Origin of the sequence: Agromyces neolithicus, assembly GCF_039529735.1 — a bacterium.
In the GTDB taxonomy this organism is placed as follows: Bacteria; Actinomycetota; Actinomycetes; order Actinomycetales; family Microbacteriaceae; genus Agromyces; species Agromyces neolithicus.
Map to the genome: position 1 here is coordinate 309,605 of NZ_BAAANJ010000002.1, position 100,283 is coordinate 409,887.

A 100,283-nucleotide genomic window follows, 5' to 3' on the forward strand; every position below is an offset into this window, starting at 1 on the left:
TCGACTACGGCGAGGTAATCTCGCACGCCCCGACCGCCGACGACCGGGCATTGCTGCTCGCACGCGCCGGTGTGCCGGGCGAGCCATTCTGGGCGGCCTATTGCACCCACCGCGAGGGTCTCGACCGGGGCACGACGTCGATCGACGCGTACTGGCAGGCCGTCGCGCGCGAGGTCGGAGCCGAGTGGAACGCGATCGACGTGCACGAGCTCTGGGCCATCGACCATCGCAGCTGGCTCTCGGTCGATCCCGGCACGCTGCGGGTACTGCATGCACTCGTCGCGGGCGGCACGCGCATCGCGCTGCTCTCGAACGCCGGGCCCGACTTCTCAGGCTGGCTCCGCCACGGTTCCTTCGCACGGTTGTTCGAGCGCGTGTTCGTCAGCGGCGAGCTGGGCGTCGTCAAGCCCGAGCCCGAGATCTACGAGCACGCGATCGCCGAGCTCGGCATCGAACCCGCCGATCTGCTCTTCGTCGACAACCGGGCCGAGAACGTCGAGGGCGCGCGTGCGGTCGGCGGTGACGGTCATGTCTTCGCCGATTCCGAGGAGCTGGAGTCGTGGCTTCGGGGTCTCGCATGAGCGCGACCGACGCCGTCGAGACGACGGCGGCGCTGTCGGTCGACGCGGCGGCCGGGTCGACGGATGCCGCAGCGGGGCTCTTCACCCCCATCACGATCCGCGGCCTCACGATGCGCAACCGCGTCTGGGTGCCGCCGCTGTGCCAGTACTCGGTCGACACTCGCGACGGCGTGCCGAACGACTGGCATCTGGTGCACTTGGGCGCGATGGCTGCCGGCGGCGCCGGGCTCATCGTGGCCGAGGCGACATCGGTGAACCCCGAGGGGCGCATCTCCGATCACGACACCGGGCTGTGGAACGACCGGCAGGCCGAGGCGTGGGCCCGCATCACGCGGTTCATCCGTTCGCAGGGCGCCGCGGTCGGCGTGCAGCTCGCACACGCGGGGCGCAAGGCGTCGATCTGGCCCGAGCCGACGCGACGCCGGGGCTCGCAGCCTCTCGACGAGGGTGGCTGGCCCACGGTGTCGGCCTCGGCGGTCGCCTTCGACGGCCTGCGCGAGCCGATCGCCCTCGACGAGGCGGGCATCGCTGCGGTGATCGACGACTTCCGCACCGCCGCCCGGCGCGCCGTCGCCGCGGGGTTCGACCTCGTCGAAGTGCACGCCGCACACGGCTATCTCGTGCACCAGTTCCTGTCGCCGTTGTCGAACCTGCGCACCGACGACTGGGGCGGCACCCTCGAGAACCGCGCGCGACTGCTGCTCGAGATCGTGCGGGCCGTGCGCGCCGAGGTCGGCGAGGCGATGCCCGTGTTCGTGCGATTCTCGGCGACCGACTGGACGCCCGGCGGATGGGACGAAGCCCAGACCGCGACCGTCGCCGGCTGGGCATCCGATGCCGGCGCCGACTTCTTCGACATCTCGACGGGTGGCCTGGTGGCGTCCGCCGACATCCCGATCGGTCCCGCATACCAGGCGCACTTCGCCGAGTACGTCGGCGAGCGATCGGATGTCCCGGTCTCGGCCGTGGGGCGCATCACGAACGCGCGGCACGCCGAAGGACTCATCGCCACCGGCCGAGCCGACGCCGTCATGTTCGGCAAGGCGATGATGCGCGACCCGCACTTCGCCCTGCGCGCCGCTCACGAACTGGGCGCCGGCACGACGATGTGGCCCGTGCAGTACCTGCGGGCGAGCCCCGACGTGAACGACGGGGAGTGGTGACCGGGGAGGCGCTCAGCCCATTCCCGCTGCGGCGGCCCGTAGCTTCGTCGCCATCTCCATCAGCTGACGCGACGGCTGCGCGATCGCGATGATGTTGCCCTCGCTGTCGCTGAACCAGGCAGTGCGCTCTTCGCCGAGCTGGGCGACGCCGTCGACGGTCTTCAGGCCCGGCATGTCGTAGTCGTGGAACACGACCCCGTGCGTGCGCAGCGCCGTCATGTCGCGATCGAGGTCGTCGGTGACGAGGTTCAGCGCGGTGTTCTTCGCGGTGCCGGCGAAGTCGCTGCGGTAGACGAGCACCTCGGTGCCGCCGATGTCGTAGAACAACCCCTCACCCTCGAGTTCGGTGTAGACGGGGTCACGGCCCAGCACGTCGTGCCACCATTGCTGCGCGCGGGCGATGTCGGAGGCTGGGAGCACGGCCGTCGCCATGAGCTTCTCAAACATGATCTTCTCTCACTTCTTCTCGGATCGGCGCCAGTCTACGCTCGCCCCGGCGCAGGCGCCTCACCAACTTCGCGACCCGCGTCAGCCCCTACGCGTCGCGTCCTGCACCTCGCCGAGCCGCTCGCACTTGTCCGCTCTTGACACGCCGCCGATGCGGTGTCATAGTTATGACAGGGGCGACATAGATATGACATCGACGACCACGACTCGTCATACCGATGCGACACGCGCGGCCATCCTCGATGGGGCCGTCGATCTGTTCCTCGAACGACGGGGCGGTGACTTCTCCGTCCAAGAGGTCGCCGACCGGGCGGGCCTGACGCATCGCACCGTGTACCGGTACTTCCCGACCCGTGGAGAACTCCTGGGCGCGGCCTCGCAGCGCCTGGCCGTCGGCGTCGACGAGCAGTCCTTCACCGAGGTGTCGACGGTCGAGGAATGGATCGACGCCGTCGCCGGCCACTTCGCGCACACCGAGGCCAACCTCGAGCTGGTTCGCAGAGTGGTCTCCACGGTCCTCGGCTCACCCGAGATACTCCTCTTCCAGGAGCGCGACGCCCACTTCTGGGAGGTGTTCCGCCGCCAGTTCCGGAACCTTCCCGAACGCGATGCCAGTCGAATCTTCGCCACGCTTCGCCACCTGATGTCCTCAACCTCCTATGTGATCTACCGCCTGCGGTTCGGCCTCTCGCCCGCTGACGCCACCGAGGCGATCCAGGTCGCCGCCTCCGTGATCGCAGCACAGGCGGCCCGCAGCGATCAGGCATCGGCGCCACCAAGAAGGGACTGATCATGACCGGCAGCGTGGTACGAACGTCCGCAGCGGCCCTGCTGAGCCTCGACGACCACGTGTGCACGGATCCTGCCGTCGTCGGCAACAAGGCCGCGACACTTGCGCACCTGCGACAGGCCGGATTCGCTGTGCCGGCCGGCGTGGTCGTTCCCGCCGCCGCGCTCGAGGGAGTGACCGAGGGTCTCCCCAGTGCGGTCACCCGAGCGCTCCTGAACCTGTCGTCGCTGATCGGGCGCGGACCGTGGGCCGTGCGGTCGTCGAGCACCGCCGAGGATAGCGAACATGCGTCCTACGCCGGCCAGTTCGAGACCGCGCTTGACGTCGAAGACGAGAGGCTCGCCGAGGCGGTGTTCGAGTGCTGGCGATCCGGGCAAGCCGATCGAGTCAGGGCGTACGGCGGAGAGCGGGGAGCCGGATCGATGGCCGTCCTGCTCCAGCCGATGGTCGCAGCCGACGTCGCAGGAGTGGCGTTCACGATCGATCCGGTCAGCGGCGAACACGTCACCGTCATCGAGGCGGTGCAGGGGCTGGGCGAGCGGCTCGTGTCGGGGTCGGCCACGCCTGAGCGGTGGATATCACGGGACGGCGGCACGATCGCGACATCCTCGGCGGCCATCGTTCTGACCGCCGACCAGGCAGGTTCCATCGGCGATCTCGCCCGTCGGGTCGAAGAGCACCTCGGACGCCCCCAGGACATCGAGTGGGCGATCGCCGACGGCAGCCTCTGGCTGATCCAGGCGCGACCGATCACCACGGAGCCACGTTCCGGTCCCGAACTCATCCCCGTCCCGATCGAGGTGCCTCCCGGGTACTGGCAGAGGGACGACTTCCACGAACCCCTTCCGATCACGCCGTTCGGCCGGACCCTGTTGACCGAGCAGATCCTCAAGGTCTTTCCTGCGGTGTTCGCAGAGTTCGGAATCCTCCTCGAGCGTGCCGAGGTCGCCTTCGTGGGCGGCTGGGTGTACAACCGGACCGTACCGGTCGGGGCGCCCGCTCCTGAACGAGGTGCTTCGGCTCCGCCTCCTCGCTGGTTGCTCTGGCTCCTGATGCGGACCCATCCGGCCGTCCGTCGGCGCTGTCGCGCCGCAGGGCGAGCGCTCGCGCTGGACCTGCCCGCCGCGGTCATCCGCCGTTGGTTCGACGAGTGGAGGCCGGAGCATCAGTCGGACGTCGCCAAGGCCCTCGGCGTCGATCTGCGGTCGCTGTCCGACGCGGACCTGGCAGCCGAGCTGGATCATCGCGTCGAGGTGATCGGCCATCCGGCCCACATCGTGGTCGCGATCGGCTATTGGATTCAGGTCTACGAGCTCACCGAGCTGTGCCGAGACCTGCTGGGGTGGGACATCCCGAAGACGCTCTCTCTCCTGGACGGCCTCTCGACCGCATCCACCAGGCCGGGCAACCAGCTCGCCGACCTCGCCCGGATCGCGCGATCCAGTCCAGCGGTGCTCCGACTACTGGCCGACGTCGACGAGAGCACACCGGGCCGCTTGGCCGACGCTGATCCCGAGTTCGCCCGCGCGTTCTCGGAGTACGTCGAGGCGAACGGCCACCGCTCGCTCAGGTACGACATCATCGACCCCACGCTCGCCGAGATGCCGTACTTGCTTCTCCGGCTCGTCGCCCAGCAGCTCGAGCTCGACGTCTCACCCGCTCGTGCCGCCCGGGAGTCGCTGCACCGACGCGATCGGGCCGCCGACGAGGCGCTCGAGCTACTGAGTTCCCACTCCCGGGACGACAAGGAGCGCTTCGAGCGCGCCTTGACGCGGGCGCGGCGGGCGTTTCCGGCGCTCGAGGATCGGGTGTGGTGGACGACGAGCGTGCAGGCGGCGCTGCTGCGCTACGTGGCCTTGGAGATCGGACGCCGCCTCGCCGACAGGCACCAGATCGACGCCGTCGACGACGTGTTCTTCCTGGAGGCCGACGTGTCCCGGTCGGCGCTGCTCGATGGCGCGCGGTGCACGGAGATTGTTCGCATCGCCAAGGGACAACGCGACTGGGCCATCAGGAACCCCGGCCCTCCGGCCTATGGGGACCCGCCCCGGGGCGCACCGCCGTTCGACCTGCTCCCGCGCGACGCTCGCCTGGTGAACCAAGGAGTTCTGTGGGGGATCACCCAAGTGTTCGGGTCCCCGCGCGGGGTCCGCGACGAGCGAGTCGTTTCCGGAACCCCGGCTTCGGGGGGCCGCTACACCGGCCCGGTCCGCGTGATCACCGGTGACGGCGACTTCGATAAGATCCGCACGGGAGACGTGGTCGTTTGCCCGACGACCTCACCGGCCTGGTCAGTGGTGTTCCCGAGCATGGGCGCCCTGGTCGCCGACGCAGGCGGAATGCTCTCGCACCCGGCGATCATCGCCAGGGAGTACGGCATCCCCGCTGTGGTCGGCGCCGGGAACGCCACGGCCCTCCTCCATGACGGTCAGACGGTGACGGTCGACGGGACGACCGGCGTGGTGGAGCTCGGCTGACGGGCCGAGTCACCGCACAGCGCGCTACCCCCGCCGGGTCGCGTCCTGCACCTCGCCGACGAGTTCTTCGATGATGTCCTCGAGGAAGATCACCCCGGTGGTGCGACCGTCCTCGTCGAAGGCGCGCGCGACGTGCGTTCCGAGTCGGCGCATCGTCGCGAGGGCGTCCTCGAGGTCGGTTCCCGCGAAGATCGAGACGAGCCGCCGCACCCGCTTCGCCGGGATCTGGTCGTCGAATTCGTCGTCGTCGAGGTCGATCACGTCCTTGAGGTGCACGTATCCGTCGGGCTCGCCGTCGGCGCCGAGGATCGGGTACCGCGAGAAGCCGTGGCGCGCGACTGCCCGTTCGACATCGCCGGGCGTCGCACCGGGCGCCAGGCTCACGAGCGATCCGAGCCGCACCGCGACATCCTTCACGCGCTTCGTCGTGAACTCGAACGCCGCGGTCAGCGTGCCGCTCGCGTCGTCGAGCACGCCCTCGCGACGCGACTGGTCGACGATCGTCTGCACCTCTTCGAGGGTGAACGTCGAGTTCGCCTCGCTCTTCGGCTCGACGCCGACGAGCCGCAGCACGCCGTTCGCCGTCGCGTTCAACGCGATGATGATCGGCTTGAAGACGCGAGCCACGAACACGAGCGGCGGCGCGAGCAGCAGCACCGCCCGATCGGGCAACGTGAACGAGAGGTTCTTCGGCACCATCTCGCCGAACACGACGTGCAGGTACGACACGAGCAGGAGCGCGATCACGAACGCGATCGTCGAGATGACCTCGGGCGACCAGCCGGTGAGGTGCAACGGCACCTCGAGCAGGTGGTGGATCGCCGGTTCCGACACGTTCAGAATCAGCAGTGAGCAGATCGTGATGCCCAGCTGGCTCATCGCGAGCATGAGCGTGGCGTGCTCCATTGCCCAGAGCGCGGTCTTCGCACTTCGGCTGCCCTGCTCGGCGAGCGGCTCGATCTGCGAGCGCCGCGCCGAGATGACGGCGAACTCGGCGCCCACGAAGAAGGCGTTGGCCGCGAGCAGCACGAACAGCCAGGCGATGCCGGCCCAGTCGCTCATCGTTCGGCCTCCTCGAGCTCGGGAGCCTGTTGCGCTGGCGTGGGCTCGAATCGCAGTCGATCGATGCGGCGCCCGTCGAGGCGCTGCACGCTCAGCGTGCCCTCGTCGACGGGCACCTCGTCGCCGACGGCGGGCAGGCGTCCGAGCTCGGCCATCACGAATCCGGCGACGGTCTCGTAGTCGCCGTTCTCGGGCACGCGGATGCCGGTGCGCTCGAGCAGTTCGTCGGGCCGCAGTATGCCGGGGAAGCTCACGCTGTCGCCGCGCCACACGATGCCGGCACGGGTGCGGTCGTGCTCGTCGGCGACCTCGCCGACGAGTTCCTCGACCAGGTCTTCGAGGGTCGCGACCCCCGCCGTGCCGCCGTACTCGTCGACGATCACGGCCATCTGGAATCCGCGGCCGCGCAACTCACCGAGCAGTGCGTCGAGCTTGATGGTCTCGGGGACCCGAAGCGCCTCGGACTGCAGTGCCGAGGCCGGGACATCCGATCGCCGATCACGGGGCACGGCGACAGCCTGCTTGACGTGCACGATGCCGACGACGTCGTCGAGGTTCTCGTCGTAGACCGGGAAGCGCGAGTAGCCCGTATGTCTGGCGAGCTCGAGAACGGCCTCGGCGGACTCTTGGCGCTGCACCGCCGCCACGCGGGGACGCGGGGTCATGACGTCGGACGCGTCGTGGTCGGCGAAGCGCAGGGTGCGGCCGAGCAGGGTCGCCGTGTCCTGCTCGAGGAGGCCGGCACTCGCAGAGCGGCGCACGAGCGATGAGAGCTCTTCGGCCGAGCGCGCGCCCGAGAGCTCTTCTTTCGGTTCGATGCCGATGGCGCGCAGCAACGCGTTGGCGCTGCCGTTCAGCAGTGCGATGGCGGGGCGGAACACCCACGTGAACGCCGCCTGGAACGGGATCACGACCCTCGCCGTGGCCAGCGGAAGCGCGAGCGCGAAGTTCTTCGGCACGAGTTCGCCGATGATCATCGAGAGCAGCGTCGCGATGACGATGGCGGTCGTCGCGCCGACGGGCCGAACGAGCGCCTCGGGCAGCCCGATGGCGGTCAGCGGGCCGGCGAGCAGCGACGAGATCGCCGGCTCCATCGTGTACCCGGTGAGCAGGGTCGTGAGCGTGATGCCGAGCTGTGCACTCGACAGGTGCGTCGAGGTGATCTTGAGCGCCGAGATCGTCATGCCGAGCCGGGTCTCGCCCCTGGCGCGGCGCGCTTCGAGGTCGGCGCGATCGAGGTTGACGAGCGCGAACTCGCTCGCAACGAACAAGCCCGTGCCGATCGTGAGGAGGAATCCGATGCCGAGGAGTATCCACTCAGACAATGCGGCCTCCCCGATCAGTCACGGGCGAGGGTCTATGGCCGGGCGTATTCGCAGAAGGAGGATCGTCCATTGTCCTCCCAGTATATCGGCGCCGACGAGCCGCTCCCGGTGATGCTCCTCCGGGCCCCTCCTCGCGCGACATACCTGCCCCGATCTCGACATGGCCGCAAGACACTCCTCATTTCCACATTTCGAATCCGCCTCGATCGGGGCGGATTCGAAACGTGAGAATGGCGGCGCTCGCCGACTGCGCGACCGGTCCCGCGGTGCCGCGTCGGGTCGTGGGTATCCTGCCCGAGGGGTACGGTCACGCGGCCGAGCGCCCCCCGGCATCGCCGTCACCCGTCGTCGCAGATGTCGCGGCCGTCGCGGGTGTCGCAGCCGTCGCGGGTGTCGCAGCCGTCGCGGGTGTCGCAGCCGTCGCGGGTGTCGAGGTCGGCGCGGGTGTCGAGGCCGTCGGCGCTATCATCCGCTCCAGGGGCGAAGGCGGCGATGCGCTGCTCGATGCGTACGCGTCGCCCTTCGCCGAGACGATGCAGGCGAGGCTGTCGCGAGCGCGGCGCAGGGTGGATCGGCGCCCGCGCCTCGCCGGTGCCGTAGCGGTGATCCCACAGTTCGAAGAGTCCGTCAACCGCCCGGTCGAGGTCTTCGAGGAACTCGGCGTTCAATCGATACCTGCGTGCGCGCGGGTCTTCCGGGTCGACGGCCGACCACACCACATTTGCATCGCGCAGCGTGCGCAGGTGATACGACACCGTGCTGCGGCGAACGGCGAACTCGGTCGTGATCACATCGGCGAGGATGCCCGCCGTGTGCTCGCCGACCGCCAGCACCTCGACGATGCGTCGCCTCATCGGGTCGGCGAGGATCTCGAACGGATGGATCATGCGCGGCAGGCTACCCCTGAGCGACTCCGTCGTGCGGAGTTCTCCACAGCGTCACCAGCTGACGTGGAGCGCCTTGCCCTCCTCGTAGCCGGCGGCCGACTGGATGCCGACGAGCGCGCGGTCGCGGAACTCCTCGATCGAGCGCGCCCCCGCATACGTGAACGAGCTGCGCACACCCGAGGTGATCATGTCGAGCAGGTCCTCGATCGACGGGCGCAGCGGGTCGAGGTAGATCGACGACGACGAGATGCCCTCGGCGAACAGCTCCTTGCGGGCGAGCTCGTAGGGCGAGAGCCGGTCGAACCGCTCGCGCACCGCCTTCGTCGATGCCATGCCCCAGCTCTCCTTGAAGAGGCGTCCGGATGCATCGTGTCGCAGCGTTCCCGGAGCCTCGATGGTTCCCGCGAACCACGATCCGATCATCACGGACGCCGCCCCCGCAGCGAGCGCGAGGGCGACGTCGCGCGGGTAGCGCACTCCCCCGTCGGCCCAAACCTTCGCACCGAGCTCGCGTGCTGCGTCTGCCGTCTCGAGCACGGCAGAGAACTGGGGGCGCCCGACCGCGGTCATCATGCGGGTCGTGCACATGGCGCCGGGGCCGACGCCCACCTTCAGCACATCGGCGCCCGCCCCGACGAGGTCGGCCACCGCGTCGGCGGTGACGATGTTGCCCGCGACGATCGGCACGCCGAGGCCGAGGTCGCGCACGATCGAGACGGCCCGGATCATGCCCTCTTGATGGCCGTGCGCCGTGTCGATCACGAGCATGTCGACGCCGGCCGACGCGAGCGCCTGCGCCTTCGCGGCGACGTCGCCGTTGATGCCGATGGCGGCGGCGACCCGCAGGCGCCCCGACGCGTCGACGTTCGGCTCGTAGATCGTGCCACGCAGCGCGCTGCGCCGGCTCAGGGTGCCGACGACCCGCCCGTGCTCGAGCACGGGGGCGAACTCGAGGCCGGCATCGACCATGAGGTCGAAGGCCCGTCGCGGGGAGTCGACGTCGTCGGCATCGAGTGAGGCCATTCCGCCGTGCACCAGGTCGCCCAGCCGCGCGTCGGGCAGTGCCGTCGCGAGACGCGTCGCGGCGAGGCATCCGACATATCGATCGCCGGCATCGAGCAGCACGATGCCGTGTCCGTCGAACGGCGGCAGCACTGCCAGCGCGTCGGCGACGGTGGCGTCTGGGCCGAACGAGTGGGGGATGTCGAACCGCGGCGACTGCGACTTCACCCAGCGGATCGACTCGGCCAGGTCTTGCAGGTGCAGGTCTTGCGGCAGTACGCCGAGGCCGCCGCGCCGGGCGAGGGTCGCCGCGAGGCGGGGTCCGGTGATGGAGTTCATGTTGGCCGAGACGATGGGCACGGTGGCGCCCGAACCATCGTCGGGAGCGAGCGACACATCGAGTCGACTGGTCACGGCCGACCGACTCGGAACGAGGAACACGTCGGAGTACGTGAGATCGTGGCTGGGGGTCGTCCGGTAGAACTCCATGGGCCTCACGCTACCGCCCACCGGTGCCATGAGCACCCGCGCGGGGGTTAGGCTTGTCGGGGCGATCCGGTGCCCGTCGTGCGCACCGATCCGATCGCCGAAGCAGGTGATCCAGCATCAACGGAGAGAGTGGGCGAGAGGCTGTGTCGAGCCAATTGACCGGAGCGGGAGCCGACGAAACGGCGTCGGGCGAATACGGGGCCAACGAATGGCTCGTCGACGAGATGTACGCCAAGTTCCTCGCCGATCCCGACTCGGTCGACAAGTCGTGGTGGCCAGTGCTCGAGCAGTACGGTCGACAGCCCGGGCAGGCGGCCGGGTCCGGTGCTCCCGCCGCCCAGGCTCCTGAAGCGGCCGATGTCCCGGCGCCCGAGCAGCCCGCGGCGCCGGCCGAGCCCGCGGCTGAGACGCCCGCCCCTGCCGAGGCCGCCGCGCCTGCGGCGCCTGCCACCGCGCCGATTCCGGTGATCGGGCAGACCCCGGCGGCACGCACCACTTCGGTGGCGCCCCGCACGACTCCCGTGCCGGCCGACGTGCCGATCACCAGTCCGCAGCCCGTCATCGCCGACGCCCCCCGTGAAGACGAGGTCGTGCCGCTGCGCGGCCTGCCGAAGACTCTCGCCGCGAACATGGACGCGTCGCTGACGGTACCCACGGCGACGAGCGTTCGCACCATCCCGGCCAAGCTCATGATCGACAACCGCATCGTGATCAACAACCACCTGCGTCGCTCGCGCGGTGGCAAGGTGTCGTTCACGCACCTCATCGGGTGGGCGCTCATCCAGGCGCTCAAGGACTTCCCGAGCCAGAACGTCTTCTACGCCGAACCCGACGGCAAGCCGAGCATCGTCAAGCCGGCGCACATCGGCCTCGGCATCGCGATCGACCTGCCCAAGCCCGACGGCACCCGGGCCCTCCTCGTCCCCGCCATCAAGCGCGCCGAGACGATGAACTTCAACGAGTACCTGGTCGCCTACGAAGACCTGGTGCAGCGCGCTCGCAAGAACAAGCTCACCGCCGACGACTTCTCGGGCGCGACGATCTCGCTGACCAACCCCGGCGGCATCGGCACCGTGCACTCGGTGCCGCGGCTCATGAAGGGCCAGGGCTGCATCATCGGCGCCGGCGCCCTCGAGTACCCGGCCGAGTTCCAGGGCTCCTCCGAGAAGACCCTCGCGAACCTCGCGATCGGCAAGACCATCACGCTCACCTCGACCTACGACCATCGGGTCATTCAGGGTGCGGGCTCGGGTGAGTTCCTCAAGAAGGTGCACGAGCTGCTCATCGGCCAGCGGCGCTTCTACGAGGACATCTTCGCCGAGCTGCGCCTGCCCTACGAACCCATCCGATGGGCCCCCGACATCTCGGTCGACATTGCGAGCGCCATCGACAAGACGGCCCGGGTGCAGGAGCTCATCAACTCGTTCCGGGTACGCGGCCACATGATGGCCGACACCGACCCGCTCGAGTACACGCAGCGCTCGCACCCCGACCTCGACATCGCGAGCCACGGCCTCACGTTCTGGGACCTCGACCGCGAGTTCGTCACGGGCGGCTTCGGCGACAAGCGCACCATGCTGCTGCGCGACATCCTCGGCATCCTGCGCGACTCGTACTGCCGCACGATCGGCATCGAGTACATGCACATCCAAGATCCGGTGCAGCGCAAGTGGATCCAGAACGAGGTCGAGCGCAGCTACGAGAAGCCCACGCACGACGAGCAGATGCGCATCCTCGGCAAGCTCAACGAGGCCGAGGCGTTCGAAACCTTCCTGCAGACCAAGTACGTCGGCCAGAAGCGCTTCAGCCTCGAGGGCGGCGAGTCGGTCATTCCGCTGCTCGACGAGATCCTGCAGGGCGCGGCGAAGCAGGGCCTCGACGAGGTCGCCATCGGCATGGCGCACCGCGGCCGGCTCAACGTGCTCACCAACATCGCCGGCAAGACCTATGGCCAGGTGTTCCGCGAGTTCGAGGGCACCCAAGAGCCGAAGGCCTTCTCCGGCTCGGGCGACGTCAAGTACCACCTCGGAACCGAGGGCACCTTCACGGCAGACGACGGGCACCAGATCCCCGTCTCCCTCGCCGCGAACCCGTCGCACCTCGAGGCCGTCGACGGCGTGCTCGAGGGCATCGTGCGCGCCAAGCAAGACCGCAAGCCCATCGGCACGTTCTCGATCCTGCCGATCCTCGTGCACGGCGACGCCGCCATGGCCGGCCAGGGCGTCGTGCTCGAGACGATGCAGATGTCGCAGCTGCGCGGGTACCGCACCGGCGGCACCGTGCACGTCGTCGTGAACAACCAGGTCGGCTTCACCACCGTGCCGGGCGACGCCCGCTCGTCGATCTACTCGACCGATGTCGCGAAGACGATTCAAGCCCCGATCTTCCACGTGAACGGCGACGACCCCGAGGCGGTCGTTCGCGTCGCCGAGCTCGCGTTCCGGTACCGCCAGGAGTTCAAGCGCGACGTCGTCATCGACCTCGTCTGCTTCCGCCGTCGCGGCCACAACGAGGGTGACGACCCCTCGATGACCCAGCCGCTCATGTACAACCTCATCGAGGCCAAGCGCTCGGTGCGAAAGCTGTACACCGAGGCGCTCGTCGGCCGCGGCGACATCACCGAAGAAGAGTACGAAGAGGCGCACCGCGATTTCCAAGACCGGCTCGAGCGCGCCTTCGCCGAGACGCATGCGGTGCAGACCGGTGCAATCACCGTGGTCGGCGCGACCGAGAGCTCGCATGAGCCCGAGACCGCCACCGGCGAGCTCGACACCACCGGTGTCGCGCTCGAGGTCGTGCACACCATCGGCGACGCCTTCGACAACAAGCCCGCCGGGTTCACGGTGCACCCCAAGATCCAGCAATTGCTCACCAAGCGCCGCGACATGAGCCGCAACGGCAAGATCGATTGGGGCTTCGGCGAGCTGCTCGCACTCGGCTCGCTGCTGCTCGAGGGCACCCCGGTGCGGTTCGCCGGCCAAGACGCCCGCCGTGGCACGTTCGTGCAGCGGCACGCCGTGCTGCACGACCGCGTGAACGGCCAGGAGTGGCTGCCGCTGCAGTACCTCGCCGACAACCAGGCCCGCTTCTGGATCTACGACTCCCTGCTCTCCGAGTACGCGGCGATGGGCTTCGAGTACGGCTACTCGGTCGAACGGGCTGACGCGCTCGTGCTGTGGGAGGCGCAGTTCGGCGATTTCGCGAACGGCGCGCAGACCATCGTCGACGAGTTCATCTCATCGGCCGAGCAGAAGTGGGGCCAGCGTTCGAGCGTCGTTCTGCTGCTCCCGCACGGCTACGAGGGACAGGGACCCGACCACTCGAGCGGCCGCATCGAGCGCTACCTGCAGATGTGCGCCGAGAACAACATGACCGTGGCTCGCCCGTCGACGCCCGCGTCGTACTTCCATCTGCTGCGCCGCCAGGCATACGCACGACCGCGCCGGCCCCTCGTGGTGTTCACCCCCAAGGCGATGCTGCGGCTGCGCGGCGCGACGAGCGAGGTGGCCGACTTCACGAACGGCAAGTTCGAGCCGGTGCTCGACGACCCGCGCATCACCGACCGGTCGGCGGTCAAGCGCGTGGTGTTCGTGTCGGGCAAGATCTACTACGACCTGATCAACGAGCTCGACAAGCAGCAGAACACCGAGGTCGCCGTGGTGCGCCTCGAGCAGCTCTACCCGCTGCCGGCGGTCGAGCTCAAGGCGATCGCCGAGGCCTACCCCGACGCAGAGCTCATGTGGGCGCAGGAAGAGCCCGAGAACCAGGGCGCTTGGCCGTACTTCATCATCGAGACGAACAAGCTCGGCCCCCGTCGGGTCGAAGTCGTCGCCCGCGAGTCCGCAGCGGCGACGGCGACCGGGTCGGCCAAGCGACACGCCTCCGAGCAGGCCGAGCTCATTCGGCGCGCGATCACGCTCTGACCTGCAGCGCACGAAGCGAGCGGATGCCCCGGGCATCCGCTCGCTTCGTCGTTGCGGCCGCGCTACCGCCGACCGCGTGCCAACCTGCTCGGCCACCAGATCGTTCGGCCGATGTCGTACGACAGGGCGGGAATGAGCAGCGACCGCACGATGACGGTGTCGAGGATGACGCCGAACGCGACGATGAACGCGATCTGCGCGAGGAACAGGATCGGCAGCACTCCGAGCGCGGCGAACGTCGCAGCCAGCACGATGCCGGCCGACGTGATGACTCCACCCGTGGCGATGAGGCCGCGCACGATTCCCGCCCGCGTGCCGTGCGTGCGCGCCTCCTCGCGCACGCGCGTCATCAGGAAGATGTTGTAGTCGACGCCGAGGGCGACGAGGAACACGAAGCCGTAGAGCGGCACGGTGGGGTCGGCACCGGGAAAGTCGAGCACGCCGTTGAACACGAGCGCCGAGACGCCCAGCGCGGCCCCGAACGACAGCACCACGCTCGCGACGAGCAGCAGGGGCGCCACGAGTGAGCGCAACAGCACGATCAGGATGAGCAGGATCACTGCGAGCACGAGCGGCATCACGAGGTTGCGGTCGTGCACCGCGGCGGCGGCCGTGTCGAGCGCGATCGCCGATGTTCCGCCCACCAGCACGTCGCCATCGATCGAGGCGAGCGATGCCCGCAGCTCGGTGACGGTCGCCTCGGCCTCGAGCGAGTCGCCCGCCGAGTCGAGGGTCGCCTGCAGCAGCACCTGACCGTCGCGCACAGTGGGATCGGCGGCCGGTGCCCCGGGAATCGCCGACGGCGCGACGCCCTCGGCGGTGACCGCGAGCGAACCGCCCGGAGCGTCGGCGGCGACCACGGTGACCCCGATCACTGCGTCGGCGGCGAGCAGCACGTCGGCGGTCTCGTCGAACCGGGCTTCGGGCGCGACCACGAGCACCGGCGTGCCCGAGCCTGCCGGGAAGTGGTCGCCGAGCACCTGCTGGCCGTCGCGGGCTTCAGAGGCGCCGAGCACGAACTCGCTCTGGCTCACCCCGTCGGCGTTCAGCTGGGTGAGCCCGAGCGCCATCACACCGAGCACGAGGGTCGAGGTGATCCACACCATGCGGGGCCGCTTCGCCACGAGCCTGCCGACCGCCGGCCAGAGGCCGCGCGTCGGGGCATCCGGTACCTCGTCGGCGGTTTCGCCGCGCACCGTGACCCGACGCGGCCAGAAGGCGACCCGGCCGGCCCAGAGCATCAACGCCGGCAGCAGCGTGAGCGCGGCGAGCACCGCGCAGACGATGCCGATCGCCGCGACCGGGCCGAGCGCCTTGTTCGAGTTGAGCTCGCTGACGAGCAGCATGAGCAGGCCGGCGACGACCGTGCCGCCCGAGGCGACGATCGGTTCCCAGGCCCCGCGCAGCGCGGCCCAGGTCGCATTCCACTTGCGTTCATGGGTTGCGAGCGCTTCACGGTAGCGGGCGATGTAGAGCAGTGAGTAGTCGGTGGCCGCCCCGATCACGAGGATGAAGAGGATGCCCTGTGTCTGACCGGTGAGCAGCACGACACCGGCCTTCGCGAGCGCGACCGCGACGAGCACCGCCACCGTGAGCGCGGCCATGCTCGTGCCGAGCACGATCAGCGGCAGCAGGGGTGAGCGATACACGACGATGAGGATGATGAAGACGGCGGCGAGCGCGACCAGCAGCAGCAGACCGTCGATGCCCGTGAACGCGCCGGCGATGTCGGCGGCGAGCCCTGCCGGGCCGGTGACGGCCACCGTCAGATCCGAGGCCCATGGCTCGTCGAACGCGGCTGCGAGGTCGGCGCGCAGGTCGGCGACGACCGCGCTCGCCTTGACGCCCGCGTCGATCGACACGAACAGCTCGACGGCCTGGCCGTCGTCTGAGACGATCGCCGGCGACACACCATCGGCGACGACGCCGTCGACGGCCTGCAGCGAGTTCGCCGCCGCAGCGATGCCCTCGAGCTGTGCGTCGGTCAGTGACGAGGCGGCGCCGTCGTGCGCGACCGACTCGACGACCACGATCGCGGGGACGACCTCGTCGCCCCGGAATCCGGCCGCGATCTCCTGCACGCGCGTCGCCTCGGACTCGGCGGGGAGGAACTGCGCCTGGTCGTTGGTCGAGACCGCCGAGACCTGGCCGAACGCGGAACCGCCGGCACCGAACAGCGCGAGCCACACGAGGATGAGCGCTGCGGGTATGACGATGCGAAGCCACGTCGGCACGCGGCGCCCCGCCGGGCCGGGCCGGGTGGGTTCGGTTCGGGAGGGTTCGGTTCGGTCTGGTTCGGTTCGGGCAGGAGATTCGATCACACCGTCGACGCTACGGATGCCATCGAGTCAAGCGCATCGAACGAACGATTGAATACGGTCAAGCGTCGAAGCGCGCCGACCGCGCGATCAGGCGGTGGTGTGTGTCGACTGGTACACGCGCAGCTTGGTGAGCACCTGCACGCGCAACTCTTCGGGGGCGCTCTCGCGGCATGCGCGCTGCACGACCTCGGTGATGGCGACACCGACGCGCAATTCGGCCTGGCAGTCGGCGCAGTTCGCGACGTGCTCACGGATGTCGGCGGCCTCATCGCCGCGCAACTCGTTGTGCAGGTACTCCTCGAGCTCAGCCCGGGCCTTCTCGCAGCCGCAGTCGGTCATTTCGCGCTCCTCGCGGGTTTCGGTGCCTTCTCGGCCGCAGCGAACCCCTGTTCGCGGGCGTAGTCGGCAAGGGATTCGCGAAGCAGTCGCCGGCCACGGTGCAGGCGACTCATCACGGTTCCGATGGGGGTGTTCATCATGTCGGCGATCTCTTGATACGAGAAGCCCTCGACGTCGGCGAAGTACACGGCGAGCCGGAAGTCTTCGGGCAGGGCCTGCAGTGCGTCTTTCACGGCGCTGTCGGGCAGGTGGTCGATGGCCTCGGCCTCGGCTGAGCGACTCGACCGGGCGGTCGTGGACTCGGCGCCGCCGAGCTGCCAGTCCTCGAGCTCGTCGATGGTGCCCTGATAGGGCTCGCGCTGCTTCTTGCGGTAGCTGTTGATGAAGGTGTTCGTGAGGATGCGGTACAGCCACGCCTTGAGGTTGGTGCCCTGGGTGAACTGTCCGAAGGCCGCGAACGCCTTGACGAACGTCTCTTGCACCAGGTCCTGCGCGTCCGAGGGGTTCTTCGTCATGCGAAGGGCTGCGGCGTAGAGTTGGTCGATGAACGGCAGCGCCTGCTCTTCGAAGAGTTCGCCGATGGGCCGAGCCTCGTTGGTCGTCTCGGTGTCGGTCGGCGTGGTGTCGGTCTCGTCGGCAGTCATCACTGGCCATCCTAGATCGTCGACCTTCGCACCCACCGGGCGTTCGAGTACCGCAAGCGACACGCGCACCACTCTCCTTCCGCGTCCCTGACGCTACTGTTGATAACCGATGCTGATTTCGAAGTATTCCGAGCCCGAATTCGATCCGTACGGTGATGCGAGGCAGACCGAGACGGATGACGGGTGGCGCGCCCCGCTCGCGGCGTCGAAGTTGTCCGCGGTACTGTCGCTTCCCGGGTCGAAGTCGCTCACGAATCGAGAGCTCGTGCTGGCCGCCCTCGCCGACTCGCCGTCGACCCTGCACGCCCCGCTCTGGTCGCGCGACAGCGAGCTCATGATCGACGGGCTGCGGTCGCTCGGCACCGGCTTCGAGCGCGTTCCCGGCTCGGGCGGGTTCGGCGACGACCTGCGGGTCACGCCGGCCGGCGAACTGCTCGGCTCGACCACGATCGACTGCGGCCTCGCCGGCACGGTCATGCGCTTCCTGCCGCCGGTCGCGGCACTTGCGCTCGGCCCCACGACGTTCGACGGCGACGAGTATGCCAGGCGCCGCCCCATGGCCGGCGTGATCCACGGGCTGCAGGGGCTCGGCGTCGACCTCGACGACGACCGTCGCGGCACCCTGCCGTTCACCGTGCACGGCACCGGCTCGGTCGGCGGTGGCGAGCTCGAGATCGACGCGTCGGCCTCGAGCCAGTTCGTCTCGGCCCTGCTGCTCTCGGCGCCGCGCTTCGAGCGCGGCCTCGACCTGCGACATGCGGGCGACCGACTGCCGAGCCTCCCCCACATCGAGATGACCATCGCGACGCTCACGGCGCGGGGCGTCGAGGTCGATAACCCCGAGACCGGGCGCTGGATCGTCGCTCCCGGCCCGATCCGCGGCATCGACGTCGACATCGAACCCGACCTCTCGAACGCAGCGCCGTTCCTCGTCGCCGCACTGGTGGCCGGGGGTTCGGTGACCATCACGGGCTGGCCGTCCGAGACCACGCAGGTCGGCGCACAGCTCATCGACCTCCTCCCGAAATTCGGCGCCCGCGTAGAGCATGACGGCGACCGCCTCACCGTGCACGCCCCTTCGTCGGCGACGGCCGAGGGCCGGGGCATCCGCGGCGTTCATCTCGACCTCTCCGAGGCCGGCGAACTCGCACCCAACCTGGTCGCGCTCGCGGCGTTCGCCGACGAGCCCTCGACCATCACGGGCATCGGCCACATCCGCCACCACGAGACCGACCGGCTCGCCGCCCTCGCCGCCGAGCTCAACGGGCTCGGCGGGCGAGTCACCGAGCTCGACGACGGGCTGCGCATCGAGCCGGCGCCGCTGCACGGCGGGCCGTGGCGCGCCTATGCCGACCACCGCATGGCGACGACCGGCGCGATCGTCGGGCTCGCCGTTCCCGGCGTGATCGTCGACGATATCGCCACGACCGGCAAGACCCTTCCGCAGTTCACCGCGCTCTGGGAGCAGCTGCTGGCATGACCTGGTGGAGCGCCGACGACGACGAGGACGACGAGCCCGAGTTCGACGAATCCGATGTCCGCGTGCGCCCCAACCGGCGCGGCAGCAGGCCGCGCACGAAGACCCGCCCTGAGCACGCCGACGCGGTCGAGGGCACGGTGCTCGGCGTCGATCGCGGCCGCTACACCGTGCTCGTCGACGAGGGTGGGCGCGACGAGCACGAGGTAACGGCCGCGCGGGCGAGCGAGCTGCGGCGCAAGTCGGTCGTCACCGGCGATCGCGTCGACCTCGTCGGAGACGTCTCGGGCGAGCCCGGGTCGCTCTCGCGCATCGTGCGAGTGGGCGAGCGGGCGAGCCTGCTGCGTCGCAGTGCCGACGACACCGATGAGGTCGAGCGGGTCATCGTGGCCAACGCCGACCAGATGCTCATCGTCGTGGCCGCCGCGAACCCTGAGCCGCGCATCCGGCTGATCGACCGCTACCTCGTCGCGGCATACGACGCGGGCATCGATCCGCTGCTGTGCATGACGAAGACCGACCTCGCCGATCCGAGCGAGTTCCTCGACAACTTCGCGGGGCTCGACCTCCCCGTGTTCCGATCGCGCACCGATGCGATGCCGCTCGACGAGATCGCCGACGCACTCGTCGGCCACCGCACCGTGCTGGTCGGGCACTCGGGCGTCGGCAAGTCGACCCTCGTGAATGCACTCGTGCCCGGCGCCGACCGCGCCACGGGCCGTGTCAACGTGGTCACCGGCCGAGGGCGCCACACCTCGTCATCGACGGTGTCCCTGCGCATCGAGCACCACGGGCGCACCGGCTGGGCGGTCGATACGCCCGGTGTTCGCTCGTTCGGGCTCGGCCACGTCGACCGCGCCAACATCCTCGCCGCGTTCACCGATCTCGCGCGTATCGCCGACGACTGCCCGCGCGGTTGCACGCACCTTCCCGCTTCGCCAGACTGCGCGATCAACGAGGCCGTCGATGCCGGCGAACTCGGTGCGACGGGCCGCGCGCGACTCGACTCGCTGCAGCGGTTGCTCACCACGTTCGCGGGCTGAGGCGACGGCGGCCCCAAGTCTGCCGCGACGGCACCGTGCGCAATTCAGGTCGGGAGGTGTGTCGCGCCCGATGGGCGCCGGTATGCGCCGGTGCCGACCGACGACACGCCGCTCCGCTCCTGAGTTGCGCACGCGGATCGTGCATTCCGCGCGGCGGCGGCACGGAGCATCCGCACATCGAAGCGTGCCTACGATGGGTGACATGACTGACGCACGACTCGCCCCGGGCGACCTCGCTCCCGACTTCACGCTCGACGACCAGGACGGCGCTCCCGTCACCCTCTCGTTGCTGCGCGGCACGAAGGTCGTGCTCTACTTCTACCCCGAGGCGATGACCCCCGGCTGCACCACCGAGGCGTGCGACTTCCGCGACAACCTCAACTCGTTCAAGAGTGCCGGCATCCGCGTCATCGGCGTGTCGAAAGACGATGTCGCCAAACTCAAGCGCTTCACCGACCGTGACCGCCTCAACTTCAGCGTGCTCTCCGACACCGACCTCGCCGTGCAGCGGGCATACGGGGTCTGGGGCGAGAAGATGCTCTATGGCAAGACCGTCGTGGGAGCCATCCGCTCGACGTTCGTCATCGGCGCCGACGGCCGCATCGAGAAGGCCATGTACAACGTGAAGGCCACAGGGCACGTCGCACGCGTGCGGCGCGAACTCGGACTCGACGCAGCCTGACGTCGGCAACGCCTGCCGCCGGCAACGCCTGCCGCCGCTCAGGCGGCGTCGGGTCGGTCTTCGGGCCGCGAATACGCGACCCGCACAGGAGTCCACAGCAGCAACCCGATCACGGTGACCGCAGGCACGAGGAGCGCCCAGCCGACATCGGCGCGGGCGAACAGGCCCTGGAAGGCGCCGACCGCTACAGACAGCTGCAGGATCTGCCACACGATCGCCGCCGCTCGCGCCCATGGGTCCCGTCGGAGCGACGCGATCGCCACCGCCCAGACCCAGATCGCACCGATCACGACGAGTGCGATGAGCGCGATCGCGGTGACGTACGACGAGGGTTCGAGCGAGACCAGGTCGACGACGAGCCATACGACGAGCGCGCTCACGATGGCGGCCTCGAAGAACAGCAGCACGCTCACGACGGCCAGCGCGGTGCGCACGCCGCCGAGGCGCGCGCCCGCGTTCGTCGATTCGGATGCCTCGGGGTGGGGCGATCGGGGTGCGCCGCCGTCATCGTGGGGGGCGTCGTCGCGTCGATTCACAGGGTTATCCCATACACGGCTATTGATTCGATCTCTCCGCTATGCGACCATTTATGAGGCCGAATTGATGCTCACAGGGTGGTGAGCCGATCAGTCATGATCCTACTTCCCGAGATTCGGCTTTCCCCCTGCAGCAGCCATTCATGGCAAGCGCCCACAGGCGTGTCTGCGATCGAAACCCGCAAGGAGCATCTACATGGATTGGCGCGACAAGGCCGCCTGCCTCACCGCAGACCCGGAACTCTTCTTCCCGGTCGGCAACACTGGTCCTGCCGTCGACCAGATCGAGAAGGCGAAGGCTGTCTGCGCCCGCTGCACGGTCACCGAGATCTGCCTGCAGTATGCCCTCGAGTCCGGTCAGGATTCGGGCGTCTGGGGTGGCCTCAGCGAAGACGAGCGCCGCGCCCTGAAGCGCCGCGCCGCGCGCGCCCGCCGCGCGGGCTGACTCCCGCCGCGCGGGCTGACTCCCGCCGCGCGGGCTGACTCCCGCCGCGCGGGGTGACGCCCGCCGCGCGGGGTGACGCCCGCTGCGCGGGGTGACGCAGCAAGAGCTCTTACGCCGGCGCGATCCATCGCAGGGGCACATCGATGGTCACCTCTGTGCCCCGGCCCACCACGGTGTGCCAGTCGATCGTGCCACTGAGCTCGCCCTGGATGAGCGTGCGCACGATCTGGGTGCCGAGACCTTCGCCGACCTTGCCCTCAGGCAGTCCGGCGCCGGTGTCGCGCACCTGCACGGTGAGCATCGTGTCGGAGCGATCGGCGATCACCTCGACGTCGCCCTCCTGTCCGGCGAGTCCGTGCTCGACTGCGTTCGTCACGAGCTCGGTGAGCGCGAGGGCGAGGGGGGTCGCGTACTCACTCGGAAGCACACCGAACGATCCGGTGCGCTTCGGGTGCGCAGTCGTGTTGTGTGCGGCCGCGACCTCGGCGACGAGCAGCAGCGCACGGTCGAAGACCTGGTCGAAGTCCACGTTCTGCGAGAGCCCCTCTGAGAGCGTGTCGTGCACGACCGCGATCGCACCGACCCGGCGCATGGCCTGGGTGAGCGCCTCGCGGGCCTCGTCGGAGCGAGTGCGGCGCGCCTGGATGCGCAGCAGCGAGGCGACGGTCTGCAGGTTGTTCTTGACGCGGTGGTGGATCTCTCGGATTGTGGCGTCTTTGGTGATGAGCTCCTGCTCTTGGTGGCGCAACTCGGTGACGTCGCGGCTGAGCACGATGGCGCCGGTGCGTTCGCCGCGCCGACGGATGGGGATGGCCCGCAGCGACACGGTCACGCCCCGTGACTCGACGTCGGTGCGCCACGGTGCCCGGCCGGTGACGACGAGGGGCAGCGACTCGTCGACGACGAGTTTGCCGCCGAGGAGGCGGGTCGTGACCTCGGCGAGCGATTCGCCCTCGAGCTCGTCGTCGAAGCCGATGCGGTTGAATGCCGAAAGGGCATTCGGGCTCGCGAACGTCGTGATGCCGTCGACGTCGAGCCGGATGAGCCCGTCGGAGGCACGCGGTGCGCCGCGCCGCGGACCGGTCGGTGCACCGAGGTCGGGGAAGTCGCCCGATTCGATCATCTGGAAGAGCTCTTCGGCGCATTCGTTGAACGTGAGCTCCTGGCGGCTCGGCGTGCGCGTCGCGCCCAGGTTGGTGTGCCTCGTGATCACCGCGACCGGCTCGGTCGCGACGTCGGTGCCCGTCGACGTGAGCCGTCGCATGACGGGTACCGCGCGGACGCGCGTGGGCATCTCTTCGTACCAATCGGGCGCCGACGAGTCGACGATGCGTGCCGTGTCGAAGGCCTCGGTCACGAGATCGCGCCACTGGTCTTTGATCTCTTGACCGACGAAGTCGCGGTAGAAGAGTGTCGCCGCGCTCGACGGACGCGCGTGCGCCACGGCGACGAACTCGGCGTCGCCCGAGGGCACCCACAGCACGATGTCTGCGAACGCGAGATCGGCGAGCAGTTGCAGGTCGCCGACGAGCATGTGCAGCCAGTCGACGTCGGCCTGACTGCTGCGGCCCTGGGCGAGGACGAGATCACTGAGGGTCGACACGGGTTCCAGCGTAGTGCGCGCGGGCTCAGCCGGTGGCCGTGCGTCGCACCGCGGCGAAGGCGAAGCCGCGTCGCCGAACAGGCTCGGGCGCGGGCAGGAGGCGGTCGAGCACGTATTCGCGAATGGCGGTGCGCAGTGGCGACCGGCCGGCCGCATCGCGCAGGGTGCGCGCGGTGAGGATGGCGGCATCGGTCGCCCTGCCGTCGTGGGGCAGCAGGGCGGCGTCGCCCAGCCCGGCGAAACGTCGAAGGGTCTGGCGCACCTGCGCGTGGGCGTCGATGCCGAGCGCGCCGGTGCGAACACGGTTGACGACGACGTCGATGCGCTCGGGTTCGACGAGATCGACCAGGTCGGCGTGCCCGCGCAGCAGGCGCGAGAGTCCGACCGGGTCGGCAAGACCGACCGCCACGACCTGGTCGGCCGCGGCGAGGGCGGCGAACGTCGCCGCGTTGCGGCGCGGCGCGAACTGGTCGCTCGTGAGCTCCTCGTCGTGCTCGAGGCTGAAGCCGACGTCGATCACGACGTACTCGACCCACGTTCGCAGCACTCCGATCGCCGCGGTCACGCGCTCGCGCGAGAGTTCGGGCCAGCGGCTCGGCCCGACGAGCCCGGTGAACACGTCGAACGACGCGCGTGGAGCCGAATAGCGCTGTGCGATGCGTTCGAGCTCGGCCCGGTCGAGGGAGTCTGAGCCGGCGAGCCGGCATGCGGCGGCGAAGCCCGGCGTCTCGTCGAGGAGCCCGAGCGATGGCGCGATCGCACCGCCGTAGGGGTCGGCGTCGACGAGCGCCACCCGATGGCCGGCGGCCGCGATCTCTGCGGCGAGATTGATGGCGAGCGTCGTACGGCCGGGCGCGCCCGCTGGGCCCCAGACCGCGATGACGGATGTCGCGCCTGCAGCCCGCCGTTCGGGCTCGCCGACCCGCGAGGGCACGGGGACTCCCCCGCTCACGAGGGTCTCGATCTCAGTGGACGGCGCGCCCCGGTCGACGACCTCGTGCAGCCCGAGCTGTGCCGCGTGTGCCCGCTCGGCATCGTCGCCGGCGAGCCCGATGAGGCGCACTCCGCGTTCGTCGCACGCGTCGAGCAGTTCTGCGCTCAGGGTTCCGCGCCCGGCACCGACGATGACGACATCGGGCGCGAGCACGTCGAGGCTCTCGAGCAGGTCGCGCCAGCCCACGAGGCGTGCGACGATCGCGTGCCCGTGCTCGACGAGGTCGGGCACCAGCCGATCTTCGGTCGTGGGATCGAGAGCGAGCGCGAGCCTCGCCATTTCAGCCCACCGCCGATCGGGCTGCGACGAGGTCGATCGCATCGCCGGCCGCGAGCGCCTCAAGCAGGGCGGCGACCTTCTCGCGCGGCACGAGGAGCTCGACCGACACGCTGGTGGACTGCACCATTCCCTCGCTCTCGACGATGCCGGCGATCTCGGCGTCGGAGATCAGCACCTTCGGCGGCTCGAAAGCCCCCCGGTCGGCCGCCTTCGCCGACCAGACATCGATGCGGTCGCCCGCCGAGAGCCCCTTCGGCACCGGCCCGCGACTGGGCACGACGACGACCGACAGCCCAGTGCGGTCAGCCTCGTCGACCGCGGACCTCGGCACGAACTCGCCGCCCGCCACGGTGCGCGTCGCGACGAGCCCGTCGCCCAGGTCTGCGTCGGCGAGCAGGTAGTGTTCGGCGCTCGCGCCGATCCGAACGGACTCGACCGCGAGGTCGCCGGCCTCGACGGCACTGCCGGCGGTGATCGTGTCTCGTGCGACGTAGACCTCGATCGAGTCGTCGAATCCCGAGACGAGTGCCCAGACGCCCGCCGTCGAGCCGGCGATCAGCACGATGCCGATGATGAGGCGGGGATCGAGCCGCAGGGCTCCTCGCTCGCGGTCGGTGCGACGTGCCATTCGCCGTGTCTCCTTTCGCCGGCGCCGGGCGCGCCGCACCCAATCGTCGCCCGAATCCGAGTGAATGCTCCGAAGTTATCCACAACCGCCCCGCCGACAGCCCTGCAGGTCGATAATCGTCACATGACCTCACCAGGTTCGGGCGACGAGATCGGCCGCTTCCTCACGATCGCCGACGCGGCAGAGATCCTCGCCGTCGATGTGGCGACCGTCGACGACCTGATCCGCTCGGGTGAGCTCCCGGCGATCCGGGTCGGAACATCGGGTCCGTGGCGCATCGAGCGCGCGCAGCTCGAGGTGTGGATCGAGCTGCAGTACGAAGACGCCCGCGCACGCACCGCCTTCAACGAAGGCGAGTTCGCGAACGTGTTCGAGTTGTCGGGTGCCCGACGCGGCCGTATCCGCCCGGTCGACTGAGCACGCGGTCGGCTCGGGGCGCCGCCGGCGACGACGACATGTGTCGTCAGTCGAACTCGATGAGCAGCACGCGGGCCAGCGGCACGATGCGGTATCCCTGGATCTCACGCTCACGCCGCGGCGAACCGGGCTCGTGCAGCGCGAGGTCGACGTGGTCACGCGCGACCCGGTCGAGCGTGCCGTGCACAACGCCGTCGACCGTGGTCAGCCGCACGGGCGTGCGGCGGCGGCAGAGGTCGCGCAGCACGAATGGCAGGCCGATGCGTTCGGCGAGGCGAGCCGATGACTCGGGCACGGGCTCGAGGCTCGGATCGAGTTGCGAGCGTGTCGGTAGGACTGCGGCGATCGCCGCAAGTGGAACGACGCACTGCCGTGAGCGCCGGCCCGCGCCACGCGACTCGGCGCTCATCCAGTCGCGGCCGAACGCGAGCGGCCGCAACGCCATGACGACGCCGCCGTGCAACTCGACGCGCACGATGGCGTCGCCGTCGTCGGCGGCACTCGAGACGGCCGTGAGTCGGTCGCGCAGTGTCAGTCGACCGAGTCGCAGCCGCTCGCCCTCGAGGGCGAGCGCGCGCTCTTCATCGCGCTGTTCGCGGTCGAGCTGCGACTCGAGGTCGTCGAACAGCAGGTCCCAGCGCATGCAGCGACGCTACCTCCTGACGTCGGGCGTCGGCGAAGTTGTCCACAGGCGCCGAAATTCCTTGACACCCTTCACGGCCGCTCGTTAGTTTCAGACAGGAATCACGATGGTCCCCACTACGGGGGTCATTCACGTCGCGCGATCGATGAGGTCGGCGAGCCCCGGCCCTACCTGGAGCATGAATGTCCGATCGCGCCACCTCCACAGCCACCGCCCGACCGCTCGCGGGCCCGGGCACCCCCGCACGTTTCATCGACGACGACCTCGACGACTACTTCGCGCGCCAGCCGGCCCGGCGGGCCGAACTGCCCGATCCCGAACCCCTGCTACGCAACCTCACCCGGTGCGTCATCGAGGCACTCGCCGGTGCCCGCGACCTCGACCAGCTCGCCCGGTGGGTCAATGACGATGTCTACCGCAATCTCTCGAAGCGCGTGGTGCTCGCCGCGCGGGCGCGCCGGGTCAAGGGCCAGGCGCCGCAGCGCCCGGCATTCACGCTCGGGCGAGTGCATCTGTGCGAGCCCGCCGACGGCGTCATCGAGGGCGTCATCATGGTGCACCAGCGTGCGCGGTCGCGCGCGGTCGCCATCCGCCTCGAGGGCTTCGACCAGCGCTGGCGCGCGAGCGCGATCAGCGTGCTCTGACTCGATCGCGCACGGATCACGCCCCGCATCGACACGCGAGTGCCCGGTCGGCATACGAGTGCGGTTCCGGCGCGCCCGATCGCGCACTCACGCACCGATCGGGCGCTCCCGCACCGGCCGGGCGCGCCTGCGCTGCGCGCTCAGGGGCCGACGGGCGGCGCCGGGCACCGCGACGACGGCCACAGATGACGGATGCCCCTGCTCGGCGTGATCGCCGGGCAGGGGCATCCGTCAGCTCTGGCGACTAACGCCCCTTGCGCTCCTGCGCACGACGCTCGGCGCGGTTCTGCGGCGCGGCGTCGCCTTCGGTCTTCTGTCCGAAAGCGCCACGCGCCGGCTCGACCGCGGGCTGCGGCGCCTGGCTCTCGGCCACCGCGCGCCGCGCGCGCTGCGTGGCCGCCTGCTGAACCTGACCGCGCTGGTTGCGCACCTCGACGCCACCCGAATCGCTCGGGGCCGAGAAGCTGAGCTTCTCTTCGGGCGTGCTCGGCCGCGCGAGGCCCTTGGCCTCGATGGTCGGCCCGACGCCGCCCTGCGGCGCGACCTCGACCTCGAGGTTGAACAGGAAGCCGACCGTCTCTTCGCGGATCGAGCCCATCATCTGCTGGAACATGGCGTAGCCCTCGCGCTGGTACTCGACCAGGGGATCGCGCTGCGCCATGGCGCGCAGGCCGATGCCGTCTTTCAGGTAGTCCATCTCGTAGAGGTGGTCGCGCCAGCGGCGATCGATCACCGAGAGCACGACGCGACGCTCGAGCTCCCGCATCGCCGGGCTGCCGAGCTGCTCTTCGCGGCGCTGGTAGGCGAGCTTCGCGTCGGAGAGGATCTCACGGCGAACGAACTCGCGGTTGACGCGACCCTTCTCGCCCGCCTCGGCGACGACCTCGTCGATCGTGATGCCGATCGGGTAGAGCGTCTTGAGCTCGGTCCACAGGGCGTCGAAGTCCCACTCGTCGGGGTTGCCCTCGGCGGTGTGCGAGTCGAGCACCTCATCGATGACGTCTTCGAGGAACTTCTGCGTGCGCTCGTGCAGGTCGTCGCCCTCGAGGATGTGCCGGCGGTCGCCGTAGATGGCCTCGCGCTGGCGGTTGAGCACGTCGTCGTACTTCAGCACGTTCTTGCGGATCTCGGCGTTGCGCGCCTCGACCTGCGACTGCGCCGAACGGATGGCCCGGGTGACGACCTTCGACTCGATGGCGACGTCGTCGGGTACGCCGCGCGCCATGAGGCTCTCGGCGGCACCCGCGTTGAACAGGCGCATGAGATCGTCGGTGAGCGAGAGGTAGAAGCGGCTCTCGCCGGGGTCGCCCTGGCGACCCGAGCGACCGCGCAGCTGGTTGTCGATGCGGCGCGACTCGTGCCGCTCGGTGCCGAGCACGTAGAGGCCGCCGGCCTCGAGCACCCTCTCGGCCTCTTTCTCGACCGCGGCCTTCGTCGCATCGAACACCGCGTCCCAGGCAGCCTCGTACTCCTCGGGGGTGTCGACGGGCGAGAGGCCCTTCTCGTGCATCTGCTGCACCGCCATGAACTCGGCGTTGCCGCCGAGCATGATGTCGGTGCCGCGGCCGGCCATGTTGGTGGCGACGGTGACGGCGCCGTGGCGACCCGCCTGCGCCACGATCGCGGCCTCACGAGCGTGGTTCTTCGCGTTCAGCACCTCGTGGCGCACGCCCTTCTTGGCGAGCAGGCGCGAGAGGTACTCGCTCTTCTCGACGCTGGTCGTGCCGACGAGCACCGGCTGGCCCTTGGCGTGGCGCTCGACGATGTCTTCGACGACCTGTGCGAACTTCGCCTCTTCGTTCTTGTAGACGAGGTCGGCCTGGTCGATGCGCACCATGGGCTTGTTGGTGGGAATGGCGACGACACCGAGCTTGTAGGTCGCCATGAACTCGGCGGCCTCGGTCTCGGCGGTACCGGTCATGCCCGAGAGCTTGGTGTAGAGGCGGAAGTAGTTCTGCAGCGTGACCGTGGCGAGGGTCTGGTTCTCGGCCTTGACCTGCACGCCCTCTTTCGCCTCGATCGCCTGGTGGATGCCCTCGTTGTAGCGGCGTCCCACGAGGATGCGGCCGGTGTGCTCGTCGACGATGAGCACCTCGCCGTTCATGACGACGTAGTCCTTGTCGCGCTTGAACAGGGCGTTCGCCTTGATGGAGTTGTTGAGGAACGAGATGAGCGGGGTGTTCGCCGACTCATAGAGGTTGTCGATGCCGAGGTAGTCTTCGACCTTCTCGATGCCGGGCTCGAGCACGCCGACGGTGCGCTTCTTCTCGTCGACCTCGAAGTCTTCACCGGGCACGAGCCGGCTCGCGAGCCGTGCGAACTCGGCGAACCAGCGGTTGGCCTCGCCCGAGGCGGGGCCCGAGATGATCAGCGGGGTGCGCGCCTCGTCGATGAGGATCGAGTCGACCTCGTCGACGATCGCGAAGTAGTGGCCGCGCTGCACCATGTCGCTCGCCTGCCACGCCATGTTGTCGCGTAGGTAGTCGAAGCCGAACTCGTTGTTGGTGCCGTAGGTGATGTCGGCCGCGTACTGCTCGCGGCGCACCGCGGGAGTCTGCCCGGCCACGATGCATCCGGTCGTCATTCCGAGTGCACGGAAGACGCGGCCCATGAGCTCGGACTGGTAGCTCGCGAGGAAGTCGTTGACCGTGATGACGTGCACGCCGCGGCTGGTGAGCGCGTTCAGGTAGGCCGCCGTGGTGGCCACGAGGGTCTTGCCCTCACCGGTCTTCATCTCGGCGATGTTGCCGAGGTGCAGTGCCGCTCCGCCCATGAGCTGTACGTCGAAGTGCCGCAGGCCGAGGGTGCGCCGAGATGCCTCGCGCACGGCCGCGAACGCCTCGGGCAGCAGGTCGTCGAGGGACTCGCCGTTGGAGTAGCGTTCGCGCAGTTCGACGGTCTCGTGCTTCAGTTCGTCATCACTGAGCGCCTGGAACCCGTCTTCGAGGGCGTTGATCGCCGCGGCGTAGTTCTCGAGTCGCCTGAGGGTTCGGCCCTCACCGACACGGAGGACCTTTTCCAGAATCGAAGCCACGAATGTTCTCCTGTAATCGTCGGGCACACGCCTCGGGTGGTGGGCATGCCCGTTACCGCCTGTGCAGCGGTCATCTTAGCCATGCTAGTGGGATGCAGGCTGAGCGGAATCCGCCCACCGCGGTCGCGGTGGGCGGATTCGCTGCGTCTGGAGGGTGGCCGGGTCAGGAGGCGACGGCCGCGCGGCCCTTCGTCACCGGGGTGTCGATGTCAGCGTCGGCGTTCTCGTCGAGGCCGATGAGCCCGTAGTCCCAGCCCTTGCGCCGGTACACGACGCTCGGCCTGCCGGTCTCGGAGTCGATGAAGAGGTAGAAGTCGTGCCCGACGAGTTCCATGTAGTAGAGCGCGTCGTCGACGGCCATGGGCGTCGACGGGAACACCTTGCGTCGAATCACCACCGGGCTGTACACCTCGTCTTCTTCGCTCACGTCGGTCTGGGTGACGACGGGGATGCTGCCGGTTCGCACCTGCTCGAGCACCTCGGGCGCGGCGGCCTGCACGCCGACCTCGGTGAAGCCGGCCTCGGTGGCCTCGCGAAGCGAGGTGGGGCGCCGCGATCCACCGCGGTGCACCTTGCGGCGGTCCTTCGCCCGCCGGATGCGCTCGAGCAATCGGCCGAGCGCCACGTCGAACGCCGCGTACTTGTCGGAGCCGTCTGCCTCGGCGCGGACCACCGGTCCCTTGCCGACGAGGGTGAGCTCGACGCGGTCGATACCCGGGTTGCCGTTCTTCTCATTGTGACGGCTGAGCTTCACGTCGAGCGAGATCGCACGTTCGGCGAGGTGCGTGACCTTCTCCGACTTCTCGGTCGCGTACGCGCGAAACCGATCCGTGATCCCCAGGTTGCGTCCGACGATGTTCAGTTCCATGACGACCTCCGTTCACCGGCGTGTCACCCGGTTCTAGAGGGTGGATCGACCACGCCTGTCCTGCCACCGTAGTCGTCTGGCACGGCATTGTCACGGAATGTTTGCCATGAGTCTCCTGTGCTGCGCGGCCGCCGAAGCGGCGTCTCCGCGAGCACCGCGAGAGCGACCGTCGCGGCCCCCGCCGCGGCGAGCGCGCGCATCGCCTCGGCGAGCGTCGAACCGGTCGTGAGCACATCGTCGACGACGAGGAATCGGCGGCCGTTGAGTGGTCGAGGGGCGACGAGCGCGCGCTCGGCGTTCGCGCGCCTGGCCTCGACGCCGAGCCCCGCCTGATCGGCGCGATCGCGTGCCAGGCGCAGTACCGGCGACGATCGGATGCCACTGCGCCCGAGCATCAGCTCGACCGGGCGATACCCGCGCTCGCGAAGGGCCCGGGCCGTCGACGGGATCGTGCACACCTCGATCGGCCGATCGTCGGGCGCTCCGGCGAGCGCGAACGCGATCGACGTGTGCAGGGCCCGCCCCAGCAGCGGGGCCGCGTCGGTGCGGCCGGCATCCTTGAACGCCCCGATCACGGCGGCGACCGGTCCGGCGTACTGGAGGGCCGCCCACACGGGCGGCGCATCGCGCTGTTCGAGGCCGGGACGGGACACCGGGATCGGGTGCGCGGCGAGCGCGTGACGGCAGGCGTCGCACACCGCCCGGTCGGGGCGCCGGCAGCCCGAGCACTCGACGGGTGCCAGCACGGCGAGCGCGTCGAGCGCCGCCTCCCGAACGCGATCGCGCAGGCCGCGGTCGCCGCGGGCGGCGGGGGCGAACGGCGCGGGGCGGGACATCCGCTCAGTCTCGTCAGCCGCCACCGCGAACGGACCGGTGCCGTCGGTCCTTGTGGACGGCTCGCACGCGCCCCCGCCTGTCGAGGACGAGCGGTCAGTCGGGCTGCTGTGTCGCCGCGAATCGGATGCCGCTCGCACGAACCTGCCACCCGACCCCGCTGCGGGCGTCGAGATCGCCCGTGGAGGTGAGCACCCGCAGGTCGCCCTCGCCGTTGCCGCCGACGACTGAGATGCCGTCGGCCGGGCCCTGCACGACCTCGGAGAGCCCGCCCACGACCTGGATGATCACGCGGGTCTCGCCGCCGGTCAGCGCCGTGATCGACGCGACCCGGCGCGCGTCGAGCCACGCCACGTCGAGCGGTGTGCCGGCGACGCTGGCGAGCCGCAGCACCTCGGGCCCGAGTTGGGTCGGGAACCCGTCGCCGTCGCGCTCGATCGAAGCGGCCAGGAACGCGGTGCGCGAACCCTCGCCCAGCAGCGCGATGATGCGGGTGCCGTCGCGCGACACCTCGATGGCCGCCACCGAATCACCCGACCACGGCACCGGGATCTGGAGTTCGGTGCCGTCGGGGAGGAACGCGACGAGCTCGCCCGGCGCATCGGCCGGAACCGACCAGACCACGCCGTGCGGATCGATGTCGGGCACGACGAGCCCCGGCCTCGGGTCGAGTGGCGCCGCCTCTTCGTCGGTGCGCACGATCGCGACGCCGCCGCCCGACCGCACCGCTACGGCTTCGGCGCCCGGCCCGACCGAGGCGCCGTTGGGAGCGAGGCCCGCGACCTGTGCGGACACGCCGGCGATCGGCTCGATGGATTCGCCCGACGCCGAGAGGTGCCCGAAATCGGTGCCGTCGAAGACGACCGGCCGAGCATCGACGCGCGGATTCGCCTCGGGTTCGGGCGAGAGCGGCGGCACCTCTTGCACCGCCCCGTCGAGGGCGAGCGCGACCTCGTCGACGTTGCGCACACTGCCGATGAGGCTGGCATCGAGCTGTTCCTGCATGCGCTGCACCGTGACGAGGTCGTCGAACGATGCCCCCGAGAAGCCGACGCTCGCGGTGCCGCCCGACACGGGAACCGAGTTGGGGTCGAGCTGCATCCCCTCGGGGAACGCCGAGACGACCCCCGGCGCCAGCCACTCGGCTGGCCCGGCCAGCAGGGCGCGCACGATGCTCGTCTGCGCCGAGTCGCGTCCGGCGAACCAGCGCAGGTCGGGCACGAGGTAGCGGTAGTCGGTGTCGTAGAAGTACAGCGCGTGCTGCGAGAACACCTCTTCGAACGTGATCTCGTCGACGAGCAGGCCCGGCGGCGCCTCGGCGATGCGCCACTGCCCGTCGACCTGCTCGAGCCGGTAGGGCAACTGCACTTCGGCGCTCGATTCGGGCAGGTCGTACTGCCCGTTCGAGGTGAGCGAGGCCGCGGGCGTCGCGTCGACGACCATCGTGGTCTCGCTCGTCAGCTCGTACGTGCGATCGCTGAGCACGTCGATGGTCGCGCCGGCCTCGGGCTGCCACTCTGCGGCGAACGCCGGCGTCAGGTAGTCTCGCGCGGCCTGGTAGCGGTTGCGCGAGCTCGCCGCGGCCTCGATGAAGCCCTGCACGATCTGCTGCTGCGTCGCGTCGGTCTGCGGCGGACGCACGAACGTGTCGAGCTCGAGCGACTGCTCGACGGGCTCGGGGTCGCCGGCGGTCACGGGGCCCGAGCTCGGAAGCGAGACGCACGCCGTGAGCAGGGTGAGCAATATCAGGGCAAGGGATGCCGCAACCACGTGTCGTCTACGCATCGCGGGCCTCTTCGGGGGCTCGGGTCGGCGAGGACGCCCCGCGGGGGGCATCCGTCGTTCGCGCCGCAGCCGCGCCCGACTCGTCGACGACCTGCATCGCGTCGGTGTCGACCGCCGAGACCGCGCCGGTCGGGGGCGGTCCTGCGGCGCCCGCGTCGTCGGGCTCGAGCGGCAACGGCGAGACGACCGACGCCGCGTCGGCGCCGGTGCGTGGCAGCGTCAGGCGGAACACGGTGCCGGCGCCGGGCTTCGACCAGACGTCGATCGTGCCGCCGTGCGCCACCGCGTCTTCGAGCGAGATCGCGAGGCCGAGGCCGGTGCCGCCGATCGTGCGCATTCGGCTCGGATCGGCCCGCCAGAACCGGTCGAACACGCGGGCGCTGTCGTCTTCGGTCATGCCGAGGCCGTAGTCGCGCACCGACAGCGCGATGGCCGTGGCATTGCTGTCGACCGCGACCACGATGGGGCGCCCCTCGCCGTGCTCGATCGCGTTGCCGAGCAGGTTGCGCACGATGCGACGGATGCGGCGAGGGTCGACCTCGGCGTCGAGATGGCCGCCCGGGGCGACGAGCCGCAGCTCGCTGCCGCGCCCCCGCGCGAGCTCGTGCATCGATTCGATCGCGTCACCGGCCAGGTTCACGAGGTTCGTGGGTTCGGTCGCGAGTTCGACCGACCCGGCGTCGTACCGGCTGATCTCGAGCAGGTCGGCGAGCAGCATCTCGAATCGGTCGGTCTGGGTGTGCAGCAGTTCGACAGTCCGCGAGGTCGGGCCGGGGAAGTCCTCTCGCTGGCCGTAGAGCACATCGCCCGCGAGCCGGATGGTCGTGAGCGGGGTGCGCAACTCGTGCGAGACGTCGGAGACGAACCGCTGCTGCATGACCGAGAGCTCGGCGAGCTCGCGGATGCGCGCCTGCAGGCTGTCGGCCATGCCGTTGAACGAGGCGGCGAGGGTGGCGAGCTCGTCTTCGCCTCGCGAGGGCATGCGCACGCCGAGATCGCCGGCAGCGAGTCGCCGGCTCGTCGCCGCGGCGTTGCGGATCGGTTCGATCACCCATCGCACGACGAGGAAGATGATGGCGGTGAGCAGCGCGAGCAGTGCCAGGCCCCCGACGATGCCGACGGCCTGCATGAATGCCAGCGAGTCCTGCGCCGCCGCGAAGTTGTAGCCGATGTAGAGCTCGTAGCGCCCGGCGCCGGGAGGTGCCTCGAGGTCGCTGCCGACGACCACCCCCGGATCGGTGTCGCCGTCGCCGTTCTCGAGCGCGACCGACTGCCAGAACTGGCCGCCCGGATTGTCGTGCACGCGGGTACGCAACTCACGCGTGATCACGCTGCTGAGGTCGGGTGCGCCGCGATCGGGCGGAGCGTTGCCGCTCGGCTCCTGACCCGGCGCCCGGAAGTAGGCGATCGCGGTGCTGCCCGAGACGGCCTGCACGGTGCGGATGGTCGAGCTCATGAGGCTCTGCAGCGACGCCCGGTCGGCCGCGTCTGACGAATCGAGAATGCGCTGCGCCGCCACTGTGGCGTTGTTCGAGGCTTCGAGCGTGCGGTCGAGCTGCTGCTGGAAGATGTTCGACGCGACGCTGAACGAGATGTAGGCCCCGATCACGAGGATCGCGAGCGACGACAGCGCGAGGGTGATGATGACGGTGCGGAACTGCAGCGAGCCCCGCCAGGCGGCGACGACGCGCCGCGGCACCTCGCGCCACCACCCGGGCTGGAACCGCGCCGGAGCCTCGGCCGCCGTCATGCGCCGCGCCTAGGTCGTCGCGCCGGCACGGTAGCCGACGCCGCGCACCGTCATGACGATGCGGGGGTTGTCGGGGTCGTGCTCGACCTTCGCGCGGAGGCGCTGCACGTGCACGTTCACCAGCCGGGTGTCGGCCTTGTAGTGGTAGCCCCAGACCTGCTCGAGCAGCATCTCGCGGGTGAACACCTGCTGCGGCTTCGACGCGAGCGTGAGCAGCAGGTCGAACTCGAGCGGCGTGAGGTTGATGCGGTCGTCGCCGCGACGCACCTCGTGGCCGGCGGCGTCGATGACGAGGTCGCCGATGCCGAGCGTGGCCGCGACCGGCTCGGGCGAGGGCCGCAACCGAGTTCGGATGCGCGCGACGAGCTCTTTCGGGTTGAACGGCTTGACGATGTAGTCGTCGGCACCCGACTCGAGGCCCCGAACCACATCGGCGGTATCGGACTTGGCGGTCAGCATGATGATGGGCGTGCCGGATTCGGCGCGGATGCGGCCGCACACCTCGATGCCGTCGACGCCCGGCAGCATGAGGTCGAGCAGCACGAGGTCGGGCTTCGACTCACGGAACGCGGCGAGCGCGCCCGTTCCGTCGGCGCAGAAGACGGGCTCGAAGCCCTCGGTGCGCAGCACGATGCCGATCATCTCGGCGAGGGCCGTGTCGTCATCGACGACGAGTACGCGTGGAGGCATGTGTTCATCTCTGTCAGTCGCCACGGGGAGCCGGGCGGAATCCAGTGGGTCAACACTAGCCGCTCGCGCCGACAGAGGGCCGGATGTCCCGTGGGATGGCACCGAACCACGTCGCGGTCGCCGCGTGCGTGGCCGAAGCTGCGCGGCGGGTGTCGGTCGGATGTGAAAGCATGGGGAAACCCCGCCGGAAGGAGCGCGTTCAGGTGTCAGACCACGACTGGCAGGCGCCCGGCGGCGCGCCCGCGCCCGGCTCGGTACCCGGCCCCGGCTCCTCCTCCGGCGCCCCGGCGCCCGGCGGTTCGCCGCACGCCGGCGCCGGGTCATCCGATGCGCCTTACGGCGCTCCCCTGCCTCCGCCGCTGCCGAACGCACCCGGCGCCTGGGCGCCGCCGCCCAAGCCGGGCCTGCTCCCGCTGCGGCCGCTGGCGTTCGGCACGCTGCTGTGGGCGCCGTTCACCGCGCTGCGCCGCAACCCCGCGGCCACGTTCGGCAGCGGTCTGGTCGTGCAACTCGTCTCGGCGATCGCAACGGTCGCAGTCGTCGTGCCGTTCCTCATCTTCACCTTCTCGCGCATCGAGAACGCGGCCGCCGAAGACCTCGACTCGCTCACCGCGGGCAGCGTGGGCGGCCTGCTGCTCGTCATGCTCGTGCCGATCGCGGTCTCGATCATCGCCGCGGCGTTCCTGCAGGGCGTCATGGTCGTCGAGGTCGCGACCGCAACGCTCGGCGAACGGCTCTCGTTCGGCGCACTGTGGCGCAGGGCGGCGAAACGCATCGGGCCGCTGCTCGGGTGGACGGCCCTCGTCACCCTCGCGGTGCTGCTCGTCGTCGCGGCGTTCGTCGGCGTCATCGTCGTCGGCGCGATCACGTCGCCGGCCGCCCTCGTCGTCGCCATCGTCGTCACGCTGCTCGGCGGCATCGGCGTCGCGGTGCTCGCCGCATGGCTCGGCACGAAGCTCGTCGTCGTGCCGAGCATCATCGTGCTCGAGCACGTCGGCATCGGCACCGCGGTGCGCCGCTCATGGCGCCTCACCGATGGCTACTTCTGGCGCACCCTCGGCACCCTGCTGCTCGTCGCGCTCATCCTGAACGTCGCGGCCCAGGTCGTGGTGCAGCCGATCTCGTTCCTCGGCACGATCCTCGCCGTGCTCATCGACCCGAACGGCACCGGCAGCGGCCTCACCATCACGATCATCACGACGGTGGTGACGTTCATCCTCTCGATCGTCATCGGCGCGATCACAGCCGTCGTGCAGGCGGCCCTCGTCGCCGTCATCTACATCGATCTACGCATGCGCCACGAAGGGCTCGACCTCGAGTTGGCGCGCACCGTCGAGCTGCGCGACGCCGGCCAGCCCGTCGGCGACCCGTTTGCGCCGCCCACCGCAGGGGCCGCCGCCACGTGATGCCGACCCCGCGGGCGGCCACCCCGCTCGTTCCCGACGCCGATGAGGCGCACCAGTGGCTGACCGACGAGCTCTCGAAGCCCGAGTACCAGGCCGCCCAGCCCACCGCGTTCGACCTCGCGATGCAGGCGATCCGCGACTGGTTCGCCGGCCTCCTCGCGGGCGCCACCGGTGTTCCCGGGCCGGTGCTCACGCTCATCGTCGTCCTCGTCGTGGCCGCGCTCCTGGTGGTGGCGTTCCTCGTGTTCGGCTTGCCGCGACTGCGGCGCGGGCGCGCCGCGAGCGTGCCGCTCTTCGACGACGGCGACCTGCGCGACCTCACGGCACTGCGTCGCGCCGCCGCCGCGGCCGCCGCTGTCGCCGACTGGCCGCTCGCGATCGAAGAGCGGTTCCGGGCGATCGTGCGGGGCCTCGTCGACCGCGACCTCGTGCAGGTGCATCCGGGTACGACGGCCCGCGGGTTCGCCGACGCCGCGACGCGGCAGTTCCCCGAACAGGCCGCCGAGCTGCGCGCCGCCGCAGCCGGGTTCGAGGGCGTCCGCTATCTCGGGCGACCGGGCGACGCCGCCGAGTACGAGCGCACGACGGCCCTCGAGACGCGACTCGCGCAGACCCGCTCGGCCGAGGCCATTGCGACGGGCGCCGCCATCGACGGAGGCGTGCGATGAGCGGCACGCCCGGCACGGTCGGAGCCATCGGCGCGACCCGCGCCGCCGCGAGCGAGCTCGACCACGATCGTCCGGCCGCCGCGAGCGAGCTCGACCACGATCGTCCGGCCGCCGCGGTCAGCCTCACCCCGACCCTGCGGGCCTCCGTTCGTCGCCGACGCATCTGGATCGGCTTCGCCGTGCTGCTCGTGCTCGGCGCGGTCGTGCTCTTCGTGGTGCAGGGCGCGGTCAGCGGCGGCGGCCCCCGTCTCGCAGCCGACAACCCGGCGCCCACCGGGGCGAAGGCGCTCGTGCAGGTGCTGCGCGATCACGGCGTCACCGTCACCGACGCCCGGGCGTTCGATGCGGCCCTCGAGGGCGCCAAGGCCGGCGCCACGATCGTCGTGTTCGACGAGTTCGCCCTGCTCGACGGCGACCGGCTCGCACTGCTCGCGATGTACGCACGCCGGCTCGTGGTGATCGAGCCCGGTTTCGCCGCCCTCGAGTCGCTTGCCCCGGGCGTGCGCGCGGGCGGTGTCGCCACGGGATCGCTCGACGACGTCGAGTGCGAACTGCCCCCAGCCCAGCGGGCGGGTTCGCTCTCCGACGGCCAGCGGCTGCTGACGATCGACGACGCGGCCGCCGCCGACGGCTGGCAGGGGTGCTTCCGCGACGGCGAGTTCGGGCACGCCCTCGCGTCCCGAGCCTCCGACGGCGGCGAGCTCACTCTGGTCGCGGCGTCGACGCCGTTCGAGAACGGCCGCATCGCCGAGGCCGGCAATGCGGCCCTCGCGATCGGCCTCGCCGGCACGTCAGGCGAGCTCGTCTGGTACATCCCGGGCCCGGCCGACGCCGACGCCGGGGCTGCGCCGACCCTGGGCGACCTGACACCGGGCTGGGTGAGCCCGGTGCTCGTGCTCGCCATTATCGTGGTCATCGCCGCGGGCGTGTGGCAAGGCCGTCGCTTCGGCCCGCTGGTGGCCGAGAATCTTCCCGTGCACATCCCCGCCGGCGAGACCAGTGAAGGTCGTGCCCGCCTCTACGCCCGCAACGCCGCGCGCACCCACGCCCTCGACCAGCTGCGCATCGGCGCCGTCCAGCGCATCGCGACGGCACTCCGGCTGCCCCGCAGGGCCCACATCGACGACGTCACGGCCGCCGCGGCCGCCGCCACTCGACGCGATCCGGTGGCGGTGCGCCGCCTGCTCGCCGACGATGCCCCCGCGGGCGACGGCGACCTCGTGCGGCTCGCCGCCGACCTCGCCACGTTCGAAGACCACGTGCGCGCCACGCTCGCGCCCGAGACATCCCACCCCGCCCGGGGAGACGACACCGCAGGAAGGCGACCATGACCGACCCGACCGCAACCGAACCGACGACCCCGCAGGCATCAGCCGCGCGCCCCGACGACGAGCTTCGGGCCGCCCTCAACCGCGTGCGCACCGAGGTCGGCAAGGCCGTGGTCGGCCAAGACGGCGCCGTCACCGGGCTCATCATCGCGCTGCTCGTTCGCGGCCACGTGCTGCTCGAGGGCGTGCCCGGCGTCGCCAAGACCCTGCTCGTGCGCACGCTCAGCCGCACCCTGCGCCTCGACACGCGGCGCCTGCAATTCACTCCCGACCTGATGCCCGGAGACGTCACGGGCTCGCTCGCCTACGACCCGCGCTCGGGCGAGTTCGCGTTCCGCGAGGGGCCGGTGTTCACGAACATCCTGCTCGCCGACGAGATCAACCGCACCCCGCCGAAGACCCAGTCGGCCCTGCTCGAGGCCATGGAAGAGCGTCAGGTCTCGGCCGACGGCGTCACCCGGCCGCTGCCCGATACGTTCATGGTCGCCGCCACGCAGAACCCCATCGAGTACGAGGGCACCTACGCGCTGCCCGAGGCGCAGCTCGACCGGTTCCTGCTGAAGCTCGTGCTCGACATCCCCGAGCGCGATTCCGAGCTGTCGCTGCTGCGCCGGCATGCCGACGGGTTCGACCCGCACGACCTCGCCGCGGCGGGTGTCCAACCCGTGCTCGGAGCGACCGAGCTCGCCGCCGCACGGGCGGCCGCGGCCGCGGTGCGCGTCGAGGACGACGTGCTCGGCTACCTCGTCGACCTCGCCCGCGCCACGCGGCGCAGCCCATCGATGCGGCTCGGCGTGAGCCCGCGCGGCACCACCGGCCTGCTCGCTGCATCGAAGGCGTGGGCGTGGCTCACGGGCTACGAGTCGCTCACCCCCGACCACGTGCAGGCGATGCTGTTGCCCGTGTGGCGGCACCGGGTGCAGCTGCGGCCAGAGGCCGAGCTCGAGGGCGTGTCGGTCGACGCGGTGCTGCGCTCGATCGTGCAGCAAGTGCAGGTTCCCCTCTGAGATGGCGCTGATCTGAGATGGCACCGACCGGTCGGTTCGCGCTCGTCCTCGCACTCGGGGTGATCCCCGTCGTCGTGGCGGGTCTCGTCGGCGCGCCTGAGGCGTGGTTCGCCCTCGTGAGCTGGCTGCTGCTCGTCGTCGTGGCGGGGTCGGTCGACCTTTCGCTCGCCGCCTCGCCCCGGCGGGTGGCACTGGCACGCGCGCTCCCCGACCGGGTGCGGCTCGGCGAGCCCGTCACCTCGGTGCTCACGGTGCACAACCTCGGCGCGCGCACGCTGCGGGCGACCGTGCGCGACGCCTGGGAACCCTCGGCCGGAGTGCTCGGGCCCAACCGCGCCCAACGAGTGATCCCGCCCGGCGAACGACGCCGCATCGAGCTCGAGCTCGAGCCGCGGCGCCGCGGCGATCGCCGCACCGCGCAGGTGACGATCAGGTCGGCCGGGCCGCTCGGCCTCTGGTCACGGCAGGCCACCCTCGCATCGCCGGGGCGGGTGCGCGTGCTCCCGCCGTTCCACTCGAGGGCGCACCTGCCGTCGCGACTCACGAGGCTTCGCGAGCTCGACGGCCGAACCCCGCTGCTCATCCGCGGCCAGGGCACCGAGTTCGACTCCATCCGCGAGTACGTGCGCGGCGACGACGTGCGCTCGATCGACTGGCGCGCGACCGCGCGCCACGCCGACCCCGAGGTGCCGGGCAGCATGCGGCTCATGGTGCGCACCTGGCGCCCCGAGCGTGATCGCCGCATCGTCATCGTCGCCGACACCTCGCGCACCGCCGCCGCGCGCATCGCCGACGAGCCTCGGCTCGATACCGCCTACGAGGCATCGCTGTTGCTCGCGGCGCTCGCGACCCACGCGGGCGACCGGGTCGACTTCATCGCCACCGACCGGCGCTTGCGCGGCCGGGTGCACGGTGCCACCGGCCCCGAACTGCTGGCCCGAATGGTCGACACCATGGCCGGCATCGACGCCGAGCTGGTCGAGGCCGACTGGGCCATCGTGCCCGGCCAGGTGCGCCGGGTGACCAGCCGCCACGCACTCGTCGTGCTGCTCACCGCAGCCGACTCCCCCGGCAGTGCACGCGGGCTGCTGTCGGTGCTGCCGCAGCTCACCTCGCGGCACACGGTGGTCGTGGCATCCGTCGCCGACCCGGCGCTCATCGACGCGCGCCGCAGCCGCGACGATCTCGACGACGTCTATCGCGCCGCCGCAGCCGAACGCGGCCTCAACGACGCCGAACGCATCGGCGCTGCGATCCGCCGGCTCGGTGCCCTCACCGTCACTGCCGCACCGCACGAACTGCCGCCCGCGCTGGCCGACCGCTACCTCGAGCTGAAGGCATCGGGCAAGCTCTGAGCCCGCTGGCCCGGCGGGTTGACAGGACATTCGCCGGTCCGCAGGACGCCTGAGGGTCAGTCCGTCCTGCAAATCGGGGAATCTCCTGCGAAGCCGCGTCGTCAGCCGGTGGCAGGGGCCGACAGAAGCGGTGTGAGGTGGCCGCGCCGGCTCAGCCGGCGACGACGCGCGTCGCCCCGGCCTCGAACTCGACGAGGTCGCCCGTTGCGCCCGCGCGCCGCGCACGGCCGCCGAGCACGAGCATGTACGCGAGGAACGCGGCCAGCGCGAGCACCCCGATGCCGATCTTGACCGCCCACGGCCACGGCTGCGGTGTGACGAAGCCCTCGATGAGGCCGGCGACGAAGAGAAAGAACACGAGTCCGATCGCCACCGTGAACAGCGACCGGGCGTCTTCGGCGAGTGCGACGCCGCGCGGGCGCGGGCCCGGCGCCACCCAGGCCCAGAAGATTCGCAGGCCGCCGGCGGCGGCCACGAACACACACGTCAGCTCGAGCAGGCCGTGCGGGGCGATGTAGAGGAAGAACGTGTCGGCCTCGTCGTAGGCGAACATGACAGCGGCGGTGACACCGAGGTTCTGGGCGTTCTGCAGGATGACCCACGGCACCCACACCCCGAGCACGCCGAACGCGATGCACTGCGCGGCGATCCACGCGTTGTTGGTCCACACCATGCCGGCGAACGACGCTGCGGGGTTCTCGGAGTAATACGCGACGAACCCCTCTTCGGCGAGCTGCTCGAGCTCGCCCTCGCTGCCGAGCGCGGCGAGGGCACGCGGGTCGCCGCCGATCCACCAGGCGTAGAGGCCGGCGATGACGAACGTCGCGACCGCGACCCCGAGCGTGATCCACCGCAGCCGGTACAGGGCCGCGGGAAGGCTCACCCAGGCGAATCGCGTGAGCTGGCGCAGCGGGTTCTCGGGAGCACCCGTGAACTTCAGGCGGGCACGCGCGAGCGAGATCGAGAGGCGGTCACCGAGCGCCGTCGACCCGGCGGTCGATTTCACGAGCGATAGGTCGGATGCCCCGGCCTGGTACCGCTCGATGAGCTCGTCGGTCTCGGGCCCCGCCAGACGGCGGCGACGTGCGAGCGCGTCGAGTCGCTGCCAGTCGTCGTGGCGGGCGGCGGCGAGAGCGTCGAGGTCCATCTGCTTGAATACTACCCATGGCCGAATCGACCGCCGCGTTCGTCAGAGTGGCCCGCTTCGACGACGACGGGGTGCTCACCGGCGAGGCCGTCTCACTCGACGTACGGCCCGCGAGTGCCCTCATTCGCGGCGGCGGCACGGCCATCGACGTGATGCAGAGCCTCGTGCTCTTCCTGGGCCTTCTGTGGGCGGTCTCGGGGCTCGGCGTCGACGAGGCCGCGTTCCGGGCGATCCTCATCGCGGGTGTCGTCACCGTCATCGTCATCGTGCCCACCGCGGTCGAGACCGCCACCCGCGGCCGCTCCCTCGGCAAGCTCGCACTCGGGCTCCGCGTCGTGCGTGACGACGGCGGCGCCATCGGCTTTCGGCACGCGATCATCCGCGCCCTCACCGGCGTCCTCGAGATCTACCTGACGCTCGGCGGGCTCGCCGTGCTCGTCGGCTTCCTCAACCCCTCGTCGAAGCGGCTCGGCGACCTGCTCGCCGGCACGCACGCGCAGGTCGAGCGCGTGCCGCGCGTGCCGTCGACGGCGTTCGGCGTCCCCGTCGAGCTGACCGGCTGGGCGACGATCGCCGACGTCGGGCGCCTTCCCGATCCCCTCGCCCGGCGCGTCGCGGCGTTCTTCACCAACGCCGATCACCTCGTCGCCGAGAGCAGGCTGAGGCTCGCGACATCCCTCGCCGCCGAGGTGGCACCCTTCGTCTCACCGGTTCCGGATGTCCCGGCCGAGCGTTTTCTGGCGGGCGTCGCCGCGCTGCGGCGCGAACGCGACCTCGCGGCACTGGGCCTCGAGGCGGCGCGCATGGCGGCGCTCGCGCCCGTGCTCACCTCGACGCCGGCGGGGTTCCCCGAGCGCTGACGCGGGCGCTCCCGCGCGGCCCAGCCCCGCGACATCCGCCAGATCAGCCCCCGTGACACCCGCGACATCCGCGACAGCTGCGCGTCAACCGTCCCGAAAACAGGAACGCGGGGGCTCGGCCTCGGCGTGTCTTCCTGTTTTCGAAGCCGCTCCGGCGTGTCTACCTGTTTCCGGAACGGGGGCTTCGCGACTCAGTAGCGGTAGTGGTCGACCTTGTAGGGGCCCTCGACCGGCACGCCGATGTAGGCGGCCTGTTCGGGACTGAGCTCGGTGAGCGCCACGCCGAGCGAGTCGAGGTGCAGGCGCGCGACCTTCTCATCGAGGTGCTTCGGCAGCACGTAGACGCCCACGGGGTAGGCGTCGGGGCGGGTCCAGAGCTCGATCTGGGCGAGCACCTGGTTGGTGAACGAATTCGACATGACGAACGACGGATGCCCCGTGGCGTTGCCCAGGTTCATGAGCCGGCCTTCGCTCAGCACGAGGATCGAGCGACCCGTGGGCAGGCGCCACTCGTGCACCTGCGGCTTGATCTCGACCTTCTCGGCCCCATCGAGCGCCTCGAGCGCGGCCATGTCGATCTCGTTGTCGAAGTGGCCGACGTTCGCGACGATCGCGAGATGCTTCATGGCGAGCATGTGCTCGAGGCGGATGACGTCCTTGTTGCCGGTGCAGGTGACGAAGATGTCGACGTCGCCGACGACGTCGTCGACGCGGGCGACCTGGTAGCCGTCCATGGCGGCCTGAAGTGCGCAGATCGGGTCGACTTCGCTCACGATGACGCGTGCGCCCTGCCCGCGCAGCGCCTCGGCGGCGCCCTTGCCGACATCGCCGTAGCCGACGACGAACGCGACCTTGCCGCCCATGAGCACGTCGGTGGCGCGGTTGAGGCCGTCGGGCAGCGAGTGCCGAATGCCGTACTTGTTGTCGAATTTCGACTTCGTGACCGAGTCGTTGACGTTGATCGCCGGGAACAGCAGCTCGCCCTCGGCATGCAGCTCGTAGAGGCGGTGCACGCCCGTCGTGGTCTCTTCGGTGACACCCTTGAGCTCTTCAGCGATGCGGGTCCACCGGTCGGGGCTCGCCGCAAGCGAACGGCGCAGGGTGTCGAGCACGACGCGATACTCGGCGCTCGCGTCAGCCGAGGCCTCGGGCACGACGCCCGCGGTCTCGAACTCGCGGCCGCGGTGCACGAGCAGGGTGGCGTCGCCGCCGTCGTCGAGGATCATGTTCGGGCCGATCCAGTCGGCGCCGGCCTCGGCGGCCTCGGCCGTCCAGTCGAAGATGCGGTCGGTGCACCACCAGTACTCGTCGAGCGTTTCGCCCTTCCACGCGAACACGGGTACGCCCTTGGGTTCATCGACCGTGCCCGCGGGGCCGACCACGACGGCCGCCGCGGCCTCGTCTTGCGTTGAGAAGATGTTGCAGCTCGCCCAGCGCACCTGGGCGCCGAGCGCCACGAGCGTCTCGATGAGCACCGCCGTCTGCACGGTCATGTGCAGGCTGCCGGCGATGCGCGCTCCCGCGAGCGGCTGCGCCGCACCGAACTCGGCCCGCAGCGCCATGAGCCCGGGCATCTCGCTCTCGGCGAGCCGGAGCTGGTGCCTGCCCGCTTCGGCGAGCGCAAGGTCAGCAACTTTGAAGGGCAGGGCGGTGGTGGCGGGCTGCGTGGTCATCTCCTCATTCTCGCAGGGCGCGCGGCGTGCTGCCGGATCAGGGGATCTCGCCGACACGCCGCGTGGTACGGCCGGAGGCACGGCGTGTCGCGAGAATCCCCTGATCGGGCTACCCGCGCACGACCCGATTCCGCTCCGATGACGACCGCTCCACCACCGGGTATCCGGGAAGGAGCCCCGTGACCCGCACCCAGATGCGATCTCCGACGAACTCCGACGTGAGGTCGAGCGTCGCAGCGGTGGCACCGTCGATCTGCTCCCCGGCGGCAAACCACTGGTATGCGTGGTCGGTCCCCTCAGTCCAGACGCCCGGATCCGTCGTGAGGGTCGATCCCGCGAGCGGTGTGCCGGAGACGGTCGGCGTGCCTGCGAGTATCACCCGAAGCGTCGGCTCAGAGGTGCGCTTCTCGAGCACGACAGCGCGTCGCAACGTCGTGACCCGCACTTCGATCGATGCACCCTCATGCTCGGCAGTGAGGCGAAGCGACACGTCGGTCGCGCCCGCGATCGGGACTCCATCGGCGTACCACTGGTAGGCGAATGCCGTTCCCGGCGACTTCTCGCCGGCGTTCACCTGCAGCTTGGCACCGACGACCGGCGTTCCAGCGATCTGCGGCAGGGTCGGGTCGGGCTCCGCTGCCACGACGACGTCGGTCAGGTCAGACGTCAGCGTCGTCGCGAGGTAACCGTCGGCCGAACCGGTCACCCGAACCGACATGCGCCTGCCGACCTGCTCGGAGGTGAGCACGAGCGCGGCGCCGGTCGCGCCGGCGACCACCGCGTCGTCGGCGCGCCATTCGTACATGAGCGATGCCCCGTCGGTCGTGGCCGCCGCGGCGGCCGTCAAGGTCTCACCCACCCGTGGCGTTCCGGTGATCTGCGGAACGGTCAGCTCGACGGCCACCGTTCCGATCTTGTTCAGTGCGGCGTCGAGGCGCGATGCCTCCTTGCCTGCGACGAGTGCCACCCCAGAGGCCGAGGCGGCCGAGCCGGCATCCTGCCACCATTCCGGCAGATACCCGGGCGTCCACTGCCGCGACGGCACGAATCGCAACTTGACGTCACCGGCCGACAGCCCGGTGAGCAGATATGCGCCCTGAATGTTCGCCCGTTCCTCGCCGATGTACTCGCCGTCGAGCGAGTACACCTCGACGGTTGCGAAGGACGCGCCGAAGCCCTCGGTGTCGGTGACGCGCCCGCTGACGGCGCCGCCGCGCGTGAGCTCGGCATCAACGCCCGTCGTCGGATCGGCGCCGGGCACGACCGCGGTCGCCGATCCGGGGGTCGGCGCGTCTTGCCACCACTCCGTGCCCAGGTCGTTCCAGACGTATCCGAACTGCACCGTGTGGGGCGCACCGTTCTGCAGGCCCCAGAGACGGTAGGTGCCGTCGGCGCCCGACACGGCCGAAGTGCCGCCTCCGGCGTCATCCCGGGCTGTCACCCAGACCCCCGCGATCGGCTCTGGCCCCGCGCCGAGGTCGGCGGTGACCGTTCCCTCGACGACACCGCCCGGTTCGAGGTCGACGTTCAACGCGAGTGTGCCCGACTGGCCCGCAGCGATCGTGACCCGCTGAGACGAGCTCGCCGCACCGACATCGGCCGTCGTGCGGAGCGAGACGACGTACTCGCCAGGCGCGAGCCAGTACTCGTACGATCCGCTCGAGTCAGTGCAGATGCCGTCGCCGAACGACGCGCCGACGATGCGTGCGGTCAGGCAGGCTTCGACCGGCTGTCCCAGGTACGTGACCGTGCCTGCCAGCCTCACGTCCTGATCAAGTTGGATGTCGCGCGTGACGGCACCGACCTCCGCTCCGACCTCGACGACCACCGGTTCGTGCGGGCTTTGTCCGATCGAGCCTGCGGTCACCGTGTAGGTGCCCGCCTCCAGTCCGGTGATCCGATATGCGCCGGAGTCGTCGGTCACGGCGTAGTACGAGACCGTCGAGCCGCCGTTGGGTCGGATTATGACCCACGCGCCCGCGACCGGCGGCCCGTCGGGTGCGTACACGACGCCACTGAGCACGGTGTCGAGCGACAGGGTCGCGTCTGCCCTCGCCTCGCCGCCGATGGGCACGGTGAGCGTCTGGGCGCTGGCGAAGTCCGCGGCCCCGCCCCACCATGAATCGCGGATGGGTCCGGTGAAGTGCACCTTGACGTCACCGGCGGGCACGTCGAACAGGGTGTACTCGCTGCCGTCGAAAGAGCCGCCTGATGAGACGACCTCGCCGGTGGCGGCGTCGACCGCCTCGATGCCGATGTACCCGGTGTACGTGCCGTCGACCGCGAGCACCGCGCTGATCCAGCCGGAGCCGGGCAGCGTGAAGTCGTGCGTGGCGGTTTCGGTCGCGCCGACATCGAAGAACGGGGCCGCATCGCGTGTCGTGCGGTCCCACCACCACGACGACGACGACCACTCCGACTCCTGGAACCGCACCGCGTACTGCCCCGCCTCGAGGCCCTCGAAGCGGTAACCGCCGTCTGCATCGGCGCTCGTGGTCCGCAGCACGCCGCGCTCGGTGTGCAACTCGACGTAGGCGCCCTCCGCGGGTCCTGCGCCGTCGGTCGTCATAGCCGACACCGTGCCGACGATCGCCCCGGATGCGCCGGGCCGAGCCGCGACATCCGCCACCGTCGCACTCGCCGCAGCGACCGAGAAGACCGTCGCCCCGGCGCGCGTGGCGGACCCGCCCGACCACGTGGTGCCGATGCCGGCGCCCGATGCTTCGATCATGTACCGCCCGGCTTCGACCGGTGCAATGGAGTAGTTGCCGTCGCCATCGGTCGTCGCCGTGCCGGCCGTCGAGCCGCCGAACGCGTACAACGTGACCGTCGCCCCTGACACGCCGGCTTCGGAATCACCGGCAGTGACGCGCCCGCGAACACTCGCGGCACTCTCGGGTGTGAAGTCGAGCACGGCGTTTCCGCCGGCGGTCACCTCCACGACGGCGCTGCCGTTGAAGTAGGGGCTGCCGCCCGGCATGGTGAACCAGACCTCGTACGAGCCGGCGACGAGACCGGCGACCTCGAAGCGCCCGTCGGCGTCGGTCGTCGCCCACCCCGACCCTGGACCGTTGACCGAAACCTCGACACCCGCGATCGGCTCACCACCCGCGGCGACGACCCCGGCGATCGCTCCGCCGAGTGCGAGCTGCGCGTCGATGCCGGTCACGATCTCGCCAGCGCCGATCGTCACGGGGTCGGCCTCGAACTGGTGCTGCTTGTCGTCCCAGTACTCGGAAAGGTATCCGGATGGGGCGCCCGGGTCGAAGGAGTCGTGCTGGAATGAGATCGTGTAGTCGTCGGCCGCGAGACCCGTGAGCTCGTAGCGCCCGTCGGCATCGGTGGCTGCAGACACCCATGTGCCAGTGACCGTACCCGTCGCCGACACGCTCACGCCCGCGAGCGGCAGCCCGTCTGACCCGGTCACTGCACCGGTGATCGCGCCACCAACTGCCAGCTCGGCAAGCAGGCCGGACACCGTCTCGCCACCCACGACGGTGAACGTGTCGGCCGAGCTCTCATCGGGCTTGTCGTTCCACCACTCGCCCGAATAGGCCGAATCCCACGGCGCGCTGAACTGAACCGTGTACGTGCCCTCGGGCAGGCCGGCGATGACGAAGGCGCCGCTCTCGTCCGTCGATGAGCTACCCCGATATTCGGTATAGCCGTTGTCGAGCGCGTACGCTGTGACGCCCGCGGAGGGCACCGACACGCCGCCCGGCCCAGACACGACGCCCTCGACAGCACCGCCCATCGCGAGTTGGGCGTCCATGTTCGAGAGGGTGGAACCGTCGGCGAGCTCGAACGAGTCAGCCGACCATTCGTCGGGTCGGTCGTTCCACCACTCGGCGATGAGCGCCGAGCCAGATGCCGGGCTGAACTGCAGTGTGTACGTGCCCGGCGCGAGCCCATCGATGGCGTATGCGCCCTCACCCGCAGTGATCACACCGGCGGCGTGCTCGAAGTATTCGCCGTTGTGCCGATAGGCGTTGACTGCCACGTCGGCCGCCGCCGCGCCGTCGGCGACGGTGACCGTGCCCTGGATCGATGCCATGCTCTCGACGACGGCTTCTACAGCCTCCTCCGCTTCCTCGGGCGGCGCAGTCGCTTCTGCGGCCGGCGAGGCGGCATCGACGACCGGCGCCGGAGGCAGGTCTTCGGCGAATGCCGGGGCGGCACCAACACTCATGGCGAGACTTGTTGCGATGAGGGTGGTGAGGGCGAGGTTCCCGGTGCTGCGGAGGGCAGACAGGAACGATCGAGGACGGCGAGGCACGTGGTCTCCGGCGGGTAGGGTTCGGTCGGGGGAACCGGGTGCACAGCAACGCTGCTGCAGGGCCGGGCCGTGTTCGGGCTAGATGAGCGTACTCGGAAGTGCGACGACCGCGATTCCCCCCTATTGGGGGGCACCACCGTGGCGCTCAGGCCCTGATGAGGGCGAGCACCTCGTCGCGAATCGCGGCCATCGTGGGCTCGTCGGCGCCTTCGACGTTGAGGCGCAGCAGCGGCTCGGTGTTCGAGGGGCGCACGTTGAACCACCAGAACGGCTCGCTCTCGGCGGTGATGCCGTCGACGGTCAGTCCGTCGAACTCGTCGAAGTCGCCGCGGCCGGTGAACGCCTCGACGATGCGCGTATAGGCCGCCGGCACGTCATCGACGACCGAGTTGATCTCGCCTGAGAGCGAGTAGGGCGTGAAACGCGCCGCGAGCTCTGAGAGCGGCGCCTGGTGCGCACCGAATTCGGCGAGCACGTGCATCGCCGCGAGCATGCCGTTGTCGGCGCCCCAGAAGTCGCGGAAGTAGTAGTGCGCCGAGTGCTCGCCGCCGAAGACGGCCCCGGTGGCTTTCATCTGGTCTTTGATGAGCGAGTGGCCGACGCGGGTGCGCACGGGCGTCGCCCCGGCACGCCTGATGGTCTCGGGCACGAACCGCGACGTGATGAGGTTGTGGATCACGTTGACGTCGGTCTCGCCGGCCGCCCCGACGCGGGCGATCTCGCGCAGCGCGACGATGGCCGCGACCGTCGACGGGTTGACCGCGCCACCCTGCTCGTCGACCACGAAGCAGCGATCGGCGTCGCCGTCGAAAGCGAGGCCGAGGTCGGCGCCGTGCTCGACGACCGCACGCTGCAGGTCGACGAGGTTGGCCGGCTCGAGCGGGTTGGCCTCGTGGTTGGGGAACGTGCCGTCGAGTTCGAAGTAGAGCGGCACGATCTCGAGCGGCAGCGCGGGCAGGCCCGCTGCCTCGCCGAGCACGGCGGGCACGGTGAGCCCGCCCATGCCGTTGCCGGCGTCGACGACGATCTTGAGCGGCCGGATGGCGCTCAGATCGACGAGCGCCCGAAGGTAGGCCGCGTAGTCGGCGAGCACGTCGGCTGAGGTCACGGCGCCCGGCTGCGCTGCGGCAGGGATGCCCTGCTCGAGATAGTCGGCGGCGCGATCGCGGATCGCCGCGAGCCCGGTGTCGAGCGAGATGCCCTGGGCTCCGGCGCGCGAGAACTTGATGCCGTTGTAGGCGGCCGGGTTGTGGCTCGCGGTGAACATCGCCGCGGGGGCGTGCATCGAGCCCGACGCGAAGTAGCTTTCATCGGTCGAGCAGAGCCCGATCGAGACGACGTCGGCACCGCGCGCGCCGGCGCCGCGTGCGAAGGCTGCGGCGAACCCGGGTGAGGAGTCGCGCATGTCGTGCCCGACGACGACCGTCGAACCGGCAGCGCCGACCTCGTCGACGAACCCCGCGGCGAGTGCCTCGACGATCGGCTCGGTGAGCCCCTCGCCCACGAGTCCGCGAACGTCGTAGGCCTTCACGACCGCGTCGAGGCTCGCGCGACCGTCGGATGGTGCAGCCGGATTCATGCCTTGAAACCTACCTCACCGAGCGAGACGTGCCGCACGACCTGCCACCCCACGGGCGCCGATGTGCGCTCGGCATGACGCGAGCACAAGTCGTAGCTGTGTGGCTCGCGCACGATGGCAAGCGGCCCGAGCACCGCCATGGAGTCGGCGTAGTCGAACGTGAGCGTGGCGACCGCCTCGGCGGCGCATGCGGTTCGCGAACAACGTCTCATGGCAGATCAAGAGTAGCGATCGCGAGAGCCGATCGCCGGAAACGACTCAGTACGATGGAGGGTATGCCTCGCTCCCGTCGTGTCGCCGTGCCGCGCTCCCCGAGGCGGCTCGCCCGCGACCGGCACGGGCGCGGAATGCGCTCGGCGGTCACCGGCCCGCACCTGCCGATGCTGCACAATCGGCTCGACGAGTTCGAGCTCACCGTCGGCACGACCGCCGCCTACCTGCGTGGGCTCTGGCCCGAGCTCGAGGGCGTCGTGTTCGAGGTCGCGCAAGGCCCTGTCGAGGCCATCCACGACGACCACATCGACCGGTGGAAGGTCTTCCACGACGAGCGCCGCATCGTCTTCTTCCGACTGCCGATCGTGCGATTCCTGCGCCTGCAAGAGGGCGAGGAGCGCGACGAGAAGCTCCTCATCGAGAGCTGCGTCTTCCGCGCCATCGCCGAGTTCCTCGGCCGCGACCCGTGGGAGCTGGCGCCCGGCCGCTATCGGCACCTCTGACCTGCGCCGCGTCGGTGCAACGCCGCGACGGCACGGCCCCGCCCCGTCGGCGCCCACGCGTCAGCGCGGGTACACCCGGATCGGCGAATCGAGCGGCCCCGGCGGGTGCACCGCGAACGACGCGAGCGCCTGGTCGCCCGAGAACGTGACGGTCGCGTGTACTCCGGCCACCCCGGCGAGTTCGACGACCGACTGGTCGTCGAGGTCGGCCGATGCCGCGTCGCCGCCCGCGATCGTGAGTGAACGCTCCTCGCCGTCGAGGGTGTAGCGCACCTCGACCTGGTCACCGCCGGGATTCGCGAGATGCAGCACGGGCGAGGGTCCGCGCGGCACCGCGACGATCGCCGTGTCGACGAGCGGCATCGTCGCCGTGGTCCACGCGAGGTCGACGGATGCCTCGGGGTCGGCGCCGTCGGGATCGGTCTGCTGCTCGGGGGCGCCCGTGGTGGCGCGGGCGGCTGCGATGAACGGGCCGTCGCCCTCGAGGCTGAGCGTGTACGTGCCGGCGTCGAGTTCGCCGAGCGGCACGTCGGTGACGAGCCCCGGTTCGAGGGTGACGTCGACGGTCGAGCCGCCGCCGCCCGCCTCGGCGACGATGCCGATCGAGACCTGCGCCGGCTCCTCGCCGGTCGCGAGCAGCCGCACCGCCGGGAAGTCGTCGCCTTCGGCGTGGTCGTCGGCCGGGGCGATGCCGCCGGCGGTGGGCACCACGAATCCGGGGATCACCTGCATCGGTGCGGGCATCGCCGTCGGCCCGACGAGTTCGACGCCCGCGGGAGTCAATCCCTCGATGACCGAGTGCTCGAGACTCGCGGCGATCGCGCCGCCCGTGCTCGTGACGTGCACCACGGGCGACACCACGTTGGGCGCGAGGCCGGCGAGCGAGAGCACCCGCTGGCTCGCGGGGGGCACGATGATGCCGAGCGCCGATGGCGCGTCGATGGGGCCCGTCTCGCCGATCACGCGCACATCGACCGTCGCGGCGACGGCAGTGGGGTTGGCCAGCATCACGATGCCGGTGCGTCCGACGTCGGTGGCACCGCCCACCAGCCACGACTCGGCGACGGCCTCGGTGCACGACGCCGCGGCGAATCCCGAGAGCGACTCGCGGGTGACGGTCTGCGACTGCGCACCCGCCAGCATGCCGGCATCGACGGCGCCGGGCTCGGTGGTGAGTGCGAGCGGCGCGCCGTCGGCGTCGGCTCGCGCGTTGTCGGGCGCGGCGAGCGGCGTCTCGGTGATGGTTGCGTCGGCGGGCAACGCTCCCGAGATCACCGACGTCGCACCGACCGAGGTCGCCGTCGTGGCCGCGGCGGGGTCTTCGCCGATCGACAGCAGCGGGCCGGGACAGACCCGCACTTGGCCGGTCTCGGCGGGCTGCACGACGATCGACGGCGCCTCGGCCCGGTGGTCGGGCCAGGGCACGAGCGCGGCCGCGGCGACGGCGGCGGCGGCGATGCCGGCGGCTGCGAGCACCGCGAGCCCGCGCGCTCCGACCCGCACCGCGGTGCGGGCGAGGGTGAACCTATCGGTCATCGTCGCCTTCCTTGCCGAGGTCAGCGGATGCCCCGTCAGCATCGGATTCCGTCGGTTCTGCGATCTCGGGCTCCGGCACGGTTCCGGCCACGGGCTCCGGCTCGGTTTCGGCCACGGGCTCCGTTTCGGTTTCGGCCACGGGCTCCGTTTCGAGGTCGGAACCGGCGGCCAGCGTCGCGCGTCGAACGCTCGAGCCGCGATCGCGCTCACGACCGGCGCCCGTCGGGATCGAGAGCAGCAGTGTCGCACCCAGCACGACGAGTTGGATGACCGTGATCAGCACCGCCTGCCACCCGCCCGCGTTCGCGGGGATCTGCGCCGCCGGGGCATCCGCTTGTGCGTCGACGAAGCGCCACAGCGCGCCGAAATCGGTCTCGCCGACCACGATGAGCGCGGCGTTGCCGTCGAGCGCGGTGCGCGCCCGCTCGGCGGTTGCGACCGCCGCCCGATCGGCGTCGTCGGACGGCGCGTCGAGCAGCACGAACGAGACCCCGAACTCACGGATCGCGGCGTCGGGATCGAACCCGCTGCGCGATGCGAGGTTGCCGGCGATCTCGGCGAGCTGCTCGTCGGCGGCCGACAGCGTCTCGGCGGTGTCGGCGAGGGTCGACTGTTCGTCGAGCGTGGAGCCACGGCCGCGCTCGAGCGTGGCCCGCAGGCTGCCGTCGGCGTCGGGGGTGAGTCGCATGGTCGTCACGCGCGAGTCGTTGTCGGCCTCGGCGCCGACGAACGCGGGCAGGGTGCGCTCGGCGGCAGGGGCGATCGCGACCCGATCGGCGGCGATGCCGATCGCAGTCGGCAGCACGGCAGCGAGCACACCGGCGAAGGCCACGAACCCGAGCAGTGCAGGACCGCGCCGCACGGCATCGAGCGCCACGACCGCAGCGAGCACGAGGCCGAGCCAGGCGAGGCTCAGGCCCGCGCCCGTCCAGAGGGCGATCTCGGCGGCACCGACCGTCGCGACGGCGAGGTGCGACGCGCCGACGCCGGTCGCGAAGCCGAGCAGCGCCACGCCGAGCGCGAGCACCGCTCGCCTGATGCGCGGTGCGATCACCGCGGCGATCGCCAGCAGCACGAGGGGCAGGATGAGGGCGGTCAGCGCGAGCCGGAAGTCGACGTTCGGCACGCCGTCGAAGAAGGCGTCCCAGCCGCCCCACGAGTCGTCGGGAAAGCCGAGCGCGAGTTGCCAGGTGCTCGGCACGGCGCTGGCGACCGGCAGACCGGGGTCGGCGAGCAGCGCGATCGGGTTGCCCCGCACGACCTGGTCGATGATGAGCGGCAACGCCAGGGCGACGACCGGAATCGGCAGCATCGCCAGCCGACCCCATGCCCGACCGCTGACCGCCAGGGCGACCACCCAGGCCACGATCAGCGCCGGCGCGAGGCTGGGCGCTGCAGCGATCACCGCGGCGAACAACAGCGAGGCCGTCGCGGCAGCCGCCCACGAGGTCGCCGCGCCGAATGCCGCGAATGCGAGCCAGCCGAGCAGCGCATGGGCGAGCACGGCACCGGGGCGTCCGTCGCCGAGCGCGATGAGGAACGGCGGCGCAAACGCCCACACGAGTGCGGCAACGGCACGCACCGAGCCGCGTTCGGTGAGCCGGGATGCCGCGAACCACGCGCCCATCGCCGCTGCGGGCAGCGCCAACAGCCACACGAGCACGAGCGCGAACGACGGCGCCCAGAACGTGATCGAGCCGAGCACGGCGAGGGCGCCGGCGAAGGGATCCGCGGCCCCGACGAATCCCGTGCCGATGTCGCGCCACCCGTAGGCTGCGTTGCGCCAGAGTGCGGCGACGCCGTCGGACAGGGGAAGCAGTCCCCCGCCGCCGACACCCGACGCGCCGACCAGCCACGCGAACAGCGCCACGGATGCCGCCACCGACACGAGCAGCACCCACCCGCCGCCCGTGCCGAGGAACTGCAGTTCCTGCTCACGGCCGCGAGCGCGCGCGCGGCGGGCCTCTGCAGCGTGCTGGCGCCGACGTCGCAGTTCATCGGGCTGCATGCGCAGCGGTGCGACGGCCGACCACCCGGCGGTGCGCGCGTGCTTCAACGTGCGACGGGCACGTGGCACTCGCGCGCCTGAGAACATCGTCGTGAACGCCGCAGCCCATTCGCCGGGGATCGATCCGGGCGCCTTGACGAGCAGCAGGCGCAGCGATCGCAGCAACGCGAGTGGCAGGAACGTGAGCCAGTGCAGCGGCAGCGTCGCCACCGGCGCATAGACGAGCCGCCGATGCAGCTGTGCGGCACGGGTGGCGCGCTCGCGACGGCGGACGGTCCGCGCCCGGGATCCGGTTTCGGGTCCGGCGACGCCGCTGCCGCCGAACTCGACGCGCGCCTCGGGAACGAGCGCAACGCGGTGGCCCGCGAGGCGCGCCCGCACCGAGAGATCGAGGGCATCGTCGACGACCGGGAGTGCCGGGTCGAATCCGCCGAGCGCCCGCCAGACGGTGTGGCGCACGAGGATCGCCGCCGGGTCGAGGCCGAGCACGTCGCTCAGTCCGTCGTGCTGCCCCTGGTCGAGCTCGTCGTCGACGAGCGCGACGCTTCGCCCGAGTCGCGTCATCGTGCGGCCGAAGCCGGCGATGCGGTCGGGCTCGTTCCAGGCGCGCAGCTTGGGCCCGGCGATCGCGACCGACTTCGCGGTCTCGAGTGTGGCGACGAGGGCCGCAAGCGCGTCGGGGGTCGGCGCGCTGTCTTCGGCGAGCAGCCACAGCGCGTCCGCGTCTGAGGCCGGTTCGTCGAGGATGCGGTCGGCGGCGCGGATCGCCTCGCCGAACGACAGACGTTGCGACAACTCCACGACGTGTGTGGGCGACGCGGCCGAGACCAGCTCGCGGGCGTCGGCGTCGGCCTCGGTGAGCACGACGACGAGGGCGTCGGCACGGCGCGTCTGGGAGTCGAGCGCGGCGAGCGTGCGTCGAAGGTGGTCGCCGCCCCGGTGCACGACGAGTATGGCGGTGACTCTGGGGAACATCGGGGTCAGCCTAAGCGGCTCACCCCGCGGCATCCGTCACGCGGCCGGGCGCGCCACGAAACGCAGCACGAATCGTGAGCGACGGATCACGCGTGACGCGGGGCCCGCCGATGGGGGCCCCGCGAATCAGACCGCGCGCTTGCGAAGCTTGCGACGCTCGCGCTCGGAGAGACCGCCCCAGATGCCGAAGCGTTCGTCGTTCGAGAGTGCGTACTCCAAGCACTCGGAACGCACCTCGCATCCGGTGCAGATCTTCTTCGCGTCTCGAGTCGATCCGCCCTTTTCGGGGAAGAACGCCTCGGGATCGGTCTGCGCGCACAGTGCGTCGCTCTGCCACGCCAACGGATTGTCATCATCGACGGCCGGCCGCACGCCGGGGACTCCCAGCCTGACCGGATCGATGAACCAATCGTCAGGTACTCCAGAACGATATTCAGGATTTCCCATATCGTCTCCCACCCAGTTGTACCAACACCCCGAGGGGTGTGTCACGACCAATTACACCGTTGTAATTCGTGAGAGTCAAGTCGCAGATGGTAAACCCTCAACCACCTGTCGAGGCTTGAACGACACGCCGCACGTCGTCAGACGTTATCAACCGAGGCGGCCTTGCGTGCCTCCCAGGCGCTCGCGACCATCTCGGCGAGGGTGTGCCGCATGCGCCAGTCGAGGTCGCGTGCCGCGAGTTCGCCCGAGGCGACGATACGCGCCGGGTCGCCCTGACGGCGCGGTGCGATCTCGGGGCTGAAGTCCATGCCGGTGACCTCTGCCACCGCCCGCATGATCTCGCCGACCGAGACGCCGTCGCCAGAGCCCAGGTTGTAGACGGGCTCGATGGGCGCGCCCGAGTCGAGTCGCTGCGCCGCGACGACGTGCGCCTCGGCGAGGTCGGCCACGTGGATGTAGTCGCGCACGCACGTGCCGTCGGGCGTGGGATAGTCGGCGCCGTTGATGCGCGGGGTGCGACCGTCGAGGAGCGCCTCGAACACGAGCGGGAACAGATTGTGGGGGCTCGGGTCGAACACGTCTGGCGTGCCCGATCCGACGACGTTGAAGTAGCGCAGGCTCGTGTGCGCGAGGCCGACGGCGCGCGCCTGGTCGGCGAGCAGCCACTCTCCGATGAGCTTCGACTCGCCGTACGGCGATTCGGGATGCTTCGGGGTGGACTCGGTGACGAGATCGACGTCGGGCGTGCCGTACACGGCGGCGCTCGACGAGAACACCATGCGGTCGACGCCCTTGGCCTCCATGGCGGCGAGCAGCATCGACGTGCCCGCAACGTTCTGCTGGTAGGTGTGCAGCGGTCGCTGCATCGAGACGCCGGCGTACTTGAAGCCCGCGAGGTGCACGACGCCCTGCACGTGGAACCTGTCGAACGTCTGCTCGAGCAGTCGCCCGTCGAGGATCGAGCCGTGCACGAACGGCGTGCCCTCGGCGACGAAGCCGCGGCGCCCTGACGAGAGGTCGTCGACGACCACGGTGTCGATGCCCTTCGCCTGGAATGCGCGCACGACGTGCGACCCGATGTAGCCCGCTCCTCCGGTGACCAGCCAGCTCATCTTCCGCCTCTCCGGCGGCGGAACGTCCGGCGCCCTCCCGATCGTACCGGGAGGGCGCATGGGTGGGCAGGCGGTGCAGGGCGCGCGGATGTCCCGATCCGCCGCCCACCGCCGCGTCAGGCGTGACGCGTGGGGAGGTTCTCGATGTGCCGCGTGCGGTCGCGGATCTCGGGGCGACCGTAGCCGTCATCGTCGAGGCGAAGGACGGTGGCGAGCACACCCCAGATCGCGAGGCCCGCAAGGACGAGGAAGATGATCGTGGTCATGGCAGTAAATCTATGTCTTGCCAGATCCTGCCGAAAGTGGCAGAGTGGACATCGAACGTACTATTCCTGCCATTCGGAGGCACCCGTGCTCCACTCCATCGCCTGTATCGCCCTCCCCCAGATGGCGCCCTTCGAGTTCGGCGTCATCTGCGAGGTGTTCGGCATCGACCGCAGCGAACAGGGCGGCCCGACGTTCGATTTCCACGTCGTCACCGCCGACCCGGGCCCCGTCACGACGAAGCTCGGTTTCGACGTCGTCGTCACCGAGGGGCTCGACGCCGCCTACACCGCCGACCTCGTCGCCGTGCCGGCGTCGCTCATCGACTCACCCGCCGACGAGCGCGTGCTCGACGTCGTCCGTGCCGCCGTCGACCGCGGCGCCTGGGTGCTCTCGGTGTGCTCGGGCGCGTTCACCCTCGGCCACGCCGGCGTGCTCGACGGCCGGCGGTCGACCACCCACTGGATGTACACCGACCAGCTCGCCGAGATGTTCCCGAACACCGATGTCGACCCCGACGTGCTCTTCGTTCAAGACGACAAGGTCGTCACCGGCGCAGGCACCGCCGCGGGCATCGACGCTGCCCTGCACATCGTTCGCACCGAGCTCGGCGCGAGCGCCGCCAACATCATCGCCCGCCGCATGGTCGTGCCGCCGCAGCGCGACGGCGGGCAGTCGCAGTTCATCCAGACTCCCGTGGCCGAGTGCCACAGCGACTCGTTCGCCAAGGTCACCGAGTGGATGCTCGAGCACCTCGACGAAGACCTCACGGTCGACCTGCTCGCCCGCAAGGCCCTCATGTCGCCCCGCACGTTCGCCCGCCGCTTCCGCGCCGAGACGGGCACGACGCCGAACGCCTGGCTCAACCGGCAGCGGCTTCTTCGCGCCCAGCAGATGCTCGAAGAGACCGATTACACCCTCGAAGAGATCGCGCGCGACACGGGGTTCGGCGCGGCCGCCGTCATGCGCCACCACTTCGTGAAGGTGCTGCAGACAACCCCCACCGCCTACCGGCGGCTCTTCGGCGTACGCGCCACGGCCTGACGCGTCAGCGGCCGGCGGCCGTTCCCGTGGTCGCGATCCACGCGATGCCGGGGCCCGAGATTGCGAGCTCGCCCTCGTCGGGGGTGACGTAGAGCGCGTCGCCGCGGCCGAGCGATGCGACACCGCGCTCGCCCTCGAGCCAGACCTCGTCGCCCTCGGCGAGCACGATCGCCGGGCCGTCGAGGGCGACGCGCGGGGCATCCGAATCGCCCGCCTCGACGCGGTAGAGCACGAAATCCGCCACGGCGGGACGGAACACCTCGAGCCCCGGGGCGGGCCGCTCAGGCTCGAGCCTCGGCGGCGGCATCGGCGTGAAGTCGAGCACCTCGAGCAACTCGCTCACGTCGATGTGCTTCGGCGTGAGACCCCCGCGCAGCACGTTGTCGCTCGCGGCCATGAGCTCGATGCCGAGCCCGTCGAGGTACGCGTGGATGTTGCCGGCAGCGAGGTACAGCGCCTCGCCGCGGCGCAGCCGCACGCGGTTGAGCAGCAACGAGATGACGATCCCGGGATCGCCGGGATACTCCTCGGCGAGCGCGAGCACCGTGGCGAACGAGTCGGCGTACGGCGACGCCGCCGCCACCGTGGACCCCGCGAGCGCGACGACGCGCTCGATGACCCACGCGGCCTCGCCGCTGTCGCCGCCCCGCCCGTCGCGCAGCAGCCACTCGACGGTGTCGGCCAGCGGCGCGTCGGCGCCGAGGTGCGCCTCGAGCAGGTCGAGCGCCCCCGGTTGGGGTGTGGGCGACGCCGTGTCGGCCTCGCGCAGCACCTGCACGATGGTGCGCACCTCGTCGAACGGCCGGAACCCGGAGAGCGCATCGAACGTGTCGCTCACCGCGACGATCAGTTCGGGCTTGTGGAAGCGGTCCTTGTAGTTTCGGTCGTACGCGTCGAGCGCGATTCCGTCGGCGTCTTCACGCGCATAGCCGGCCTGGGCCTGTTCGGGAGTCGGGTGCGCCTGCAGCGAGAGCGGGGCGGCGGCGGCGAGCACCTTGAGCAGCAACGGCAGCCTCGGCTCGTGCTCACCCCCGAGCTCTGGGCCGAGCGCCGCTGCGGGATCGGCGGCGATCCACTGCGCCAGGTCTGCGTGACCGACGGATGCCTCGTCGACGAGCCGCGCAGGAGAGCCGGCGTGTGCACCGAGCCAGAGCTCGGCCTCGGGCGCGCCCGACTCGGGCCGTCCGCGGAATGCGGCGATCGCGCTGCGTGAGCCCCACGCATAGTCGCGGGGGGTGTTGTCGATCCGAACAAACATCCGTCGGGGTTCCTTTCGGGGGTTTGCTCAAAACTACCAACGGGTTCAGATGAACACCCCCGTCGTCGGTCGCGCGATCATGGGCCGGGCCCGGTTCGTCTGATGGCTGCGATCGGGCCGCGCGGTAGCCTAGACCCCATGACCTCGGGCCGACGCAACGCACTGATCAGCGCGTACCCGACGTTGGCTCTCTTCACGCTGCTCGCCGGCCAGTTCTGGCGCAACCTGCTCGGCTGGTGGGGCTTCGGCATCGTTGCCGGCGTCGTCATCGTCGGGGCGGTGGTCCTGATCGCGACGACGAAGCCGGCATGGACGTGGCGCAGGGTGCCGAAGTCGACCTTCGTCTTCCTCGTCATCGCGACGCTCTCGATCGCGTGGTCGTTCTACCCCGGGGCATCCGCTCTTGGTGTACTGCTCACGCTCGTCACGACGCTCGTGGCCGTGGCCCTGGCGATCTGCCTGCCCTGGGCCCGCTTCGTGCACGCGCTCAGCGCCGCGATCAAATGGGTGCTGGCGCTCTCGCTGCTCTTCGAGCTGTGGGTCGCGGTCTTCATCCGCGAGCCCCTGCTGCCCAATTTCCCCGACTTCGAACCCGACGGCAAGCTGCCCATGGCGTTCTACTGGTCGCGATCGCTGCTGTTCGACGGCGGGCCCGTCGAGGGCATCGTGGCGAGCCGCAACCTGCTCGGCATGGTCGCCCTGCTGGGGCTCATCGTGTTCGGCACGCTCCTCGCAGCCGGCACCATGCGCCGCGGCTGGGGCATCACCTGGCTCGCGGTGGCCGGCCTCACGTTCGTGCTGACCCGGTCGGCAACGGTGATCCTCGTCGCGGTGATCGTGCTCATCGCCCTCGCGTTCGCACTGTGGACGCGACGGGTAGGGCCGAATCGTCGCCGCGGCGTCTACGTCACGGCAGCCGGCGTGCTCGTGGCATCCGTCACCCTGCTCGCCGTGTTCTGGAACAGCCTGCTCGAACTCTTCGGCAAGGGCGATGACCTCACCGGACGCCTCGACATCTGGAACTCGGTGATGGGCATGGTCGCCGAGCGGCCGTGGGCGGGCTGGGGCTGGGTCGGCTACTGGAACCCGTTCGTCGAGCCCTTCGATGACCTCGCCGTGCGCAAGGGCGTCGTCTACCTGCAGGCGCACAACGCCTGGCTCGACGTGTGGATGCAGGTCGGCATCATCGGCCTGCTGGCGTTCGCGGCGATCGTGATCGGCGCACTGTGGCGGTCGTGGTTCCTTTCGGTCGATCGACCGGTGGATGCCTCGGGCCGCGCGCTCCCGTATTCGGCTGCCTCGCTGCTGCCGTTGCTGGTGCTCATCGCGCTCATCGGGCAGAGTCTCGCCGAGAGCCGCATCCTCGTCGAGAGCGGTTGGGCGCTGCTCATCGCGATCGCCTGGGCTACCAAGCGGCGGCAGTGGATGCACGAGCCGTTCCCGGCCGCCCCGCCACACCGCCGATCGGCGCTCGCGGGGCCGGCCCCGGCGCCGACGGGGGTCGACGCCACGAGCGGCGACGAGGCGCGATGACGCCCAGCGGTGCGCCCGGCCCGATCGAGGCCGTGCGGGCGTTCGCAGGCTCCGCCCGCTTCGCACAGACGCTGGCGCTGCTCGCCGTCGGCCTCGCGTTCAGCACGCACGCCATCCGTGCGCTCATCGGCTGGCCCGGCCTATTGGCCGCGCTGGCAGCCCTGCTCGTGCTCTGCGGCGCCTCGCTCGTCACCCGTTGGCGGGCGATCGAGTGGTACGGCATCCTGCCGATCTCGATCCTCGTGTTCGTGGGCTGGTGCGCGGCCTCGGTGATCTGGAGCGGCACTCCCGGACTCTCGGCGCTTCGCGTCGCGTACCTGATCGCGTTCGGGGTGCTCGGCGTCTACATCGCGCTCATGCGCGACACCATCCAGATCGTGCGGGCGTTCGGCGACGCGATGCGCGTGCTGCTCGGTGTCTCGCTCGTGCTCGAGGTGTTCTCGGGGATCCTGTTCGACGTGCCGATCCGGTTCCTCGGAATCGAGGGCGACATCGCCGGCCTGGGCCCGATCCAGGGCATCTTCGGCTCGCGCAACATGCTCGGCTTCGTCGCGTTGATCGCCCTCATCAGCTTCATCGTCGAGTGGCGCATGCGCATCGTCACGCGCACGATGGCGGCGATCTCGCTCAGTCTCGCACTCATCATCCTCGCCCTCTCGGGCTCGCCGACGACCTGGATCGCGCTCGGTGCCGCCCTGCTCGCCCTCGCCGCGCTCTACGGGCTCCGACGCGTCTCGCCCGACAACCGCTGGCGCTGGCAGCTCGCACTGCTCATCATGGCGGCCGCCGCGCTCGTCACCGGCTGGATCCTCCGCGTGCGCATCATCGAACTGCTCGACGCCCGCGCCGAGTTCGACGTGCGCCTCGACGTGTGGCGGGAGCTCTCGCGCTACCTGAGCCTGAACCCCCTGCAGGGCTGGGGCTGGGTGGGCAGGTGGCCCGATGCCCCGCCGTACACGTGGATCGAGCTCGCCACGGGGCGCGCGCACGAGTCGGCGCTCAACGCCTACCTCGACGCGTACTTCCAGGTCGGTGTCATCGGCGCCGTGCTCTTCGCGACGCTCATCGGGGTGGCGCTCGTGCGCGCCTGGCTGCTCGCCTCGAACCGTCGCAGCGTGGTCTACCTGTGGCCGGCGCTCGTGCTCGTGGCCATCGCCGTGACCTCGGCAGCCGAGAGCTTCGCGCTCACCGAGGGCGGCTGGATGGCCGTCGTGATCTGCGCGGTCAAGGCGGCGCGCGACATGAGCTGGCGAGACGCACTCAAGCGAGGATGACCCTGCCAGGGGATCCTCACGAAGGCGTTCCCGAACGGTCACTCCATACGAGAGAATGTCCTGATGCGCACGACACTCCGCGGGCGCCCACAGCCCGATGCCGATGGAGGTCGCGAGCGCGTGAACACGAGCAAGGTGCTGCGGTTCGCCGGCGGTTACGGGCTGTCCGTCGCGATCAGCGGCATCGTCAGCCTCGCGGTCATTCCCGCGATCATCGTCGCTGCCGGCGCCGATGCGTGGGCGACGATCGCAGTCGCGCAGGCGGTCGCGGGCTTCGCCTTCGTGTTCGCGGTCTACGGGTGGGGGGTGGTCGGCCCGACCGAGGTCGCGAAACTCACGCCCGATCGGCGTGGCCAGTACTTCTACGACTCCCTGCTCAGCCGCACCTGGCTCTGCCTGATCGTGATCCCGGCGGCGACCGTGATCGCGATCCTCGTCATCGGCCACGATGAGCTGCTCGCGGCCCTCACCGTCACGAGCGGCATTCTCGTGGCCCTGGGTTCGGGGTGGTTCTTCGTCGGCGAGTCGAGCCCGATCCGCTTCCTGCTCATCGACACGGTGCCGCGCATTGCGGGAACGGTCGCGGGCGCCGTCGTGCTCATCGCGACCGGCGACATCATCGCGTTCGCTGCGCTGCAGCTGGCAGGCGTCGTCGCCTCGACGGCGCTCGGCGTGTGGAACATCCTCACCCGCCACCACGACTGGCGCTTCACCCTCTCGCCGATCCGCGCCGTGCGCAACCTTCGCGGCCAAGCGAGCCCCGTTGCGATGTCGGCGACCGCGTCGGTCTACGTGAACGTGCCGATCGTGCTCATCGACCTGTTCCTCCCCTCGGCCACCGCGGTTTACGCGCTGGCCGAGCGCATCGTTCGCCTAGCCCTCTACTCGACACGTCCGATCGTGCAGATCGCCCAGGGCTGGGTGCCATCGCCCGACCCGCTCGAGCAGGCCGCGCGCGCACGTCGTATCACGGCGATCGCCCTCGGCCTCGGTGCGCTCGGCGGTCTCGTGTACGCGGTCGCCGGCCCCTGGATCGGCGATGTGCTCTCGGGCGGTGAGCTCACGATCCCATTCGCGCTCGCGGTGCCGATGGGCATCAACCTCGCTGCCATCCTTGCTTCTCAGCTCACTGGCTTCGCCTGCCTCACCGCGTTCGGTCTTACCCGCGCGCTCGCCACCAGCACGATCGTCGGAGCTGTCGTGGGCACCGCGCTGATGTACCCGCTCCTGCTCTGGATCGGCGCCCCAGGCGTTGCCTGGGGGCTCGCCGCTGCCGAGCTCTGCGTGCTCATTGTGCAGCTGGCGGCACTCGTGCCCAGACTTCGCAGGCACGAGCAAGTAGTCTCGTAGGCGCGGCCGGTTCAGCGATCGGCGAAATCCACCACCACACACGGAGCAATTCAGCGTGAGCTTGACCTGGAACGAGATCCAACGCATCGTCTTCCCGCAAGACGCCGATCCCGACGTCATCTCGCTGTACGTCGATGCCGATGTCTGGGCGAAGGTCGGCGACCGCGAGGTCCGCGTCAGCGACCGCGCCCACCTCGACGACATCATCGCCCGCGACCGCTACCGCATCACCGCGGGCGACCGGGTCTCGTTCGCGAGCTACTTCAACGCGTTCCCCGCCTCGTACTGGCAGCAGTGGACGAACGTCGAGCGTATCCGTCTCGTCGTCGAAACGACCGGCGAGGGCACCCTGCTCGTCTACCGATCGACCGCGCAGGGCGTGCCGCAGCGCGTGGCATCCGAACCGTTCGCCGAGACCATGGTGCACGAGATCGAGCTGCCGGTCACGTCGTTCGGCGATGGCGGCTGGTATTGGTTCGATGTCGTTGCGAACGATGGCGAGGTCATCGTCGGCGGCGGAAGCTGGCAGACGGATGCCCCGCCGTTGCGTTCCGGCGCAGCCTCGATCGGCATCACCACGTTCAACAAGCCCGACTACTGCGTGGCTACGCTCAATGCCCTCGCCGGTGATGCCACGATCCGCGACGTCGTCGACCGGGTGTACATCGTCGACCAGGGCACGCGGCGCGTTCGCGAAGAGCGGGGCTTCGACGCCGTGGCCGCAGAGCTCGGCGACGCCCTGCACGTCATCGAGCAGTCGAATCTGGGCGGCTCGGGCGGCTTCGCGCGCTCGATGTCCGAGACGCTCGACGCCGACGAGAGTGACTTCGTCATCCTGCTCGACGACGACGTCACGATCGAGCCGGAGAGCATCGCCCGTGCCGTGCGATTCGCACGGCACACGACTCGCCCGCTCATCGTCGGCGGCCACATGTTCGACCTGCTCAACCGCCCGGTGCTTCACGCGTTCGCCGAGACCGTCGACCTGAAGCCCTTCGTCTGGCATGCGCAACCCCACGATGACGTGCCCCACGACTTCCGGGTCTCGAACCTTCGCCAGACCCCGTGGATGCACGCGCGCATGGACGCCGACTACAACGGCTGGTGGTTCTGCCTCATTCCGACCGAGATCGTGCGTGACATCGGCCTTTCGCTGCCCGCCTTCATCAAGTGGGACGATGCCGAGTACTGCCTGCGGGCACGCGATGCCGGCTACCCCACCGTGACCCTTCCGGGCGCGGCCCTCTGGCATGTCTCCTGGCTCGACAAGGACGACTCGATCGACTGGCAGGCGTACTTCCACGCGCGCAACAGGTTCGTCGCCGCGCTGCTCCATTCGCCGCACCCCGGCGGCGGAGCACTCACCACCGACAGCGAGCGCTGGGACCTCAAGCACCTGCTCTCGATGCAGTACTACCCCGTCACCCTGCGGCACCGCGCACTCCGCGACATCCTCTCGGGCCCTGCCCATATGCAGCGTGGAATGCCGACGATCCTCAGCGAGCTGCACGCCGCGGCGGCCGACTTCCCCGAGAAGACGGTACTGCGCGGCGACGACGAGATCCCGATGACGGTCGAAGGCAAGCGTGTCTACCCAGTGCCGACCGGTACGACCGGTCCGAAAGGGCCGCGAGGCATTCCGCTGGCGCTGTTCACGGTCAAGATGACGGCCCGCCAGTGGTTCACGAACCCGTCACCCACGAACGTCGCCGAGCCGCAGGTCGAGCTGTCCAAGCGCGACGGCACCTGGTTCCGCCTCCCCTACTTCGACAGCGCGCTCGTCTCGACCGCCGACGGCGCCGGCAAGGTGCGCTACACGCGTGATCGAGCGACGTTCCGGCGCCTGCTCGCTGACAGCCGCCGCCTGCACCGTGAGCTCAAGAAACGCTGGCCAGAACTTTCCCGGCAATATCGCGTGGCGCTACCCGAGATCACCTCGCCCGAAGCGTGGCGCGAGCACTTCACCGCCTAGGCGGTGCCGATTCCTGCCGTGCGTTGACGGCACGCGTCAAGTACTTCGCCGAAGCGGTCATTCGAATCGGCGCGTCTGAGGCCAGTAGGCCGAACGGGTCGAGCGTCAGGTAGAGCTCGTGAAGCCGTCGCGGGCGTGAGGCCACCTCGATGGCCCTCTCGATCGGAGACATCGGGTCGCTGAGCGTCGCGAGCAGACGGCGCTCCACAATCGAGAGCGGGCGTGACGCGCCCGGTGCTGAGACCATGATCTCGGCGATGACCTCCGCGAGTTCCCGGCGGTCGTCGAGTGCCCACTGATCGGACGACAGCCGGTTGTGCAGCGTCGAGATCACGTGGTTGCGCATGAGCTTCGTCGCGATCGCGCGCTGCGCACGACGGCCTGCAACGCGGAACGTCTCGGAGTCGAGCAAAAGGCGAACGCACTCCAGATCGTCGCGAACCGCGCGCCGCGTCTCGGTGACCCGATCGCCGGCCCCCGCATGGAGCAGATAGGCAGGGCCACCGACGTCTGCGCTGATTCGGGCCCTCGAGAACCAGACGGCAGTCGAGTACTCGACGTCTTCGCCGGTCGCGAGGCCAGGCGTCAGCCTGAGCCTGCCGAATCGCCCACGCGACAGGAGAGCGAACGTATGGGTGCGGTACGCGAGCCGATCGGCGACGGGGTCGAGACCGCTCGTGCGCCCGCGACGCAGCCGCGGTGACATGAGTGGCCCGTTCGCATCGGTCACGATCATCGGAATCACGACATCGGCGTCGTCGCGCTGCTGGATCACGAGCATCGACTGCAACGCACCCGCTTCGAGTTCATCGTCGGAATCGAGCCGGAACACGAACGCGGCGGTGGATGCCTCGAGCCCCGCATTCATCGGAGCCGCGGGGCCTCGAGTGGAATCGGAGCACTCGATAAGCTCGACACGTGCGTCGGACGACAGCGCCCCGAGCGCCTCGGCGATTGCCGCGCACGGCACCCGGTGGCACACCACAAGTACTCGCACCTCGTCACCAGCGCCGAGGAGCGCTGATCGGACCGCCCGCGCGACCGGCCGTTGCGCGTTGTGCACCGGAACGATGACGTCGACACGCGCCTCTGCGCCCGTCATGCGGCGCGGTGGTTCGCGAGCGCGGCGATCACGCGTTCCGCAGCGCGGCCATCGCCGTATGGAGCCGAGTCGGTCGGCCTCGGCAGTGGGCGCGAGACGGCCGCTGCGATCTCCTCAGCAGTCGTCGCGAGCAGGTTCCATCCGAGGTCGACCGTCTCGACCCATTCCGTCTCGGTGCGCACTGTCGTGCATGGCACGCGAAGCAAGAATGCCTCCTTCTGCAGGCCGCCGGAGTCGGTGACCACGCCGGCGCTCCTCTGGACGGCGGCGACGAGCTGCGGGTAGCGCAGCGGGCTATGCGGAGTGAGCGATCCCCGTTCGAGCCGTATGCCGAATTCCGCGGCCCTGGAAACGAGTCGGGGGTGGGCGACGATGATCACCGGACGATCGAGGGCCGCCAGCGAATCGACGATCGTGGCGAGGCGATCGGGGTCGTCGGTGTTGTCGGCTCGATGTATCGTCGCGAGGTAGTACCCGCCCGCTGGGGCGCCGAGTAGCAGCTCGTCGTCGGGCATCGCCGAGTTCGCCTCTCGCACGCGGAACAGCACGTCGGTCATGACGTCCCCGACGACGAGTGAACGTTCGCCAAGCCCTTCGGCGTTGAGATGACGCAGAGCGACTTCGGTCGGCGCAAGGCAGAGGTCGGCTGCGTGGTCGGTGAGCACGCGGTTGTGCTCCTCGGGCATGCGACGGTTGAATGACCGCAGCCCCGCCTCGAGGTGCGCGAGCGGAACATGGAGCTTCACCGCGCTGAGCGCCGCGGCAATCGTCGAATTCGTGTCGCCGTAGGCGATCACCCAGTCGGGCTGGTGCTCGTCGAGGACCGCATCCATGGCGGCGAGCATCGCTCCGGTCTGGACGCCGTGGCTGCCTGAACCGACGCCCAGATGCACGGTCGGCTGTGGAATCGCGAGGTCTTCGAAGAAGACGTCCGAGAGCAAGGGATCATAGTGCTGGCCCGTGTGCACGATGACGTGCTCGACGCCGGCCTCGGCAGCGGCACTCGCGACCGGCGCGAGCTTGACGAACTGCGGGCGGGCGCCGACGACGCTGACGATTTTCACCAGTTGATCCTAGTCGAGTGGGAGCTCGCCGGCGCGGGCGTCGTCGGGGCCCGAGTCACGGTGCACCCGATCGTTACGATGCCGTCGGAAAGCCTCCGGACAGCCAGCCCTCCAGCACGGCGGCGGACCGGCCGCCGTCGTGGAGGCCGCGAACGAAATCCGGTCCGGACGTGGCGGCCGCCTTCGCCTCCTCGGGCCGGTCGATGATCCGGCGCAGCGTCATCTCGAGATCAGCGGCGCGCGATTCGATGATCGGCAGCGTGCGGCCGGAATACGTCAGGACCGCGTCGCGCACCTGCGTCGAGACATGGGAAACCACGACCCGGCCCGCGGCGAGCGCCTCACATGCGGCCACGCCGTAATTGCCGATGCGGAACTGGTCGAGCACGATGTCGGATTCCCGGTAGATCTCAGGCATGTCGGCTGCCGGGACTCCCTGCACCCTGCGGTACCGGATCACGCCGTCGGCGTCGAGTCGAGTGAGCACGGGGTCGATGAGATCGCTGCCTTTCACGATCGCCTTGCTCGGCGCATGCACGACGATCGGCACCGCCGACCGCATCGGCGGGGTCTTGGTCTGCCAGCGGTCGGGCTGGACCACGACCGGAAGCCACTCCGCTGACGGAATGTCGAGGAGCAGGTCGGGCGTCGAGACGAAGACCCGGCGGCCAGATCTGGCGAGGAGTTCCAGATTCGTCCGGGCTCGCCGCTCGAGATCATCTGTGCGTTCCCACAAGCCCGGACGGAAGGGTGAATCAGGCTCCCACCCGGCATGGCGGCTCGGCAGACGAACGTCGGTGCCATGGCACAGGAATGCGACGTCGATACCGCGGCTCAGAAGCGCGCCGACCTCGCCCGCGACACCGCCTTCGAAGTAGCGGCCGAACAGCGGCCGCTCAGCCTCGATCAGCACATGGGTGAATGCATCGCGTACCGCCCTCCATTGGCGCCGCTGCCAGAACCGCGAGGACCTGTACACGACCTCCGAGACCGACTGATCAGCCGGATACGCGAAATCGGCGGAACTCGAGAACGCCATGTTGACGGCGGTGGCTCCGGCGACGCCTCGTTCGACCGCACGCGCCCACTCGAAGCCTTGGCCGGCGAAGTTGGCCGGTGCGATGTACAAACGAATCGCTGCGGGTTGCACGGCCGGCAGCGGGGGTGCTTCTGTCCCCGCCAGAAGTCGGCGATCGAGCCATCGCAGGATCGCGGCGGGCGCGAATCGCAGCAACTGATCGACCGATTCGTTCAGCCAGCCGGGCCACGAGTGGCGTGCTGCTCCGATTCGGGCGACCAGCGAGCGGGAGCCGGTTCTCACACGCGCTCCTGCCTCGCGCGGGTGGATCGCCCGACGATGAATGCCCCAAGGGCGAGCCGGAACGGCCCGTCGCGGTCGATCGTGCCGGCGACTGTCGGAGCCGTCAACGTCGACCAGCTGTCGGGCCGCCTCCGGACGGTCGCGAGGCGCACGAGCTCGTGCTCCTCGACTCCAGCGGCGATCGCGGCGATCAGGCGGTGGTCGGCGCGCGAAAGGGACCGCTCGAACCCGGGGGCGAAGACCCGGAGCGACGCGAGCGAGTCGTCGAGCACCGTCGGCTCTCGAGCGAGCCATCCGGGTGCACCACGGCGATTGTAGATGGCTCCGAAGACGTGCACGCGGGCGAGCTTTCGCGCAAGTGCCACCCGCGCTTGCGCGGGCAGGGCGGCCAGCTCGGCGCGACCGGTGAGTCGTGGAAGCCACTCGAGCTCGGTTGACACCGGCTTCGGCGCAAACGTGACCCGATCGATCGCATCGTCATTGATCACGTACGCAGGGCCGCCACGGTCGAACGACACTGCGGCGTCTGCGAACCAGAGCTGGGCGACGAACGCGAGGTCACCGCCGTTGCGCATCCCGGATTCGAGTCTCAGTCCGCCGAACTGCTCGCGGGAGAAGATTCCGAGCGGGGCGCTGCGATACGAGAGCCGGTCGCGGACGCCGTCGAGGTGCCGACTGCGAAATGGTCGCACCGGAGGTGAGGAGACGGTGCGCCCCGACGCGAACCGGAGTCGCGGGATCACGACGTGGGCGCGGTCGTCGCGCTGTCGCCGCAACCAGGAGTCGACGGCACCGGGCTCGAGCTCGTCATCGGACCCCATGATCCCTGTGAATTCCGCATCGGCGATCTCCAAGCCACGGTTGAACGGGCCCGACGGACTGCGAATGCCGTCGCGGAGCTCGACCAGGCGAAGGCGTGGATCAGCGGAGTGAATTCCCAGCCGCGCTTCGATGCGAGCCGCATCGAGGTCGTGGCAGACGACGGTGAGGCGAATCGCGGCATCGGTGGCGTCGAGCACAGACGCCGTGGCGCGCTCGATCGGTCGCTCCGCACTGTGGACCGCGATGACGAGGTCGACAACTGGGCGAGACACGGATCGACGGTACCAGTTCGATCGATGCGGGGATGCCGCGTCGAGTCGGCCCGCCCGGATGAGCGGGTGCGCAAGCGGGCACTGATATCGTATGGCTGGTGTCGGAACCGAACGTCGACGTCGTCATCGCAGCCCATAACCCCGAGCGTCGGATCGACCGCTCGGCGAATTCGGTGCTCCGCTCCACTCGCACCGATCTTCGCCTGAGTATCGTCTGCCACAACGCAGATCTCGACGCCGTACGGCGCGCGGCAGGTTCGGCGGCCTCCGACCCGCGGGTTCGATTCCTCGAGCTGCATGACGGCATCCCCAGTCCGTCGGGTCCGTTCAACCACGGGCTCGACCACGCAACAGCCGAATACACGTCGATCGTCGGCTCGGACGACGAACTGCAGCCGGGCGCGATCGACGCATGGGCGACGATCGCCGAACGGGACCGCGCCGACATGGTGATCGCCCGGCTCGAGTACGCGTCCGGGCGCATCTTCCCCACGCCGCCCGTGCGGGGACACCGGGCGGCACGTCTCGATGCGACGCGCGACCGGCTCGCCTACCGGAGCGCCCCCCTCGGGCTGGTGCGGCGGACGAGGTTCCCTGCGCTGCGCCTCACACCCGGTATGCGAAACGGAGGCGACCTTGCGTACGTCACCCGGCTCTGGTTCTCGGAGGCCGCGATCAGCTTCGACCGATGGGGCCCCGCCTACGTCATCCACGATGACGCCGACGATCGCGTGACGCTGCGTCGGAAGTCGATCGCCGAGGAGCTCACGTGGCTCCCGTTCCTGCTCGAGGACGCGTTCACGCTCGGACTCGCGTCGGAGGCGCGTCGATCACTCGCTGCGAAGCTCATTCGCCGCCACCTGTTCGGGGCAATCGATAACCGACCGACGACCGCCGCGTGGATCGGGGACGACCTTCCCGAACTCGCTGTCGCACTGGGCCGCGTGATTGATCTCGCCCCCAACGTCAGACAGGTGTTGTCGATCGCAGACCTGGCGTTGATCGACGCGATTCGGGGTCATGCCGGAGTCGACGAGATCCTGGCGCTCTCTGCGGCGCGCAAGGTGTTTCCGCGGCCGTCGACCGCGACGCCCGGGTCGTATCGGCATTTCCTCCACCCCGAGGCGCCGATGCCGCTGGCTCTCGCATTCCGGCGCCTGACGCGCGACACCGCACGATCAAGCTAGCCCCGCCTCAGGCGAGGCCGGCGAGCGACGCCTGAACCGCGAAGGCGGGCACCGTTCGCACGAGATCATTGAACGAGCCCGTCGCGACGATCCGGCCGCTCTCCATGTAGCACAGCTGGTCGTTGTCGCGGATCGTGGAGAGCCGGTGCGCCACCGAGATGATCGTGGTCTCGCCCCGCAGGCTGCGAATGGCGTCGGAGACGTCGGCCTCGGTCTTCGTGTCGAGGGCGCTGGTCGCCTCATCGAGGACCAGGATCAGCGGTTCACTGTAGAGCGCGCGCGCAATTCCGAGCCGCTGCCGCTGCCCACCGGAGAGCGAAATGCCGCCGTCGCCGATCCATGAGTCCATGGCACCGGGCCGGTCTGCCACGGCCTCCCAGAGCTGCGCACGCTCGAGCGCGACGCGAACACGATCGTAGTCAACCGCATCGTCCCAGGTCAGCGCGACATTCTGTGCGATGGTGCCGTTGAACAGGGCGACATGCTGCGGCACGTAGCCGACTCGGTTGCGCCATGCGCCGAGCACGTCTTCGAGCGGCTGGTCGTCGACCTGGATCGTTCCGGATGTCGGAATCAAAAGCCCGAGGAGAATGTCGATCAGGGTCGACTTGCCGGCTCCCGACGGTCCCACCAGCCCGAGCGTCGTTCCCATCGGGACGCTCAGGTCGACATCGGCCACCGACGGGCGCTCAGCGCCCGGGTACTCGAAATTGACGTCCTGGAGTTTGAGGACCCGGGGCTCACCGTCGAGCGGTTCGTGACCGATCTGCTCGGCGCGAGCGAGATATCCCCTCGCGGCCTCGATATCGCCGATCACGCTTTCGACGTGCGGCGAGTTCGCCTGAGCGTTCGTGATGAGCCCCTGGAACGAGATGAGCGCCGGAATGACCCGGAAGCCGGAGACACCGAACAGTGCCACGGAAGCGATGGCCGCAGGCAGCCCGCCTGCCACATAGGAGACGGCGCCGACGAGGAGGAACCCGCCGATGAGGGCCCCGTCGAGCACGAACTTCGGTACAGATCCCAGGAAGTACAGGTTCGCCCGCGCGCGCGTCGACACGCTGCGATTGTCGTGCACGTTCCTGGCGACATCGCCGGTCTTGTTGCGAAGGGTCACTTCTTTCATCGCGTTCACCATGTCAGTCATCAGCCGTGTCGACCGCATCGAGTAGTCGCGGTTCACGCGACCGGCTTGGATGGCTCGACGCGAGACCCAGCGATACAGGATGAGGGCGATCAGGCCGAGGTAGCCAACGGTGATGAACGCAGTGATGGGTTCGGCGATGAGCACGACGGCGAACACCGCGACGAAGGTGGCGAGCATCGAGGGCAGCGTGACGATCGGAAGCAGGAAGCCCGATGTCGTCGTCGAGATGCCGACATCGGCGAGGCGGACGAGTTCTGCGGTGTTGCGGCTGATCCGATCGACCCACGGAGCCTTGATGTAGGCATCGAAGAGGCGGTCGCCGAGCGTGAGTTCGAAGCTGGCGAACTTCCGGGTCGCATACCACTGCAACACCACGTTGAGCCCCGACTTGATGATGATGAGCAACGAGACGACGAGCAGGATCCAGACGTAGCCGTCGGTGCCGATGGTTCCGATGAGCGGCACATTGACCGGGATGCCCTGCACCATCGAGCTCAGCGAGAGAGCAAGGAGACCGAGCGCCACGACGTCGAGGAGCGTGAGCGCGCTCGAGAGAACTGCGAACCACAATAGGAATGAACGCTCCCTTTCGGGCAGCATGGGGAAGAGACGGCGGAAAGTCCGCCAGATGAGCTTCACAGGGCCGTCGGCCTCCTCGATCGAAACAGACGCCATCTTCGCACATGGCCGCTGTGTGGAAGCCCTCCCCCGGGCATGACGGCGCGACGATGCATCGTGCTCCGACTGCCCCGCGAACCTGTGGAGTCTCTTCGGAACTTGCGATTCGCGCCGTGGCCGCGCATCCTCGAGCGACATCCTTGGTACGATCCTCTGTGTCCTGCGGGCGCTGCACCCGTGTGCGCCGACTGCGTAGCCCGCGTCCGACTGCCGAGGAGAGATGTTGTACAAGGGCTTGAAAGTTGCGGTCGTCGTGCCCGCGTTCCGCGAAGCGAATCACATCGCTCGCGTGATCGAGAGCATGCCCGCCGCCGTCGACCTCGTCTTCGTCGTCGATGACTCCAGCCCCGACGACACCTATGCGGTCGCCGTCGCCGCGAGCGACGCACGCACGCACGTCACGCGCCACGAAGTGAACCTCGGCGTCGGCGGCGCGATCGTCACCGGTCACCGCCTCGCGCTCGAACACGGCGCCGATGTATCGGTCGTCATGGCCGGCGACGGCCAGATGGATCCCGACTATCTTCCGGCGCTCCTCGACCCCATCGCCGACGACGGATACGGATTCGCCAAGGCGAACCGCCTGTACTCATCGCAGAGCTTCGCAGGCATGCCCGCCTACCGCGTGTTCGGCAACATCGTCCTGACGTTCCTGACCAAGGTCTCGTCGGGATACTGGGACATGATGGATCCGCAGAACGGCTATACCGCGATCTCCCGCACCGCATTGGAACGGCTTCCTCTCGACCGGCTAGCCGAGCGATACGACTTCGAGAACGACGTGCTCATCTGGCTGAACATCCTGAACGTCCGCGTCATCGACGTTCCGATTCCAGCCGTTTACGGCGATGAGGTCTCCAGCATTCGGCTGCACAAGGTCGTCCCGAGATTGCTCGCGACGCTTTTCCGAGGATTCTGGCGCCGCTTCTGGTTCAAGTACGTCCTCTGGTCGTTCTCACCGATCGCACTGCTCGCGTTCGTAGGTCTGCCGCTGCTCATTCTCGGGGTCGTGACGGGCGTCTGGGCAGTCGCGTACTCGGCCAGCGGTTCCGGTCCGATCTCGACCGGCACCTGGCTACTCGCCGTGGCACCGAGCCTCGTCGGAATCCAGCTGCTCCTGCAGGCATTCGTCCTCGACATCCAATCGAGTCCCCGATGACGATGCGCCGCAACATCCTCCAAGCTCTCGGGTTCGCCGCCGTCGGCGGACTGAGCGCGTTAGTGGACTTCGGCGCATTCTGGTTGCTCGACCTCGCCGGCGTGTTCGCACCGCTGGCATCGGCGATGAGCTTCATGGCTGCGTTCGGCGTGAACTACCGTGGCAACAGGGATCTCGTGTTCCGCGCGCGCAGTGCTCGCGGAATGCTCATGCGCTACGTCGTGCTCGTCCTCGTGAATCTGGCATTGAGCACCGGATTGGTCGCGGCCGCGACGGCACTGGGCGTTCCCGGCGTTCCGGCGAAGATCGCATCGATGATCGTCATCGCCATCGTCAACTTCGTCGTCATGCGGATGTGGGTGTTCCGGACTCCTGCTGCCGCTCCCGAACCCGCGATTGCGCCCACGACGTGACATCGTTCATCAGCGCGGCGACGGCGAGCGTGAAAAACACCAGGCCGGGAAGCGCGTAGCGGAACGAGGTCGAACTCCCATTCGTGATGTTGTAGAGGGCGATTCCCAGGATGGCTCCGAGCAGCAGGTGGGATTCCGTGCGCCGCCACCTGAGCACGAGGGATACAAGGCTCACGAGTACGAGCACGATGAGCGCATGATCGTACACCGCAGCGGAATTGAAGTCGCCGACGAGGACATGACGCACCGTTGCGGGGATCCCCAGGAGGGCGTCGAGCAGCGTGTCGCCACCGGACTGTTCCACGAACTGGTCGAGCTGTGAGAACGACGGGAACGCTACTGACTGCAGGAGCTGCACCGCCAGCGACGTCGCGACCACGGCGACCGCAGGCGCGAGCCAGTCACGACCTCGGGTGCTGGTGAACACCGCCGCCAGGTACGCTACCGCGAATGCGCCCGCCCCAATCAGAGTCGCCTGTCGCGTGAAGGCGGAGACGACGACGACCGCCACCATCGCGACAAGCACCCATCGGGATGGTGATCGCTGGTATCGCCACGCGAGCACGACCAAGCCGGCGTTGCAGAGCGCCGAGATGCCCTCGGTCGTCATCGCGACCGAGAAATAGAGGATGAATGTGCTCGAGATGGTCAGCATCACCGTGGCGAACGCCACGCCGAGGCCGTACCGGGTCGCGATCAGTCGGGTCAGGAGCAGGAACAGCGCCAGGCCCGCACAGAATGTCACGACCGCGATGCCCGCGACTCCGAAAGCCTTCACGAGCGGCGCGGCGAGCAGGGGCAGAACGACTCGTGGCTGCACCAGGCCCCAGTTGAACATTTGGTCGAGGCTCGGTCCGCGATATTCGCCATCGAAGAGTCTGGCTGCTCGAGTGAGTTCGACGACCGCCGCGTGTGCATCCTCTTGGGACATTCCGCCGTACCACAGGCTCATCCCGAAGTAGTACTGCGAATCGGGTACGTAGAGCGGCCGGCTGCGAATCGTCGCGACGTAGAGGATGACGTAGGCCACCACAACGACGACGTAGACGAGGAGGGCGGCGCGATGGTCTGACAACCAGTTCGTGAGCCTGCCGTGCTCTCGGATGCCGTCCTGTCTCATGCCCGACACGTCCGCCCTTTCACTGTGCGCCGGTGCGACACCCGGCGAATCCCGTCGATCATACCCGTCGGCCGTCCGCAGTCGGTGCCGGGACCCCTTGTTAGGATCTGCGTATGCAAATGCTCCTTGGGCAGACCCTCATCGTGCTGCCCGCTTTCAATGAGGAGCAGTCGATCGGGTCGGTCATCGCCGAGATCGAGCAATCGATGCCCGGCGTCGCTCGCCTCGTGGTCGACGACGGGTCAGCCGACCGCACGAGCGCGGTATCGGCTGCGGCTGGGGCCGATATCCTCCGGATTCCGTTCAACCTCGGCGTCGGGGGCGCGATGCGGGCGGGCTTCCGCTTCGCGCTACAGGAGGGCTATCACACCGTCGTCCAGCTCGACGCCGATGGACAGCACGACCCCGCCGCGGTGCCCGATCTGCTACATGCGCTCGAGAACGCGGATGTGGTCATCGGCGCGCGCTTCGCCGGAGCGGGCGACTACGCGGCGAAGGGGCCGCGCAGGTGGGCCATCGGAGTGCTGTCGGCCATCCTGTCGAAGATCTGTGGGGTGCGCCTGACCGATGCGACGAGCGGTTTCAAGGCGATGGGCCCACGCGCCGTCGCGCTCTTCGCCGAGCACTATCCGGCCGAGTACCTCGGCGACACTGTCGAAGCCCTCGTGATCGCCGCGCGCGCGGGGCTGACGATCACGCAGGTTCCTACGGCGATGCGACCCCGGCAGGGCGGCGCCCCGTCACATCGACCGTTTCGTGCGACGCTCTACCTCGCACGCGCATGCATGGCCCTCGTGTTCGCGCTCATCCGTCCCGCTGTCACAGTGAGGAGCGTCGGAGAATGAGCACCGTCACGTACATTCTCGGCATCATCGCCGCCATCGTCGCCCTGCTGGCGGTCGTCGAACTCCTGCGCCGACACCGACTCAAGGAACGACACGCCGTCTGGTGGCTGCTCGCGGCGGTACTCGCGCTCTTCGTCAGCATCTTCCCGTCGACGCTGAGCGGTGCGGCACGAGTCCTCGGGTTCGGCCTTCCCAGCAACCTTGTCTTCTTCGTCAGCATCGTGATACTCGTCCTCGTGACCCTCCAGCACAGCGCAGAACTCACGACGCTCGAGGCCAAGACACGGACCCTCGCCGAAGAGGTCGCGCTCCAGCGGGTAAGGTTGGAACGGCTCGAAGCAGCTTCCGACCCCGGCAACGAGGGCACGACGGCCGATTAGCCGGACCCCGCGGTCAGTGGCGTGCGTGCGGCAGCCGGCTTCCCAGCCACGAAAGGATCCCCCAACGTGACGACCATCGCAGCGAGCGCCGACGTCTCCAACGCCGCGACCATCGGTGACGGCAGCAAGATCTGGCACCTCGCACAAGTGCGCGAAGGTGCGAGCCTCGGTGAGAACTGCATCATCGGCCGCGGAGCATACATCGGCAGCGGCGTGGTGCTCGGCGACAATTGCAAGGTGCAGAACTATGCACTCGTCTATGAGCCCGCCACGCTCGGCGACGGGGTCTTCATCGGTCCCGCTGTCGTGCTGACGAACGACACCTACCCCCGCGCCGTCGCACCAGATGGATCGCTCAAGAGCGCCCACGACTGGATCCCGGTCGGCGTCACGATCCAACACGGGGCATCGATCGGCGCGCGGGCCGTTTGTGTCGCGCCGGTCACGATCGGCCGCTGGGCGACGGTCGCCGCGGGTGCGGTCGTCACCAAGGACGTCCCCGACTTCGCCCTTGTCGCAGGCGTCCCCGCGCGGCGCATCCGATGGGTGGGCAAGGCCGGTGTACCGCTGGAGATGCGCGGCGGCGCATGGGTGTGCCCCGAGACGGGCGAACGCTACATCGAAGACGGAGAGATCCTCCGAGAGGAGCAGGCATGAGCGAGTTCATCCCGGCTGCGAAGCCGATCATCGGCGACGAGGAGCGTGCGGCAGTCGACGCCGTGCTCGCCTCTGGCATGCTGGCCCAAGGCTCTGAGGTCGCCGCGTTCGAGACTGAGTTCTCCGACGTGCTCCTCGACGGTCGCGCTTCCGTCGCCGTCAACTCGGGAACGTCGGGCCTCCATCTCGGCTTGCTCGCTGCCGGTGTCGGCCCAGGCGACGAAGTGATCGTGCCGTCGTTCACCTTCGCCGCGACTGCGAACTCGGTCGCTCTCACGGGCGCGACGCCTGTGTTCGCCGACATCGAGGCCGACCATTTCGGACTCGACGTCGGGGACGTCGCATCTCGCATCACCGAGCGCACCGTCGGCATCATGCCGGTGCACCTCTATGGGCACCCGGCGGATGTCGCGGGGCTCGGCGAACTCGCCGAGCAGCGCGGGCTCATGTTGTTCGAGGACGCCGCACAGGCGCACGGCGCAAGCGTCGACGGCCGCCGCGTCGGCACCTTCGGCACGTTCGCGATGTTCAGCCTCTATCCCACCAAGAACATGACGAGCGGCGAGGGCGGCATGGTCTCGACAGGCGACATCGAAGTCGAGCGCCGACTGCGACTTCTGCGCAACCAGGGCATGCAGAAGCAGTACGAGAATGAACTCGTCGGGTTCAATGCCCGCATGACGAACCTGCATGCGGCGATCGGGCGCGTGCAGCTCACCAAGGTGCTCCGCTGGACCGAGACTCGGCAGGCGAACGCCGCATTCCTCGACGCAAGCCTCGAGGGCGTCGTGACGCCGCCCGTCGCCGACCGCGCTGTGCACGTCTACCACCAGTACACGATCCGCGTCCCCGAAGACCGGGATGGTCTCGCCGCCGCACTTCGCGACGAGTACAACGTCGGTTCGGGCGTCTACTACCCGATCCCGAACCACCGGCTCCCCTCATTCGGCCTCGAGCTCGACCTCCCCGAGACCGAGCAAGCGGCCCGCGAGGTGCTCTCGCTTCCGGTGCATCCGTCGCTGTCGCAGGGCGACCTCGAGCGCATCGTCACCGCCGTGAACACACTCGCGAAGGCAGGTGCCTGATGGCAGACCTCCGCATCGGCGTCATCGGCCTCGGCATGATGGGCCGCCACCACGTGCGAGTGACGCGCGAGCTCGACGGGGTCGAGCTCGTCGCGGTCGCCGACGCCCAGGGCGACCCGCACGGCGTCGCCGGCGGCCTCCCGGTGCATGCGACCGTCAGCGATCTCATCTCCCTTGGCATCGATGCGGCCGTCGTCGCCGTTCCTACGGGATTCCACGAGCAGGTGGCACTCGAACTCGCCGATGCGGGCGTGCACACGCTCGTCGAGAAGCCGATCGCGAGCGACAGCATTGGTGGTGAGCGCATTGCCAGTGCGTTCGAGGAGGCCGGCCTCGTTGGCGCGGTGGGCCACATCGAACGCTTCAACCCCGCGCTCCAAGATCTGCGGCGCCGTCTCGAAGACGGCGAGCTCGGCGACATCTACCAAATCGCCACCCGACGTCAGGGCCCGTTCCCCGCGCGTATCGCCGATGTCGGAGTCGTGAAAGACCTCGGCACGCACGACATCGACCTCACGGCGTGGCTCGCCCAGTCGCCCTACCGGTCGATCTCCGCTCGCACGACGACGCGAAGCGGACGTCCGCATGAGGACATGGTGTCGGCCACGGGCCTGCTCGCCAACGGCGCGATCACGAACCACCTCGTGAACTGGCTGTCGCCGATGAAGGAACGCATCACCGTCGTCACCGGAGAGCGCGGCGCATTCGTCGCCGATACGATCAGTGCCGACCTGACGTTCTTCGCGAACGGCACCCGAACGACCGAATGGGAGTCGATCGCCGCCTTCCGCGGGGTCACCGAGGGGTCGATGACGCGGTTCGCACTCACGAAGCGCGAGCCGCTCCGTTCCGAGCACGAGGCGTTCCGCGATGCGATCCTCGGTCGCTCCCAGAACACGGTGACCATGCGCGAGGGCCTCACGACGCTGCGCGTGGCTGAAGCTGTCGTCGAGTCGGCCCGCACGGGGCGAACCCACGAGTTCGACGCCGACTGACCGATGCATGAAGCTCGTCGCGTCCTCATCGCGTCGCGGCTCTTCGCCCCTGAGGTGAGCGCCGGCGCGTTCCGCCTTCGCGCGCTCGCCAAGGGGTTCCTCCGGCGGGGATCCCGCGTGCGCGTGCTCACCACGACGCCGCCGCCCACGGCGCCGAGCACCGTCGCCGAGGAAGCTGGCCTGACCATCTCGCGATTCCCCGTGCTGCGTGATCGCGGCGGGAACGTCCGTGGCTACGTGCAGTACCTGAGCTTCGATATCCCGCTGTTCTTCCGCATGCTGTTCGCGGGCTTCGATCTCGCCGTCGCCGAGGCGCCGCCCACGACCGGCCTCGTTGTCTCACTGGTCAGTCGGCTGCATCGCAAGCCCTACGCCTACTACGCCGCCGACATCTGGACCGACGGTGTCATCGCCATGGGTGCACCGAAGATCGTCATCTCCACGATGCGGGCGCTCGAGAGCTATGTCATGCGGCACGCCGCGTGCGTCCTGTCGATCTCCGACGAGGTCAGCGACCGGCTCGAGGTATTCGGGGTCGATCGCGCGAAGATCGCCACCGTGGGCAACGGTGTCGACACGACGATGTTCTCGCCCGATGGTCCTGCCAAGTCGTTCGAGGCGCCCTACATGGTGTACACGGGCACAATGTCGGAGTGGCAGGGCGCTGAGCGTTTCGTCGAGGCCATGCCCGCCGTCCTCGAGCGGCACCCCGACGCCGTGCTCCGGTTCTTCGGCCAGGGGGCATCCGAACCGGCTATCCGAGCCTCAGCCGAGCGGCTGGCGCCCGGGAACGTCGAGCTCGGCGGTGTGGTGGCGCCGACCGAGGTCGCCGAGTGGATACGCGGCGCAGCGGCCGCGCTCGTGAGCATCGTGCCCGGCATCGGGTACGACTTCGCGCGGCCCACCAAGACCTATGCGGCCGCCGCATGCGGCACTCCCGTCATCTTCGCGGGTTCCGGCAGCGGGGCGGCGCTCGTGCGCGAACACGGCCTCGGTGACGCGGTCGACTACCGTGCCGACGCGATCGCGGCCGCGATGATCGACGCCATCGACCGATGGAAGTCGGGCGAGACGGCATCGCTGAGCGCCCAACGGGCCGCATGGGTCGAGGCGAATGCGTCGCTCGATGCCGTCGGCGCCGCCGCATCCGACGCCGTGCTGGAGGCGAGCAGGGCGTGAGGATCCTCGTCGTCACCCCGTGGTACCCGAACGACGCGAATCCCTATGCCGGCGCCTTCGTCGAACGCGACGTGCGGATGCTCCGCGTCGAGCACGAGGTGATGGTCGCGCACCTCGTGGCCCCGGCGCACTCCGATGGCAATCCGTCGATCATCGAACGCGACGGCGTTCGCGTGATTCGCATTCCGATGGCCCCGTCGGACCCTCGCCAGTGGTGGCGTGCTTCTCGTGGACTCCGGCGGCTCATGCGCGACGTCGATGCCGTGAACTCCCACGCAGCGACGTCCCTCTGGCCGCTCGTGATCGCCGGCGCATCCCGCATGAAGTGGGTGCACACCGAGCACTCTTCGGCGATCGGGTCCTCGTTCGGCGGTGGACTCGCGGCACGCCGCGCCCGTGCCATTCGTCGTGCACTGCTCGACCGGCCCTCCGTCGTCGTGACGGTGAGCGACTATCTCGGCGCGCTCGTGCAGCGTCTCGGCCGCCGTGGCCCGCTCGTCACGATCCCGAACGCGGTGGATTCCTCCGATCAGGTTCCCGCTCGGCGCACCGAGGATGGGCGCCTCCGGCTCGTCGCGGTCGGCGGGCTGAACACCGTGAAGCGGCCACTCCTCGCGATCGGCATCGTGGCGGAGCTGCGCTCACGCGGCCACGATACGACGCTGACCTGGGTCGGTGGCGGCCCCCTGATGGATGAGACAGTGATGCTCGCGACCGAGCTCGGCGTGGGCGACCATGTCGACCTCGTCGGTGCGGTGCGACCAGAAGCGGTCGGCGCCCTCCTCGTGGCATCCGATGTGTTCCTCCTACCGACGACGGGTGAGACCTTCGGCGTCGCGATAGCCGAGGCGATCGCGCACGGCCTGCCCGTCGTCGTCGGTGCGATCGGCGGGCAGGGCGAGTTCGTCGATCCTGCCGTAGGCGCGCTCGTCACCGGTGCAGATACCGCGACATACGCCGACGCCGTTGAGCAGGTCGTCGAACGGACCCGCACCATGACTGCCGAGGAGATCGCGGCCACGCTCGGCGCCCGATTCAGCGATGCTGCACGACTCGCCGCGTATGACGAGGCCTTCGCGATTGCGGCGCACCCCGCCTGAGCACCTCACATCATCTACCCATCGAGCCGTCGGGTAATCTGGTATGTCGCCTGAGAGGAACCATTCATGAACACCGACCTGCTGGTCGTCGGATCTGGCTTCTTCGGACTCACCATCGCAGAGCGCGCCGCTCGTGAGCTCGGCCTGAAGGTCACCGTGATCGACCGCAGGCCGCACCTCGGCGGCAATGCCTACAGCGAGGACGAGCCCGAGACCCGCATCGAAGTGCACCGCTATGGCGCCCACCTCTTCCACACATCGAACGAGCGCGTCTGGGAGTACGTCAACCGCTTCACGAGGTTCACCGACTACGTGCACCGCGTCTACACTCGGCACAACGGCGAGGTCTACCCGATGCCGATCAACCTCGGCACGATCAACCAGTTCTTCCGCTCCGCCCACGGGCCCGACGCCGCGCGCGATCTCATCCGCGAACAGGCTGGCGAACTCGCAGGCACCGACCCGCAGAACCTCAACGACAAGGGCATCCAGCTCATCGGGCGCCCGCTGTACGAGGCCTTCATCAAGCATTACACGGCGAAGCAGTGGCAGACCGATCCGAGTGATCTGCCGGCCGAGGTGATCTCGCGTCTTCCGGTTCGTTACACCTACGACAACCGCTACTTCAACGACACCCATGAGGGGCTCCCGGTCGACGGATACACGGCCTGGCTCGAGCGCATGGCCGACCACCCCAACATCGAAGTGCGCCTCGACAGCGATTTCTTCGACGAGTCGCAGCCGTATTCGAAGAGCAACACGGTCGGCCAAGTGCCCGTCGTCTACACCGGGCCGGTCGACCGCTACTTCGACTTCTCCGAGGGCCACCTCTCCTGGCGCACCCTCGACTTCGAGCGCGAAGTGCTTCCCACGGGTGACTTCCAGGGCACGAGCGTGATGAATTACCCCGATGCGGATGTCCCGTTCACGCGTATCCACGAGTTCCGGCACTTCCACCCCGAACGCCAATACCCGGCCGACCGCACCGTCATCATGCGCGAGTACTCGCGCTTTGCCGAGACGGGCGACGAGCCCTACTACCCCGTGAACACGGCGGCCGACCGCGAACGCCTCCTGGCCTACCGCGAGGAATCGAAGCGCGAGAAGAACGTGCTGTTCGGAGGGCGGCTCGGCACCTACAAGTATCTCGACATGCACATGGCGATCGGCTCAGCACTGTCGATGTTCGAGAATCGCCTACAGCCGTTCCTTCGGGGTACGGCCTCGCTCACGTCGGGCGACGGGGAAGCCTGATCCGGGGTAGATCACACACACGATGAATTGGTTCGACGCACTTCCCGCCGTCGCCGTCGCGGGCCTGCTCCTCGTCGGTCTCGGTGCGCCATTCGCCCTCACCGTCGGTGCTCGAGGCGTCCTGTTCCTCGGGCTGTCCGCCGCTACATCCGTCGCGATCGTCGCGGTCTCGAGCCTGGCCGCGCCCCTCGTCGGCGCGTCGTGGAACCTCGTTCCGCCGATGTTGCTGGCAGTCGTCCTCGGCGCGATCGGTCTGTTGCTACGCCGGCTGACCGTAGCTCGCGACCGGCCGCGAGGCGAATGGGGGCGCCCGCTGCTCGCGAGCGTTGCCGGCATCGCGATCGGCGCCGTACTTATCGGCCGAAACCTGCTGGCTGGGATCGGCTCGCCCGATCACCCATCGCAGACCTACGACGCGGTCTTCCACCTCAATGCCGTGCGTTGGATCCTCAACCACGACGACGCGTCGCCGTTGCACCTCGTCATGACGACGCCGGGCTCGTCGACGGGCTTCTATCCCACGGTATGGCATGCCTTCACGAGCATCGTCGTACAACTGACGGGCACCGACATCGTCGTCGCCGCCAACTCGATGGCCATCGTCATGGCGTGCCTCGTCTGGCCGATCGCAGCAGTCTTCCTCGTTCGCGCACTGTTCGGCGCGAACTCCGTCGCGCTGGCAATCGCAGGTGCACTCAGTGCCGGGTTCGCGGCCTTCCCGCTGACGCTCCTTTGGTTCGGCGTGCTGTATCCGAACGTGCTCGCGATCGCGCTGCTCCCGGTCGCCCTCGGCTGCATGGTGCTCGCGCTGCGCCCGAACTCCGACGGCAGTGCCGATCTCACGCGATTCGGCTGGTGGGGGGCTGCACTCACAGCGACGGCCGGAGTCGCCCTCTCCCACCCGAATGCGCTGTTCGGACTGTTCGTGCTCAGCGCGCCGCTGATCATCCAGGCAACAGTTCGATTCATCCGTTCCGACCGCGGCGCACTCGTGCGGCTCGCCGTCGGCGGTGGGGCTGTGGCGGCACTCACCATCGAGGCCATCCTCTGGACCCGGTTCGGCACAAGCGACAACGGGTGGGTGCCGAATCGCACCTTCATCGATGCCGTGATCGAGGCGCTCACCAACGGCCCGCTCGAGATCACGGTCGGCGTCGTCGTCACTGTACTCGTCGTCATCGGCATTGTGGGCGTGTTCCTGCGCCGCACGCCCATCTGGCTCGTGATCTCGTACGGCCTCACGGTACTGCTGTTCGCCGTTGCGAACGGCGGACCCGAGGGCGCTCTGCGCACCGCCCTCACCGGGCTCTGGTACAACGACGCGTTCAGGCTCGCAGCGATGCTGCCCGTCACCGCCCTGCCCCTCGCGACGATGGGGCTCGTCATGCTGGCCCAATGGACGTGGCGCGGCATCCGACGCGACTCTCCCGACAGTACGACCCACCCTCGAACCCGCATCGCGACCGCTGTCGCCGCGATGGTCGTCGTCCTCGCCGTCGCAGGCACGCAGTTCGGTGGAGTACAGACCACCAGCGGCCACCTGGCGGACGCGTACCGGTTCTCGGACCGCAGTCCCGTGCTGAGCCCCGATGAGGTCGCCGTCTTCGACGATGTCGCCGAACTCACACCCGCTCATACGGTCATCGCCGGGAACCCGTGGAACGGGAGTTCGCTCGTCTACGCATATGTCGACCGGATGACGCTGTTCCCCCATCTCGGCGGGCGCTATCCCGACACATTCTGGGGTGTCGCCGAAGGTCTCGGTGAGGGCGATCCCGCAGCGTGCGCTGCCGCCGAGGACATCGGCGTGGAGTACGTCCTCGACTTCGGCGACCACTTCGTCTTCGCGAACGACCGACGATCCGAACTGTACCCGGGCCTCACCGACCTAACCGATCCGTCCGCGCTCACGTTGCTCGCCGAGCACGGGGACGCGAAACTGTACGAGGTGACCGGCTGTTGAGGCCGGGCGCCAGACCACGAGAAGAAGAGAGCAACCTGTGAAGATCGCCGTCATCGCCCTGGGCAAGATCGGGCTCCCCCTCGCGGTGCAGTTCGCGTCGAAGGGTCACGACGTCGTCGGCGTCGACGTCAATCTCCGTACGGTCGAACTCGTGAACGCTGGGGTCGAGCCCTTCCCTGGCGAGGCCCACCTGCAGGAGAAGCTTTCGGAACTCGTCCCAGCAGGTCGACTGCGAGCCACGACCGACTATGCCGACGCCATTCCCGGCGCCGACGCGGTCGTGCTGGTCGTGCCGTTGTTCGTCGACGCCGAGGCCCGCCCCGACTTCGGTTGGATGGACGCCGCGACCCGCTCGCTCGGCGAGCACCTCACTCCCGACACCCTCGTCGCATACGAGACCACGCTGCCCGTCGGCACGACCCGCGATCGCTGGAAGCCGCTGCTCGAGGCGACCTCGGGCCTCACAGAGGGCCAGGACTTCCACCTCGTGTTCTCCCCTGAGCGCGTGCTCACGGGGCGCGTGTTCGAAGACCTCCGCAAGTACCCGAAACTCGTCGGCGGTCTCTCCGACGCCGGTGCGTCGAAGGCGGTCGAGTTCTATGAGGCCGTGCTCGACTTCGACGAGCGCGGTGACCTCCCGCGACCGAACGGCGTATGGGATCTGGGCTCGGCCGAGGCATCCGAGCTCGCGAAGCTCGCCGAGACCACGTATCGCGATGTCAACATCGGGCTGGCGAACCAATTCGCCCGCTTCGCCCAGAAGTCTGGCATCGACGTCTACAAGGTCATCGAGGCGTCGAACTCGCAGCCCTACAGCCACATCCACCAGCCCGGTATCGCCGTCGGTGGGCACTGCATCCCCGTATACCCCCGCCTCTACCTTTGGAACGATCCCGAGGCGACCGTCGTCCGCGCCGCGCGCGAGGCGAATCTCGGCATGCCCGACTACGCGGTGGGCATGCTCGAAGGTGCGTTCGGAGATCTCTCCGGCGCTCGCGTCGTCGTGCTCGGCGCCGCGTATCGCGGCGGCGTGAAGGAGACGGCGTTCTCGGGTGTGTTCGACACCGTGGCGTCGCTGAAGCGTCGCGGTGCCGAGGTGGTCGTGCATGACCCGCTGTACACCGATGACGAACTCATCGGATATGGATTTGCGCCGTACCACCTCGGCGAGCCGATCGACGCTGCCGTCGTGCAGGCCGACCACGCCGAGTACCGCAGCCTCACGCCCGCCGACCTGCCCGGAATTCGCACCTTCATCGATGGCCGTCGCGTGAGCTCGCGCGAAGAGTGGGGTGACATCGTTTATCGGGTCATCGGGCGCGCTTGACCGTGGCCACAGCGCCGGGCGGAGTGCGCGTCCTGCATGTGAACGACGCCGCGTTCACGGCCGAGCGCCTGCTTGCGGCTGCCCGCCGCCATGGCGAGAACTGGACCTTCTACCCGCGCGCCGTCGCCGACCCGGAGTGGACGGGCGCCAGCGGTCGGGCGCGATTCATCGCGCGCGGGGCGGCATGGGCTGCGGGACTCGCACGACGTGCGGCGCGAGTCGACCTGCTGCACGTGCACTCGGGTGCGATGCTCAAGCACACCAGGGTCGTGCCGAAGCGATTCGTGCTCCACCTGCACGGTACCGACATCCGCACACTGCAATACGACCCGGCGTGGCGCGACGCGATCCGCTGGGGTGTGCGCTCGGCGGCCGCGGTGCTCTACTCCACTCCTGACCTCGCCGAGCACGTCCTGCCGCAGCGGCCCGATGCGCAGTATTTCCCCGTCCCCGTCGACCTCGGCGCCCTCCCCGATCGGCAGCAGATGCCGGCGCGGCGAATCTTCTTCGCATCACGCTGGGAGGATGTCAAGGGGCTGCAACAGCAGCTCGCAATCGCGCGCCGGCTCGTCGTCGAAGCTCCTGCGGGAACGCTCGTCGAAGGACTCGACTGGGGTCCGGGGGCAGGTGAAGCGCGGTCGGCCGGTGTCGTGCTGCTGCCCAAGATGTCCCACACGGAGTATCTGCGCGCACTCGCGGGCTCCGCCGTTGTCGTCGGGCAGAGCGCCGGCATCCTCTCGTCGAGCGAGCTCGAGGCGATCGCCATGGGCGTTCCGGTCGCGGTGCCGCTGGCACCCGGCTTCTACCCCGATGCCCCGCCGGTTGGCGGCGGCGAGGCGGCGTGGAACGACGTTGACGCGGTCGCCGATGCGGCGCTCTGGCTGCTCGAGGCACCGACCACCGGCGGCCCCGACTGGATCCGCCGCACGCACGACGCGGAGCTCGGCTACCAGAAGCTCGCCGAAATGTACCCGAAGCTGCTCAGCCGCTGACCCCCGCGAGCAGCCGCTCGAGGATCGATAACTCCACGCGTTCATCTTCGGCAGAGGTGAGCACGGATGCCGCGTCGTCGGCGTTCTGTTTGTAGCGTGCGATGTCGGCTTCGGCGAGCCCGTTGAGGGTGCCGACGAGTTCGTCGACGCCGAACCCGGGCGAGACGGCGCCGAGGTCAAAGCGCTCGATGAGCGCATCGGTCTCGATCGCCGTGCTGAAGACGAGCGCGAGTCGTGCCTGCACGAAGTCGAAGAATTTGTTCGGCAGCATGAGCCGGTGGTTCATGGTGCGCGGCGGCAGAACGAAGACGCCGACGTCGTACCCATTCAGCGTTCGCGGCAAGTCGGCGGGGGCGACCGGTGGGTGCACTCTCACACGCTCAGTCTCGGCAGCACGGTCGACGAGCGACTGCCAGTATGCATCCGCTCCGCGGGCCTTCACAAGGAACAGGTCGAGCGTGAACCGGTCGTCAAGGCGCTTCGTCGCATCGATGAGCGTCTCGATGCTGCGACCCGGCACCGCGCCACCGCTGTGTACGAGTCTGATTCTCCCCGGCAACATCGGCGTCGGCTCCAGGTGCTGCTCGTCGATCGCGTTACGAACGACGTCGCAACGCACGCCGAACTCTCGTTCGTACAGGCGGGCGATCGACTCGTTGATGGTGGACACCGCCTTGGTCCGCGGAAGGTACTCACGGCACACCCAAGTCATGAACGGCGCGACGAGCAGGCGCCACGAAAGCACGTGCGTGCGCTCCTGCGGCGCCCACTCGTGCATGTCGCCCCAAACCGGCGCACCTGCTGCGACACGATGCGCCAGCGGCAGTGCACGCGCCTCGTTTGCCACGACGAGGTCGAATCGACGATCTCCGAGCAGCTCGATGGCCCGCGCAACCGCCGGCGCATCGAACTCGACCGCTCGGTAGGCCCGAGCCGTAAGCTTCGCAACGCCTCCGAGCGTCTGTGGCAGGGATGGCAGTGCCGCGTCGATCTCGAGGTGCTCGGCGACGCGTGGAGGCGCCTCGCCATAGCCGATCGTGGTGACGCTGCCGACGCGCTCGAGCACCTTCAGCTGGCGGAGCACCCGCGAGTCGGCGGTGAAGTGCGAGAAGGAGATGCAGAGAATGCGCGGACGGGACATCCGGATGATCCTATCGGCCGGATGTGGTCAGAAGCGCACGGCGCCGCCGTTCGCAGTCCATCGGATCCTTCCCTTCTGAAACGACTGCTCGAGTGATCCGTCGGCCTTCCACACCGTATCGGCGAGTGGGTACCCGAACGTCGTGGCACCGCCCGCGGCGTAGTAGAACTCGCCGATCTTCGTGGCGACGCTGTGCGCCCTGGTCGGCGACGACCACATGTACCAACCCTTCTGGAACGGCTGGTTCGCACCGCCGGTCTCGGCGACCTCGGGCCCCACTGGGAAGCCCAACACCGATTTCGCACCGCCGGCTGCGACGTAGGCTGAACCGATGCCCCCGGCGACCCGTTGTGCGCCCGTCGCCGCCGACCAGTACACCCACCCCCTCGTGTAGCGCTGGCTCGCGCCTGCTGGTTCGGCGAGTTCGTCGGTCGCGGGGTAGCCCAGCGGCCCGGCGGGCCCTTGCGAGGAGATGTACAGCGCGCCGATCGCTCCGAAGACCCGCTGGGCCGAGGTCGCGATCGACCAGTAGATCGACCCGCCGTCGAACTTCTGGCTCGCCCCGCCGGACTCGGCGACCTCACCGGCGAGCGGATAGCCGAGCCGGCTCGTCGCTCCCCCACTTGCGAGGTACTTCGTCGCGATGCCTCCGATGACGGGGTGCGCGCCGGCCGATTCGGACCAGAACAGCCAACCCTGCTTGAAGCGCTGCCCCATCCCCCCGTCGGCATACCGCACGGTGTCCTCGACCGGGTAGCCCAGTCGCCCGGCACCCGCACCGAGCTGTCGGTACGCGACGTCGATCCCGTCGATCACGATTCGGGCACGCGTGGTCGAGCTCCAGTACATCGACCCGGTCTCGAACCGCTGGTTCGCGCCACCCACGGCAGAGACCTCGGCCTCCAATGGGTACCCCAGTCCGCTTGCCGGTCCGCCGGCGGCGACGTACGCCGAACCGATCCCACCCGCGACGCGTTGGGCCTCGGTGGCGGGCGACCAATAGACCCAGCCCTTCGTGAATCGTTGGCTGGACCCTCCCGGCTGCGTCTGCTCATCGGCCATCGGGTACCCCAGCGCACCAGCCGGGCCGTTCGATGCGCGGTACAGCGCACCGATGGCCCCGTAGGCACGCTGGGCGCCGGTGGACGGCGACCAGTACAGCCACCCCTTCTGAAAGGACTGGCTGGCACCGCCGATCTCGGCAACCTCAGAACCGATGGGATACCATAGCGGTCCCGTGGGGCCGCCGAGCGCCGCATAACGTGCCCCGATCGCACCGCCCGTGCGATGGGCACCGGTCAGTTCGTGCGCATATCCCCAACCGCGGGTGAACCGCTGGCCGACACCACCGCCTGCGTACAACTCGGCGGCGGCGACGGGAACACCGAGCGTTCCGCCGGCACCGCCGGTGCTGTTGTACAGATCGAGCAGGCTCGGATTCACGGCGATCGTATTCGTCGACCCGAACCAATCGGTGAACATACGCCAGAAGTTGCGATTGCCGTAGCTGGAGCACGCGTCGCCTGTGCCGTACAGGCTCGCGAGGGCGGCTGCATTCGGCCGGTATGGCGTGTAGAGGTAGAGCCCTGCCGTCGCCTGATTCCTGATGTACACCTGTGACGTACCGCAACCGGAATTCGGGTGCCACAGGATCGTGTTGTAGCGCCCTGATTGATATGCGCGATCGGCTGGCCGCGCCCGGTACTTCTTGAACTGCCACGACGCGTGATACAGCTGGTTGAAGAACCCGTAGTAATTGGTGTCGCAGTCGGCGGTGTCGGGGCAGCCGTATCCGGTCGCAGACCGATACTGGCGCGATGTCGGCCACGTGTCGGAGACGAGCCCCTGCTCCTTCTCGAGCAGCACGAGGAGCGCGCGCGGATTGATCCCGCAGGCGCGCGCGACTTTGTAGATGATGAGCGCAGCGGACTCATTCGCTTGGCCGGCGTAGGCGGCGCATCCTTCGCTGCGCGCAGGTTGCGAAGTCGTCGTCTGCCGGAAGCTCTTCAGGCAGACATAGCCTGCCCGGCACGACGGCACCCGCGCATTCAAGAATGTCTGGATCTGCGCGACCGTCATCGTGCCGCTGTCGTAGAAGATCGCGTCGCTGATGATCATGCCGGGATCGAAATCACGGCCATCGGCCGCGGTCGCCGCCATCGTCGACCCCACGCTCGCCGTCAGGCCGACGCCGCCGACGACCAGTAGCGCGGCGACCACCGCCCCGAGCACCCTGCCCACACCGTTCATCGTGTTCGCCCCCATCCGCCGGCCCTCGTACCGAGATGCGACGGCACCATGCTAGAAGCCAGGCACGATTCCGTAGCCGGTGCGGCGCCGCGCGCCGCAGAACTGATGAGGGAGACTCAGCGCGCCGCGCCTCCCGCGATCAACCGCCTGTACGCGACCCGGCGCACCCGCTCGGGCACGAACCGGTACACCCCGCGCACGGTCACGTTGCGCAGGTACTCCCACCGCGTCGTGAAGCGAATGCCCCGCAGCGCGCGTTGCAGCGCCAGCTCGCTGCGCCACTGCGCCCGACCGCCCCGGCGGGCGTACGCACCGGCGCCGACGCGGTACATCACGAGCGGATCGGGAATGTTCGCGACGGATGCCCCTGCGTCGATCATCCTCGCGAACAGCCAGTAGTCCTCCATGAGCCCGAGGGGCTGGTACCCACCGGCGCGGGCGACGGCCGACTTGCGATACATCACGGTGGGGTGACTGAACGGATCGTGGAACCGCGCGTAGCGTGCGATCTCGTCGTGCCCGGTGCGCGGCGTGCGCCGGCCGACGATCGCTCCGCCGTCGTCGAGGAACTCGAACATACCGGTGCCGACCAGGTCGAGGCCGCCCTCGATGACCGGCAGCTGACGCGCGAACCGCTCGGGGAGCGAGATGTCGTCAGCGTCCATGCGGGCGACGATCTCGTGGTCGGTCAGGTCGAGCCCGATCGACAGCGCCCGGGCGAGGCCGACGTTCTCGTCGATGACGTGGAGGGTGACGGGAATCGGGCTGGCTTCGACGACGCGGCCGATCGCAGCGGCGAGGTCGTCGTCGACCGGGCCGTCCTGCACGAGCACGACCTGCGACGGCTTCACGGACTGTTCGTCGACGCTCGACGTGAACGCCTTCGTGAAATGCGCAGCGTCGTCACCGTGGTACACGGGCATGAGCAGGGCGAACCCGTCGCTCACGAGGGCTCCACCCGTTGCACGGCATCGGATACGCGGCCGAGCCCGGCGAGCGCCATGGCGTTCGGCCGCGGCCGCGTGCGGGTGCCGTCACGGTACCCGCGCCTCCAGCCGTCGCGCAGCACGTCACGCTCGTGCGAGCGGGCGACCGTGCGCAGCCAGCGGCGCACGCTCGACGCGCCGTACAGCAGCTTCTCGCCGGCCGAGAGGCTCGCCGAGCGCCGGAACATCCAGAGCTTGTTGCGCACTTCGTAGTAGAACCGCGGCCCCGGGTCAGCGTCGGTCGCGCCGAGCACTTTCGTCTTGTGCACGACCACCGAGGCTGGTACGTGAATGCCGCGTCGGCCGCGCAACGCGCGCGTGGAGTACTCGAAGTCGTCGTTCCAGATGAAGTAGTCGGCGATGGGCAAACCGATCTCGCGGACGACATCGGCGCGCACGAGCATCGACACGAACGACGTGCTGCGGATCGCGATTCCCCCGTGGCGGGCCGCGGCGATTCGCTCGTCGCGCGAGACGAACGGCTTCTGGCGGGGTGTGTTCATGGGGTGCTCAGTGCCGTCATGCCAGACGACCCGAGACCCGGCGACGACCGTGTCGGAGCCGCCGACGGCCGTGAGCAGCTCGGCGAGCGCACTCTCGGTGGGCACCGTGTCGTCGTCCATGAGCCACAGCCAGTCGGGCTCGTGGTCGGCGAGCGCCACCGCCATGCCCGCAGCGAAGCCGCCCGCGCCGCCGGTGTTGCGCGGCAGCGATACGAGGTCGACGAGATCGCCCGCAGCGCGCGCCACCTCGGCCGACGCGTCGGTCGATGCGTTGTCGACGACGACCACGCGTGCGAGCGGGGCACCTTGGGCGGCGAGCGCGGCGAGCACCTCGGCCAGCAACTCGGCGCGATTGTATGCGACGACGACCGCGACGACGCGCGCTGGCTCAGGTGACGGACTCATCGACTCTCGCAGAAGGTGGGAAGGCTCCCCACTATCTTGCCCTGTCCTCGCCGACCGACTCTCCACAGCTGCCGCTCCCAGAGGTTTCACCGGCGATCGGACGGCTAGATTGGGAAACCGACACCCACGACACCTGAAGGAGGGGCATGCCCACGACGCTTCGCCTCGTCGTCGACCAGGTCGTCGCCCCGGTGCCTGGCCCTCTCGGCCGCTACACCGAGGCGCTGACCGAGGCCCTCATCGCGACCGCGCCGCCGGGCTGCGACGTCGAGGGCATCGTGTCGTCCTCGCCGCCCGCCGACTACGACGCGCTGCTCACCCGATTCCCGGGCCTCTCGGGGCTGTACAAGACGAGCCTCGCGCGGCGCGAACTCGCTGCGGCGTGGCAGTTCGGCCTCACCACATCTCCGGGTGGCGGCATGATCCACGCCCCCGGGCTCTTCGCGCCGTTGCGCCGGCACGACAGCACCGCGGGCATCGACCAGACCGTCGTCACGGTGCACGACCTGCTCGCGTGGACTCACCCCGAGTCGCTCACTTCCGCCACGGTGGCGTGGCACAAGGGCATGATGCGGCGCGCCCGCAAGCACGCCGATGCCGTGGTGGTGCCCACGCACGCACTGGCCGAACGCCTCGCGATGGTCGCCGATTTCGGCGACCGTGTGCGCGTCATCGGCACGGCACCGCGCCCCGGCCTGAAGCTGCGGGCCGACGCCCCCGCCCGCGTGCAGCAGCTCGGGCTGCCCGGGGACTACCTCGTCACCGTCGGTTCGCTCGAGCCCCGCAGCGGGGTCGTCGACCTGCTCGAGGCGCTCGGTCGCCCGGGCGTTCCCGATATCCCCCTCGTCGTCATCGGTCCCGAGACGTGGGGCGAGTTGCACCTCGCCGCGGTCGCCGAGGAGGCGGGCGTCGCGCCGAGCCGGGTCAGGGCGATAGAGGCGAGCGATCCCAGCGGCCTCGCGGCCGTGCTTGCCGGTGCCACCGCATTCGTCGCGCCGAGTCACGAAGAGGGCGCCGGCACGTCGCTCATCGAGGCCTTCAGCCTCGGCGTGCCGGTCATCCATTCCGACACCCCCGCATACGTCGAGGTGTCGGGCGATGCCGGCATGAGCGTCCCCGTCGGCACCGGCGGGTATGCCGACCGGCTCGCCGCCGCAGTGGCGACAGTGATCGACGGCAGCGACCTCGCCGAGCACATGTCGGTGAAGGGCACCGACCGTGCGCGTGCGTTCAGCTGGCGAGATTCGGCCGAGCGCGTCTGGCAGTTGCACGCAGACCTCTGACGCTCTCGCCTATCGAGTAGGCGCGCCAGCGCCGTATCGAGATCCGCCAGGGGTCTCGATACGCTCCTTCGTCGCTACTCGGCAGGCGCCTCGGTCGCCGGCGGCGCGAGAGCCGCATCGATGAGTGACCGGATGTACTCCCAGTCGGGATCGGTCGGGTCGACGCCGTTGTCGGGCACGAGTTCGACGTGCGTCATCGGCAGGCCCTTGGTCTTCATGGCGAGGCTCGCGAAGTAGCCGAGCATCGACTGCGGCACGTCGGTCTTCACCGTGTCGGCGCCGGCGCTCGCGACCTCCTGGAACTTGCCGAGCACGTTCGTCGGCGTGAACTGGGTGAGGATCGCCTCTTGCAGTACTCGCTGGCGGGCCATCCGCTCGTAATCGCCGCCGGCGACGCCGTAGCGTGCCCGCCCGTACCACAGCGCGTGGTAGCCGTCGAGGTGCTGCTGGCCCGGCTCGATCCACCCGTCGACGTTGTTGTTGTCTTCGTCGCCGCCGATCGGGATGCGCGTCTCGACGTTGATGTCGACGCCGCCGAGCGCGTTGATGAGCTGCTCGAATCCCTGCATGTCGATGAGCGCGTAGTACTGGATCTCGAGCCCGGTGATGCCCTCGGCCGCGTCGCGCATGCCCTCGATGCCGGGCTCCGAGCCCTCGTTCACCGCGTTCGGGTACATCTCGGGGCTCTTCAGCTCGACCTCGGTGTAGATGGAGTTCAGCTGGCACACATCGACCTCGCACCCGTCGATGGCGCCGTAACCCTCGGGGTAGACCGCCGCGAGTGGCGAGTCGCCGGGGAACGGCACGTACTCAAGGTCGCGCGGCAGGCCGATCGTGACAGCTTGGCCGGTGTCGGCGTCGATCGAGATGACCGACATGCTGTCGGGTCGCATGCCCTCGCGGTCGGGCCCCGAGTCGCCGCCGAGCAGCAGGATGTTGTAGCGCCCATCGGCAGGCGGCTCGGAGGGGCCCGCGATGAACACCGAGTCGAGGAACCCGCTCGCGGTCGTGGCGAGGAAGGCGCCGTAGGCCGCGGATCCGGAGAGGACCACGAGCACGAGCGTCGTGAGGCCGGCGATCCAGCCACGCGCCGAGGGTGCGGTCTTCACGATGCGCACGAGGCGCAACGTATCGAGCGTGAGGATGACCCAGAGCACGGCATAGAACGCGAGCAGTGCGGCGACGATCCAGAGGGTCCATGACATCGAGATCACGGTCAGCACCACGGCGGGCCAGAGCAGCCACACGACGAGCGCGACGACAGCGAGCGCCCAGAGCGCGAGCGTGGCGCCGAGCCCGAACCTGCCGAGGCGCCGGTTGCCCGCCAGCACCTGCGGCGAACCGGGGATCAGGAAGTTGAGTACGACGAGCCACCACCCGCGGCGGGTCATCACGGATCGTGAGGCGATGTCGGGGTAGCGGATGGGGCTGGCGGCGAGGCTCATCGGGAGTGCTTCAGCCGTTCGTTCTTCTGCTCGACGAGGGCGGCGAGGTCGCTGGCGTAGGCGGCGAGCGCGTCGGTGAGCGACGCGTCGGCGGTCGCGAGGATCTTGACGGCGATGAGGCCGGCGTTCTTCGCGCCGCCGATCGACACTGTGGCCACCGGCACGCCGGCGGGCATCTGCACGATCGAGAGCAGCGAGTCGAGCCCATCGAGGCGCGAGAGGGGCACGGGCACGCCGACGACCGGGAGGGTCGTGACCGATGCGAGCATGCCTGGCAGGTGCGCGGCACCGCCGGCGCCGGCGATGATGACCTTGAGGCCTCGTGCGGCCGCCTGCTTGCCGTAGGCGAGCATCTTCTCGGGCGTGCGATGCGCCGAGAGCACCTCGACCTCGTGGGCGACGCCGAACTCGTCGAGCAGGGCCGAGGCCTCGCTCATGACGTTCCAGTCGGAGTCGGAACCCATGACGACGCCGACGAGCGGGCTGGTGTTCGTCTCAGTCACTTGATCGAGTGTAGAGCCGGGCGCTGTGAGATCGCCGCAGCCCCGCCGATGGTGGGTCGAGGAGGGAATTCAGTCCTGGAGGAACGCCGCTGCGGCCCGCGCCTCGTACACGACGGTGTCGAGGTCGTCTCCGGTGGCCGTGACGTGGCCGATCTTGCGGCCTGGCCGGGGCGCCTTGCCGTAGTTGTGCACCTTGACGGTGGGATGCCCCGACATCGCCTCGGCGTAGCGGTCGGTCAGGGCCCCCTCGACGGGCCCGCCGAGCACGTTGACCATGACCGACCATTCGCCGTGGCTGCCCGTGCCGCCGAGCGGCAGGTCGAGCACCGCCCGCAGGTGCTGCTCGAACTGGCCGGTCGTCGACCCGTCCATCGACCAGTGCCCGCTGTTGTGGGGTCGCATGGCGAGCTCGTTGACGAGGACGCGGTCGTCGGTCGTCTCGAAGAGCTCGACGGCGAGCACGCCGGTGACGCCGAGCCCTTCGGCGATGGTGAGGGCCACGTCGGCCGCGACGTCGGCGAGCTTGCCGGCCGATCGCGGAGCCGGCGCGATGACCTCGCTGCACACCCCGCCGACCTGCAGCGTCTCGACCACGGGCCAGGCAGCGACCTCGCCGCTTGGCCGACGCGCCACGAGCTGGGCGAGTTCGCGACGGAACTCGACGAGCTCCTCGACGAGCAGCGCCCCGGGGCGGCCGTCTTCGGCGATCGTCGCGAACCACTCGGCGACCTCTGCGGCGCCGCGCACGACGCGCACGCCCTTGCCGTCGTAGCCGCCGCGCGGGGTCTTCACGACCGCGACTCCGTTGTGCGACGCGATGAACTCGTCGAGTTCGCCCAGCGTCTCGACCTTCGCCCAATCGGGCACCGGCAGTCCGAGCTCGGAGAGGCGCTCGCGCATGAGCAGCTTGTCTTGTGCGAAACGCAGCGCGTCGGGGCCGGGATGCACCTGCACGCCGGAGTCGACGAGCGCACGCAGCACGTCTTGCGGCACGTGCTCGTGGTCGAACGTGACCACGTCGACCTCGCGCGCGAAGTCGAGCACCGTGGCCGTGTCGGTGTAGTCGCCGATGCGGTCGGCCGCGAGCTGCGCCGACATGCCGCCCTGCTCGGCGAGCACCCTCAGGTCGACCCCGAGCTCGATCGCGGCAGGAATCATCATTCGCGCCAGCTGTCCGCCGCCGATCACACCGACCCGCACCTCATGCACCCCATTCACCGCCGTACGGCGCCGGCGCGGCGCCTGATTCAGTCTAGGTGTTCTGACCTTGGATGTTGGGGACGGCGTCGTGAGACGGTCGGAGAAGTGGGCACCCGATCGGGTGCTGCCCTGTCAGCGACATCCGGCCTTCGAGACGCGGCACCGTCGACACGCCTTCGAGCGCTGCGCTAACCTTGCAGTTCCGGCGGCTGACCGGCACGATGAGCGGCACGGGTGCCGCTTGGGAGAGATGTGACACACGCAGATTCGGACCTCGGCCAGAGCAGCGCCTCCACGCCCCCGCCGAATCGGCGGCCGAGGTCGCGGGCGTTCGGCGTGCTCGGCGTAGCGCTGCTCGTCGTCGGCATCACGGTCACCGGCGTCGCGACCAGCGCAGCGGGGGACGAACCTCGCCGCCTCATCGGCGAAGGGATCACCTCGTCTGGCGGGTTGCTCGTCGATCCCAGGGGCCGACTCTGGGTCTCCGACGAGATCGAAGGATTCTGCCGGTTGTCAGAGCCCTCCGGCAGTTCTCCCGGCGCGATCGAGACGTCAACGTGCCTGGGCGGCACCACCGGGCAGTCGAAGGGGCCCGAGCGCCCCGGCGGCCCCGCTCTCGTCGACCCGACGCCGACGGACCCGTCGAACGGCGACGCGATCGCCCTGATCCCCGACGGCGCGCCGGGATCTGCGAGGGTGATACGCGCGGAGTGGAACCCGTCGACGAGCGTGTTCACGTACCGCAGCACGCTGACCATGTACGGGGGCGATCTGCGCCCGGTCGATGTGACGGTCGGAACCGACCAGGCTGCCTATGTCGTCTTCGAGCGCGCTCGCAGCATCGTCAGGATCGTGGATCCCGCCGCGGCGCAGCCGATCGTCGAGACTGTGGGATTCGTCGCGGGGAGCGGGGCGCGAGCGGTGGCCGCGGGTGTCTCCGATGCGTCGGGTCGCCCGCTCTTGTATGTGGCGGAGACGTCGTCCCTGACGAAGTACCTCCCGCCGGCCGAGGGCAACGCCACCGCCACCGCCACGCCCTCGTACGCACTCGGGTCGGTCGCGCGGCTGACGTTCGACCCTGTGACGCAGATTCTGTACGCCGGCACGGCGTCGGGCGCGGCCGGCGCGGACACGATCACGCGTGTCGACACGCGAACAGGTCAGGTCACGACGGATTGGACGACGGGATTCACTCGTCTGGGCGGGCTGGCGGTTCGCGGGTCATTCGTCGTTGCCGCCGATGATCCGGGACTGGCGGCTACTCCGGCCGAGACCGCGTCCGGCGGGGTCTACCTGGTCGGCGAACTCCGGCCGACGATCGTGGCCGGGCCGACGATGGCAGACGATTCGCAGGCATCCGACTCAGCTCTGACCAATGACCCCACGCCGAGCTTTCGGGTCGCGGTCGCGGAACCCGTGCAGCTCCAGTGCGCGTTCGACTCGGACTGGGCCGAATGCGCACCGGGAGACGTGACGGCATCGGCCCTGGTCGACGGCCCCCACCGATTCGCCGTGCGCGTCGGTACCGACGGTACGGCCGTCGAGCACGCCTTCACCGTGGACACCGTCGCCCCCGAACCGCCGACCATCACGTCCCCTGCGTCGGGCTCGGTCGTGTCCTCACCCTTCGAGCTGATGGTGAGCGCCGAGGAGGGCACCACCTTGCGCTGCGCTCTCGACACGTCGGAGGGCACGCCATGCACCTCGGGCCAGACATTCCGCGTCGACGCGAAGGGTCCGCACAGCCTCCGGATCACGACCAGCGATCGAGTCGGCAATGAAAGCGACCCCGCAACCTCCACGTTCACGGTCGACAGGGTCACTTTTCCCGAGGAGCGTGACTTCGACGGCGACGGCCACCCCGACGTCCTCGCTCGAGACAGTACCGGCAAGCTGCGGCTGTACCCGGGCGACG

82 protein-coding genes and 1 pseudogene (1 of these 83 cut by a window edge) are annotated in these 100,283 nt (G+C 69.5%); 40 read left to right on the forward strand and 43 right to left on the reverse strand.

What is annotated here, in order from left to right:
* Both ABD164_RS04705 and ABD164_RS04710 read left to right on the forward strand, forming a co-directional pair.
* Positions 1 to 581: the 3' portion of an HAD family hydrolase gene (locus ABD164_RS04705; RefSeq protein ID WP_344293925.1), read on the forward strand. 52 nt of this gene lie to the left of the window's left edge; the window shows 581 of its 633 coding nt (coding positions 53-633); its start codon lies off the left edge, out of view; the stop codon is at positions 579 to 581.
* On the forward strand, positions 578 to 1,744 hold the full coding sequence (locus ABD164_RS04710) for an NADH:flavin oxidoreductase/NADH oxidase (protein WP_344293928.1): 1,167 nt from the start codon (positions 578 to 580) through the stop codon (positions 1,742 to 1,744). Before ABD164_RS04705 ends, ABD164_RS04710 begins: the two co-directional genes overlap by 4 nt.
* Positions 1,745 to 1,756: 12 nt before the next feature.
* Here ABD164_RS04710 and ABD164_RS04715 read toward each other — a convergent pair whose 3' ends face one another.
* Entirely contained in the window at positions 1,757 to 2,191 is a 435-nt protein-coding gene (locus tag ABD164_RS04715) for a VOC family protein (RefSeq protein WP_344293931.1), read from the reverse strand.
* Between the two features lie 187 nt (positions 2,192 to 2,378).
* Here ABD164_RS04715 and ABD164_RS04720 point away from each other — a divergent pair, with 187 nt between their 5' ends.
* From ABD164_RS04720 to ABD164_RS04730, 3 genes and pseudogenes are all read left to right on the forward strand, one after another.
* Positions 2,379 to 2,981 (forward strand): TetR/AcrR family transcriptional regulator, encoded by a 603-nt coding sequence (locus ABD164_RS04720; protein ID WP_344293933.1) that lies wholly within the window; start codon positions 2,379 to 2,381, stop codon positions 2,979 to 2,981.
* A 2-nt stretch (positions 2,982 to 2,983) separates the two neighbouring features.
* Positions 2,984 to 3,688, forward strand: a pseudogene (locus tag ABD164_RS18015) (PEP/pyruvate-binding domain-containing protein); the annotation flags it as partial.
* 165 nt (positions 3,689 to 3,853) lie between these two features.
* Complete coding sequence (locus tag ABD164_RS04730; protein WP_344293938.1) at positions 3,854 to 5,458, forward strand: PEP-utilizing enzyme; 1,605 nt, start codon at positions 3,854 to 3,856, stop codon at positions 5,456 to 5,458.
* 24 nt (positions 5,459 to 5,482) lie between these two features.
* Here the strand turns inward: ABD164_RS04730 and ABD164_RS04735 are convergent, their stop codons facing one another.
* The 4 genes from ABD164_RS04735 to guaB1 form a co-directional block, all read right to left on the reverse strand.
* Positions 5,483 to 6,520, reverse strand: coding sequence for a hemolysin family protein (locus ABD164_RS04735; RefSeq protein ID WP_344293940.1), 1,038 nt, complete (start codon positions 6,518 to 6,520; stop codon positions 5,483 to 5,485).
* Positions 6,517 to 7,845 (reverse strand): hemolysin family protein, encoded by a 1,329-nt coding sequence (locus ABD164_RS04740; RefSeq protein WP_344293942.1) that lies wholly within the window; start codon positions 7,843 to 7,845, stop codon positions 6,517 to 6,519. Before ABD164_RS04740 ends, ABD164_RS04735 begins: the two co-directional genes overlap by 4 nt.
* A gap of 338 nt (positions 7,846 to 8,183) precedes the next feature.
* On the reverse strand, positions 8,184 to 8,732 hold the full coding sequence (locus tag ABD164_RS04745) for an ArsR/SmtB family transcription factor (protein ID WP_344293944.1): 549 nt from the start codon (positions 8,730 to 8,732) through the stop codon (positions 8,184 to 8,186).
* 51 nt (positions 8,733 to 8,783) lie between these two features.
* Positions 8,784 to 10,223 (reverse strand): GMP reductase, encoded by a 1,440-nt coding sequence (guaB1, locus tag ABD164_RS04750; RefSeq protein WP_344293946.1) that lies wholly within the window; start codon positions 10,221 to 10,223, stop codon positions 8,784 to 8,786.
* A gap of 143 nt (positions 10,224 to 10,366) precedes the next feature.
* On the opposite strand from guaB1, the gene ABD164_RS04755 reads away from it, so the two are divergent.
* A complete protein-coding gene (locus ABD164_RS04755) occupies positions 10,367 to 14,146 on the forward strand; it encodes a multifunctional oxoglutarate decarboxylase/oxoglutarate dehydrogenase thiamine pyrophosphate-binding subunit/dihydrolipoyllysine-residue succinyltransferase subunit (RefSeq protein WP_344293948.1) in 3,780 nt (1,259 codons plus the stop codon).
* A 62-nt stretch (positions 14,147 to 14,208) separates the two neighbouring features.
* On the opposite strand, the gene ABD164_RS04760 is transcribed toward ABD164_RS04755, so the two are convergent.
* The 3 genes from ABD164_RS04760 to ABD164_RS04770 all read right to left on the reverse strand — a co-directional run bounded on the left by ABD164_RS04760 (position 14,209) and on the right by ABD164_RS04770 (position 17,450).
* The gene (locus ABD164_RS04760) at positions 14,209 to 16,380 is read right to left on the reverse strand and encodes an MMPL family transporter (protein ID WP_344293950.1); all 2,172 of its coding nucleotides are present in this window, start codon (positions 16,378 to 16,380) and stop codon (positions 14,209 to 14,211) included.
* A gap of 174 nt (positions 16,381 to 16,554) precedes the next feature.
* Positions 16,555 to 16,806, reverse strand: a complete 252-nt coding sequence (locus tag ABD164_RS04765; protein ID WP_344293952.1) for a zf-HC2 domain-containing protein — start codon at positions 16,804 to 16,806, stop codon at positions 16,555 to 16,557.
* Entirely contained in the window at positions 16,803 to 17,450 is a 648-nt protein-coding gene (locus ABD164_RS04770; protein ID WP_344293954.1) for a sigma-70 family RNA polymerase sigma factor, read from the reverse strand. Before ABD164_RS04770 ends, ABD164_RS04765 begins: the two co-directional genes overlap by 4 nt.
* A 109-nt stretch (positions 17,451 to 17,559) precedes the next feature.
* Between ABD164_RS04770 and aroA the strand changes: the two genes are divergently transcribed.
* From aroA to bcp, 3 genes are all read left to right on the forward strand, one after another.
* Positions 17,560 to 18,930, forward strand: coding sequence for a 3-phosphoshikimate 1-carboxyvinyltransferase (aroA, locus tag ABD164_RS04775; protein ID WP_344293956.1), 1,371 nt, complete (start codon positions 17,560 to 17,562; stop codon positions 18,928 to 18,930).
* Positions 18,927 to 19,970: a ribosome small subunit-dependent GTPase A gene (gene rsgA, locus ABD164_RS04780; RefSeq protein ID WP_344293958.1), complete on the forward strand. Its 1,044-nt coding sequence runs from the start codon at positions 18,927 to 18,929 to the stop codon at positions 19,968 to 19,970. Before aroA ends, rsgA begins: the two co-directional genes overlap by 4 nt.
* Before the next feature lie 202 nt (positions 19,971 to 20,172).
* Positions 20,173 to 20,652: a thioredoxin-dependent thiol peroxidase gene (bcp, locus tag ABD164_RS04785; RefSeq protein WP_344293960.1), complete on the forward strand. Its 480-nt coding sequence runs from the start codon at positions 20,173 to 20,175 to the stop codon at positions 20,650 to 20,652.
* A gap of 38 nt (positions 20,653 to 20,690) precedes the next feature.
* Here bcp and ABD164_RS04790 read toward each other — a convergent pair whose 3' ends face one another.
* Complete coding sequence (locus ABD164_RS04790) at positions 20,691 to 21,188, reverse strand: hypothetical protein (RefSeq protein ID WP_344293962.1); 498 nt, start codon at positions 21,186 to 21,188, stop codon at positions 20,691 to 20,693.
* A gap of 196 nt (positions 21,189 to 21,384) precedes the next feature.
* Between ABD164_RS04790 and ABD164_RS04795 the strand changes: the two genes are divergently transcribed.
* Positions 21,385 to 21,633 (forward strand): WhiB family transcriptional regulator, encoded by a 249-nt coding sequence (locus ABD164_RS04795; RefSeq protein ID WP_231048476.1) that lies wholly within the window; start codon positions 21,385 to 21,387, stop codon positions 21,631 to 21,633.
* Between the two features lie 109 nt (positions 21,634 to 21,742).
* Here the strand turns inward: ABD164_RS04795 and ABD164_RS04800 are convergent, their stop codons facing one another.
* The 3 genes from ABD164_RS04800 to ABD164_RS04810 are packed head-to-tail and all read right to left on the reverse strand — an operon-like array spanning position 21,743 to position 25,137.
* Positions 21,743 to 23,236, reverse strand: a complete 1,494-nt coding sequence (locus ABD164_RS04800; RefSeq protein ID WP_344293964.1) for a sensor histidine kinase — start codon at positions 23,234 to 23,236, stop codon at positions 21,743 to 21,745.
* Between the two features lie 25 nt (positions 23,237 to 23,261).
* Positions 23,262 to 24,509, reverse strand: a complete 1,248-nt coding sequence (locus tag ABD164_RS04805; RefSeq protein ID WP_344293966.1) for a CpaE/TadZ family protein — start codon at positions 24,507 to 24,509, stop codon at positions 23,262 to 23,264.
* A gap of 1 nt (position 24,510) precedes the next feature.
* Complete coding sequence (locus ABD164_RS04810) at positions 24,511 to 25,137, reverse strand: SAF domain-containing protein (protein WP_344293968.1); 627 nt, start codon at positions 25,135 to 25,137, stop codon at positions 24,511 to 24,513.
* A 123-nt stretch (positions 25,138 to 25,260) separates the two neighbouring features.
* Between ABD164_RS04810 and ABD164_RS04815 the strand changes: the two genes are divergently transcribed.
* Positions 25,261 to 25,554: a helix-turn-helix domain-containing protein gene (locus ABD164_RS04815; protein ID WP_344293970.1), complete on the forward strand. Its 294-nt coding sequence runs from the start codon at positions 25,261 to 25,263 to the stop codon at positions 25,552 to 25,554.
* 46 nt (positions 25,555 to 25,600) lie between these two features.
* Here the strand turns inward: ABD164_RS04815 and ABD164_RS04820 are convergent, their stop codons facing one another.
* Positions 25,601 to 26,197, reverse strand: a complete 597-nt coding sequence (locus ABD164_RS04820; protein WP_344293972.1) for a hypothetical protein — start codon at positions 26,195 to 26,197, stop codon at positions 25,601 to 25,603.
* Positions 26,198 to 26,379: 182 nt separating this feature from the next.
* Between ABD164_RS04820 and ABD164_RS04825 the strand changes: the two genes are divergently transcribed.
* The gene (locus ABD164_RS04825; RefSeq protein ID WP_344293974.1) at positions 26,380 to 26,841 is read left to right on the forward strand and encodes an Rv3235 family protein; all 462 of its coding nucleotides are present in this window, start codon (positions 26,380 to 26,382) and stop codon (positions 26,839 to 26,841) included.
* 244 nt (positions 26,842 to 27,085) lie between these two features.
* Here the strand turns inward: ABD164_RS04825 and secA are convergent, their stop codons facing one another.
* The 6 genes from secA to mtrA all read right to left on the reverse strand — a co-directional run bounded on the left by secA (position 27,086) and on the right by mtrA (position 35,802).
* Positions 27,086 to 29,875: a preprotein translocase subunit SecA gene (gene secA, locus ABD164_RS04830; protein ID WP_344293976.1), complete on the reverse strand. Its 2,790-nt coding sequence runs from the start codon at positions 29,873 to 29,875 to the stop codon at positions 27,086 to 27,088.
* A 163-nt stretch (positions 29,876 to 30,038) separates the two neighbouring features.
* Positions 30,039 to 30,743, reverse strand: a complete 705-nt coding sequence (gene hpf / locus ABD164_RS04835; RefSeq protein WP_344293978.1) for a ribosome hibernation-promoting factor, HPF/YfiA family — start codon at positions 30,741 to 30,743, stop codon at positions 30,039 to 30,041.
* 23 nt (positions 30,744 to 30,766) lie between these two features.
* On the reverse strand, positions 30,767 to 31,579 hold the full coding sequence (locus tag ABD164_RS04840; protein WP_344293980.1) for a ComF family protein: 813 nt from the start codon (positions 31,577 to 31,579) through the stop codon (positions 30,767 to 30,769).
* A 94-nt stretch (positions 31,580 to 31,673) separates the two neighbouring features.
* Positions 31,674 to 33,362 (reverse strand): LpqB family beta-propeller domain-containing protein, encoded by a 1,689-nt coding sequence (locus ABD164_RS04845; protein WP_344293982.1) that lies wholly within the window; start codon positions 33,360 to 33,362, stop codon positions 31,674 to 31,676.
* Complete coding sequence (mtrB, locus tag ABD164_RS04850; protein WP_344293985.1) at positions 33,355 to 35,112, reverse strand: MtrAB system histidine kinase MtrB; 1,758 nt, start codon at positions 35,110 to 35,112, stop codon at positions 33,355 to 33,357. The genes ABD164_RS04845 and mtrB overlap by 8 nt, the downstream gene beginning before the upstream one ends.
* A 9-nt stretch (positions 35,113 to 35,121) precedes the next feature.
* Entirely contained in the window at positions 35,122 to 35,802 is a 681-nt protein-coding gene (gene mtrA, locus ABD164_RS04855) for an MtrAB system response regulator MtrA (protein WP_344293988.1), read from the reverse strand.
* A 203-nt stretch (positions 35,803 to 36,005) separates the two neighbouring features.
* Here mtrA and ABD164_RS04860 point away from each other — a divergent pair, with 203 nt between their 5' ends.
* Genes ABD164_RS04860 through ABD164_RS04880 form a run of 5 tightly spaced genes read left to right on the forward strand, consistent with a single transcriptional unit; the run spans position 36,006 to position 41,566 of the window.
* Positions 36,006 to 37,208 (forward strand): DUF7847 domain-containing protein, encoded by a 1,203-nt coding sequence (locus ABD164_RS04860; protein ID WP_344293990.1) that lies wholly within the window; start codon positions 36,006 to 36,008, stop codon positions 37,206 to 37,208.
* Positions 37,205 to 37,876: a DUF4129 domain-containing protein gene (locus ABD164_RS04865; protein ID WP_344293992.1), complete on the forward strand. Its 672-nt coding sequence runs from the start codon at positions 37,205 to 37,207 to the stop codon at positions 37,874 to 37,876. Before ABD164_RS04860 ends, ABD164_RS04865 begins: the two co-directional genes overlap by 4 nt.
* Positions 37,873 to 39,207: a DUF4350 domain-containing protein gene (locus ABD164_RS04870; protein ID WP_344293994.1), complete on the forward strand. Its 1,335-nt coding sequence runs from the start codon at positions 37,873 to 37,875 to the stop codon at positions 39,205 to 39,207. The genes ABD164_RS04865 and ABD164_RS04870 overlap by 4 nt, the downstream gene beginning before the upstream one ends.
* Positions 39,204 to 40,211 carry an AAA family ATPase gene (locus tag ABD164_RS04875; protein ID WP_344293996.1) on the forward strand — a complete coding sequence of 336 codons (1,008 nt, stop codon included), beginning with the start codon at positions 39,204 to 39,206 and terminating at the stop codon, positions 40,209 to 40,211. Before ABD164_RS04870 ends, ABD164_RS04875 begins: the two co-directional genes overlap by 4 nt.
* Positions 40,212 to 40,228: 17 nt before the next feature.
* Positions 40,229 to 41,566 (forward strand): DUF58 domain-containing protein, encoded by a 1,338-nt coding sequence (locus tag ABD164_RS04880; RefSeq protein ID WP_344293998.1) that lies wholly within the window; start codon positions 40,229 to 40,231, stop codon positions 41,564 to 41,566.
* 151 nt (positions 41,567 to 41,717) lie between these two features.
* Here ABD164_RS04880 and ABD164_RS04885 read toward each other — a convergent pair whose 3' ends face one another.
* Entirely contained in the window at positions 41,718 to 42,713 is a 996-nt protein-coding gene (locus tag ABD164_RS04885; protein WP_344293999.1) for a stage II sporulation protein M, read from the reverse strand.
* A gap of 17 nt (positions 42,714 to 42,730) precedes the next feature.
* Here ABD164_RS04885 and ABD164_RS04890 point away from each other — a divergent pair, with 17 nt between their 5' ends.
* Entirely contained in the window at positions 42,731 to 43,573 is an 843-nt protein-coding gene (locus ABD164_RS04890; RefSeq protein WP_344294001.1) for an RDD family protein, read from the forward strand.
* Between the two features lie 191 nt (positions 43,574 to 43,764).
* On the opposite strand, the gene ahcY is transcribed toward ABD164_RS04890, so the two are convergent.
* The 4 genes from ahcY to ABD164_RS04910 form a co-directional block, all read right to left on the reverse strand.
* Entirely contained in the window at positions 43,765 to 45,246 is a 1,482-nt protein-coding gene (gene ahcY / locus ABD164_RS04895) for an adenosylhomocysteinase (RefSeq protein WP_344294003.1), read from the reverse strand.
* A 109-nt stretch (positions 45,247 to 45,355) separates the two neighbouring features.
* Positions 45,356 to 49,435, reverse strand: coding sequence for a carboxypeptidase regulatory-like domain-containing protein (locus ABD164_RS04900; RefSeq protein WP_344294005.1), 4,080 nt, complete (start codon positions 49,433 to 49,435; stop codon positions 45,356 to 45,358).
* Between the two features lie 232 nt (positions 49,436 to 49,667).
* Positions 49,668 to 51,101 carry a phosphomannomutase/phosphoglucomutase gene (locus ABD164_RS04905; protein WP_344294007.1) on the reverse strand — a complete coding sequence of 478 codons (1,434 nt, stop codon included), beginning with the start codon at positions 51,099 to 51,101 and terminating at the stop codon, positions 49,668 to 49,670.
* Positions 51,098 to 51,313, reverse strand: coding sequence for a DUF3499 family protein (locus ABD164_RS04910; RefSeq protein WP_344294009.1), 216 nt, complete (start codon positions 51,311 to 51,313; stop codon positions 51,098 to 51,100). The genes ABD164_RS04905 and ABD164_RS04910 overlap by 4 nt, the downstream gene beginning before the upstream one ends.
* A gap of 63 nt (positions 51,314 to 51,376) precedes the next feature.
* Between ABD164_RS04910 and ABD164_RS04915 the strand changes: the two genes are divergently transcribed.
* Positions 51,377 to 51,817, forward strand: coding sequence for a hypothetical protein (locus ABD164_RS04915; protein ID WP_344294011.1), 441 nt, complete (start codon positions 51,377 to 51,379; stop codon positions 51,815 to 51,817).
* 60 nt (positions 51,818 to 51,877) lie between these two features.
* Here the strand turns inward: ABD164_RS04915 and ABD164_RS04920 are convergent, their stop codons facing one another.
* From ABD164_RS04920 to ABD164_RS04940, 5 genes are all read right to left on the reverse strand, one after another.
* Complete coding sequence (locus ABD164_RS04920; protein WP_344294013.1) at positions 51,878 to 53,353, reverse strand: DUF5719 family protein; 1,476 nt, start codon at positions 53,351 to 53,353, stop codon at positions 51,878 to 51,880.
* Positions 53,343 to 56,336 carry a glycosyltransferase gene (locus ABD164_RS04925; RefSeq protein WP_344294015.1) on the reverse strand — a complete coding sequence of 998 codons (2,994 nt, stop codon included), beginning with the start codon at positions 56,334 to 56,336 and terminating at the stop codon, positions 53,343 to 53,345. Before ABD164_RS04925 ends, ABD164_RS04920 begins: the two co-directional genes overlap by 11 nt.
* 126 nt (positions 56,337 to 56,462) lie before the next feature.
* The gene (locus ABD164_RS04930) at positions 56,463 to 56,783 is read right to left on the reverse strand and encodes a WhiB family transcriptional regulator (protein ID WP_231048711.1); all 321 of its coding nucleotides are present in this window, start codon (positions 56,781 to 56,783) and stop codon (positions 56,463 to 56,465) included.
* A gap of 137 nt (positions 56,784 to 56,920) precedes the next feature.
* Positions 56,921 to 57,895: a UDP-glucose 4-epimerase GalE gene (gene galE / locus ABD164_RS04935; RefSeq protein WP_344294017.1), complete on the reverse strand. Its 975-nt coding sequence runs from the start codon at positions 57,893 to 57,895 to the stop codon at positions 56,921 to 56,923.
* A 116-nt stretch (positions 57,896 to 58,011) separates the two neighbouring features.
* Positions 58,012 to 58,161 (reverse strand): hypothetical protein, encoded by a 150-nt coding sequence (locus ABD164_RS04940; protein WP_231048504.1) that lies wholly within the window; start codon positions 58,159 to 58,161, stop codon positions 58,012 to 58,014.
* 85 nt (positions 58,162 to 58,246) lie between these two features.
* Here ABD164_RS04940 and ABD164_RS04945 point away from each other — a divergent pair, with 85 nt between their 5' ends.
* Positions 58,247 to 59,203: a GlxA family transcriptional regulator gene (locus tag ABD164_RS04945; RefSeq protein ID WP_344294019.1), complete on the forward strand. Its 957-nt coding sequence runs from the start codon at positions 58,247 to 58,249 to the stop codon at positions 59,201 to 59,203.
* A 4-nt stretch (positions 59,204 to 59,207) separates the two neighbouring features.
* Here the strand turns inward: ABD164_RS04945 and manA are convergent, their stop codons facing one another.
* Positions 59,208 to 60,461 carry a mannose-6-phosphate isomerase, class I gene (gene manA / locus ABD164_RS04950; RefSeq protein ID WP_344294021.1) on the reverse strand — a complete coding sequence of 418 codons (1,254 nt, stop codon included), beginning with the start codon at positions 60,459 to 60,461 and terminating at the stop codon, positions 59,208 to 59,210.
* A 138-nt stretch (positions 60,462 to 60,599) separates the two neighbouring features.
* On the opposite strand from manA, the gene ABD164_RS04955 reads away from it, so the two are divergent.
* From ABD164_RS04955 to ABD164_RS04970, 4 genes are all read left to right on the forward strand, one after another.
* Complete coding sequence (locus tag ABD164_RS04955) at positions 60,600 to 61,994, forward strand: O-antigen ligase family protein (RefSeq protein WP_344294023.1); 1,395 nt, start codon at positions 60,600 to 60,602, stop codon at positions 61,992 to 61,994.
* Entirely contained in the window at positions 61,991 to 63,268 is a 1,278-nt protein-coding gene (locus tag ABD164_RS04960) for an O-antigen ligase family protein (protein WP_344294025.1), read from the forward strand. Before ABD164_RS04955 ends, ABD164_RS04960 begins: the two co-directional genes overlap by 4 nt.
* Positions 63,269 to 63,331: 63 nt before the next feature.
* On the forward strand, positions 63,332 to 64,618 hold the full coding sequence (locus ABD164_RS04965) for a lipopolysaccharide biosynthesis protein (protein WP_344294027.1): 1,287 nt from the start codon (positions 63,332 to 63,334) through the stop codon (positions 64,616 to 64,618).
* A 55-nt stretch (positions 64,619 to 64,673) separates the two neighbouring features.
* Positions 64,674 to 66,590: a glycosyltransferase gene (locus tag ABD164_RS04970; RefSeq protein WP_344294029.1), complete on the forward strand. Its 1,917-nt coding sequence runs from the start codon at positions 64,674 to 64,676 to the stop codon at positions 66,588 to 66,590.
* Here ABD164_RS04970 and ABD164_RS04975 read toward each other — a convergent pair.
* The 4 genes from ABD164_RS04975 to ABD164_RS04990 form a co-directional block, all read right to left on the reverse strand.
* Positions 66,580 to 67,692, reverse strand: a complete 1,113-nt coding sequence (locus tag ABD164_RS04975) for a glycosyltransferase family 2 protein (RefSeq protein WP_344294031.1) — start codon at positions 67,690 to 67,692, stop codon at positions 66,580 to 66,582. The two genes, ABD164_RS04970 and ABD164_RS04975, sit on opposite strands and share 11 nt — an antisense overlap.
* Positions 67,689 to 68,756 (reverse strand): non-hydrolyzing UDP-N-acetylglucosamine 2-epimerase, encoded by a 1,068-nt coding sequence (wecB, locus tag ABD164_RS04980; protein WP_344294033.1) that lies wholly within the window; start codon positions 68,754 to 68,756, stop codon positions 67,689 to 67,691. The genes ABD164_RS04975 and wecB overlap by 4 nt, the downstream gene beginning before the upstream one ends.
* A gap of 73 nt (positions 68,757 to 68,829) precedes the next feature.
* Positions 68,830 to 70,077, reverse strand: a complete 1,248-nt coding sequence (locus tag ABD164_RS04985) for a glycosyltransferase (protein WP_344294035.1) — start codon at positions 70,075 to 70,077, stop codon at positions 68,830 to 68,832.
* A complete protein-coding gene (locus ABD164_RS04990; protein WP_344294036.1) occupies positions 70,074 to 71,171 on the reverse strand; it encodes a glycosyltransferase in 1,098 nt (365 codons plus the stop codon). The genes ABD164_RS04985 and ABD164_RS04990 overlap by 4 nt, the downstream gene beginning before the upstream one ends.
* Before the next feature lie 98 nt (positions 71,172 to 71,269).
* On the opposite strand from ABD164_RS04990, the gene ABD164_RS04995 reads away from it, so the two are divergent.
* Positions 71,270 to 72,358: a glycosyltransferase family 2 protein gene (locus tag ABD164_RS04995; RefSeq protein ID WP_344294037.1), complete on the forward strand. Its 1,089-nt coding sequence runs from the start codon at positions 71,270 to 71,272 to the stop codon at positions 72,356 to 72,358.
* A gap of 7 nt (positions 72,359 to 72,365) precedes the next feature.
* Here ABD164_RS04995 and ABD164_RS05000 read toward each other — a convergent pair whose 3' ends face one another.
* The gene (locus ABD164_RS05000) at positions 72,366 to 74,105 is read right to left on the reverse strand and encodes an ABC transporter ATP-binding protein (protein WP_344294039.1); all 1,740 of its coding nucleotides are present in this window, start codon (positions 74,103 to 74,105) and stop codon (positions 72,366 to 72,368) included.
* Positions 74,106 to 74,403: 298 nt separating this feature from the next.
* On the opposite strand from ABD164_RS05000, the gene ABD164_RS05005 reads away from it, so the two are divergent.
* Both ABD164_RS05005 and ABD164_RS05010 read left to right on the forward strand, forming a co-directional pair.
* Positions 74,404 to 75,342, forward strand: a complete 939-nt coding sequence (locus ABD164_RS05005) for a glycosyltransferase family 2 protein (RefSeq protein ID WP_344294041.1) — start codon at positions 74,404 to 74,406, stop codon at positions 75,340 to 75,342.
* The gene (locus ABD164_RS05010) at positions 75,339 to 75,755 is read left to right on the forward strand and encodes a GtrA family protein (RefSeq protein WP_344294043.1); all 417 of its coding nucleotides are present in this window, start codon (positions 75,339 to 75,341) and stop codon (positions 75,753 to 75,755) included. The genes ABD164_RS05005 and ABD164_RS05010 overlap by 4 nt, the downstream gene beginning before the upstream one ends.
* Here the strand turns inward: ABD164_RS05010 and ABD164_RS05015 are convergent.
* Positions 75,688 to 76,875, reverse strand: coding sequence for a hypothetical protein (locus ABD164_RS05015; protein WP_344294045.1), 1,188 nt, complete (start codon positions 76,873 to 76,875; stop codon positions 75,688 to 75,690). The genes ABD164_RS05010 and ABD164_RS05015 overlap by 68 nt on opposite strands.
* Positions 76,876 to 76,988: 113 nt before the next feature.
* Here ABD164_RS05015 and ABD164_RS05020 point away from each other — a divergent pair, with 113 nt between their 5' ends.
* The 11 genes from ABD164_RS05020 (at position 76,989) to ABD164_RS05070 (ending at position 88,652) form a co-directional block, all read left to right on the forward strand.
* Complete coding sequence (locus ABD164_RS05020) at positions 76,989 to 77,720, forward strand: glycosyltransferase family 2 protein (RefSeq protein WP_344294047.1); 732 nt, start codon at positions 76,989 to 76,991, stop codon at positions 77,718 to 77,720.
* Positions 77,717 to 78,100, forward strand: coding sequence for a DUF2304 domain-containing protein (locus ABD164_RS05025; protein WP_344294049.1), 384 nt, complete (start codon positions 77,717 to 77,719; stop codon positions 78,098 to 78,100). The genes ABD164_RS05020 and ABD164_RS05025 overlap by 4 nt, the downstream gene beginning before the upstream one ends.
* Before the next feature lie 66 nt (positions 78,101 to 78,166).
* Complete coding sequence (locus ABD164_RS05030; protein WP_344294051.1) at positions 78,167 to 78,757, forward strand: acyltransferase; 591 nt, start codon at positions 78,167 to 78,169, stop codon at positions 78,755 to 78,757.
* Entirely contained in the window at positions 78,754 to 79,842 is a 1,089-nt protein-coding gene (locus tag ABD164_RS05035) for a DegT/DnrJ/EryC1/StrS family aminotransferase (RefSeq protein ID WP_344294053.1), read from the forward strand. Before ABD164_RS05030 ends, ABD164_RS05035 begins: the two co-directional genes overlap by 4 nt.
* Entirely contained in the window at positions 79,842 to 80,837 is a 996-nt protein-coding gene (locus ABD164_RS05040) for a Gfo/Idh/MocA family oxidoreductase (RefSeq protein ID WP_344294055.1), read from the forward strand. The genes ABD164_RS05035 and ABD164_RS05040 overlap by 1 nt, the downstream gene beginning before the upstream one ends.
* A gap of 3 nt (positions 80,838 to 80,840) precedes the next feature.
* Positions 80,841 to 82,016 (forward strand): glycosyltransferase family 4 protein, encoded by a 1,176-nt coding sequence (locus ABD164_RS05045; protein ID WP_344294057.1) that lies wholly within the window; start codon positions 80,841 to 80,843, stop codon positions 82,014 to 82,016.
* Complete coding sequence (locus ABD164_RS05050; protein WP_344294059.1) at positions 82,013 to 83,116, forward strand: glycosyltransferase; 1,104 nt, start codon at positions 82,013 to 82,015, stop codon at positions 83,114 to 83,116. Before ABD164_RS05045 ends, ABD164_RS05050 begins: the two co-directional genes overlap by 4 nt.
* A 66-nt stretch (positions 83,117 to 83,182) precedes the next feature.
* Positions 83,183 to 84,370, forward strand: coding sequence for a UDP-galactopyranose mutase (glf, locus tag ABD164_RS05055; RefSeq protein ID WP_344294061.1), 1,188 nt, complete (start codon positions 83,183 to 83,185; stop codon positions 84,368 to 84,370).
* A 22-nt stretch (positions 84,371 to 84,392) separates the two neighbouring features.
* Positions 84,393 to 86,333: a DUF6541 family protein gene (locus ABD164_RS05060; protein ID WP_344294063.1), complete on the forward strand. Its 1,941-nt coding sequence runs from the start codon at positions 84,393 to 84,395 to the stop codon at positions 86,331 to 86,333.
* Between the two features lie 37 nt (positions 86,334 to 86,370).
* A complete protein-coding gene (locus ABD164_RS05065; RefSeq protein ID WP_344294065.1) occupies positions 86,371 to 87,660 on the forward strand; it encodes a nucleotide sugar dehydrogenase in 1,290 nt (429 codons plus the stop codon).
* On the forward strand, positions 87,657 to 88,652 hold the full coding sequence (locus ABD164_RS05070; protein ID WP_344294067.1) for a glycosyltransferase family protein: 996 nt from the start codon (positions 87,657 to 87,659) through the stop codon (positions 88,650 to 88,652). Before ABD164_RS05065 ends, ABD164_RS05070 begins: the two co-directional genes overlap by 4 nt.
* Here ABD164_RS05070 and ABD164_RS05075 read toward each other — a convergent pair.
* The 4 genes from ABD164_RS05075 to ABD164_RS05090 all read right to left on the reverse strand — a co-directional run bounded on the left by ABD164_RS05075 (position 88,642) and on the right by ABD164_RS05090 (position 93,937).
* On the reverse strand, positions 88,642 to 89,793 hold the full coding sequence (locus tag ABD164_RS05075; RefSeq protein WP_344294069.1) for a glycosyltransferase: 1,152 nt from the start codon (positions 89,791 to 89,793) through the stop codon (positions 88,642 to 88,644). The two genes, ABD164_RS05070 and ABD164_RS05075, sit on opposite strands and share 11 nt — an antisense overlap.
* A 27-nt stretch (positions 89,794 to 89,820) precedes the next feature.
* The gene (locus ABD164_RS05080; protein WP_344294070.1) at positions 89,821 to 92,058 is read right to left on the reverse strand and encodes a hypothetical protein; all 2,238 of its coding nucleotides are present in this window, start codon (positions 92,056 to 92,058) and stop codon (positions 89,821 to 89,823) included.
* 101 nt (positions 92,059 to 92,159) lie between these two features.
* Positions 92,160 to 92,990, reverse strand: a complete 831-nt coding sequence (locus tag ABD164_RS05085) for a glycosyltransferase (RefSeq protein WP_344294072.1) — start codon at positions 92,988 to 92,990, stop codon at positions 92,160 to 92,162.
* Entirely contained in the window at positions 92,987 to 93,937 is a 951-nt protein-coding gene (locus tag ABD164_RS05090; protein ID WP_344294074.1) for a glycosyltransferase, read from the reverse strand. The genes ABD164_RS05085 and ABD164_RS05090 overlap by 4 nt, the downstream gene beginning before the upstream one ends.
* Before the next feature lie 146 nt (positions 93,938 to 94,083).
* Between ABD164_RS05090 and ABD164_RS05095 the strand changes: the two genes are divergently transcribed.
* Positions 94,084 to 95,220 (forward strand): glycosyltransferase family 4 protein, encoded by a 1,137-nt coding sequence (locus ABD164_RS05095; protein ID WP_344294076.1) that lies wholly within the window; start codon positions 94,084 to 94,086, stop codon positions 95,218 to 95,220.
* A gap of 74 nt (positions 95,221 to 95,294) precedes the next feature.
* Here ABD164_RS05095 and ABD164_RS05100 read toward each other — a convergent pair whose 3' ends face one another.
* From ABD164_RS05100 to ABD164_RS05110, 3 genes are all read right to left on the reverse strand, one after another.
* Entirely contained in the window at positions 95,295 to 96,665 is a 1,371-nt protein-coding gene (locus tag ABD164_RS05100) for an LCP family glycopolymer transferase (protein ID WP_344294078.1), read from the reverse strand.
* Positions 96,662 to 97,129 carry a 5-(carboxyamino)imidazole ribonucleotide mutase gene (gene purE / locus ABD164_RS05105; protein ID WP_344294110.1) on the reverse strand — a complete coding sequence of 156 codons (468 nt, stop codon included), beginning with the start codon at positions 97,127 to 97,129 and terminating at the stop codon, positions 96,662 to 96,664. Before purE ends, ABD164_RS05100 begins: the two co-directional genes overlap by 4 nt.
* A gap of 108 nt (positions 97,130 to 97,237) precedes the next feature.
* Complete coding sequence (locus ABD164_RS05110; RefSeq protein ID WP_344294080.1) at positions 97,238 to 98,386, reverse strand: 5-(carboxyamino)imidazole ribonucleotide synthase; 1,149 nt, start codon at positions 98,384 to 98,386, stop codon at positions 97,238 to 97,240.
* Between the two features lie 318 nt (positions 98,387 to 98,704).
* On the opposite strand from ABD164_RS05110, the gene ABD164_RS05115 reads away from it, so the two are divergent.
* On the forward strand, positions 98,705 to 100,283 hold a 1,579-nt coding region (locus tag ABD164_RS05115; RefSeq protein WP_486303291.1), incomplete at its 3' end, for an NHL repeat-containing protein.

What these genes read in the sequence shown, in the direction of transcription:
- ABD164_RS04710 (WP_344293928.1), top strand. Translation starts at nt 578, where the DNA reads ATGAGCGCGACCGACGCCGTCGAGACGACGGCGGCGCTGTCGGTCGAC.
- ABD164_RS04715 (WP_344293931.1), bottom strand. Translation starts at nt 2,191, where the DNA reads ATGTTTGAGAAGCTCATGGCGACGGCCGTGCTCCCAGCCTCCGACATC.
- ABD164_RS04720 (WP_344293933.1), top strand. Translation starts at nt 2,379, where the DNA reads ATGACATCGACGACCACGACTCGTCATACCGATGCGACACGCGCGGCC.
- ABD164_RS04735 (WP_344293940.1), bottom strand. Translation starts at nt 6,520, where the DNA reads ATGAGCGACTGGGCCGGCATCGCCTGGCTGTTCGTGCTGCTCGCGGCC.
- ABD164_RS04745 (WP_344293944.1), bottom strand. Translation starts at nt 8,732, where the DNA reads ATGATCCATCCGTTCGAGATCCTCGCCGACCCGATGAGGCGACGCATC.
- guaB1 (WP_344293946.1), bottom strand. Translation starts at nt 10,223, where the DNA reads ATGGAGTTCTACCGGACGACCCCCAGCCACGATCTCACGTACTCCGAC.
- ABD164_RS04765 (WP_344293952.1), bottom strand. Translation starts at nt 16,806, where the DNA reads ATGACCGACTGCGGCTGCGAGAAGGCCCGGGCTGAGCTCGAGGAGTAC.
- ABD164_RS04770 (WP_344293954.1), bottom strand. Translation starts at nt 17,450, where the DNA reads ATGACTGCCGACGAGACCGACACCACGCCGACCGACACCGAGACGACC.
- aroA (WP_344293956.1), top strand. Translation starts at nt 17,560, where the DNA reads ATGCTGATTTCGAAGTATTCCGAGCCCGAATTCGATCCGTACGGTGAT.
- rsgA (WP_344293958.1), top strand. Translation starts at nt 18,927, where the DNA reads ATGACCTGGTGGAGCGCCGACGACGACGAGGACGACGAGCCCGAGTTC.
- bcp (WP_344293960.1), top strand. Translation starts at nt 20,173, where the DNA reads ATGACTGACGCACGACTCGCCCCGGGCGACCTCGCTCCCGACTTCACG.
- ABD164_RS04795 (WP_231048476.1), top strand. Translation starts at nt 21,385, where the DNA reads ATGGATTGGCGCGACAAGGCCGCCTGCCTCACCGCAGACCCGGAACTC.
- ABD164_RS04805 (WP_344293966.1), bottom strand. Translation starts at nt 24,509, where the DNA reads ATGGCGAGGCTCGCGCTCGCTCTCGATCCCACGACCGAAGATCGGCTG.
- ABD164_RS04810 (WP_344293968.1), bottom strand. Translation starts at nt 25,137, where the DNA reads ATGGCACGTCGCACCGACCGCGAGCGAGGAGCCCTGCGGCTCGATCCC.
- ABD164_RS04815 (WP_344293970.1), top strand. Translation starts at nt 25,261, where the DNA reads ATGACCTCACCAGGTTCGGGCGACGAGATCGGCCGCTTCCTCACGATC.
- ABD164_RS04820 (WP_344293972.1), bottom strand. Translation starts at nt 26,197, where the DNA reads ATGCGCTGGGACCTGCTGTTCGACGACCTCGAGTCGCAGCTCGACCGC.
- ABD164_RS04825 (WP_344293974.1), top strand. Translation starts at nt 26,380, where the DNA reads ATGTCCGATCGCGCCACCTCCACAGCCACCGCCCGACCGCTCGCGGGC.
- hpf (WP_344293978.1), bottom strand. Translation starts at nt 30,743, where the DNA reads ATGGAACTGAACATCGTCGGACGCAACCTGGGGATCACGGATCGGTTT.
- ABD164_RS04840 (WP_344293980.1), bottom strand. Translation starts at nt 31,579, where the DNA reads ATGTCCCGCCCCGCGCCGTTCGCCCCCGCCGCCCGCGGCGACCGCGGC.
- ABD164_RS04845 (WP_344293982.1), bottom strand. Translation starts at nt 33,362, where the DNA reads ATGCGTAGACGACACGTGGTTGCGGCATCCCTTGCCCTGATATTGCTC.
- mtrB (WP_344293985.1), bottom strand. Translation starts at nt 35,112, where the DNA reads ATGACGGCGGCCGAGGCTCCGGCGCGGTTCCAGCCCGGGTGGTGGCGC.
- mtrA (WP_344293988.1), bottom strand. Translation starts at nt 35,802, where the DNA reads ATGCCTCCACGCGTACTCGTCGTCGATGACGACACGGCCCTCGCCGAG.
- ABD164_RS04870 (WP_344293994.1), top strand. Translation starts at nt 37,873, where the DNA reads ATGAGCGGCACGCCCGGCACGGTCGGAGCCATCGGCGCGACCCGCGCC.
- ABD164_RS04875 (WP_344293996.1), top strand. Translation starts at nt 39,204, where the DNA reads ATGACCGACCCGACCGCAACCGAACCGACGACCCCGCAGGCATCAGCC.
- ABD164_RS04880 (WP_344293998.1), top strand. Translation starts at nt 40,229, where the DNA reads ATGGCACCGACCGGTCGGTTCGCGCTCGTCCTCGCACTCGGGGTGATC.
- ABD164_RS04885 (WP_344293999.1), bottom strand. Translation starts at nt 42,713, where the DNA reads ATGGACCTCGACGCTCTCGCCGCCGCCCGCCACGACGACTGGCAGCGA.
- ABD164_RS04890 (WP_344294001.1), top strand. Translation starts at nt 42,731, where the DNA reads ATGGCCGAATCGACCGCCGCGTTCGTCAGAGTGGCCCGCTTCGACGAC.
- ahcY (WP_344294003.1), bottom strand. Translation starts at nt 45,246, where the DNA reads ATGACCACGCAGCCCGCCACCACCGCCCTGCCCTTCAAAGTTGCTGAC.
- ABD164_RS04900 (WP_344294005.1), bottom strand. Translation starts at nt 49,435, where the DNA reads ATGAGTGTTGGTGCCGCCCCGGCATTCGCCGAAGACCTGCCTCCGGCG.
- ABD164_RS04905 (WP_344294007.1), bottom strand. Translation starts at nt 51,101, where the DNA reads ATGAATCCGGCTGCACCATCCGACGGTCGCGCGAGCCTCGACGCGGTC.
- ABD164_RS04910 (WP_344294009.1), bottom strand. Translation starts at nt 51,313, where the DNA reads ATGAGACGTTGTTCGCGAACCGCATGCGCCGCCGAGGCGGTCGCCACG.
- ABD164_RS04915 (WP_344294011.1), top strand. Translation starts at nt 51,377, where the DNA reads ATGCCTCGCTCCCGTCGTGTCGCCGTGCCGCGCTCCCCGAGGCGGCTC.
- ABD164_RS04920 (WP_344294013.1), bottom strand. Translation starts at nt 53,353, where the DNA reads ATGACCGATAGGTTCACCCTCGCCCGCACCGCGGTGCGGGTCGGAGCG.
- ABD164_RS04925 (WP_344294015.1), bottom strand. Translation starts at nt 56,336, where the DNA reads ATGTTCCCCAGAGTCACCGCCATACTCGTCGTGCACCGGGGCGGCGAC.
- ABD164_RS04930 (WP_231048711.1), bottom strand. Translation starts at nt 56,783, where the DNA reads ATGGGAAATCCTGAATATCGTTCTGGAGTACCTGACGATTGGTTCATC.
- galE (WP_344294017.1), bottom strand. Translation starts at nt 57,895, where the DNA reads ATGAGCTGGCTGGTCACCGGAGGAGCGGGCTACATCGGGTCGCACGTC.
- ABD164_RS04940 (WP_231048504.1), bottom strand. Translation starts at nt 58,161, where the DNA reads ATGACCACGATCATCTTCCTCGTCCTTGCGGGCCTCGCGATCTGGGGT.
- manA (WP_344294021.1), bottom strand. Translation starts at nt 60,461, where the DNA reads ATGTTTGTTCGGATCGACAACACCCCCCGCGACTATGCGTGGGGCTCA.
- ABD164_RS04955 (WP_344294023.1), top strand. Translation starts at nt 60,600, where the DNA reads ATGACCTCGGGCCGACGCAACGCACTGATCAGCGCGTACCCGACGTTG.
- ABD164_RS04960 (WP_344294025.1), top strand. Translation starts at nt 61,991, where the DNA reads ATGACGCCCAGCGGTGCGCCCGGCCCGATCGAGGCCGTGCGGGCGTTC.
- ABD164_RS04965 (WP_344294027.1), top strand. Translation starts at nt 63,332, where the DNA reads ATGCGCACGACACTCCGCGGGCGCCCACAGCCCGATGCCGATGGAGGT.
- ABD164_RS04975 (WP_344294031.1), bottom strand. Translation starts at nt 67,692, where the DNA reads ATGACGGGCGCAGAGGCGCGTGTCGACGTCATCGTTCCGGTGCACAAC.
- ABD164_RS05000 (WP_344294039.1), bottom strand. Translation starts at nt 74,105, where the DNA reads ATGCTGCCCGAAAGGGAGCGTTCATTCCTATTGTGGTTCGCAGTTCTC.
- ABD164_RS05005 (WP_344294041.1), top strand. Translation starts at nt 74,404, where the DNA reads ATGTTGTACAAGGGCTTGAAAGTTGCGGTCGTCGTGCCCGCGTTCCGC.
- ABD164_RS05010 (WP_344294043.1), top strand. Translation starts at nt 75,339, where the DNA reads ATGACGATGCGCCGCAACATCCTCCAAGCTCTCGGGTTCGCCGCCGTC.
- ABD164_RS05015 (WP_344294045.1), bottom strand. Translation starts at nt 76,875, where the DNA reads ATGAGACAGGACGGCATCCGAGAGCACGGCAGGCTCACGAACTGGTTG.
- ABD164_RS05020 (WP_344294047.1), top strand. Translation starts at nt 76,989, where the DNA reads ATGCAAATGCTCCTTGGGCAGACCCTCATCGTGCTGCCCGCTTTCAAT.
- ABD164_RS05025 (WP_344294049.1), top strand. Translation starts at nt 77,717, where the DNA reads ATGAGCACCGTCACGTACATTCTCGGCATCATCGCCGCCATCGTCGCC.
- ABD164_RS05035 (WP_344294053.1), top strand. Translation starts at nt 78,754, where the DNA reads ATGAGCGAGTTCATCCCGGCTGCGAAGCCGATCATCGGCGACGAGGAG.
- ABD164_RS05040 (WP_344294055.1), top strand. Translation starts at nt 79,842, where the DNA reads ATGGCAGACCTCCGCATCGGCGTCATCGGCCTCGGCATGATGGGCCGC.
- ABD164_RS05045 (WP_344294057.1), top strand. Translation starts at nt 80,841, where the DNA reads ATGCATGAAGCTCGTCGCGTCCTCATCGCGTCGCGGCTCTTCGCCCCT.
- glf (WP_344294061.1), top strand. Translation starts at nt 83,183, where the DNA reads ATGAACACCGACCTGCTGGTCGTCGGATCTGGCTTCTTCGGACTCACC.
- ABD164_RS05060 (WP_344294063.1), top strand. Translation starts at nt 84,393, where the DNA reads ATGAATTGGTTCGACGCACTTCCCGCCGTCGCCGTCGCGGGCCTGCTC.
- ABD164_RS05075 (WP_344294069.1), bottom strand. Translation starts at nt 89,793, where the DNA reads ATGTCCCGTCCGCGCATTCTCTGCATCTCCTTCTCGCACTTCACCGCC.
- ABD164_RS05080 (WP_344294070.1), bottom strand. Translation starts at nt 92,058, where the DNA reads ATGGGGGCGAACACGATGAACGGTGTGGGCAGGGTGCTCGGGGCGGTG.
- ABD164_RS05090 (WP_344294074.1), bottom strand. Translation starts at nt 93,937, where the DNA reads ATGAGTCCGTCACCTGAGCCAGCGCGCGTCGTCGCGGTCGTCGTCGCA.
- ABD164_RS05095 (WP_344294076.1), top strand. Translation starts at nt 94,084, where the DNA reads ATGCCCACGACGCTTCGCCTCGTCGTCGACCAGGTCGTCGCCCCGGTG.
- ABD164_RS05100 (WP_344294078.1), bottom strand. Translation starts at nt 96,665, where the DNA reads ATGAGCCTCGCCGCCAGCCCCATCCGCTACCCCGACATCGCCTCACGA.
- purE (WP_344294110.1), bottom strand. Translation starts at nt 97,129, where the DNA reads ATGGGTTCCGACTCCGACTGGAACGTCATGAGCGAGGCCTCGGCCCTG.